This window comes from Pseudomonas sp. GW823-FHT02E01 (genome assembly GCF_058797535.1).
The window spans coordinates 250587-363823 of the sequence record NZ_JBXAJS010000001.1 but is presented as its reverse complement, the minus strand read 5'-3'; the positions used below and the strand labels follow the sequence as shown (position 1 = coordinate 363823).

Sequence of the window (113237 nt, the reverse complement as noted above, 5' to 3'; positions counted from 1 at the left end):
CGGTGGGGTATTGATCAGCAGCGTCGGTGGATGATGAAAAAAGCACAGGAATATCTGGTCTGCACCAGATATTCCTCATGCAATCTCAATGCTTGGAATTGCTCTCGATGAATTTTTCGTAATACATCTGGAACCGCTCAATCTTCTGATCGCTGAACCAGGTTTTAACCGCTTCGACCATCGGCGGGGGACCGCACAGGTAAATGTCGAATGGATTGGCTTCGAACGACTGGCGGTCGAAGTGATCAGGAATCCAGCCGGTTTTACCTTTCCAGTGTTCTGATGGTTTCGACACCACCAAGTGATAATCAAAGTTGGCGATTTTATCGCGATAATCAACCAGGCGTTGAGTTTCGCAGAGGTCATTATCCTGCGTAACGCCATAGAACAGTTGGATCGGGTATCCGCAACCACCTTGTTCGGCAATGGTATCCAGCATTCCGAGGAAGGCCGAAAGGCCGGTTCCTCCTGCCACCAGGACGAGAGGCTTACTGACCTGGCGTAGATAAAAGCTCCCCAAAGGCGCCTCGAACTCGAGCACTTCTCCGGGGCGGCAATGCTCACGGATGAAGTTGCTCATCACTCCATCAGGCAACAGCCTGATGAGAAACTGAAGCTGGTTATCGGGGTTGGGTCGGTTGGCGAATGAGTAGGAGCGCCACTCATCGGTGCCAGGTACATGCAGTCGAGCGTATTGCCCCGGAAGAAAATCCAATTGCCGGGGGTGGGAGCAAGCATCCAGATGAAGGATCGCCGTGGTGGCCGAAACCTGCTCCACACCGGTAATCACCGCTTGCAACAATTGAGTTGCCCCAGCGTTGCACAAGCTCGAATCGAAATCGAAATAGAACGAGGCATCCGATTGCACGCGGGTCTGGCAAGAGAGCATCTTGCGTTGCGCCAGATCCTGTTCGGACAAAGCCTCGTCATCGACATAATCTTGAGTGTATCGGCCTGATTCGCAGCGCCCCTGACAGGTGCCGCAGACACCTTCGCGACAGTCCAGCGGGATGTTCACGCCATTGCGCAGCGCGGCGTCGAGCAGCAACTCGTTTGGCTTGACCTCGAAGAACGAGGTCTTGCCATCGGCGAAGCTGAAAGCGACTTTATGATTCATGACAGCGTGCTCCACAGCTCACAGGTGATAGAAATCAAGCACCGAGTTGATGGTGTCGTTGAGCAATACGATGTGCTTGCGAGTGATCTTCCAGCTGTCCGCGACGGGTTTGAGGTGGTAGGTCACATGGCCGTAGAACTGCTCGGACAACCCTTGTCGCGTGAAGAGCGTGACCCAGGCTGCCTTGACTTCAAGCAGTCCGTTATCGAGTTCGTTGATGCGCACATTGCTGATTTGATGCAAGGTGCGCGGCATCGGCGTTGAAGCAGCCGACTTACCCGTGCGCAAACGAAACACGCGATCTTCCAGGCCGGAGCGGTTCGAGTAGTAAATCAGCGACATGCTGCGCTTGGGGTCGGTGGTGTACACATGCTCCGACTCCCATTGCGGCAGGTGGAACTCACTCTGCTCATCAAACAGGGCGATATAGGCGTCCCAGTCCTGTTGATCACACAGCTCGGCTTTACGGTAGAGAAATTGTTCGATGGAATACTGTAGTGCGCTCATTTCACACCTCCTTCAACTTCAGGGCTTTTTGTTCCAGACCTTGCAAAAGGAAGCGCTGCCAGGATCCGTGCTGATTGATGTAGAGCCCTTCATGGGTGAACTCGGTGCCGGTCAGTACTGGGTTGATACCCAGAACCTCGCTGTTGGGGGTGGGACCTTCGACCCACTTTTCACTGCCGCGAGACACTTCGTTCCAGCGCTCGAGGCGCGCCTGGAATCCGCGCTGGGCTTCGCGAAACTCAACCAGGTCGTCCGGGGTTCCCATGCCGGAAACGTTGAAGAAGTCCTCGAACTGGCGAATCCGGTTTTCCCGGTCGGCGTCGGATTCACCCTTGACGCCGATGCACTGGCTGGTGATCTCTGTCTTGTTCCAGGCCACCGGGCGCACGATACGCAGCTGTGAACTGATTTGATCCATGAAGAACAGGCTTGGATAGATGTTGAGGTTGCGCAGGCGGTGCATCATCCACTCGGCTTGCTGCTGGCCATACTCCTCGATCAGACGCGGCATGACGGTGGCATAACCGGCGCGCACCGTTGGATTAGGCATGTCGCTGAACAAGAGGCTGTGGCCATTTTTGAACGAGAACCAGCCGTCGTCGGTTTCTGCATCGCCGGCGCCCAGTTTGCTGTAGTCCAGGGTGTCGGAGACGCCGCCATTGGCGGCATTGACTTGCTGGCGATGTTGTACCGTGGAGACGTAGTTGTAGTGCACGGTGCTGACGTGATAGCCGTCCAGACCGTTTTCGTGCTGCAGCTTCCAGTTACCGTCGTAGCTGTAGGTCGACTTGCCGGGCAATATTTCCAACTCGCCCGTAGGGGATTGCGCGACCATCATGTCGAAGAACACTTTGGCATCGCCCAGGTAGTTTTCCAGCGAATCGCTGCCATTGACGTCCAGGCTAATGAACACGAAGCCTTTGTAGCTTTCGATCCGGGCCTTCTTCAGGCCGCGGGTTGCCTTGTCGAAGCCTTCCGGATATTCGCCCGGGGCCTTGACCTTGACCAGGCGGCCATCACTTTTGTAGCACCAGGCATGGAACGGACAGGTGAAGGTCGACTGATTGCCTTTGCTGACGCGAGTCAGGGTCGCGCCCCGGTGCTGGCAAGCATTGATCAGCGCGTGGAGCTGATTGTTGCCATCGCGGGTGATGATCATGGGCTGACGACCTGCACGTATCGTCAGAAAGTCATTGGGGTTGGCGATTTCACTCTCGTGGCAGGCGTAGATCCAGTTCTTCTCGAAGATCAGTTCCATCTCCAGGTCGAACAGTTCCGGCTCGGTGAACATGTCACGGGCGACGCGGTAAATACCTTCGGCCGGCCGGAAATCCAGACAGCCTTGAATGTATTCCTGCCACTGAGTAATGCTTTTAGCGCTGTTCATCAGGTACACCCTTTTGTAGTTTTAGGCTCACCCCGATTGAAAGCCTTTCCGGGCGGTGCATCTATCCGGATTCGAGGCGATATCTATCCGTTTCTGAGGAGGGCGGGGCGTGCTTTTTCCGAGGGCCATACGGCGAGGTGTTTTTGTGCGTTTTCTTGATCATTACTGCATTATGCGGATAGCAGTCCCGAGGCCTGGGAAGTACGTTTGTAGCCAATCCGTAACCATTGTGGTGCTGCGATGAATCTGCAAACTCATGCGGGGACCGATGTTGAATTTCAAGACATCCATGCAGTGCGTCATGACCTGCAGAGTGCGCAGGCCTGGATGTCGAACATTTGCGGCCCCCACGAGCTCAAGGCCTCGTACCCCCAACGCATGCATTTTCAACATGCCGGAAATGTCTTGAAGTCGATGTCCACGGTGATCGGGTATATCGAATATGGTACCGATGTCACTATCGATATTGATGCGTCGGTGCTCAATAGCTATAGCATCAGTCTACCCATCAGTGGCGAACAGGAACTGCGAAAATCAAATGGCTTACTGATGTCCGATAGCGATAACGGATTGATCGTATCGCCTTATGATCAGCAAGAGCTTTCTATTACCGGTAATTGTCGAAAAATTCAGGTCGCAATAAAATGTGCAGCGATGCGCCAAGTGTTGGAGGAACTGTTACAGCGTCCGACCCAACAACCAATTGTCTTCGAAACGAGAGTAGGTGCAAGTGAGGGCGCGCCCGCAGCCTGGTGGCGGCTGGTCAAATACCTGCTAGCGGAGATGGAGCAGGCGCGTAACTTTTTTGGTCATATTTCCATGGCTCGCGATATTGAAAAAGCGCTAATCAAGGGTTTTATATTATCGCAGCCTAATAATTACTCGGACGAGTTGGTTGGTCTTTCGCAAAGTCGGTGTCCTGAGTATTTATTTAAAGCCAAACAATTTATACATGAGCATGCCTGCGATGAAGTCGACTTGGACGAATTAGGTCGCGCGGTCGGAGTGTCCCGCTTCAAACTATATGAAGACTTCAAGAAATACTTTGGCCTTACGCCAACTCTGTATTTGAAGCGTTTTCGGCTTGAGGCCGTAAGGCAAGCGTTGCTGGAGGGGGGCTCCAACGAAAATATTACTGCAGTGGCAATGCGCTGGGGGTTTAATCACTTGGGGCGTTTCTCATCCGATTACAAAAAAATGTTTTTAGAAGTGCCATCGAAGACGGTTGAGCGAAGTCGAAAGCTTTAATTTCAAGCAAGCACCCTGTACGCGGTTTTACCATTGAAGCGTGTTGATACACGATTTCAACAGATTCCTATATTTAATTTTTTATTTTAACGAATTTACTGTTTGTCTTTTTTATGCCGATTCAAGCGCCCGGCAGCGGATGTTTGCGTTAAACAAAAACAAGAGAGAGCCATTATGAAGACGGTTGCGCAGCTGCTTTGTATAAAACCCGAATATAACCAGAATGTTCACACCATTGCACCGGAACAGATGGTTCTGGAGGCAGTCAGGACCATGGCTGAACGGAACGTAGGTGCGCTACCCGTCGTAGAGGACGGAGTCGTAGTTGGTGTTATCAGTGAGCGAGATTACGCGCGGAAGATGGTACTGAAAGGGCGCTCCTCGGCGGGTACACCCGTTAGGGATATTATGAGCTCACCAGTGATAACGGTGGACTCTCGTCAGAGTATTGAGGTTTGCATGAGTATTATGACCGATAATCATCTTCGTCATCTGCCAGTTGTAGAAAACGAAAAGCTGCTTGGGTTGCTATCGATAGGCGACCTGGTGAAGTCAGCTATTGCAGAACAAGCTGATCTGATATTGCAACTTGAACGGTATATTCGCGGCCATTAGTTCTTGTTCAGCGTCTGGTACGGTCTGTCCCAGTCCGGGGCATAAGATTCTGGGACGGCTCATCGCTTCGGTCTCGTCAGAAAAAAAAACGGGCAGACGTAAGATCCGTGTTGATGAAACTTCAGACCTTTCACCTCACGTCGCTGGAAATATAAACACAGACCTGAGATGTTCACGGCCCCTTGGATTCAGCCACCCACGCTATCCTTAATCATCGCTCCGGCCGTCGAGATGGACCTTCCCGAATGCAAACCCAAGCCCAACGCCCTCTCTGGAAAACCTACCTGCTGTTCCTCGCCCCCATGGTCCTGTCGAACTTCCTGCAATCCATGTCCGGCACGGTCAACAGCATCTACATCGGCCAGATGCTCGGCACCCAGGCCCTGGCGGCGGTGTCGGGGATGTTTCCCATCGTGTTTTTCTTCATCGCTCTGGTGATCGGCCTCGGTGCCGGCGCGGGTGTGTTGATCGGGCAGGCGTGGGGGGCGCGGGAGACGCATCTGGTGAAGGCGATTGCCGGGGCGACGTTGTTGTTGGGGGTGTTGATCGGGTTGGTGGCGGCGGTGGTGGGGAGTGTGTTTGCGCGGTCGGCGCTGGTGGGGTTGGGGACGCCGGCGGATGTGCTGGACGATGCGGTGGCGTATGCCCATGTGATGTTGTGGATCATGCCGTCGCTGTTGGTGTTCGTGTTGTTCACGCAGTTGCTGCGCGGGGTGAGCGATACGTTGTCGCCGTTGTTGGCGCTGGTGGTGTCGACCTGTGTGGGACTGGCGCTGACGCCGGCGTTGATTCGCGGGTGGCTGGGTTTTGCGCCGATGGGGATTCAGAGTGCGGCGATTGCCGGGTTGGTGGGTAACCTGGTGGCGATGGGGTTGCTGGCATGGCGCTTGATCGGCAAGGGCCATCCGCTGGCGCCGGATCGCGAGTTCTTTGCGGCGATGAAGCTGGACGTGGCGATCCTCGGCAAGGTGCTGCGCATCGGTTTGCCCACCGGGTTGCAGATGGTGGTGTTGTCGCTGTCGGAGTTGGTGATTCTGGCGCTGGTGAACCAGCACGGGTCCCAGGCGACGGCGGCGTATGGCGCGGTGACGCAGATCGTCAATTACGTGCAGTTCCCGGCGCTGTCGATTGCGATCACCGCGTCGATCCTTGGGGCCCAGGCGATCGGGGCGGGGCGCATCGAGCGCATCGGGCCGATCCTGAAGACCGGGCTGATGATCAACGTGTGTTTGACCGGTGGTCTGGTGGTGCTCGGGTACTTGTTGTCGAGCTGGTTGCTGGCGTCGTTCCTCACTGAGGAGGCGACACTTGGCATGGCCGAGCACCTGTTGCATATCATGCTCTGGAGCCTGTTGGTGTTTGGTTTCCAGGCGATTATCGGCGGCATCATGCGCGCCAGCGGTACGGTAATGGTGCCGGTGGCGATTTCCATTGTGTGCGTGGTGGGCGTGCAGTTGCCGGCGGCGTATCTGCTGGATGCGAAGTTTGGATTGCAAGGGGTGTGGATGGCGTTTCCGGTGGCGTATCTGGGGATGCTGGTGTTGCAGACGCTGTATTACAAACTGGTGTGGCAGCATCAGAAGATTGAGCGGTTGGTGTAGGCGGAACGCTGCGGGAGGGGCATGCTGTTCACAGGTCCCTTGCCACAAAGCCCCTCGCCACAAAAGGACGGTGTGACTGAAAAAGACAGGCGCCATCGCCTGGGGAGGTTTTCAAATGAGCCCCTTGTCCCATTCCATCCTGCAAGACCGACCAGCAGCCGGGCGGCGTTTGATTGAGCCGTTGCGGCCTTACGCCAATCGCCCCGACGTCATCGTTCTGGCCTTGCCCCGTGGCGGCGTGCCGGTGGCTTATGAGGTGGCCACGGCGCTGAAGGTTCGCCTGGATCTGATGCTGGTGCGCAAGCTCGGCGTGCCTTCCCACCCGGAGTACGCCATGGGCGCGATTGCCAGCGGTGGTATCCAGATTCGTAATGAAGAGGCGCTGCGGGTGCACCCGATTGATCGCGCCGCTTTCGACGCCGTGGTCGAACGGGAAAGCCGCGAGTTGCTACGCCGCGAACAGGTCTACCGTGGCACGCGACCGGCGGTGCAGCTCAAGGATCAGGTGGTGATCCTGATCGATGACGGCCTGGCCACCGGGGCTTCGATGAGGGCGGCGATCCAGGCGCTACGGGCGCAGACGCCATCGCGCATCGTGGTGGCGGTGCCGGTGGCGCCGATCGAAACGGTGGAGGCGCTGCGCAGCGAGGTGGATGAGTTGATCTGTCCGCTGATGCCCGAGTGGTTCACGTCGATTGGTCATTGGTATATGAATTTTTCCCAAACCTCGGATGCCGAGGTGATCGACCTGTTGCGGCGGGCGTGGCAACGCGGGGAGTGCGGGTAGCGCTGGCGGCCAGCGGCAGGTGGTCGCAAATCAACGGGTGAGGTGGAATAAACCCCGGTTGTTTGCTTTAGTCCATCTGATACGACCCGACTTGTGCGGCACGCCAACTCAGGACGGGAGCCCTCCCGGAGAGCGTCATGAACCTTCGATCCACGCGTTGCGTCGCTCTGGCCGGCACGTTGGTGTTCGGCCTGGTGCCGTTTGCTGGAGCCGTGGAATACAAGGATGTGAACGCCAGGGCTAGTACCTTGAGCTTCACCTATGAGCAGATGGGGTCGAGAGCCTACGGCACCTTTGGCAAGTTCAAGGCCAAACTGGACTTCGACACCGATAACCCCGGCGCCGCCCATGCCGCGCTGACCATCGACCTGAACAGCATCGACGCTGGCAACAGCGACGCCAACACCGAGCTGCAAAAACCGGCGTGGTTCGACACGGCGACTTATCCGGTGGCGACCTTCGAATCCACGTCCATCAAGGCCCTGGGCAATAACCGCTACACCATCACCGGCAAGCTTTCCCTGCGGGGGCTTACTCGGGAAGTGAGTGTACCGGTGCTGCTCAAATCCGAGAGCGCCATCGGCATCTTCGAGGGCCAACTGGTGCTCAAGCGTGACGACTTCAAGATCGGCGAGGGCGAGTGGGCGGACAGTGTGGTGTCCAACGAGATCAATATCCGCTTCCGGATGGTGGCGCCGCAAAGGTGACTGGGACCTCATCGATAGTTCGTCGGCCAATCATGTGACCATGCTGCCAGGGGGATGGAATGTGGTTTGTCTGATAGACCGAGGTGCCGCCATCGCGGGCTTGCCCGCGATGGCGGTGTAACAGTCAATACAAAGGCTGAGATCCATCAGGCACTTTGCGGATAGAGCGGACAGTCAACAAAACCCACCTCGGTCCCACCGCACGCTGCACAAAAGAAAAACGCCCGATCCACATTGCATGGGCCGGGCGTCGATCAATCCGCTCTAGTTCGCCTTTATCGGCACCGTCACGGTTTTGCCGAAGGCCGATTTGATGGTCGCCGTCGGGCTAGGCGACGGGCCGCTGCCAGCGGTTGTCACCGCTATGTTCCAGCGCGCGCCTGTCGGTGTCTGCGTCAGGACGGCGGCGCCAAGGTTCACCGTACCGGTTGTGGTGGTGGCCGTTGCCGTGATGGTATTGCCCGTGCCACGGGAGGTGGTGCCGGACAGGACCCAATACCAGCGGCTGTTGCTGCGGGCGGTGACGGTGGCGCTGGTGACGATCAGGCTCTCGTTGACCGGTGCCGAGACCGCCACGGACACCGTCGCCGGCGCCGACTCGGCGCCCTTGGCATCGGCGGCCCTATAGGTAAAGGTCGCGGTGAACGGCGCGGGGACCGTGGCCGGTGGTGTGTAGGTCACGCGCAGGCCATCGGTGCTGACCACGCCCTTGCCGGAGTCCGGTTGCTCCAGACCTACCACTTTAAGTGGCACGTTACCGTCAGGGTCGTTGTCGTTGGCCAGGACGTTGATGATCACCGGTTGGCCGGTGTTACTGATGGCGCTGTCGGCGTTGGCGACCGGTTTTTGGTTATCGGGGTCCTCGACACGTTTATCGCCAGTGCGGAAGGTCGGCAGCGCGGCGGAATTGACGTAGGTGACGCCGTCCCAGCCGGGCAGGGGCGTTGGCATCAACTGGAACTGGCCCGGATTCTCGACATCCCAGCGCAGCAGCATGGAGGTGTCCTCGTGCTGGGTATTGTGGCAGTGCTCCATGTAGGTCCCGGCGAATTCGCGGAAGCGGATCGCTATCTCCACGTCCACCGAACTGTCGACTTCTTGACCAATCCGATAGACGTCCTTGCGCGCCCATTTTTCCCATTCCGGCGGTGCCTTGCCGTCGCGCTTGAGGACGATGCCTTCTTCAAAGTGCACGTGCACCGGGTGGCTCCAGCCGTTGCCGCCGTTGATGATTTTCCACACTTCCAGGGTGCCGTCGCCGGAGAACCCGGCAGCGGTCGGGCCGGTAGCCAGTTGCGGAGCGGCGCTGATGATCCGAGGGTCCATCTGGTAGCCGAAACCGCCGTCGGTCTTGATGGTCCAGGGTTCTTCGTCGGTACCGTCGGAGCGGCCGAAGGTGAACTCGCGATGGCGCGCCGCCTTGAGCGTGGCTTGCACCGTCGGGTCGTCACGGTTGAGGGTCAGCGGGATCATGCTTTTACCCACCGGCTGGCCTGGCTTGGCGGGTTCGTAGTCGGCGGGGTTCATGCTCACGTCCTGGCCGGCATAAGTCTGCACCACCATCTGCATGAACTTGCCCACCACTGGATCGCCGTTCTCCCATTCCAGCCCTTTGCTGCCCAGCTTGAGCACTGCCTTGTACCTGCCGGACAAGACATCGGCCAGGCTCTGCGATGCAACCTCCGGCCCCTTGCCGTCGTGGTGCTCCATCAGGTTGACGAAGTACAGCTTGTCGCCGGTCTTGATCCCGTGTTTCGAGAAGTTGACGATGATGTCGTAACGCTCGGCGATGGCCAGGGTGGGCAGGATGGCGTTGTGGTCCTGCACATCGCCGTCGGCGTCCAGGTCCATGCTGCCGTCGAACGGCACGGCGTGTTCCATGAGATTGCCGTCGTTGGCGATCATATGGAACGGCACGCGGGTATAGGACAGGCCGGAACCTGTCGGGCCGGGGAATTCGCCACCGGTGCCGGCGATCTCACGCACCAGCGCGATCTTGAAGTAGCGCGACACCGAGCCATTGAGAATGCGGAAGCGATAGCTGCGCGCCCGCACGTTCAGGCGTGGCTGGTACTGCCAGTTGACGAGGATCTGGTCGCCGAGAAAACCATCGGTGTTGAACGGGTTGAACCACAGCTGGCCATTGGTATCCCAGGCCTTGTCGGCAATCATCAGGTTGACGTCATAGTCGCGGTTGCCCCAGGGCAATGCCGAACCGCTGGGCAGACGCAGGTTGACGCCGTCTTGCAGCGCTTCGTTGCCACGATCCATGGCGCTGTAGTAGTTCATCATCACCGCATTGCCCTTGTAGACGTTCTGCGCGGTGAAATCGAGCATGTGGTCGTGGAACCAGTGGGTGCTCATGGCTTCGCGCCAGTCGCCACGGATCTTGATGCTGCCGTTGTTGCAGGTCTTGAGGCCCGGCGTGGCATCGTTGACATACAGGGTTTCACCCGGGGCGCAGGGGAACGCCGCGCGCGGATCCTGAGCGCTGGTGTTGATGGTGTCGTAACCGGCCAACTGGATCGGCCAGCGATAGTCGTAGTACTGCCCCGGAAAGAAAAACGCATTGGAATAGCCGTCGCTTTCGGCCGGGGAGTGGCCGTTGTGTTCGTGGGTGCTGAGGGTGTGCAGGCCGAACCCCATGTTGGCCGACGGATCGATCGGCAGGGCGTTGTAGTGGCGCATCAGCACCGGTTGGCCGTACCGCACCATCAGCAGTTTTGGCGGAAAGGTGCCGTCGAAAGTCCAGAGCGCCTTGTGGTTCTGAATCGGCATGTTGGGGTGAAAGCGGGTGTCGATGCCTTTGGTGGTGCCCGCGATGATCGGGGTGTCCGAGGTCTGGTTGTAGAGCCCGCCCGGGCCGAACTCACCGACGGCGTAGTTGTGCAACTGGCGGCGGTCGCGCATGCCGCCGTTGAGCTTGGCGCCGGCTTGAGCGGTCTTGAAGGCGACCTGTGGGTAGAACTCGTTCCAGCGCTGGTGCGACCAGCCTTTTCCTGGCGGACGACCTTCGGCCGGCGAGCCGACCGGATGGCGGTTGAGGAAGGCTTCGATCTGCGCTTTCCACGGGTTGCGGTCCAGCACGTTGGAATACTGCGCCGGAAACGGGTACAGCCCCGGCTGGCGCATGAAGGCTTCCAGCGCGGCGGCCGAAGGGCCGCTGCGGGCGATGTTGTTCGGGTCCTGCGTGGGCGCCGGGCCGACGATCGGAACCGGGAAAGTCAGGGGCGGTGCCGGCAGTGTCGGGTCGAGTTTTTCCGTGCCGAATTCTTCGAACAGCAGCAGTTGCTGAGTGTACGGCTGGGCCCCGAACAACGGGCTGGGCTTGCCGTTGGTGGGGATTTTGAAGGATGTCTGCAGGCTTGGCGGCAGCACGTTGTCGGTCGTTGGCGTGGTGCGGGTGCCATACACACCATTGGGCAGGGCGTAGGAGCCCTGGTTGGTGGGAGGCATGGTCTCTATGGCATCCAGCGCGGCCTGGGGGTCGGCCGGCGGGTTGGTATACGCCGACGGATCTGTTGGCGGCGGCGGGCTGACATCGTCAAGCGGTGCTGCGTTGACGATGCCGAGGCTGACGTTGATCAGCATCACAGCGGCGATGCCCGGTTTGCTGAAAAAGCCGAGCGATTTGAGGTCAGTTTTGTTTTTCATCTTGTTTCCTCGGGACGCGTCGGTGTGGCTGACGTTCGCAAAACGCTGGACGCAATAGGTGTGCCAATCGCGGGGAAATTTGGGGGAAACAAAAACCTGTTTGATATCAAAAGGCTGGCGGTTTGGGTTTTGGTCCTGATGGCGCAGTAGATGGGGATCCTCAAAGTTGGGGGCTTTCACCCACCCGTTCTCCCCCGTTCATACCCGAGGTCGGTGTGGTGGTAACCGCTTTCGCGAGCAGGCGAGCTCCCACAGCAGATTGAGGTGTGGGCAATACCGCTGTCCCCTGAAGGAGCAGGCCTGATCGCGAAGAGGCAAGTTCATCCAGCACAATGTGTGCCGGACTCACTGTTGTCGGCCTTGAAAATGATGCGCATGGCTCAAGGAGGGTGGATGTCTGTCCATCACCTTCGGACCTGACGTGCCGGGCGCGCTATGATAGGCGGCCCTTGCCTCCCGGAGCCTGTCACCGCAATGCCCCTGATCAGCCATTTCAAGACCCCGTGCCCCGAGCACATCAATAGCCAGATCCTGCAGATGGTGGTCGACAACCTGACCGACATCAGCATGGTCGCGATCCCGCCCAGCAACCTGCTGTACAACCTCTATCAATACGCGATCGGCTATGAGGTGCACCTGTATCTGGAAGCGCTGAACGGTGAAAAAGGCATTGCCGTGGAGTTGATCGTCGCCACGGACGAAGACGACCCGCAAAAGGTAACGGGCTTTGTGCTGTACCTGCCGGTGCAGGACGACCCCGAGGCCTGCGGCGTGGCGTACATGGCAGTGCAGGCCGAGTATCGGCGCCAGGGCGTGGCCCGGCGGATGTTGCGGGAAATGGTCGGTCGCTACCCCCATGCCGAGCTGACCTGCTCGGTGGCCAAGGTGCCGTATTTCGAGGCGATGGGCTTTGAGGTGGTGGGCGTGCGTGCGACCCAGGTGTTGATGAACACTCGCGACCACGCTACCGCTGGCTTGATGGCGCTGCTGGATGTGGCGTCGATCTACAGCTCGCTGGAAGTGCGGCAGATTCATACCTACCTGCTGCAAAAGCATGGCAAGCGGGCCATGACCGACGCGGAAAAACAGCGCGATCGGCATCTGGACCAGTTGACGCGCAAGGCCCAGGCGTTTGTGCGGGGGCGGTTGGGTGACGATGCGGTGCCGGCCGCTGGCCCTCGGTTGCGCCTGGTCTGATCGCACTCTCCTGAACCCCCACAGATCCCCCTGTGGGAGCAAGCTCGCTCCCACAATGAACAGTGTTGGTTTGCAGAGGTAAAAAAAGAGCCTCAAAGCTCTTGATGGGGAGGAAGTGGAGCCGTGAGGCTCAAGATGCGCATGAAACAAGTGGTGAGCTTGGTAGGGGTTCAGTTCACTCACCACCTACGCAGCGGCTTGCGCAAGCAAGCGGCTGCGTAAGTTCATCCTAAAAAGACCGAGTGTTTCACTCAAGTACCGCTAGTCGCATCCCCCGGCCAGCCGGCGCGGCGCAACGCCTTGAGCAAGGTTTCGGCATCCAGCCCCTGCACCCCATGCCCGTTGCCTTCGGCGGTGTCGGCGGCGAGCAGGGCATTGATGATGGCTTCTTCCACGGCTTCGGTGGCGGCCAGGAACAGCTCGCTGATGTGGTCGTTGTTGACCATGCTCAGATTGTGGGTGGTCGGTGCTTTCTTGCTCTCGTAGGCAGCCGGTGGCACGTGATCGTTACCGGTGGCGAAGGCGATGAAGATGTCGCCGCTGTGGTCTTCATTGCCGCCGCCGGTGCGGGCCAGGCCGAGGCTGGCGCGCTGGGCCAGGCGTGTGCACTGGTGCGGCAGCAACGGCGCATCGGTGGCCAGGCAGACCACGATCGAACCCATGCCCGGATGGGGCAACGAGGCCTTGAGGAACGGCGAATCGACCTGTTCCATGTAGCGCCCGACCGGGTAGCCATCGACGCGCAACTCATTGCGAATGCCGTGGTTGGCCTGGACAATCGCCCCCACCGTCCAGCCGCCCTGGGCACTGTTCAAGCGGCGCGACGCGGTGCCGATGCCGCCCTTGAATTCGTGGCAGATCATGCCGCTGCCACCGCCGACATTGCCTTCGGCCACCGGTCCGCCCGCCGCCGAACGCACGGCCTGGGCCACGTGTTCAGGTTTCACGTGAAAACCGTTGATGTCGTTGAGCAGGCCGTCGAAGGTTTCCAGCACCACTGGCATATTCCAGTAGAGGCGCCCGTCATCCGGCTGCTGCTCGCGGTCGAGCACGATCAGCGCGTCGCGCACCACGCCCAGGCTGTGGGTGTTGGTGAAGGCGATGGGGCTGGTCAGCAAGCCTGCCTCGCGTATCCACTCCAGCCCCGTGGCATCGCCGTTGCCGTTGAGCACATGCACGCCGGCAAAGCAGGGTTGCTGACTGGTGGAACCGGCGCGCGGTTCGATGACGGTGACGCCAGTGAGGATGTCGCGGCCATTGGCCGTGCGGCCTCGTACGTCGCTGTGGCCGACCCGTACGCCGGGGACGTCGGTGATGGCATTGAGCGGGCCGGGTTGTAGTTGGCCGATCGGGATGTTCAGGTCGCGGGCGCGTGGTTTCATGGTTTTTCTCATCTTCGATTCGTGGCAGAAAAAATATTTTTTGGACACCACGGACACTGTGGGAGCGAGCTTGCTCGCGATGGGGTCGCTAAATTCAGCATCCATGGCGACTGATCCACCGCTATCGCGAACAAGCTCGCTCCCACAGGGTTTTGTGGTGTCCGGTCATTGACCGTTTTTGACCTTGCTCCAGATCCGCGTGCGCACGCGCTCGGTAGCGGGTGGCAGTGGCTGGAGGGTGAACAAGGTGGCCATGGCTTCGGCGGGCGGATAGACGGCCGGGTTGCTGCGGGTCGCTTCGGCCACCAGCGTGGTGGCGCTGCGGTTGCCGTTGGGGTAGTTGAGGTGGTCACTGACCGGAGCGATGACTTCGGCGCGCATCAGGTAGTCGATGAAGGCCATGCCTTGTTCCGGGTGCGGAGCGTCCTTGAGCAGCACCAGCGTATCGAACCACACCGGCGCGCCTTCCTTCGGCAAGCTGTAGGCGATCTTCACGCCGTTGCCGGCCTGCTCGGCAGTGGATTTGGCTTCGAGCATCGCGCCGGACCAGCCCACCGCCACGCAGATGTTGCCGTTGGACAGGTCGCTGATGAACTTCGACGAGTTGAAGTAGGCGATGTGCGGACGCAGTTTCAGCAGCAGCGCTTCGGCCTTCTTGTAGTCCTCGGGGTTGGTGCTGTTGGGCGGCAGGCCGAGGTAGTGCAGGGCAACCGGCAGCATCTCCGACGGCGAGTCGAGCATGGCCACGCCGCACTCGCCGAGTTTCGCCAGGTTCTCTTCCTTGAACACCAGGTCCCAGGAATCCACCGGCGCCTTGTCACCCAGCAGCGCGCGCACTTTGTCGATGTTGTAGCCGATACCGTTGGTGCCCCACAGGTAGGGTACGGCGTACTGGTTGCCCGGATCGTTGTTGGCCAGTTTCGCCAGCAGTTCGGTGTCCATGTTCTTGAAGTCCGGCATCTGCGCACGGGGCAGGGGGGCGAGGGCGCCGGCCTTGATCAGCGTGGGCAAACTGAAGTTGCTGGCCACCACCACGTCGTAGCCGCTGCGGCTGGTGAGCAACTTGCCTTCGAGCACTTCGGCGCTGTCGAAGGTGTCGTAGACCGGTGCAATCCCGGTGTCACGCTTGAAGTCCTGCAGGGTGGTGGGGCCGATGTAGTCGTACCAGTTGTACACGTGCACCGTCGGGGCTTCGACCGCAAAAGCCGACAGCGAAACCGCCAGACAGGCGCCAAACCCCAGATTGAAATACAAGCGGTGACGACTCATGATGCGGCACTCCTGGCCTGTTGCGGCCGGTGGTATTCAGGAGTTTGCAGCGTATCGACCAGGGTGGCCTTCACCCATTCCCATCATGGGTTACTCAAAAGGGGTAGTGCGTGGACGCGTTGTTGAAAGAGTTGCCGGTGCATCAGGGGCTGGCGCGGGTCTTTACGGCGGTGGGGCAGGACAGTTTCTGGCGTGCGCTGGTCGATACCCTGCGCTTGCTGGTGCCGCTGGATAACGCGTTGGTGGCGCTGATGCGCCCGGGGCATGTGCCGCGCCTGCTGATTGACTTCGATGCCAAGGGCAACAGTGATGAGCAGGAAGAGCTGGCGGACTACCGCGCCGGCATGTACCTGCTTGATCCGTTCTATCAAGCCGCTTGCGCCGGCATCGCCGACGGCTTGCACAGCCTTGATTCGGTGGCCCCCGACCAGTTCCAGCACAGTGAGTACTACCTGAGTTACTTCAGCACCGTGGTCGGTGGGGATGAATTGCAGTTCATGGTCAACGTCGATGGCGCCGTGCTCGGCCTGTCCCTGGGGCGTTCGACACGCTTCAGCCTCGAGGAGCAGGGCCGTCTGCTGTGCGTGCGTGACTGGGTGCTGGCGGCGATGCGCCGACACCTGGATTTGCTGCCACTGGAAGGGCCGGTCGCCGAACCACCGGCCGGCGATCTGGCGACCTTGCTCGATCGCTTCGACGCACGCCTGACCCTGCGGGAAATCGAAACCGCGCGCCTGATTCTCCAGGGGTTCTCCAGCAAGGCCATCGCCCAGCAAATGGGCATCTCCCCGGAGACGGTGAAGGTGCATCGGCGCAACCTCTATCACAAGCTCAACGTGAACGGGCATGGCGAGTTGTTTGCACTGGTGTTGCGGCCGCGTTGAACGGTCATGCAGCGGGCTGTTGCCAATGCGCCTTGAGGTATTGGATGAACACTTTCACCTTGCGCGTATTGCGCCGGTGGGCCAGGTACAGCACGTAGACCCACGGCCCGAACGCGCTGGGTTCGCGCCAGTACTGGGGCATCAACTCGACCAGCTCACCGCGCGCCAGATAGGGCGCGACACTCCACTGCGGGATGAACTGCAAGCCCTGGCCATCGAGCAGGCAGGCCAGGAGAAAGTCGTAGTTGTCACTGGCCACCCGTGGCGTCGGCTGTGTCAGGCGTATCCGTTGCTCGCCTTGCTTGACCCACCAGAAATGCCGATTCAGTAGCGGATGGCGGAATATCAGCCAGTCATGCTGCTGATAATTTTCCAGTGAAACATCCTCGCCTTTGCGCGCCAGGTACGTCGGGCTGGCGCACAGCAACATCTGGTTTTCCACCACCGGCTGCGCGATCACCCCGGGCAGGTCGATGGGGCCGTCGCGCAGGGCGAGGTCGTAGCCGCCGTCCACCGGGTCTTCGAAGTTATCGCTCAGGTCCACTTCCAGTTTGACCTGCGGATGTGCGGTCAAAAAGCGACAGCACACCTGATTGAGAAACGCCGGCGCGAACGAGGGCGGGGCGGTGATCCGCAAGTCACCGCGCAGTTCATGTTGCAACTGCTCCACGTCTTCGGTGGCCAGTTGCAGTTGCATCAGCGCCTGGCGTGCGCCTTCCAGGTAGATGCGGCCCGCTTCGGTCAGCGCCATGCGCCGGGTGGTGCGGTCGAACAGGCGCGTGCCGAGTTCTTCCTCCAGTTGGGCCACGGCCTTGGTCAGGGCCGAAGGGGTTTTGCCGAGCAGGTCGGCGGCGCGGCTGAAATTACCCTGTTCGGCGGTGGCGACGAACATGGTCAGGGCACTCATTTTGTCCATTTATCTATTCCTGATAGGCACAGAAGTTGTGCGGGAGCAGGCATTCAGTTCCCGATTCAGCTTGGATAGTCTTGGCTACAGCCCAACAAAAATAAAGAGTCATCCCATGAAACAGATTCTGACCTTGGCCGCGTCACTTGTTCTGGCCTGTTCCTCGATGGAAAGTATGGCCGCTGTCGATCTCATCCTGCACAACGCCCGGGTGTACACCGCCGAACCTGGCGAGCCCTTGCAGCAGGCCATTGCGGTCGAGAACGGCAAGGTCTCGGCGGTGGGTTCCGATGCACAAGTGCTGCGGCTCAAACAGCCGGACACGCGCATCATCGACCTGGGCGGCAAGGTGCTGATGCCAGGGTTTATCGACTCGCACTCGCACACGGTGAAGGGCGGCCTGCAATTGCGTCAGGCCAATCTGGACGGCGAGTTGCTGCCGCTCGATGAGCTGGAAAAGCGCCTGCGTCAATGGCGCGAAGACGGCAAGGCCAAACGCGGTGACGTCCTCAGTGTCGGCGGCTTGCCATCGACTTACTGGAGCCGGATCGAGGCGCTTGAGCAGCGCTTCAATCAGGGGGAATGGGCGGATACACCCATTCTCTTTCTGGGCTGGGACCTGCACACGGGGTGGGCCAACCGGGCCATGCTCCAGCGTGCCGGCGTCGATGCCGCGCGGGTCAAGGCGCTGAAGGACGAGGAGAAGGCCACGATAGGGCATCACTCCGATGGGCGTCCGAATGGCTTCCTGGTCGACGCCGGCCTGTATCCGGTGCAGGCCTTGCTAGCAGCCCCGACCACCGAGGAGTTGATGGCGGGCGGGCGCGCAGCACTGGACTACTACAAGAGCCTGGGCATCACTGGCTGGATGGACCCGATCGCCAATGAAATCCCCGGCGGCGATGTGAACAATCAGTCGGTGGGGGTGCTGCCCATCTACAAGGCGTTGGCCGAACGCGGCGAGCTGACCGCTCATGTGGCCGCACTGCTGATGGCGGACTCGAAAGCCACGCCGGCCGATCTCGATGAGCTGGACAAGGTTCGTCAGCAGTTTCTCGGCGTGCCCAACCTGACCCTGCCGGGGATCAAGGTGTTTGCCGACGGCGTGGCGGAAGTTCCGGCACAAAGCGCCGCCATGCTGGAGCCCTACAAGAACTCGAAGAAATCCGGCGAGTTGCTGATCGACCCGGCGCACTTCGGCGAACTGGTCAGCGCCGCCGACGCCCGCGGCTGGCTGGTGCACATCCATGCGATTGGCGACCGCGCAGTGCGTGAGTCGCTCAACGGCATCGAGCAAGCGCGCAAGGACCGGAAAAGCGGGATTGCCCATTCCATCACGCACGTGCAGATGGTCAATCCGAAGGAATTCGCCCGCTTCAAAACCCTCAACGTGATTGCCTCGATGCAGCTGTATTGGGCCATGGCCGATGAGTCGAGCGTGGACCTGGTCAAGCCCTATGTCAGCGCCATGGCCTTCATGTATTCGTACCCGGCCCGCTCACTGCTGAAGAACGGCGCGACCATTGCCGGTGCCAGCGACTGGCCGATCACCACGCCGGATCCGTGGAAGGCGATCTACCAGGCGGTCAGCCGCAAAGGTCCCAAAGGCGTACTCAACGCTGACGAAGACATCGACCGCCAGACCATGTTCCAGGCCTACACCCTCAACGCCGCCCGCACTTTGCGCCTCGAGGATCAGATCGGTTCGCTCAAGCCGGGCAAACAGGCCGACATGATCGTCCTCGACCGTGATGTCTTCACGGTCAAGCCAGAGGCCCTGCGCGATACCCGGGTGCTGCAGACCTGGTTCGCCGGCCGCGAAATTTTCGCCCGTAAATCCTGACCCCCCCACAACCCGGAACCTGTAGGAGCGAGCCTGCTCGCGATGACGTCATCACATCCAACATTGATGTCGACTGACCCACCGCTATCGCGAGCAAGCTCGCTCCCACAGGCTGAATGCCAACGCAAAAAAAGGACCACCGCTCGTGAAACTGCATTGCTTCGTCACCGACACCCAAAACCCGCAAATCCGAGGCCAGCAGATTGGCGAAACCTGGGGCGCACAGATCGGCAAGACGGTGGCGCTCTATCTCGATTTTTTCAATCAGGTCGGTGTTACGCCCGAGCAGGTGCGCTCGATCGGCGAAGCCAGCCTGCAAGCACTCACCGACTGGAGCCCAAGCCTGGCCCGGGAGCTGGAGGCCACGGCCGAAGGTGCCGGGATTGCCCTGTGGCAACTGGCGAGCCTGAATGCCCGTACGGAAATTCTTGCGGTGATGCCAGCCTCGCTCGAAGGTGAATGTTCGACGGCGGTGCATGCGCCAGCGGGGGCTGATGCGCCCAGGACCATCCAGACCTGGGACTGGCACGATTCCCTGGTGCCCCACGGCATGCTGTTGCAACTCACGGCCAGCTCCGGACTCACCGTCAAGCTGTTCACCGAGTTCGGCATGCTCGGCAAGATCGGCGTGAACAGCGCAGGCATCGGGCTGCACTTCAACATCCTGCACCACGCCAGTGACAACGCCGTGGCCGGGGTGCCAGTGCATGCGATTGCCCGGCGGATTCTGGAGGAGGCCACCAGCGTAGAAGAGGCGATTGCCCTGGCGCGATCGGCGCGGGTCAGTGCCTCGACGGTGCTGACGGTGTTCTCCCGCAGCGATGCATCGCCACGTGCGGCGAGCATTGAAATGTCCGCCGCCGGCACCGCCGTGGTTTTGCCCGGTGAGGACGGCTGGATCACCCACACCAACCACTTTCTCGACGCGGCACTCAGCCTTGGCGAGCGGACGCCGGACGCTTCGACCACCTACGCACGCCTGGCTCATGTCAACGCCGCGCGGGTCGACATGAGCCATGGCGACTTGAATCGCCGGGCGGCCGCCATGTGCGGTGCCGCCGGCGACGAGGCGCCGATCTGTTTCCATCCGGACCTGAGCATGCCGGCCACCGAGCGCTGGGAAACCCTGCTGACCATCGGCATCGACAGCGAACACGGCGTCCTCGAATACGCTGCCGGCAACCCGATGCAACTGGCCCGCGACGGCTTTCAGCGGTTCTGAACCGGCGTCCTCCATAACAACAAAAAGAGCACTCGATATGGCTAGTAACGGTCATTGCACGGCGGGTTCGCAATCCGCCCTCAGAACCTTTTTCGTCTCCGGCATGGGTACCGCGCTGGAGTTCTATGACTTCGTCATCTACGGCACGGCGGCGGCGCTGGTGTTTCCCAAGGTGTTCTTCCCGCAGATGGACCCACTCACCGCCACGTTGTTTGCCTTCGCGGCCTTTGGCGCGGGTTTTTTTGCCCGTCCGTTGGGCGGCATGGTCTTCGGGCACTACGGTGACAAGATCGGCCGACAGAAAATGCTGGTGATCACCCTGTTGCTGATGGGCCTGAGCACCTTTTTGATCGGATGTCTGCCGGGCTATTCGTCGATAGGCCTGGCAGCACCGGCACTCCTGGTGCTGCTGCGGTTGATACAAGGCTTCGCCGCTGGCGGCGAGTGGGGCGGGGCGGCGCTGTTCGGCATCGAATCGGCACCACCCGGTCGACGAGGACTGTGGGGCAGTTTCACCAGCATGGGCATCGGCATCGGTGGCATCCTGGGGGCAGCGGTGTTCGGCATCGTCAGTGTCGCCTCGAACGATAACCTTGCCGATTTCGCCTGGCGCATCCCGTTCTGGCTGGGCGGTCTGCTGGTGCTGATCGGGCTCTATGCGCGGCTGCAAAAACCGGTGGCACAGCCAGTCGAACACAAAACGCAGGCACGCATTCCCCTGGTCGCGGCACTGCGGGCACGCCCGAAGGAAATGCTGCTGTGCACCGGGATCGCGTTTGGCTACGTGACCATCGCCTATATCGGCAGCACGTTCTTTTTGTCGTATGCCACCCAACTCGGCTACAGCAGCACGGACGCGCTGATCTTCGACTTTTCGTTGTCGGTGGCCATCGTGGTGACGGCTCCGCTGTTTGCCCTGCTGTCCGACCGGATCGGCCGACGCAAAGTCATGATCTTCGGCGCAATCATCATGGCCATCGGGTTCTTTGCCTTCTTCCCGTTGGTCGGCATGAAAAGCCTGTGGGTATCGACCCTGGCGTACATCGCGGTCGGTGCATTCATGGGGGCGACCCAGGGGCCGATTCCGGCCTTTCTCGCAGAGCAGTTCCCCCGGGATATGCGCTATTCGGGGATGTCTGCCGCCTACCAGATCGGCGCAGCACTGGGCGGTGGTACGGCGTCGAGCGTGGCCACGGCGATCCTGATTGCCACCAACCACAATGCAGTCGGGGTTGCAGTGTATGGCTCGGTGGCGTTGGCGATTGTCGCGGTTTGCTCGTTCTTCCTGAGGGAAACGGCGCACTTGAGCATGGCGCAGATTGATGAAGTGTCGAGGGATGAGGGCGTGCTGCCCGCCGCAACGACGGTCAGTCGGTCAGGCGCTGCTTGAACACCAACGCCTTCAACCCACACTCGACATCCGCATCCGGAAACTCCGGCGGGTTCTCCAGCCGCTGTTCGAACCGCAGGCTTGGCGCTTCGCGGGTCACGCCGTCAATCAGGAAGTCGGCACCGAACGCCGGGTCGTTCATGCACGCCAGCACGGTACCCTGGGGGCTGAGCAATTCCGGCAATCGGCGCAACACTCGCTGGTAGTCCTTGGTCAGCAAAAAGCTGCCTTTCTGGAACGATGGGGGGTCGATGATCACCAGGTCGTACGGCCCCTTGCCGATCACCTTGCCCCAGGACTTGAACAGGTCGTGGCCGAGGAAACCGACCTTGCTCATGTCGTGGCCGTTGAGCCGGTGGTTGTCACGGCCACGGTTCAAGGCCGGGCTCGACATGTCGAGGTTGACCACGTGGCTCGCGCCGCCTTCGATGGCCGCCACCGAAAAACCGCAGGTGTAGGCGAACAGGTTCAACACCCGCTTGCCCTCGGCATTGGCCCGCACCCAGTCGCGACCGTAGCGCATGTCGAGGAACAGCCCGGTGTTCTGTTTGCGGCCCAGGTCCACCCGGTACTTCAGGCCACCCTCGGTGATGGTCATTTCCTCGATGACGTCCCCCAGCAGCCACTCGGTGGTGCTTTGCAGCAGGTAGCGATGTTGCAGCAACAGGGTGTGGGCGCCGGACTGGGCCCATTGCGCTGACTCGGTGATCGCCATCAGCAACTGCTTCAGGTCTTCCAGCTGCGCCGCTTCCGGTTCCTTGAACAGCGCCACCAGCACGACGCCCTGCAACCAGTCCACGGTCACTTGCTCCAGCCCTGGCCAGCAGCGGCCACGGCCGTGGAACAGGCGGCGGGTTTCGGCGGGGGCTGCCGCGAGGGCGGTCAGCAGGTGCTGGTTGAGAGTGGCGAGGGCTTCAGGGTTCATCGGGTCGGTTCGGTGGCGTGAAAGGGGCAGCATTCTAAACCCAATTGCCCCCTCAACGAACCGTTAGCGCAAGCGTTTACCAGTCCACCGAATAGCTGACGGCCAATCGACGTCCTTCGGCATTCGGGTATGGCGCGGCGGCATTGGCTTGCATGTAGAGCGTTTGATAGTTGCGGTCGCTCAGGTTGTAGATGCCCAGGTCCAGTTTGCCGACCGGTAGCGCCACGCCAGCCAACAGATCGACCGTGGTGTAGCCTTCGATTTTACGACCGTTCCCGTCCTGGAATCCGGCGTCGTAGCTTTCCAGGCGAAGGGCTTGCAATCGCAGGTTGTAGTCGCTCTGCTCATAGGCGATGAAGGCCGTGGTTTTGGCGGGTGAGATGCGGGTGGCCGGCAGGTCGCGCCATTCGCCGTTCTGATGGGTCTCACCTTTGGTCCAGGCATAGGTTCCGCCCAGCGACCAGGCATCGTCCAGGTGATAGGCAAGACTGGTCTCGATGCCACGCACGCGTTCTTTCTGGTCGATAAGACGCTGCGCACGTGTGACGGAATCGTAGTACTGAGTCACGTCGGAACGGTTTTCGAACACGGTGATGTTGCCTTGCAGCGAATCCCAATCCCCACGCCACCCCAGTTCGTAACTGTCAACCTTGATGGCCTGGGCGTTGAGGTCCTGGATGTCATAGCTGCCGCGAACATCACGCAGGAAACGCTGGACATCGGGCAACGAGAAACCCTGGCTGAAATTGACGAAAACATCCTGCGCACTGCTGATGTGATAGACCGCGCCAAGGTTGTAGAGGGTGTCTTCGTACTTCAGCGTGCCGCCCGGCAGCACCTCGGTCACCCCCGCTTGCCAGATGCCGCCAAAGGCAATGCTGTCGGCGACGTCGCTGTGAATCCATTCATGCCGTGCACCGCCGCGCAGTGTCCAGTCGCCGATGTCCCAGCTCGACTGGGCAAAGAGCGCGGTGGTGTTGGTTTCGATGTCGGGGCCAAATGCATAGCGCTGACCCGTCGGCGTATAGACCAACCCATCGACGCTGTAGCGGTCGCCGTGCTGGCTGATGCGTTCATTCTCGAAGTCGGCACCCCAGACCAGGCTGCCGGTGGCGCTGCCAATCGAGGGCAACGCACTGTCCACGGCGGTGCGCACGCCATAGACATCGGCCTGGCTTTCGGAGGCGACGACCCCGGCATTGGCGCCCCAGTTGTAAGGGAAGAAACGTGCCTCTTGTTTGCGCCAGTAGCTTTCCACCTGCAATTGCTGGCCGAACAGATCCTGATCGCTGTAATTGAAGTTCACCGCCTGATTATGGGTAAACGGCTGATCACTCAGCTGCAAACCCTTGACCGCCACTGACTCACCATTGCGAACGCCGGCCACGTAACCGGTGTCTTGCTTGTCCTCGTATTCCTGCAAGGAAAGGCTCAGGCGTCGATCGTCATCCAGATCAAAGCCGAATCTGGCGTGCAGGTCATGGCTCTCGGTGTCCATGTTGCTGCCCTGAAAAGCTTCCTGGGCGATGCGATTACCATTGCCGTCGAATTGATCGTTGCGTTGCAACAGGTCGGCGGACAGGTACCAGTCGAAGGCTTTCTCACGCCCGGTCACGCTCTGGAAGACATCGTAGGCAAAGCCTTTGCTATTGAAATTGTCGGCGCTGCTGATGCCCACGCGACTGCTCAATGCCAAGGGTTGTCCTTCGTTGCGTTTGGTGATGACGTTGATGATCCCCCCGGAAGCGCCGGCGCCGTAAAGGCTGCTGGCGCCTGAGACCACTTCGATGCGCTCGATGCTCGATGGCGCGATGCTGTTGAGTTGGCGTGACACATCGCGACTGGCGTTCTGGGATACACCATCGATCAGCACCAGCACGTTACGTCCGCGTATGGTCTGGCCATAGTTGCTCATGGTCCCGGATGAGGGCGCCAGACCCGGGACCAGCGTGCCGAGAATGTCGGCCACGTTGCGCCCGGCAGCGGACTGTTGCGCAATGTCCTTTTGCGATATCAGCTGCACGGTGCCGGGAATCGAGGCGATGCTGGCTTCGCTGCGGGTGGCGGAAACCACCGTGTCGGACAACGCCAGCGGACCGTTGCCCAGTTCCATCGGTGCCGGCGCCGGTTGCAGGATGACGCTGTTGTCCCCGCTGAAGCGCCATTGCAGGCCGCTGTCGCGCAGCACGGCATTGAGCGCCTGTTCAGCGTTGTAGTCACCTTGCAGCGACGGCGCCGATTTGCCACGCAGCAGTGCCGCGTCGACACCGATGGAGAGCCCGGTTTGAGTGGCTAGCGCCGTCAGCGCGGTTTCCAGCGGCTGGCTCGCCAGCTCGAAGTGCCAGGTGTCTGTCGCGGTGTCGGCGAAGGCCGGTGCGGCGCAGCTCAAGGCCAGTGCCAGAGCGCTCAGGCGAAAGAGGGAAAAGGTCTGGTTGGTCATTGTTGTTGCCCATGGAATCGACTGTATTAACTCCAATGACCGGGCTGAAATGAAATCGGGCAGTTGTCTTGAAGATTTTTTTCGAGGCTCTTTCCAGAGACTCAGCGTTTGCGCACCTGGATTAGCAATTGGCTGTAACTCTCGACGCGTATCGGCAAGGCCGCCTGCAACAACGCCAGCGCGGCATCGCTGTCTTGTGCCGGCAGCACGCCCGTAAAGCGCAGGGCCTGCAATTGCGCATCCGACACCCAGATAATGCCCCGACGATGCCGTTCAATTTCGGCCAGTACCTCGGGCAGTGGCCTGTCATGGAAGATCAGTTGGGCGCGGGGCGACATCGGTACCTGCGTGCCGGGCGCGATCCAGGTTTGCACCGGCAGGAACTGGGCGAGGGCGATTGCCGCCGGTAACACCAGCGCTGCGCCAATCAGGCGCGCGCGACGAGGCCGGGTTTTCGCGGGCGGTGACAGCGATTGCCACAGTTGCTGGAGTTGTTCGAACAGTTGCGCATGGCGTGCATCCGCGTCCCGCCAGGCGTTGAATTCGGCCAGTTCGGCAGTCGTCGGGTTCTCGTCCAGACGCACCAGCCACAGTGCCGCCTGCTCGCGGATCTGCTCCTGAACAAGGCCGTCAGTCATCGTTCAATCCATCGGGCAGGGCGTCGAACAGACGGGCGTGGCAGTGCGCAAGCGACTTGGCCAGGTACTGCTTGACGCTGCTTTCTGAGACCTTGAGGTGCCTGGCGATCTGGGCATAAGAACAGCCATCGACACGCGCCATCAGGAACGCCTGGCGCGGTTTGTCCTCCAGTTCTTCCAACAAGAGCAGCAGAACTTTACCGAGCAACTGGTTTATCGCGTTGATCCGTTCCGGGCCTTGCTGGGTCTGTTGATCAAGCAGAACAGCCATGCTGCGCAGGGTTTCCGCTTCGACCTGGCGGCGATGGTACTGATTGATCAACAGGCGATTGGCCGCCACCAGCAGATAGGCCCGCGGCTCCTGCAACGTCGGCAGCACGTCCAGGCCCAGCAGTTTGACGAAGGTGTCATGGGCCACGTCAGCCGCGTTTTCGGGACAACCGAGCTTTTTACGCAGCCAGCCGAAAAGCCAGCCGTGATGCCCACGGTAAAGCTCGGAAAGGGACGAAGCGGACTGGCCCGACACGACGAAACCTCGAACGAAGATAATTCGCAAATGGGAAGTTGTTGCAGTTGCGAATGCTGTCATGTCGCAACGCGCCGTTCAAGTCCGTTGATGACGAGGTTGATTGTCGGGAGGCAGAAAGCGGGGCGCGTGTCCCGAGAGTTATCACGTTTAATTTAACTTTGCGTGAGGATTTGGCGATCTTCCGGCTTCCATACTCGGCTCCAACGAACAACAACAAACGGGAGCCGGACATGTCGCAGACAACTGCTTCACCCAAGGCCAGCCATCCACGCTGGCTGCGGCTGACCCATTGGCTCAACGCCCTGGCGGTGCTGGTGATGGTCACCAGCGGTTGGCGCATCTATAACGCCTCGCCGCTCTACGATTTCAGCTTTCCCAATTCGATCACCCTCGGCGGCTGGCTGGCAGGCGCGCTGCAATGGCACTTCGCGGCGATGTGGTTCCTGGCGGTCAACGGTCTGATTTACCTGGCCTTCAACCTGTTCAGCGGGCGCCTGAAGCGGCGTTTCTTCCCGGTGTCGCCCAAAGGCGTGTTGCACGACCTGTGGGCCGCCTTGCGGGGAAAACTCGGGCACGCCGACCTCAATCATTACAACCAGGTGCAGCGTTTTGCATACCTGTTCGTGATGGTCGACATCCTCCTGCTGGTGCTCTCCGGGCTGGTGTTGTGGAAGTCGGTGCAGTTTCCGCTGTTGCGTGAGTTGCTGTTCGGCTACGAGGGCGCACGCCGTGTGCACTTCTTCGCCATGGCATTGCTGGTGGCCTTCGTGGCGGTGCATCTGGTGATGGTCGCACTGGTTCCAAAAACGCTGTGGGCCATGATCGTCGGCCACAAGGAGCAGGTATGAAAAAGCGCATTCAGGTAGCCGGGCTGGACGAGGATTCGATCCTCACCGATGCCCGCAAGATCCTCGCGCCACAGATCGAGGACCGCTCGCGCCGCTCGTTCCTGTTGCGCGGCCTGACCCTTGGCGGCGTGGCGATGCTGTCCGGCTGCAACATCACTGACAACGACAGTGTTGAGACTGCGCTGTCGTCCATGTCGCGCTTCAACGACCGGGTGCAAGGTTGGCTGTTCAACCCCAACGCGATGGCGCCGACCTATCCCGAATCGATGATCACCCGGCCGTTTCCCTTCAATGCCTTCTACGGCATCGACGAAGCGCCGACGGTGGAGGAGGAGGGCTATCGCCTGGAAGTCACCGGCCTGGTCGCCGACAAGCGCAGCTGGCGCCTCGAAGAGCTAAGGGCCATGGCCCAGACCGAGCAGATCACCCGGCACATTTGCGTCGAAGGCTGGAGCGCGATCGGGCGTTGGGGCGGCGTGCGCTTCAGCGATTTCCTCAAGCGCATCGGCGCCGACACCGATGCCAAATACGTCGGTTTCAAATGCGCCGACGACTACTACACCAGCATCGACATGGCCACCGCGCTGCATGCGCAAACCCTGTTGGCGCTGACCTGGGACGGCGCGGTGCTGCCGCGCGAATACGGCTTCCCGATGAAGCTGCGCATGCCCACCAAGCTTGGCTACAAGAACCCCAAACACATTCAGGCGATTTTCGTCAGCAACACCTACAGCGGCGGCTACTGGGAAGACCAGGGCTACAACTGGTTCGGTGGCAGCTGATGAACGTGCGAAACATTCACCGTCCGCAAACCCGTGCTCCAAGGAGATCCATCATGAAAAAGTTGACCACTGTTGTTCTGTCCATGTGCCTGGCCGTTGGTGCTGCCTCTGTGTTTGCCGCTACTGCTGTTGATAACGGCAGCATGAGCAAGGACAGCATGAGCAAGGACTCGATGTCCAAAGATGCCATGTCCAAGGATGCGATGAAGAAGACCGATTCGATGTCCAGGGACGCCATGTCCAAAGACGCCATGTCCAAAGACGGCATGTCCAAGGATGCAATGTCCAAGGACGCGATGAAGAAAGATGCCATGTCCAAGGACAGCATGAGCAAAGACGCCATGTCGCAATAATCAAAGGCAACACAAAACCTGTGGGAGCGAGCTTGCTCGCGATGAGGGCCTGACAGTCGAATCCCTGTTGACTGGCACGCCGCCATCGCGAGCAAGCTCGCTCCCACAGGTTTTCCTATTGTCGATCTGCTGTATCAAAAATGAATTTCCACCGATTCCGCTGCTCATACCTTTTAGGTGGCGGATCAGAACCCGCGAAATCATCGAGGCAATCAGGGAGCGGCACGGTCATGAGTCGAGTACCGACGGCGGGTGGGGATCTTCCTGGCGGGTTGATTCTGGTGGTTGAGGACGACCCGCTGATCCTGGAGTTTCTCTGTGAAATTCTTCAGGAGGAAGGTTTTGTCGTCGAGCCGCAAATCAGCGCGGACGCGGCAGCGATTTATCTGGAGCAGCATGCGCCACAGGTGGGCATGCTGCTGACAGACATCACCATGCCCGGCACGCTCAACGGCGCGGACCTGGCCAACCAGTTCGGCGATCGCTGGCCGGACAAGCCGATCATGATCATGTCCGGTTTCGAAACCCCTGAAAGCGCAGGCGTGCGGCACGCGGTCTCTTTCATCAAGAAACCCTGGATGATTGGCGGGCTGCTCGATTGCGTGGGCCAGACCTTCAAGTCCAAACGACTCAACTGACCTGCGCGCAGATGCTACATTGCCGGGCAAATCCGTCCGGCACCTGCGAGGTTCTTTTCCTTGTCCGATCACTCTGTATTCAACTCGACTTACCGAGCCTTTCTGTTCGATATGGACGGCACCGTCCTGACGTCCATTGCCGCCGCCGAGCGGGTCTGGACCACCTGGGCGGTGCGCCATGGTGTCGATGTCGACAGCTTCCTGCCGACCATTCACGGTGCCCGCGCCATCGACACCATCAGGCGCCTGGACTTGCCTGGGGTGGATGCCGAGGCCGAAGCCGCGTGGATTACCGAAGCGGAAGTCGTCGACGTCGACGGGGTACTGGAAGTGGCTGGCGCGGCGAAATTCTTGCGGTCCTTGCCAGCCGGCCAATGGGCCATCGTCACTTCCGCCCCGCGGGAACTGGCGTTGCGGCGGATGGCGGCGGCGGGGATACCGGAGCCTGACGTCATGATTACGGCCGAGGACGTCACGGTCGGCAAACCCGATCCGGCGGGGTACAAACTCGCGGCCCGGCGCTTGGGCGTCGAGCCTGAGCAGTGCCTGGTTTTTGAGGACGCCACGGTGGGGATTCTGGCGGCTGAGGCGGCGGGGGCGGACTTGATGATTGTCACGGCGACCCATGAGCAGCCGATCGAGACGTTGCATGCGACGTTGGCAAGTTATGAATCGGTGCGGGTTCTGGTGGATGCCGCAGGTCTGCGCCTGCACGCCGTCTAATGTGGGAGCGAGCTTGCTCGCGATAGCAGTTTTCCAGTCAAATCAATAGCAAACAGGTAGACGCTATCGCGAGCAAGCTCGCTCCCACAGGGGCCTGCGTTTCTTCAGTAAAGCCCGGGGATCAACCGCCAGGAACGAGCGCAATAGGCCTCGTATTCGCTGCCGAACTGCGCCCTCAGCAAGGCCTCTTCCGAGTGAATGCGCGCAATCAGCGGGATCAGCGTCAGCGCCACCAATATCAGCCCGACACCAGAACGAAAGGCCAGTGCCCAACCGATGCCGATGACCATCATCCCCAGATAACTGGGGTTGCGCAGGTTGCGGTAGATTCCCTCGGTGACCAGTCGATGGCCCGGCTGAATGGCCACCAGCCCACTGAAGCGCTTGCCCAGCACAAACACCGGCCACAACCGCAGCGCGCCGCCGACGATGAACAACAGCGCCCCAAGCCAGCGCACGCCTTCACCGCCAAAGGTCCAGAAATCGATGCGGTCGGTATAGGCCGGCAGAAAGCCGCTCAGCAACCCGATCACCCCGAAGGCCGGAATGACCCAGCGGTTGGCCCGGTCTTCGCGTTCCCCCGAACTCAGGTTGACCTCGGTGAACAGAGACGCGACAGCCATGATCAGGGTGGCCAGGGCAATGACGAGCAGTGAACCGTGGCTGAAATAAGCCGCGAATCCACCGATTCCCCAGATCGCCAGGCCAAGGTAGGCGAGGGTGCTGACCACGGCGAAAAACGCCAGTCTGGCCGAGATTTTCATAAGTGCCTCACACGCGAAAGTGCCTCCCTTCATTGTAGGAGCTGGCTTGCCAGCGAAGGCGTTTGAAGACTCGACACCGGCTTCAGAGGATATGACCGGCGAGCCGGCGCCTACACAAACTCCTCCGCTCTCGCATTGCGCCGAATCACCTGTGGCGGTTGACCGAACACCCGCAGGAACGTTTCGCGCATGCGACGGCGGTCTGTGAACCCGGTTTCCTGGGCGATCTGGTCGAGGGTCAGGCGTCCGCGTTCAAGCATCTGTCGCGCCGCTTCCAGACGCAGGTTCTCGATGGCCTTGGCCGGGGATTGCCCGGTTTCGGCGCGAAATGCCCGGCTGAACTGCCGGGGGCTGAGGTTGGCCACTTGCGCCAGTTGCTCCACCGAAAGAGGCTGGGCGAGGTGTTCCCGGGCGTAGCCGAGCACGGTTTGAATACGATCGGATTTCGGTGCCAGCTCCAGCAGCGCCGAGTGCTGCGACTGGCCGCCGGCGCGCCGGTGGTACATCACCAGTTTCTGCGCCACGGCCCGGGCCAGCTCGGCGCCGTGGTCCTTTTCCACCATGGCCAGGGCGAGGTCGATGCCCGCCGTCATGCCGGCGGAGGTCCAGATCGAACCGTCGATCACATAGATGCGATCAGGCTCGACCTTGATCGCCGGAAACCGTGCCTGCAGTTCCCGGGCGTAGGCCCAGTGGGTGGTGGCCCGCCGTCCGTCGAGCAAGCCGGCCTGGGCCATGACGAACGCCCCGGAGCAGATCGACGCCGTGCGGCGTGCCGAATTGATACTGGCCCGCAGGTAATCCAGCACGGCCTCGGGCGCCTGTTCGATGATCGAGTCGCCGCCGACCACGATCACCGTGTCGAACACGCGCCCGTCGAATGCCTCGGTGCCGACGCTCAAACCGCCGGAGGCACGCAGGGTGTGACCGTTTTCGGACAGCACGCGCACGTCATACAGCGTCTCTGCGGCACTGAAATTGGCGTACTCGAACACCGGCATGGCGGCCAGCGCCATGGACTGGAAACCCTCGAAAACCACGAACGCCACGTTGATCATGGGGCTGCCCTCAAATGCTCATGTCCGAAAAACGTACTTTAAACGTCATTTGAGACAGTCGTAAGTCCCTTTATAACGGTCTGCACCCGGCGAATCTCTCGCCTCACCGTAGAGGAATTGCACCATGGCGCTCTCATCCAAAGGTACTGCACTGATCACCGGCGCTTCTTCGGGCATTGGCGCGGTGTATGCCGATCGTCTCGCCCGGCAGGGTTACGACCTGATCCTGGTGGCCCGCAGCCGGGCCAGGCTCAATGCCCTGGCCAATCATTTGAGCGACCAGACCGGACGCACCGTGGAAGTGATTGTCGCGGACCTGAAGAACAAGGCGGATTCGCTGCGGGTCGAACAGATCCTGCGCAGCGATGCCAGCATCACCCTGTTGGTCAACAACGCCGGAGTCGGTGGCGTCATGTCGCTGCTAGGAAGTCCCGTGGACGACATGGAAGCGATGATCAACCTCAACGTGACAGCATTGATGCGCCTGGCGTATGCCGTGGTGCCGGGCTTCGTCGCCCGGGGCACTGGCACCGTGATCAATATCGCCTCCATCGTCGCCATCGCCCCGGAAATCCTCAACGGCGTGTACGGCGGTACCAAGGCGTTCGTCTTGAGCCTGAGCCAGTCGATGCAGCATGAACTGGCGGACAAAGGCGTGCGCATCCAGGCTGTGTTGCCGGGGGCAACCGCCACTGATTTCTGGAGCGAGGCCGGCAACCCGGTGGAAAACCTGCCGCAGGAAATCGTGATGTCGGCCGAAGACATGGTCGATGCCGCGCTCGTTGGCCTGGCGGCCGGCGAAGTGGTGACCATTCCCGGCCTGCACGATGCCAGCCAGTGGGACTGTTACGAAGCCCAGCGGCAGACGCTGTCCGGGTTGTTTGGCAACTCCGTGGCGGCGCCGCGCTATCGCTGAGGCGGTCGCCCCGAGGTCGGGTGAACTAAGCTTGGGAGAGAGGACCGTTCACCACCGGCTCGTGCAAGCTCGACGGGCCGGTGGCGTGTAACAGGAGCCCATATGCTTCACATCCGAACGCCTTTGATCCTGCACCCTGGCCTGTCGACCCCGACCCGCCGCATCTGGCTGAAACTGGAAAACCTGCAACCTGGCGGCTCGTTCAAAATACGCGGCATTGGCTTGCTGTGCAGCCGGGCGGCGCAGCAGGGCAAGCGCAAGGTGGTCTGTCCCTCCGGCGGTAACGCGGGACTGGCCACGGCCATGGCCGCTGCATGCCTGGGGCTCAAGGCATGCATCGTGGTGCCGCACACCACCCCTCAGAGTACCCGGGCGCGGATCAGCAATACCGGCGCCGAGGTGATCGTGCACGGCAAGGTCTGGGACGAAGCCAATCAACGGGCGCGGGAACTCGCCCAGGACCCGCGCACTGAATTTGTGCCGGCCTTCGACCACCCGGTGTTGTGGGAAGGGCACAGCACCATGGTCGATGAAATCCTTGAAGACTGCCCGCCAGTGGATGTGCTGGTGACATCGGTGGGCGGCGGTGGCTTGCTGGCGGGGCTGCTCACCGGCCTGATTCGTCATCGGCGCACCGATTGCCGCATCGTTGCCTGCGAAACCGAAGGCGCGGCATCATTCGCCGCGGCGGTGGCGGCCGGGCATCCGGTCAGACTGCCGAAAATCGACACTGTCGCCACGTCCCTGGGCGCCGCACAAGTGGCCACCTGGCCGGTCAAGCACATCGGCGAATTCCCCCATGAGTGCGTGGTGCTCAGTGATGATGAGGCGATCATGGGCGTAGTGCGTTACGCCAATGATTTGCGTCAGCTGGTCGAACCTGCGTGCGGGGTTTCATTGGCGATTGCCTACCTGGATCACCCGGCGATTGCCGACGCCAATGACGTGGTGATCGTGGTGTGCGGCGGGGTGAGTATCAACGCCCAAATCGTGGCCGGGTGGGCACGTTTGTCCACTGGCACGCACGCCAGGTAGGGCTGGAAACGCTATCCCGGTGTCACAAGCCCCACCGCTGGCGATGACGATCTTCAGTGATCGGTGGCAACGCCGTCCTGGACGAGAATGGCGCGGGCCAGGTCTTCGTCGCTTGCATTGTTGAGGGCGGGATTGTCCTGGCGGACCTTTTTCAACAGTGCCTCCAGGTAAGCACCACGAATCGCACCGCCGCTGGCGACGAAGCTGGAAGCGTCATCCCGGGCGGGAATCATGAGTTTGTCGTCTTTGAACGTCGAGTACAGCGAGGCGGAAACCCCGGCGGAAGTGGCGACGTCACCCGCATCCACATCGGCCAGAGCCGAGCCGAAGGGTAAACAAAGTACCAGGGAAGAAATGATAAATATGCGGCGCATGACGGTGTCCTCCGACAGCATGAAGCATAAGGTAAGTACCACATAGTTTAGGATGCGTGACGGTCGCCGAGAGTTCCCTGGCATTAGCGAGGAACGGGGTGAGAGGGAGGCAAGGTCGTTGAACGTCGATATTCAAAGCGTGGTGATCGGGGCCGGCGTGGTCGGCCTGGCGGTGGCCAGAGCCCTGGCCAGGAACGGGCGGGAAGTGCTGGTGGTCGAGGCGAGTGAGGGGATCGGCACGGGCATCAGTTCGCGTAATTCAGAAGTGATTCACGCCGGCATCTATTATCCGGACGGCAGCCTCAAGGCGCGGCTGTGCGTGGAGGGTAAGCAGCGTCTCTACGCCTATTGCGATGAGCACGGTGTCGATTACCGGCGCGTGGGCAAGCTGATAGTGGCCACCGACGAGCAGCAGCACGCGGCTTTGCAGCGCCTGTTGCAGCAGGGGCGTGCCAATGGTGTCGATGACCTGCAATGGCTGGATGGCCCGCAGGCCCGGGAGCTTGAACCGGCGTTGTCCTGCGTCGCGTCGCTGTGGTCGCCGTCTACCGGCATTGTCGACTCCCACGGGCTGATGCTGGCGCTCCAGGGCGATGCCCAGAGGTTCGGCGCCACGCTGGCCTTGCACACGCCGCTGCTGTCTGCCCGTTGCATCGAACAGGGTTTCGAGCTGCACATGGGCGGCAGTCAACCCATGACGCTGTGCTGCCGCGAACTGATCAACTGCGCGGGGCTGTCCGCTCCCGAGGTGGCGAGCAGCATCGTCGGACTGCCTGGGGCATTCATTCCCCGGGCGCATTTGTGCAAGGGCAGTTATTTCAGTTTCAGCGGCCGGGCGCCGTTTCGCCACCTGGTGTATCCGGCCCCGCAGAGCGCCGGACTGGGTGTGCACATGACCCTGGACCTGGGCGGGCAGGCGCGCTTCGGGCCGGATGTTGAATGGGTCGAGCACATTGATTACCGCGTCGAGCCCAATCGGGCCGAGGGGTTTTATCAGGCGATCCGCCGTTATTGGCCGGGGTTGCCGGACAACAGCCTGCAACCGGCCTACAGCGGCATTCGCCCGAAAATCAGCGGGCCGACAGAGCCGAGCGCCGACTTTCTCATCAGCGCTCGCGCCGAACATGGCGTGCCGGGGCTGGTGAATCTGTTCGGCATCGAGTCACCGGGGCTGACCAGTTGCCTGGCGATCGCCGAGTTGGTGGTGAAACACCTGGACGACCGATGATCAGGGCTGGCGCTGCTTTGTGGCCATCGGGTCTATGCTAGGGGATGCGCTTACTGCCATCGGAGAACTCTGATGATCACCGTACGCACTGCCTGCCTGCTGGCCGATTACAAGCGCTGGGCCAATCAGCGCCTCTTTGACAGCCTCGCGGCGCTCCCTCCGGGCGAAGTCAAAAAAGAACGGGTGTCGGTGTTCAAAAACATGATTGGCACCCTCAATCACGTGTACGTGGTCGATTGCATCTGGCAGGCGCACCTCGAAGGCCGGGGGCATGGCTTCAAGACTTCACACGACCTGCTGCATGCCGATCTGTCCGAACTGCGCATGGCGCAAAAAAACATCGATCGCTGGTACTGCGATTGGAGTGCCCGGCAAACCGATGCCTCCCTGGACAAGCCCCTGGAATTCACCTTTGTCTCAGGCGAAAGCGGCACCATGAGTGCCGGCGCGATGCTGATGCACGTGGTCAACCACGCCAGCTATCACCGTGGCTGGGTGGTGCAGATGTACTTCGAGATTCCGGCCATGCCACCGGTGACCGACATGCCGGTGTACCTGCGCGAGTCCGAGCCGGTGGTCCTGCAGTCGATCAATGCCCCGATAGTGGCGCCGCCATGTGCTGTGCAATTTTCGAGCGCAACCAGCGTTCTGCCGGATCGTTATCGTTGACCCCGTTCCAGACCATCGACAGTTCGGACAGGTTGATATCAAACGGTGCATCGTCCGCCCGTAACTGACTGCTGCCTTCGATCAATGCATTGGCCGCGTAATCCGGCACGGTGGCGAGCATGTCGGTGCCCGCCAGCAAGGCCCGCAACCCCGCGAACTGTGGCACCGCCAGCACCACCCGGCGCGAACGGCCGATCCGCGCCAGGTCATTGTCGATGGCACCGCTCAGATCCCCGGAAAACGACACCAGCGCGTGAGGGCGTTCGCAGAACTCGTCCAGGGTCAACGGGCCGGGGCGGTCATCGCCACGCAGGATCTTCACGCTCAAGTCGCGCAATTTCTTGCGCTTGGCATTGGCCGGCAATTCCGTGGTGTAGCTGATGCCGACGGAAATCTCGCCGCTGGCCAGCATCGACGGCATCAGCAGGAAATTCACTCGGCGCACCACCACGACCACGTTCTGCGCTTCTTCACGAATCTGCTTGAGCAGTGGCGGAAACAGTCCGAATTCGGCGTCGTCGGACAGTCCGATACGAAACACATCGCGGCTGGTGGAGGGCTCGAAATCCTTGGCCCGGCTGACCGCCCCGGAAATGGTGTCCATCGCTGGCTGCAATTCCTTGAGAATCTGCAATGCCCGCAGGGTCGGCTCCAGGGTGCGTCCATTGCGCACCAGCAACGGATCGTCGAACAGATCGCGCAATTTTGCCAGCGATGCGCTGACGGCAGGCTGGCCGAGGAACAGCTTTTCCCCGGCCCGGGTCAGGTTCTTCTCGAACATCAGGGTTTCGAAAATCACCAGCAGGTTCATGTCCACACGGCGCAGGTCGTTGCGGTTCATGGTGATGGCTCGCTGGGGGCTGGGTCTTTTCAGTAAAGCACCAAACCCTGTAGGAGCGAGCCTGCTCGCGATAGCGGTGTGTCAGTCACTTAAATGTTGGATGTGCTGCCGCCATCGCGAGCAAGCTCGCTCCTACAGGTACAGCGTTGTATCTCCAGTTTCTGCAGAGCATCGAACCCGTCGTTGTCCCAATTCCGGAAAAATGGCCCGTCCAGCGTGGCGCGTTAATAAATCAACCAATTGGTGAGTGGTGCATTTGTCATTCAGGTGGCTGCAAGGGTTAGTTTAAAAAGTGCGCTTCTCTAATGGACTGTATGCGAGCTGTTAATTCGTCATGGCGAGGGTTTCTTATATTATGAATTTCATGCCAGTATGCATTTGCGGATTCAGGAGTTGGTAGTTTGGAGCGCGGTATTGATGGGCTGAAGTTTCCTTTGCGAGCTTCAAGTAGGTTTTTCCAGTGGATGGGGCCGGGCTGGTCGATGGTTGCTCCGTACTTGTTTATATCTATGTACTCAAGTAATTTGTGTCGTTCGCTTGTGGCGTCGATGTTCTTTAGGGAAGATTTTAAGCCGGGCGGAAGGGGGAGTTTGTCTATGGGGTATGATTTTGATTGAAGATGTTCAGTTGTGATTTTTTGTAGATTTAGTCTGTTGTTTCTAAGGGCTTTCAGTTCTTTTAGGTATTCCATGTTTTGGTAGGCCACATGCGAACGGGCAAACAATAATTCATCCATGTCATTGATGGCTTTAATTGCTTGTGTTGTCGAGATTCCCGGTTTTAATTTATATATGAGTTGAGAGTTGTCTGTTAATTGAGTAATTATGGCGCGGGCTGTCGAAAATAAGATTTTTGTTGGCGTGAAATGGCCGGTAGGGTCGCTTCGATTTATCGGGTTTCCCCCACAATACGCATATGCATTAAACCCACCTTTCCCAAAAGGACTCCAACTGTCCGGACTATTAAATCGCATCAACACCGGATTAAAAGCCCGATACCCGTTCCCCAATAAATAATGCCCGGTCACCGGGTCGGGTCGTTCACCATTGAACCCCAAAAGACTAAGCCAGCCATTTTCAGGGTGGCGATGGCCGTAGGGCGAATAGGTGATGGGTTTTGAGTGAAGGTTCGCATCGAGTGTGTGTATAACTGAACGCTGTTGGTCAGTAGCCAGCAAGTGGGCATTGCGTTCATTACCTTCGCGCTGTTGCTGTGCAAGCAGCAAGTCGCCGTGCTGAATGATGGAATGCTGTATCGTGCCCTGTATTTCGGTCGCAAGGCGGCTTTTACAGTAGAAGCGTTGAAGTTGTGGTGTTTGCTGTGGACTACTTTCGATCAACCGGTCGAGGGCATCGTAGCGATACTGGCAGAGTACGGTTTTGTGTGGCGATAGCATGGGTGGGTGCTCCGAGGGGCCGAAGTGCAGGCGTTCAGTATTGGCGGTTATGCAACCGGTTGGAACTATCAGAACTGATAGGTAGGCTTTGTGGTGCGTAGGGATTTGTTGACGGTAGCCTGCTTCAATCCCGCTGGGCAGCAGTCGCAAGTTTGGCCCGAGAGATGACCAGGACAGTCAGGAAGTGCGCGCAACCTGTGGGAGCGAGCTTGCTCGCGATAGCGGTGTGTCAGTCACTTAAATGTTGGATGTGCTGCCGCCATCGCGAGCAAGCTCGCTCCCACACGTACGGAGCTTTACTCAGGCGGATCAAGTCGATCCAGCGCCCGGTTCACCGCCAATTCACCCAGCATGATGACCTGTGCAATACCCAGCAGCGTGTTGCGGTGCGAGCCCTCAAGAAAACCCGCCAGATCGTTGGTCATCACATTGGCTGAGGCCAGTGATTCGCAGGCGTGGGCCAGCAGGGTTTCGGTGTCGATGTCGGGGTTGATGGTGAACATCGTGGACGGTTTGTGGGGCGTGGCCATGATGTTGGCGGCGGGGTTGAGGTAGTGATTGAGGGCGCGTTCTGCGGCTTCGTGGAATTGCTTTGAGTCGGGGCTTTCGTAGGGGGAGGCGGGATCTGTTACCGGGGGGTTGGGTGTTGGTTTGATCATCGATAGAACTCCAGTACTGTAAAAATTGGAGCCATCACTTTCGCTACCAAACGAAGGGCGGTGGCCATGCACAGGTTGGTAGACCGGAGTACTGGAACCGGCGCCCCCGAAGAGGCCCTGCGCATGACAACCATAAAAGCAGCAACTGCTTGAAGTGGCGCTACGCGCAGTACTCCGGGCTACCAAACCCGATCGCTGTTTTTCAGCGACCGGCTAACGATAATGCCCGGACTCAAGGCGCGTAAGCCGGCGGATTCTGGCGTAACCGTAGGCAATGGCGCAAGGCGTTGTAGCTTTCATCAAGTTACGCTGACAGCCGTTAAACATGTGCTTTAAACAGGCACCGCCATCGCGAGCAGGCTCGCTCCCACACTGGATTCCAGTGAGCAAAAATGCTGCGTACGACATCAATCAACTGTGGGAGCGAGCTTGCTCGCGATAGCGTAGTGTCAGGCGAATCATCATTGCCTGACGGATCGCCATCGCGAGCAAGCTCGCTCCCACAGGTTTTGTGTCAGTTCAGGCAGATTTTTATCAGGCCGGGGGAATCAGACTCTCCCGACAATCAAGCACCAGCCGCGCGCCACCCAGTTCGCTGCTGCCCACTTCCAGGGTAAACCCATGCAGACTGACAATCGCCGCGACGATGGATAGCCCCAGCCCGAAGCCGCTTTTGTGATTGCCCGCCTCGGCGCGATAGAAGCGCTGGAACACCGCTTCACGTTCCGCTTCGGGAATGCCCGGGCCGGAGTCGAGTACTTCGATTCGCGTGTGCCCGCCATCATTGATCCCGCGCAGGATCACTGCGCCGCCGGGCGGGGTGAATTTGATCGAGTTGCTGAGCAGGTTCGCCACCGCTTCGAACATCAGCGCGCGGTCGCCATTAAGGGGTGGCAATGACGCGGGCAGATGAAGTTGGAACACCAGGTCGTCGTCTTCCGCCAGGGGCAGGTAGAACTCATGCAGTTCTTGCAGCAACGCCACCGGGTCCACCTGGACGAAACCGGAGCGACGCTGGCGATCTTCCAGCTCGGAGATCCGCAGCAAGCCTCGGAAACGTGCCATCAGCGTATCGGCCTCGGCCAGCACCAGGTCCAGTTGCATGGCCTGCGGCGAGCCTTCGCCGGCTTGTTGCTGCATGCGGTAAAGCTGCGCGCGCAGACGGGTCAGGGGCGTGCGCAGGTCATGGGCGATGTTGTCGCACACGCCCTTGACCTCGTTCATCAAGCGCTCGATGCGTTCGAGCATGGCGTTGACGATGGCGGCGAGCATGTCCAGTTCGTCACGCCGATTGGACAGTGGCAAGCGTCGGCTCAGGTCGCCGGCGACGATGGCCTCGGCACTGGCCTGAATCCCGCGAATGCGCCGCAACGGGCGGCGGCGCAGCAAATACCAGCCGACGATGCCCGGCACGATGGTCAGGGTCACACCCCAGAACAAGGCGTGAAGGATGATCCGGGTCACGGCAAACAACGAACCGTTGTCGCGCACCAGCACCAGCCAGCGGCCGTCGAGGGTGCGGGTCGCCACGGCGTCACAACTGTCGGCGGGCAGCGTCTGCTCGTCGCTGTCGTCGGAGGCATCGCAATCGCGCAGCATGTGGATCTTGCCATCGAGTGGCAAGCCGTTCGGAATGTAGCGCAGGGCGCCGCTGAGGTAATGGTGCCGGGCATCGAACAGGCCGTAGGCGTCGATGCCGCGGATGTCGAAGGTCATGCTGACGGCGAGGGCGTCCACCAGTTGCTCGCCGGAGAAGCGTGAAAACAGGTGCTGGCGTTGCATCAGCGAATGCTTGGCCAGGTTGTCCAGGTAAGCGGAAACCTCGTAGTACATGACCCCCATGAGAATCCCGCTCCAGATCACGAACAGCGAGCTGTAGAGCGCCAGCAGACGGCTGCTGGAAGAGCGCCAGCCTTTAGACGGGTTCGGCAATGACATAACCCGAGCCTCGCACGGTCCGAATCAGTGGGGCATTGCCAGGCGGGTCGATCTTCTTGCGCAGACGGCCGATGTGTACGTCGATCAGGTTGGTGCCGGGATCGAAGTGGTAACCCCAGACCTCTTCGAAAATCATCATCCGCGAGAGGATTTGCCCGGTGTTGCGCATCAGGAATTCCAGCAGTTTGTACTCGGTGGGCAACAGCGTCAGCAGCTGACCGTCGCGACTGGCTTCGTGGCTGATCAGGTTCAGTTCCAGATCCGCCACCCGCAAAGTGGTGGCCTGGGCGGTCACGGTGTTCTGCCGGCGCAGCAGGACTTCAACCCGGGCGGCCATTTCATCGGTGGCGAAGGGTTTGGTCAGGTAGTCGTCGCCGCCGGCGCGCAGGCCGCGCACGCGCTCATCGACGTCGGACAGCGCGCTGATCATCAGGATCGGCGTGGCCACGCCCATGGTCCGCAGCGTGGTGACGATCGCCAGGCCATCGAGCTCGGGCAACATGCGGTCGAGGGTGATCAGGTCGTAGTTGCCGCTGACCGCACGCTCCAGCCCTTCGCGGCCATTGTCGACCCAGTCGACGTCGAGGCCGTGGCTACTCAGTTCGGCGACAATCTCCCGGGCGGTCACGGCGTCGTCTTCGATGGTCAAGATGCGGGTCATAGGGCTGGCCTGATAAGCAGTTCAATACGAAGTTGCGAGCATTTTGCCAAGAATTGCCCGCGACTTAATAAATTAACTTTCATCTAGTTCGCGATAGCGGGCTGACAGGCAATTCATGTGTCGACTGACACGACGCCATCGCGAGCAAGCTCGCTCCCACAACGGATTGATGTCGAACACAAAGCCCGCGTACGAAGAAAATTACTGTGGGAGCGAGCCTGCTCGCGATAGCGGCAGATCAGGCGAAATGAATCCGTCAGTCAATCGGCGTACTGACAAACACCTCTAGTCCCTCGGCATACTTCGTGAACGCTGCGATCCGCGGAAACTGCGCCGCACTCACCTGGTCCGGCACCACCAGATTGGTGAAGCTCCAGGCCACCGCCAGCGTGATGCCGTCCTGCTCAATCGGACCGTCAGTCTTCAGCGGCTGCTTTTCCAGCTCCCGCTCCAGCGCTGAATAGGCCGCCGTCAGCTGTCCTTCGACCCGCTGCACCCAGGGTTCGAATTGAATCTCTGCCGGCCGCAGGTTGCGCTCGTAGTAAAGCTGCACGGACTTTTCGCTGGCGGCCAACGCCAGGCCGATCAGGCGCAGCGCGCGCAGGCGTTGACCCGGTTCGGCGGGCATCAGGCTTTTTTGGGTCAGGGTTTCCAGGTAGTCGATGATGAGTGTCGAGTCCATCAACACCTCACCGTCATCCAGCACCAGGGTGGGCGCCTTGACCACCGGGTTGATCTGCTGGAATTGTTCGAAGTGGCGGAACACCGAGACCGATTGATGTTCCAGCGTGATTCCCAGGCATTTGGCAGAAATGGCGGCGCGCCGTACGTAGGGCGAATCCAGCATACCGATCAGCTTCATGGTCCTTTCCTTTATATGGCCATTTCGGGAGGGACAACCTTAGCTGAGGTTCGCAGCCCTGCAAATGACAGTGAAAAATGCCCGGTCCAGGCCGTTTGTCATCTATATACAGCCGCTCGATTGAATTTCTTGCTATAAACGCACTCCGATTACCGCCTCAAAGCCTGCCGTAGAGCATTTTCAGGGCTTTGTCGGACAAATTCGCTGTCTTTTCAGTTGCTGAGGCCTCAAGTCGGCCTTAGACTGCCGCCCCTCGTAAATTGAGTGCCGGGTGGCGCTTGGAACAAACGGCGCCTTTCCGATGGCCTGCCCAGGCCTGCCGGAACGCTCCCTTATTCGCCTTAATGCACGTTTTTTTATAGAGATATCAATGACAAAGGACAAGTTGCTGGCCATGCCGGCGGATGACTACATGAATGCCGAGCAACATGCTTTTTTCTCCGAGCTGTTGCAGAACATGAAAGTCGAAACCCATGAGCGCATCGAACAGAACCGCATCGCCATCGAAAGCCTGGACACCCCGGCCGATCCGGCAGACGCGGCTTCGGTCGAAGAAGAGCGCACCTGGCTGGTGAATGCGATCGATCGCGATCAGCGCATGCTGCCTCAGTTGGAACAAGCGCTGGAACGCATCAAGGAAGACAGCTTCGGCTGGTGCGACGACAGCGGCGAGCCGATTGGCCTCAAGCGCCTGCTGATCAGCCCGACCACCAAGTACTGCATCGAAGCTCAGGAACGTCACGAGCAAATCGACAAGCACCAGCGTCAGGCCTGATTCTGTGGGGCAGCCCCGTTAATCCGGGCTGCCTTGAAAAGATCGCAGCCTGCGGCAGCTCCTACGCAATTGAAGTAGGGCGCTGTTGCAGGCTGCGATCTTTGTTTTCTGCCGTCTTCGATTTCCCAGTTCTTCTATTGATCTGCTGCAACGTTCGCGACTAAAGGCTCATGGATAATGGCTTTATGGTGGCGTTTAATGCGAAGACAACAATTAGAAGCTTTACGGGGTGACGATGATGACGCAAGACGGGTCTCTGGTTGCGGCAGTGCCCGCACCCGTGCTGTTGCCGAAAAACCGCTGGCTGACGCCAACGCTGCAAAGCATCGCCCTGATGCTGTTGTTAAGTGGCATGACACTGGGCGACGGGTCGCTCTACCTTGGCCTGCCCCTGGCCATATTGATTATCTGGCTGCCTCGTTTGCGTTCGCGCGCGACCCCACAGGCGGCTTGCCCCGACAACCCCGATGCCATCGGCGCGTTGACTCGCGATCTTTCCTGCACCACCAGCCATAACGCACTGTCGGCCGCCGGTGTGGCGTTTTCGGTTCGGCAACTGGCGGACAAACTGCAATCGCAGCTCACGTCGGCGGCACAGATCGTCAGCAATGCCGAGGTCATGATCACCACCGAACAGGCCACCTCGACCCTCAGTCGCCAGGCGCTCAGTGCCGCCAGCGAGGCTCATCAAAGCGGAGTGGTCGGGCGTACGGAGTTGATCGAGTCCATTTCGCGCATGCATCAGCTCAGCCAGCGCGCCAGCAACAGCCGTGAACTGATCGAAGCCTTGAGCCTGCGCAGCGACGATATCCAGCGAGTGACCCTGGTGATTCAATCCATCGCCAGCCAGACCAATCTGCTGGCATTGAACGCTGCGATAGAAGCGGCGCGGGCAGGGGAGCACGGTCGCGGGTTTGCAGTGGTGGCCGACGAGGTTCGCGGGCTCGCCGCACGCACGGCGACCGCCACGGGGGAGGTGGGCGAGATGGTGGCCGACATCCAGCATCGCACGGCGCAGGTGGTGGAGCAGATCCGCCAACTGTCCAGCGACCTTGACTCCGGTGTGGAGCAGGTAGAGCGGACGGGGCAACATCTGGAGAACATTGCCCGTCTCGCGGCCAGTGTCGAGTCCCAGGTCGGGAAGATCGCCCAAGGGGCAGACACCAACCGCGAACAACTCGACAGCCTGTTTCACGCCATCGAACAGATGCGCAGCGATCTGGTGGTCAGCGACCAGCAGACTCAGCGCCTGGCCCATGCGGCGGTGCAAATGGAAGGGCAAGCCGAAACCATCAGTGAGCGTCTTGCCGAAGTGGGGCTGGATGACTATCACCAGCGGATCTATGACCTGGCCCGAGACGCCGCGAGCCAGATTGCAACGTGTTTCGAAGCGGATATCGATGCCGGTCGAATCAGTCTCGACGATCTGTTCGATCGTAATTACCAGATCATCCCCAATACCAGCCCGGCCAAGTACCAGACGCGTTTCGACCGTTACACCGATCAGGTTTTGCCAGCGATTCAAGAACCGTTGTTACCGCGTCACGAAGGATTGGTGTTCGCCATCGCCTGCACCCAACAGGGTTATGTGCCGACCCATAACAAGGTGTTCAGCCAGCCGCTGACGGGGGACGCGCAGGTCGATGCCTTGCAGAACCGGACCAAACGCAAATTCGCTGACCGCACCGGGATTCGCTGCGGCAGCCATCAGAAGGCCGTGCTGCTGCAAACCTATACCCGTGATACCGGAGAGTTGATGCACGATCTTTCGGTGCCGATCATGCTCAAGGGCCGGCATTGGGGTGGTTTGCGCCTGGGTTACAAGCCGGAAAAACCGCGCTAGAAACGCCGTACTGCCGGGTGATTGTTGCAAGTTCTGCAATTAACCTGTGCAGGGTTTTGCTGTTTCCTCGCTGAAAAACTAATTAACATACCTACTAATTAGGTTGCTAATGAAGTTCGGGGGCAGCATGCAAGGCAAAGTTGATGTCGCGGTCATGATCGGCAGCGGAGTACCTGCCAGTCTTCGTTCCATGGGACGCAAGGTTTGCTGGGTAGTGTTGCTCAATGGCGAGCGCCGGGGCACGGCGTTCTCCAGTCGCGACGAAGCGGAGGAGTGCAAGGCTGCCTGGCTGGCGCAATTGAGCGCCGAAAGTCCTGGCAGCCTGCATTGAAGATGTCAGTGGGTCTGGTGCATACGCAGGTTCAGGTCGTCGACCACCCGCGCCCAGTCAGCGTCTTCGCGCAGTTGTTCCTTGAGGAAGCCGGCCTGTTGCGGTGACCAGAACTCGGCGTCGATGAGTTTCTTGTCGTCAGGCAGGGAATGGCCGGCAATGAAGTCGTCGATCGCTTTCTGGCTGGAGTCCAGGCCGAGTTGGTCGAACAGGCCTTTCAAGTCATGTGTCGGTGATTCCATCTTCATCTCCTTGCAGGTCATCGGTCGGGTCGAGGGACGAGGCGCACCCTGGATTCGAGGGCGCCGCACCGGTGGAGTTCGATCGCAATGTTCAAGTGCAACAATGAGCATAGACCGCCAACCCGACCATCAGGCTTTCAATGCGCCCGCATCGACCGCGGCCTTGAGTTCCCTGGCCGATTCCTGGGCCGCGATGGCGGCGACATCCGGGGTTTTGAACCAGCGATCCTTTTCGACCTGGTGATACGTCACGGTCTTGAGCGGTGGTTTGGCCCGCATGACAATCACGGCCTGGAACTCACCCTCGACTTCTCTGGCTTCACCCCGGATAAAAAACTCGCCGATATCAAATTCCGTCACGTTGCCGACTTCCCTTGGAAATACATTGTTGTTGTCAACGCACCCGATTTTCTGCGGATCCGTTTTATTGGGCGGGCAGTATGGCAGTAGTTGCCCGTCGACGGCTGAGATAAGTCGACGGGCAGACGAAACGTCGATGGAAGCGAGTGCGGTGGGCTAGTCAACCGTGTGATTCAAGAAACCGGGCGAGGGCACAGGCTTCGTTATGATTGGCTCGGAAACCTCTTACGCAGCCTGTAGAAATATCCTTGATGTGAAAGAAGGCAATGCCCGCCATTACCACTTGAAATCGCGGGCGGGTCGAGGCATCGGGAGCTGGTTCATGGAGGCAGAACCGTGTCGGGTGCGGGGTTGGTGCTGTTTTCGAGTCAGGCACCAAGGGATAGGCAAAGTGGGTCAGCGTGCACATATGAAGTCCTTTTCATTGTTTACCGACGTATGTACGTCGTTTTGGCTAGTCTCCAAGAGCATCGCTGCTCTAGAATCACCCTCACTGGTGGGTGAATGACGTTTATCTAAAGCAATTTTTTGCGGACGATATGTAGGAAAAGTTTTTTTCTTGATGAGATTTTTCCCCGAAGTTGATAGTCCATAATTTTCTGGCAGCAGGAAGGGTGTTTTCCTTCAACCTGTGACGAACGCCAGTCAGGACGACGTGAGTGACGTTCCAGTAGTCTTCTCAAGCTTCGTGATGAATGAGTGCACTGCTCGTTCAGGACCTCAACCCGGGTTCTTTGGCTACACCTTCGGCATTGCCGCTTTTTTGGCTGTGCGTTCATTTTTCGCGCACGGCACCATTATTCAGATGTGGGGATGTTTCCTTGGCAGTAAGTAATCTCGATATGCATGCTTTGTTCGTGCTGGGTGATTTGCGCGCAAAGCTGGTCAAGCAGTTTCAATCACGTTTCGTTTACATCACCGAACAGAACGCAGAAGGCATTTACATTGCCGAAATCGACACCGAGTCAGCCCTGGTTGTGGACGACAAGCCCGGACTCAAGCTCAAGGTCGGCGATCATTTCAGCGCGTCCGTGCTGCCCAGCCGCGAGGGCGGCAAGCTGGACATCAGGTTCCGCGACATCAAGCTGACGGTCTACGGAATAGGCGATTACGCCTTCGTGACCACGGCCGACGGTCAGGGGATCGTGTTCAAGGAAGGCCACAGCGTGGTGATGGTGTTCGCTGCCCATCAACAGTTGCAGGAAGGCCTGACCAAGACCCTCAAGGCCGTGACCGCCAAAGCGGCCAAGTGGCGCAAGGGCGAGCTGGTGACCTTCAAGGCCAGCGAGTGATGATCCTGACCCGCGCCGATTTCCACGAACAGAACCTGGCCAGTGCTCAAGACGAAGCACGGCGGCTGTTCGGGCAGAAGACCATTCTGCAGGGAGCCTGGCTGAATTGGGTGGCGTCACAGCTTTACCAACTGCAACCGGCACCCTACGCCAGCATGGTCAGACGAGAGCTGATGCGTTTGCAGGAAACCTGCGAAAACTGACCCATGCACCTCGAAAGCAGGAACCTCTACTACAGTCAATGAACTGAGTATTCAGAGGCTTCGCGGTCTGCTGCCAGGCCATCCTGCTATTGCTGCGAACAGCACGAGGTGCAAAAGCATGAACGGATTTCGACGGTTGCTGGCTGCGGTCCTGGCCACTTTCGGTTTACTGGCGACGCCCGCCCCGGTGTCTGCCGCCCAGGCGCCGATCCACTTTGCCGACCTGAACTGGGAAAGCGGCAGCCTGATTACCGATGTCCTGCGCATCATTGTCGAGAAGGGCTACGGGCTGCCGACCGATACGTTGCCGGGCACCACCATCACCCTGGAAACCGCGCTGGCCAACAATGACATCCAGGTCATTGGCGAAGAGTGGGCCGGTCGCAGCCCGGTGTGGGTCAAGGCGGAAGCCGAAGGCAAGGTCGTCAGTCTCGGCGATACGGTCAAGGGGGCTACCGAAGGCTGGTGGGTGCCGGAATATGTGATCAAGGGCGACCCGGCCAAGGGCATCAAGCCGCTGGCGCCGGACCTGCGCAGTGTCAGCGACCTGCCGCGTTACAAAGACGTGTTCAAGGATCCGGAAGCCCCGACCAAGGGGCGTTTCCTCAACAGCCCTATCGGCTGGACCTCGGAAGTGGTCAACAAGCAGAAGCTCAAGGCGTATGGGCTGGACGACAGCTACGTGAATTTCCGCAGCGGTTCGGGCGCGGCACTGGATGCGGAGATCAGTTCGTCCATTCATCGTGGCAAGCCGGTGCTGTTTTACTACTGGTCGCCCACGCCGTTGCTCGGCCGCTTCAAGCTGATTCAACTCGAAGAGCCACCGTTCGACGCCGAAGCCTGGAAGACCCTGACCGACGCCGACAACCCCAATCCCAAGCCGACCCGCTCCCTGGCCTCCAAGCTGTCGATCGGTGTGTCCACCCCCTTCCAGAAGCAATATCCGCAGATTGCCGAGTTCTTTGCCAAGGTCGACTTTCCGATCGACCCGCTGAACAAGGCACTGGCCGAAATGAGCGAGAAACATACACCGCCGCGCCAGGCGGCAGAGGCGTTCATGAAGGCCCATCCGGACGTCTGGCGGGCCTGGCTGCCCAAGGACGTGGCAGATAAAGTCTCCGCCGCCCTGTAGGCGCTGCCGCAGGTCGGGATCTTTTGATCTTTGTCATGGAAATGCAAAATCTAAACATCGCAGCCTGCGGTAGCTCCTACAATGTTCAGTTCATTTCCCTTTCAAGGATCTCTGAACCATGACCCTGGTGTTGGCTCAATCGCTGGTGACGATCTTCGCCGCGATCAGTCTGGTGCATGTGTATTGGGCGTTGGGTGGCGAGTGGGCGGCGGTGGCGGCGGTCCCGCAAGTACCGCAGGCGGGCAGCGCGCAACTGCGACCGGCGTTTAAACCGCGAGGCTGGATCACGCTGGTGGTGGCCGGGCTGTTGCTGTTGATTGCCGTGTTGGTGTGCTTGCGGGTGGGTTGGTGCCTGCCACCCTTGCATCACTGGTCGTTGCAGTGGGTGCTCAGTGCGATTGCGATTTTGCTGTTTGCCCGGGCCATTGGCGATTCGGATCTGGTGGGCTTTTTCAAAGAGGTCAAAGGTTCGAAATTTGCCCGGCTCGACACCTGGGTTTACTCGCCTTTGTGTGTGGTGCTGGGGGCGGGGTTGTTGGCGGTGGCCTGGGTCTGATCAAGCGACGTTTCTGTAGTGAAAATACTGGCCTCATCGCGAGCAAGCTCGCTCCCACAGGGATTGCGCTGAACCCTGTGGGAGCGAGCTTGCTCGCGATGAGGCAACACAAATCTTTGCTCTAACTACCGCTCTCCGTCCGCCGGCTGCTCACCTCAGCCGGCACATCATCCCCGGCCATGCGTTTGCGAAACAGCGCCGCCCGGGCCAACAGCAAGGTGGTCACCGGCACGGTAATCGCCAGCAGGATCGGAATCAGCCAGGCGTGCAATACCGGCGCGGACTTGAGCGCCGAAAAATAGATGATCGAAGCCAGCGCCACGCACCAGGTCCCGAGCGTCGAGGCCAGGGCCGGTGGGTGCATGCGCTGGAAGTAGTCCTTCATGCGCAGCAGGCCCGTGGCGCCGATCAAGGCAAACAGACTGCCGAGCACCAGCAGGATCGCCACCGGGATCTCCACCCACAACGACAATGGCGTATTCATTCGATCACCTCGCCACGCAGCAGGAATTTCGCCAGGGCGAACGAGCCGACGAAACCGAACAGGGCGATCAGCAGCGCCGCCTCGAAGTAGGTGTCACTGGCATAACGTATACCCAGCGCCAGCATCATCAGCATCGCGACGATGTACAGGTAGTCCAGCGCCAGAACCCGATCCTGGGCCGACGGCCCCTTGAACAGGCGGATCAGGGTCAGGATCATCGCCAGGGAAAAGAAGAACAGGCTCAGCAGGATCGCGTTCGACAGCAAGGGGCTCATTCGAAGATCTCCATCAGCGGACGTTCGTAGGTCGCCTTGAAGTGCTGGATGAACAGCGCCTCATCGTCCAGGTCGAAGACGTGCAACAGCAGAATGCTGCGGTCCAGCGCCAGCTCCGACCAGACCGTACCGGGCACCACCGTGGTGATCATCGACAGCGCGGCCAGGCCGTTGGCGTCACGCAAGTCCAGCGGTACCTTGATGAATTGCGAGCGAGGCGGGCGGCGACCGGCATTGAGCACGCTCCAGGCCACGGCGAGGTTGGACACCAGCACATCGCGCCCGACCACCAGGATCAAACGCAGGATTACCCAGGGACGACGGATGCGCACCGGCAGCGGACGCAGCCTGCGCATCATCAATGGCGCACAGAATCCCAGCGCGGCACCCAGCAGCAGGTTGCCGGGGCTGATCGACAGGTTCAGCAACAGCCACAGCAGCCACAGGGCCAGCGATAGCAGCGGTGCCGGAAACAGGCGCTTCATGGCTGCATCTCCTGCGGGGCCGCTACGGCCGACGGGTTCGGTACGACGCGTGTGTCGAGCACCGCCATCACGTATTGCTGCGGGTTGTACAGGGCATCGGCGGCGGCCTGGGTGTAGCGCAGCAGCGGATCGGCCTTGAAGGTCAGCGCAATGCTCAGGCCCAGCAGGGCGAAGATCGGTATGCATTCAAGGCGTCGCAACAGGGGCGATGGTCGTTCCGCAGGCGTCCAGAAACGCTGGATGCCCAGGCGCGAGAACGCGATCAGCGATGCCAGCCCAGACACGATCAACAACACCAACAGGCCCCACGCGGCGTTGGAAACCGGTGTGTCGCCGCTGTTGCCCAGGCCTAGCGGATTGAGCAGGGCGCCGATCAACCCGAGTTTGCCGATAAAGCCAGAGAGCGGCGGCATGCCGATGATCAGCAAGGCGCAGGCGATGAAGCTCAGACCGAGAAACGCCATGGTCCAGGGAATCACCTGGCCGACCACGGCTTTCTGGTCGTCGTCGAGGTTGGTGCCTTTGGGCGGATACAGGGATTCCAGTGGCCGCGGCAGCAGTTCGGCTTCATCTTCGAGCAGGACTTCGTTGGCCGAGCGCGAGCGCTCGATCAGCTCGGCCAGCAGGAACAGGGCGCTCAACGCCAGGGTCGAGCTGAACAGATAGAACAGCGCAGCGCCGACCAGGTTCGGCTGGGCGAAACCGATGGTCGACAACAGAATGCCCGCCGACACCAGGATGCTCAGGCTGACCATGCGCTCCAGGCGTTGCGCGGCGAGGATCGCAATGGCAGCGCAGACGATGGTCGCCATCCCGCCGTAGATCAGCCAGTCGCCGCCAAAGAACGCCGATGCCCCGGCCTGGGCGGAGAACAGCAGCGTCCACAGACGCAACAAGGTGTACACGCCGACCTTGGTCATGATCGCGAACATCGCCGCCACCGGCGCGCTGGCCGAGGAGTAGGCCGGCACCAGCCAGAAGTTCAGCGGCCACATGCCGGCCTTGGCCAGGAACGCGATGGCCAGGATCCCCGCGCCAGCGTGCAGCAAACCGCGATCAGCTTCGGACACCAGCGGGATTTTCACCGCCAGGTCGGCCATGTTCAGCGTGCCGGTGACCCCATAGATCAGCGCCGCGCCAATCAGGAACAGCGACGAGGCCAGCAGGTTGATCGAGACGTAATGCAGCCCCGACGACACCCGCGCCCGGCCCGAACCGTGGAGCATCAAGCCGTAGGACGCGGCCAGCAGCACCTCGAAGAACACGAACAGGTTGAACAGGTCCGCGGTGAGGAATGCGCCGTAAAGGCCCATCAACTGGATCTGGAACAGCGCGTGAAAACTCGAACCGGCACTGTCCCAGCGGGCCATGGCGAACAGCAGGGCACTGACGCCGATGATGCCGGTCAGCACCAGCATCAGCGCCGACAGGCGGTCGACCACCAACACTAGGCCGAACGGCACTTGCCAGTTGCTCGGCAGGTACACACCGATGGAGCCGGGCACGCCGGTGGTCTGTGTCCATTGCAACAACGCCACGGCAATGCCCAGCCCGAGCAGGCTGGAGAACAGATTGATCCTGGCCTTGAGCGGCCGGTGCTTCTCGCCGAGCATCAGCATGATCGCGGCGGTCAGCAGCGGCAGCAGAATGGGTGCGACGATCAGGTGAGTCATCGCCATCATTCTTTGGGCTCCCGGCCATCCACATGGTCGGTGCCGGTCAGGCCCCGGGAAGCCAACAGCACCACCAGGAACAGCGCGGTCATGGCAAAGCTGATGACGATCGCCGTCAACACCAGTGCCTGCGGCAGCGGGTCGGTGTAGTGCAACAGGTCCTGCGGCACGCCGTCCTTGATGATCGGTTCCTTGCCGATGAACAGGCTGCCCATGCTGAAGATGAACAGATTGACCCCGTAGGACAGCAGGCACAGGCCCATGACCACCTGGAACGTCCGTGGGCGCAGGATCAGCCAGACGCCGGACGCGGCCAGTACGCCGATGGCGATTGCGATGACTTCTTCCATCAGACGGCTCCTTTGGCGGCAACGGATCTGGGCTGGGCGGCGGTTTTGTGGCCGCGCACCGATTGGTGGGCGAGGGCGGTGAGGATCAACAGGGTCGAGCCGACCACCACGCCGTACACACCGATGTCGAAGAACAGCGCGCTGGCCAGGTGAATGTCACCCAGCAGCGGCAACGAGAAATGCCAGGTGTGGGTGGTCAGGAACGGATAGCCGACGACCATCGCGCCCAGGCCCGTGGTCGTGGCAATCATCAGTCCCGTGCCCATCCAGCGCAGTGGCCGCAGGCTCATTTGCGCCTCGACCCACTGCGTGCCGGCGACCATGTATTGCAGGATGAACGCCACCGACATCACCAGCCCGGCGACAAAACCGCCGCCCGGTTGATTGTGCCCGCGCATGAACAGGTAGAACGAGACCACCAGCGCCACCGGCAACAGCAGGCGCACCAGCACCGCCGGCACCATCATGAAACCGAGCGCGGTGTCGCTGGCGTGACGCGGGTTGACCAGGTCGGTCACCACATCCGGCGCGAGCAGGCGTTGCTGGGCCGGCAGTTGCAGGCTTTCTTTCGGCGGACGGAAGCGACGCAGCAGGGCGTACACGGTCAGCGCCACGGCCACCAGCACGGTGATTTCACCGAGGGTGTCGAAACCACGGAAGTCCACCAGCATCACGTTGACCACGTTGCTGCCGCCGCCTTCGGGCAAGGCGCGACTGAGATAGAACGAGGAAATATCGTTGGGGGTCTGGCGCGTCAGCATGGCGTAGGCCAGCAACGCCATGCCGACACCGACCGAGGTCGACAGCAGCAAGTCGCGGATACGCCGCACCCGCGCCCGGCGCAGGCTGCCCGGCAACGGCGAGACCTCCTCGATCCGTCGTGGCAGCCAGCGCAGGCCCAGCAGGATCAGCACCGTGGTCACCACTTCGACCGCCAGTTGGGTCAGGGCCAGGTCCGGCGCGGAAAACCAGACGAAGGTGACGCAGGTCATCAGGCCGCAGACGCTGACCATGGTCAGGGCCGCGAGACGGTGATACTTGGCCTGATAGGCCGCGCCAAGGGCGCAGGCGATGGCCAGCAACCACAAGGTGACGAAGACGATCGACCCCGGGATTTTCGGCCGGTCACCCCAGTGAAGGCTGCTGTGCAGCATGGGAATCAACCCGGCCAGCACGGCAGCAAGCACTACCAGGAACAACTGCATCTGCAGGCGCCGGGTACCAATCCGGGGCTCCAGGCGACGGGCCAAGCGCATGATGGCGACCAGTCCGTATTCGAACAGGCGCTTGCCGTCCAGGCGACCGATGACGGGCGGACGGTTGAAGTTTCCGCGCTTGAATTGATTGCGCAGCAGCAGATAGAGCACGGTGCCGCAGGACAAGGCGATCAGGCTCATGATCATCGGTGCGTTCAGGCCGTGCCAGATGGCCAGGCTGTACTCGGGCAGCGTGCCGCCGACCACCGGTTGCGCCGCCGCCGCGAGCAGCGGGCCGACTATCTGGGCCGGGAAAATTCCCACCAGCAGGCAGGTGAACACCAGCAACTCGACCGGCGCGCGCATCCAGCGTGGTGGCTCGTGGGGTGTGTGTGGCAGGTCGGTCGCGGGCGGGCCGAAAAACACATCCACGGTGAAGCGCAGGGAGTAAGCCACGCTGAAGGTACCGGCAATGGTTGCCACGATCGGCAAGCTCAGTTCGATCCAGCGCGTGGCATTGATGAAGACGGTTTCGGCGAAGAACATTTCCTTGGACAGGAAGCCATTGAGCAACGGCACGCCGGCCATCGAGGCGCTGGCGACCATGGCCAGGGTGGCGGTAAACGGCATCAGCTTGTACAGGCCGCTGAGTTTGCGGATATCGCGGGTACCGCTTTCGTGGTCGATGATGCCGGCGGCCATGAACAACGAGGCCTTGAACGTCGCATGGTTGAGGATGTGGAACACCGCGGCGACGGCGGCCAGCGGGCTGTTCAAGCCAAGCAACAGGGTGATCAGGCCCAGGTGGCTGATGGTCGAGTAGGCCAGCAATCCCTTGAGGTCGTTCTGGAACATCGCGCAATACGCCCCGAGCAACAGGGTGCAGGCGCCGGCGCCGCTGACGATGTAGAACCATTCTTCACTGCCCGAAAGCGAGGGCCATAGCCGTGCGAGCAGGAAAACCCCGGCCTTGACCATGGTCGCCGAGTGCAGGTACGCCGATACGGGCGTCGGCGCGGCCATGGCGTGGGGCAGCCAGAAATGGAAGGGGAACTGTGCGCTTTTGCTCAAGGCGCCGATCAGGATCAGGGGTAATAGAATCGGGTAGAGGGCATGGGCGCGAATCAGATCGCCGGCGGCCAGGACCTTGTCCAGGTCATAGCTGCCAACCACATGGCCGAGCAGCATGACCCCCGCCAGCAGGCACAAACCGCCCGCACCGGTCACCATCAGCGCCATGTAGGCGCCGCGCCGGGCATCGGCGCGATGGTGCCAGTAGCCAATCAACAGGAACGAGAAGAGGCTGGTCAGCTCCCAGAAAAACACGATCTGGATCAGGTTGCCGGAGATCACCAGCCCGAGCATGGCGCCCATGAAGGCCAGGAAAAACGCGAAGAATCGCGGCACCGGATCGTTCGGCGACATGTAGTAGCGCGCGTACAGCGAAACCAGGGTGCCGATGCCCAGCACCAGCATGGAGAACAGCCAGGCGAAACCGTCCATGCGCAGGACGAAGTTCAGGCCCAGGCTGGGCAGCCATGAAAACTCTTGGCGAATGACGCCGCCATCGGCGATCTGCGGGTACAGGAAGGCGACCTGAACGGTGCCGATCAGGGCGATCAGGCCAGCCAGCAGGGATTCGGCGTTACGGGCATTGTGCGGCAACACGGCCGCCAAACAGCTGCCTATGAAAGGCAGAAGCAGTAGAACTATCAGGGACATAGGCTTCTAATCTGCGGAAGTTTGTGAAGCATCATACGTGCCAGCTCCCGGATCACCAAACGCCAAGCTGTCGCAGAATCCTACACGGTAGACGGAAACGCCCTGATTCACATTGTTTCAGAGAGAGGTCGGGGAGCCAGTTCCGGCCTCTCGCGAGCAAGCTCGCTCCCACAGGGTATGAAGGTGTACACACAATCTTGTGTTCAACCCAAGACACTGTGGGAGCTAGCTTGCTCGCGATGGCGGCCTATCTGGCAATGCAAAGTTTGCGACTTATCACTGTGTTTCCCGCTCCAGCTCTTCCTCAGCCGGCGCAGCCTTAGCCTTGGTCTTCAACTCACTGACAATCACCGCCACCACAATCAACCCGGCCCCGACCAGGGCAATCGCCGGCAAGCGCTCCCCGGCAATGCGCCCGACAATCCCGGCCCATACCGGCTCACCGGCATAGATCAGCGTGGCGCGGGTCGGTGACACGCTTTTCTGCGCCCAGTTCATGGCCACCTGAATCGCCGCGCTCGCCGCCCCGAGCCCCAGCGCGCTGCACAACAGCAACCAGGAGAAGTCCGGAATCGTCTCGTTGGTCGGCACCACCATCAGGAACGACAGCACCGAAGTGACCGCCAGTTGCACCACCGTCACCCGGCGCACATCGACCTGGCCGGCATAGGTGCTGATCAGGATGATCTCGGCCGCAATGGCCACGGCGCTGATCAAGGTGGCGATTTCACCGGGGCTGAAATTGAACGACGCACCTGACGGCCCGGACAGCAGCATCAACCCGGTAAAGGCCAGCATGATGCCGATGCTCGGCATCAAACCCGGGCGCCGCCCCAGCACCAGCCATTGCAGCAACGGCACAAACGGGACGTACAGCGCGGTAATGAATGCCGATTGGCTGCTGGGAATGCTCTGCAACCCGACCGTCTGCAAGCCGTAGCCGAGCATGATCGCCACGCCGATAAACGACCCGGCCTTGAGTTCGAACAGGGTCAGGTCGCGCAGGTGACGCCAGGAAAACAGGGCGACGATGCTCGCGGCGGCGGCAAAGCGCAGGCCGACGAAAAACATCGGGCCGCTGACGGTCATCGCATGCTGTACCAGCAGGAAGGTACCGCCCCAGACCATCGTGATCAGTACCAGCACGCATTCGGCCTTGCTGAACCTTGTAAAACGGGAGGAAGCCTTTGGGGAATTCACCGACGTCATGACCTTGCACGCTACTGGAGGGGGACGCACAATGCGTCGAATGTTGCGCAGTATACTGCCCAACCCCACTCAGTGAGCAATATAGTGCACAAAGATTCTACCCAGCGGGCTTCGGTCCTCCAGCACGTCAGTCAAAACGTCCGTCGTTTACGTCATGCCGCCGACCTGAGCCAGACCGCGCTGGCCGAAAAGTCCGGTGTCAGCCGTCGAATGCTGGTGGCGATCGAGGCAGGGGAAAAGAACGTCAGCCTGACCACCCTCGACCGGGTGGCCGAAGCCCTGGACGTTGCCTTCAGTGATTTGATCCAGGCCCCCGACGCCCGCGATCCCAGCCGTATCAATGAGCTGGCCTGGACCGGCACGATCCCCGGCAGCAGGGCGGTGTTGCTTTCCAAGGCCCAGGCCAGCCGCGAAGTCGAGCAGTGGGAATGGTGCCTGCAACCGGGCGAGGTGTATCCGTCGGAGCCGGACGCCGATGGCTGGAGCGAGCAGATTTATGTCTTCGAAGGGTGCCTGACCGTTATGCTCGGCGACCAGCCACAGCATATCGCGGCGGGTGAATTCTTTATGTTTGCCAGCAACCAGCCACACTGTTATCGCAACGACGGGGTGGTAGCGGCGAAGTTTGTACGTAATGTGGTGATCTGAACAGGGAGTGCATGGATGGGCCAGACCTTGAACAATGACGCCGACATCCTGATTGTCGGTGGCGGCCTCAGTGGCGCGATGTTGGCGGCGCAGTTGATGCGTTTGCCGGGCCGGCGCCGGGTGCTGGTGATCGAGCCCCGGGCCGGGTTGGGGCGGGGTGAAGCCTATAGCGCGGTGGAACTGGGTCATACGCTCAACGGCAATGCGGCGCGGATGAGTGTTGACCCGGACAACGCCGACGACCTGACCCAATGGCTGACCGAGTACATCAAGGCGGGCGGCTGGCCGGAATCGGATCAGCAGCATGTGCCGATCAGCGAGTTGTTTCCGCCTCGGGGCGTTTTCGGCCTGTACGCCCGGCAGCGCCTGGCAGAAGCGCAGGCGGTGGGCGCCTTGGTCGGTTCGACGGTCGAGCATGTGCAGGCCGAAGTGGTCGATTTGCAAACCGATGCAGACGCCGTGCGCTTGACCTTGAGCGATGGCCGATGCTTGCAGGGCGCTTTTGCGGTGCTGGCCACCGGGATGTTTCCCGCCGCGCGCACCCCGCAAACCCGGTCCAGCGGCTTGAATGCGGCCGCTCTCGATCCGTGGGACGTGGCGGCCATGCGGCAACTCGATCCGCAATCGACGGTCATGATCATCGGCTCGGGTCTGACCATGGTCGATGCCGTGGTGTCCCTGGAACAGGCCGGGCATCGTGGGCCGATCGAAGTGTTTTCCCGCCATGGGCTGCTGCCCCATGTGCGTCGCCAGCCACCGGCCTGGGTGGATTTTCTCGCGCAGGATCAGAGCATCCGCACACCTCGCCAGTTGATGCGCGAACTGCGTCGGCACTGCCGGGACGCCATCGCCCAAGGTATCGACTGGCAGGCGCCGCTGGACACGGTGCGGGCACACATCGGCCGCTTGTGGCATCAGGGGACCGACGTGCAGCGTCGGCAGTTCGTGCGGCATGTGCGGCCGTGGTGGGAAAGCCATCATCACCGCTCGCCACCCTTGAGTGCCGAGCTGGTTGAGCGCTTGTATAAAGAAGGGCGGTTACGTATTCACGCAGCCTCTTACCAGGGCCTCGAGCCGTCGCTGAATGGCGAGGTGAGTATTCGCCTTCGACGGCGGGGCGAGGCGCAGACCTGTGTGGTCAGTGGTGTCGCCCTGATCAACTCCAGCGGTATCGAATACGACTGGCGCCGGGTCGCGCGACCGCTGCCCCGGCAACTGCTCGCCCGAGGCCTGGTCCGGCCCGGGCCGTTGGCCTTGGGCATCGCGGCAGAGGTCGATGGTGCGGTCCTGAACGCCGAGGGGCAGCCTGCCCGCCGTTTGTTTGCCATGGGTCCGCCGTTGCGCGGTATGTGGTGGGAAAGTACCGCCGTCACCGATGTGGCGAGCCAGGCCAAGGCGTTGGCCGAGCGGCTATCGATCAGGTTGGGGGTCTGAGTACATATCCGTTGCTGCGGTAACGGCTGCTTATGGTTTCGCCCTTACGGCGAGTCCCTTTTGTCAAACGACACAAAAGGAACCAAAAAGTCTCGCCCCTTACGTACGGCCCCTCGCTGAGGCTCGGGGTTCCTTCGCTCCGGCATTCCTCCGGGGGCATCGCCCTCCGGTTGGCTTCGCTGGCACCTACATGCGATGTGTTCGACTGCGTCGAACGGCGCTGCGCGCCAATCCCCGGATGAACACCTCCACTCAGCCTGCCGAGGGGGCGGGTGGATCAAGATCAAAAGCTGCAGGCGAGCTAACGCTCGGCCTGATGAGTGGTGAAGAGCGTGGTGTACGCCGCTCTGTCTTTGCTCTTCTGTGGGAGCGAGCTTGCTCGCGATGGCGGCCTGTCAGCCGACCGAAATCTTTCAGATGTACTGAGTATCTGTAGGAGCCAGCCTGCTCGCAATGGCGGCCTGCCAGCCGACCAATTTCTCAAAGATGCACACAATCCCCTGTGGGAGCGGGCTTGCCCGCGAAGAGGGCCTGCCAGCCGACCGAAATCTTTCAGATGTACTGAATACCTGTGGGAGTGAGCCTGGTCCGGGCACCGCTCCAGTGATGGCAGCCAGACCACCGCTGGATTACTCCCATCAATGCACCCGGCAAAAACCGCGGCCCCCCACCCGAGGTCGCGGTTTTCCATAGGGTTGAAGCCGGCCCCATCAACCTGCGTGGCTAATGGGGCGCGGGCTCAGTTGGCGATCACCGGCACCGTGCGCACGGAGCCTTGGGACGAGGTGATCGTGGCGGTCGGGTTCGCCGACGGAACGACCGTGGTGGTGTTGTTCACGGTCAACCGCCAGCGTCCATTCGCCGGTACGGCGGTGGTGCCCAGGGTGACCAGCCCGGTCGGAGTGGTGACCTTGATGGTGATGGTGTTGCCGGTGGTCACCGATGAGGTGCCGGCAAAGTCCCAGGTGAAGCGGTTGTTGGAGCGGGCTCTCACCGTTGCGGTGGTCACGGCGAAGGTTTCCGCAGCAGGCCGTGGCGAGACCTGCACCGTGACTGTGGCTGGTGACGTCGATTGGGCGCCGAAGCTGTCCCGGACAAAGTAGGTGAAGGTCGTGGTGAAGGCCGTGGTGACGGTGGCCGGTGGGGTGTAGGTGAGCACCGTGCCGTTTCTGCTGACGGTGCCGCGACCTGCCAGCGGTTGAGTGAAGTCGGCGACGGCTAACGGCACATTGCCTTCAGGATCGGTGTCGTTGGCCAGCACGTTGATTGGAATCGCCACACCCAGTGTCGTGACGGCATCGGCGACGGCCACCGGAGGCCGGTTAGGCGACACGGTCATGCTCACGGTTGCCGCTGTCGTCGAGGCCAGGCCTTTGACGTCCTGGGCCTTGTAAGTGAAGGTCGTGGTCAACGGCGCGTTGACGACAGCAGGAGGGGTGTAGACCACCGCCGTAGTGCCGCTCAATGCCACCGTGCCCTGGCTGGCGGTCGGTTGGGTCAGCGCGGTAATGCTCAGCGGCGTATTGCCGTCCGGGTCCCTGTCGTTGGCCAGCAGGTTGAGGGTGATCGGCACGCCGAAGCTGGTGCTGCCGGTATCGGCGACGGAGATCGGTGCCTGGTTCGCGCCGGTGTCCGGTGCAGTGCCGACGACTACGACCGGCTCGATGTCACTGCCGCCGGCAGCGGATTTGACCGTTACGGTTGCAGGGGGTTGGGTCAAGTCAGCCACCGTCAGGCGTTGCAGGATTCCGGTTTTCGACAGCCGCCCGTAACCTTGGGCGACCATGTCCGGTACCACCACTTCGTCTGTGGAAGTGGCCTCGATCAGCAGGCTGTGATTGCTCCAGCTGTAACGGGCGGTCTGGATTTTCACCACGTCCGAGAGCTTGCTCGACACCGCAGTCGGGCGGGTGGTCCCGGCGGGGTTGCTGGCGGTAACCACCACGACCGGCGGCACCGTTGCGTTGGCCAGCAGATTCTGGGCGAAGAACACGCCGTTGTTATCGCTCACCATGTTGGTCTGGCAAGGTGACACAGGCGGGCCAGGGACCAGGGCGATGCTTTCGCGAAAGCACAGGGTCGAACCGTTGGCGGCTTTGGCAAACACTTCGACCCGGGTGGTGTTGCCGCCCGTGCCGGCTATGCGGCGGTAAGTGGCACGGGTCATGTCCACCGCAGTCTGCGCGCGGTTGTCGAGCACCTTGCCGGACAGGGTGAAGAGGTTGGTCTGGATGGTCCCGGCCGGACCCTGGATGCGCACGAAGTTGGTGTTGTTGGGGCTGCCGGTCACGGCTTCGGTGAGGTTGGGGTCGCCGACGAAGGTTTCGATGGCGCCGGTGTCCGGGTTCACCTCGGTGTAGGGACCGTTGACGCTGCGCAGGAACGGCCCGATCGCACCGTTGACCGCACCGCTGAAAACCCCCGGCGCACCGATGCCGACGTCCCTGGTGATGTTGATCGCCCGGCGCCCGGTGGTGGTGACGTTGACCGTTTCCACGCCATAGGGGTGGGTGATGGTGTAGGTCCCGGCAACGGGAATGTTCACCCGCAGACGAATCCGCGCGAAGCTGATCTGGTCGCCATCGAGCGGGTTGCCACCGGCAAATGCAGCCTCGATCCCGGCGACATAGACGTCCATGCCATAGCCGGCGGTGTTGTTGGGGATGCTGGTCTCGGCAAGGAACCAGAAGGCTTCGTCTGGCCAGTTATCCGGGAACACCATTGGCAGGGTGTCGTCGAAAATGCCCGGTGTCGGCAGCAGGGTACACATGTAGGCCGGTGGCACGCTGGCTGCCACCCGCGAACTGGCGGCGCGGGACTGGCACAGCTCCATCGACAGTTGATTGTTGTCCTGATACCAGATCGGGAATTTCCCGGTGGCAAAGGTGTAAGGACCGGGATCGACGGCGGCGAGTTGCGCGAAAGCACTGCCGGTCAGCGATAGAGTCAGTCCCAGGGCGTTGAGCGCCAGGCGTGGCCATTTGTTCATGATGCCTCCTGATGAGGATCCGGGCATGTGGGCGTTCATTGCACGATGACCACTTCTTCGGTATCGCTGCCGCCATTGGAGGACGACACACGAACCTGGGCTGGCGGAATCGGCGAGATGCCGGTGGCCAGGCTTTTCACGGCGCCGTCACCACTCAGGGCGCCGATGGCGATACCGGTGCCGGAGGTGGCGGTGAGCACCGGTGGCGACGTTTCATCGCTGGTCGAAGCCACGATGGTGATTTGCCCGGTGCTCAGGCTGTACTCGGCGCGTGAGATCGTCACCAGGTCGGTCAACGGCATGGGCAATATGGTCGGCGCGCTGCTGGCGATGGCCAGGTGGTTGTCGGCGGTTACCTGCAAGGTGCTCGGCAACGTCGGATTGTTCGGCGACTGTGCATACCAGTGGCCGGTGGTATTGGCTTCGGTGAAGTTCAGCAGCGGATTGTTGCTGTCCAGGGTCACGGTGGCGGGTGGCGGCGGGGCCATCACGAATACGTCCTGCTGGGCCACCGGGGCGCTGGTGCCGGCCTGTCGCGAGTAGGTGCTGCGCTCGGCGATCACCGGGGTCGGACGGACCACCGACGACAACTTGCCGGATACGGCGAAGAGGTTGGTGCGCAAGTCCAGGCCGTTGGGGCCCTCGATGCGCACGTAGTTGGTGTTGAACGGGCTGCCGGTGACGGCTTCGGTGAGGTTCGGATCGCCGACGAATTGTTCGGCCTGGCCCGTGCTCGGGTTGGTCTCGGTGTAGGGGCCATTGACGCTGCGCAGGAACGGCCCGACGTCGCCCTTGAGCGCGCCGTTGTAGGTTTTTGGCGCGCCGATGCCAATGTCCCGGGTCATGTTGATCGCCCGACGGCCGGGGGTCTCGACGTTGAACACTTCGACGCCGTAAGGGTGGGTGATGACATAAGTGCCGGCGGTGGCCACGTCGATGCGAACACGGATACGGGCGAAGCTGATCTGGTCGCCCTCCAGTGGATCCCCGCCACTGAAGGCTGCTTCGAGCGCCGAGACATAGGTCAGGTCGATGCCTCGGGCGGCATCGACGATGGTTGTTTCGCCTGTTGCCCAGAACGCTTCGTCGGGGAAATTGGTCGGGAAGACCAACGGTTGCGTGTCATCGAAAATGCCGGGATTAGGGATCAGCGAGCACATGTAAGTCGGGGCGCCCGGCGCGCTGGCAACCCTGGAACTGACAGCCTTTGATAAACACAGGTCAAGGGTTCGGCCGTGGCTGTCTTGATACCAGGCGGCGAAATTGCCATTGGCTGGCAGGTAGGGGCCGGGGTCTACGGAAAACAGCGCGGCCTGGGCAATACCTTGGGCTAGAGCAGTCACAACCAGGGCGGACGCGGTTTTGCACAGTAACGGGTGCATGAGTGTTCCCTCTGTCGAAGTACCTGCCCCTTGGGTTGGGCCAGTTGGCAGGGCATTCGGCAACTTCCATACCAATCGGCGAAAACGCCCGTGAGACGCCCGCAGTAAAGGTGTTGGCGCGGTCGCAGGCGGCAGGCCGGGAAGTTATGGCACGGGCAGCTATCCCCGACTTTGGGGGTGACGGGGCCGCGGGGCGGGTGGGGTATCGCAGTCCCCAGGCTCGGCCAAACGGCCATGGCTGGGCTATAAACCTATAGGGGGTTTCCGGGAACCGTGTCCATGACCACAATCGCCAAAGTACTTGCGACCGACAGCGAAGTTCGCTTGAACACGCGCAAGGAGCCCTTCAATCTGCTGCGCTGGTTTTCACTGGTCAGCATGCTGGTGATCGGCACGGTGGCGGTGGCGCTGGGGGCGGTATCCACGCGCTTCGTGATTACCGAAAGCGTGCAACGCGATGCGCTATTGACCTCACAATTCATTCAGGCGATTGCCTCGGCCGAGGTGCACCATGTGTCGATTCCCAACGTCAGGACCATGGGCGAGTTGCTCGACCCACGAAAAGACATGGACTTTCCTGACGTCGACCCACTGTCCCGTGTCAGTGCCCGTGGTGAATTCCTCGACCATATCGCAAACTTGCCGGACGTGATTCTGGTCAACATCTACGCCCCCGACCGCATGGTGATCTGGTCGACCAACCCGGCCTTGATGGGCATTACGATCCATGGCAATGAAGACCTCGACCGGGCATTCAACTCGAAAATTTCCGTGTCGACCGCTTACCACGGTGTGGATAGATCCCGCATGGAGCAGAAGTTCCTGGAACCACCCAAATACGCCTTCATCGAAAACTACATTCCCTTGTTCGACGCCGATGGCAGCACCGTCACGGCGATGGTCGAGATCTACAAGGAACCCCAGGACCTGATCAACCGCATGGAGCGCGGCCTGGTGCTGATCTGGCTGGCAACCGCCCTGGGCGGCGGTCTCATTTACCTGGGGCTGTACTGGATCGTGCGGCGGGCGGCGATCCTGCTGGCGACGCAGCAGAAGCAATTGATCACCAACGAAACCTTTGTGGCTCTGGGGGAGGTGTCCTCGGCGGTCGCCCACAGTCTGCGCAATCCGTTGGCGAACATCCGTTCAAGCGCCGAGCTGGCGATAGAGTTCGACAGCGGTCCGGCACACGGGAACATCAACGACATCATTGGTCAGGTCGATCGCATGTCGAAATGGGTACGGGAGTTGCTCCAGTCCCTGCGACCGCTCAATGACGAGGCCGAACCTGTGAACCTGGTGGCGGCCCTGCATGACAGCCTGATGGCTTACGAGCATCAGATCAACAAGGCCAAGGTCAACGTGGTGTTCGAGCCGGACCAGACGCCCATGGTGCTGAGCCAGCACGTACAACTGACCCAGCTCCTCAGCAGCCTGCTGTCCAATGCGGTGGAAGCCATGGACGGCGGCGGCACCCTGACCATCCAGATCGAACCGCGCGATGCCCAGCACGTCAGTGTGAGGGTGAGCGATACCGGCAAAGGCATGAGCGAAGAAGAGCGCACTATGGCCTTCCGGCCGTTCTTCACCACCAAACAGGGCGGGCTGGGAGTCGGGCTGGTGCTGGTCGAGCGGATCATGGAGCGATTTGGCGGTGCGGTGACCCTCGACAGCAGTGAAGGCGAGGGCACCACTGTGCGCCTGTCCTTTGTTCTGGCCCCCTGAAAACGGGGATGATCTACCCCCAATAACGGGTATTAATCCCCGGTCATTTGCCCGGTCGTTGCACATTGATTTTGATAAATCACTGTTTTGTCGAGTGTTAGTACGTTTTTATAAAAAAACACATGATTGGCGAGGTCCTTGCAAAACCACCATAACCCCCCTTCACCACATCGAGGCGGCTGGTGATGGAAAAAAAAGAGATGCATTCACCACGCTCGCGAGCCCTGGGCATGCACCTGGTGCTGATGCTGGTGACCGGTTTGCTGGCCAGCCAGTTGCTGGTCGCCAGCCAGCCGACGTCGACGCCTGCACCTGCTCCGGCATCCACTGCCGAACCCGCTGTCGTTGAAGCCGTCACCCCGTGGGGTGCCGACTATTTCCCCAACACCCTGCTGACCGACCAGGACGGACAGCAGCTGCGTTTTTTCGATGACTTGATCAAAGACAAGGTGGTGGTGATCAACTTCATCTTCACCTCGTGCAGTGACTCCTGCCCCCTGGAAACCGCGCGCATGCGCCAGGTGCAGAAACTGCTGGGGGATCGGGTCGGCAAGGACATCTTCTTCTACTCCATCAGCATCGACCCCTTGAGTGATACCCCCGAGGTGCTCAAGGCCTATGCGCAACGCTTCCAGGTCGGGCCCGGGTGGAAATTCCTCACCGGGGAATTCGCCGACGTCACTGACCTGCGCAAAAAACTGGGGCTGTTCATCGAAGGCGTCGATAACGGGCGCAACAAGGACCACAACCTGAGCCTGATCGTCGGCAACCAGGCAACGGGCCGCTGGATGAAAGCCTCGCCGTTCGAAAACCCGTGGATTCTGGCCGACCAACTGGCCAATACCCTGCATAACTGGAAACAGCCCAGTGTGGAGGAAAGCTACGTCGAGGCCCCCGAAATCCGTCCGCCGAGCAATGGCGAAGAGCTGTTTCGCACCCGCTGCGCGTCTTGCCACAGCCTCGGTCCGCTGGACGGGCAGGGCATCGGCCTGCGCAGCATCGGCCCGGACCTGATCGGCGTGACCTATCAGCGCGATCAGGCCTGGCTCATCCGCTGGATCCGCGAACCTGACCGCATGCTCGCGGAAAAGGACCCGATCGCGATGGAACTGTTCGAGCGCTACAACAGGATCTCGATGCCCAACTTGCGGCTGGATGCGCGTTCCGCCCAGTCCCTCATCGATTTCCTGAAAGAAGAAACCGACCGTCAACATCCGCCAGCGGCGCCATTGGCCAGTGGTAACGAAGAGCCTGAACAACATCATTCGGTCGCGCACCCCGAGACACCCCGGGTGCAATAGTGTCAAAAAAATTACGCGGGCCAGTCGGTGGCAATCAATGCCACCTACACTGATCCTGAAAGCGGCTGAACAGGCTCGATTTCAAGCACCCAGGACACAGCCATGCAGATACTCGAACAACAAAAAGTAGCTGCGCCGCAGGCTCCCGTTGCACAACGCAAGGGTTGGCGGCCGCAGTTCAATTTGCTGCGCTGGTTCTCCCTGGCAAGCTTTCTGATCATCGCTGTGGTGGCGCTGGGGCTGGGTTACATCTCCACGCGCTTTGTTGTCGATGAAAGTATCGAGCGCGATTCGATGCTGACCGCGCAGTTCATCCAGTCCATTGGCGAGGCCGAAATCCGGCATGCCGGCATTGCCCCGGGGCGAACCATGGGTGAAATGCTCGACCCGCGCATGGACGATGCCTACCCCGACGTCAACCCCGTATCCCGGGCCGCCGCGCGCGTTGAGTTTCTTGACCATGTGAAGCATCTGCCGGACATCCTGCTGGCGACGGTGTACTCCCTGGACCGCACCGTGGTCTGGTCGACCAACCCCGAGTTGATCGGCGTGCGTATCGAAGGCGACTTTGAGCTGGACGAATCCTTCGAAATGAAATCGCCGGTGTCCACCAGTTACCACGAAATCGATGAGGAGCGTCCCGAGCAGCGCTTGCTGCGCGAACCGGAGTACCTGTTCGTCGAGAACTACATTCCGATGTTCAACGCCGACAGAAGCAAAGTGATTGCCATGGTGGAAATCTACAAGGAGCCGGTGGATCTGGTGGCGCGCATCCAGCGTGGCTTCAAGGCAATCTGGCTGGCCACGCTGATCGGCGGGGCAGCCATTTATCTGGGGCTGTTCTGGATCGTGCGACGCGCGGCGACGCTGTTGCAGAGCCAGCAGAAACAACTGATCGCCAACGAGACCTTTGTCGCCCTTGGCGAGATGTCCTCGGCGGTCGCCCACAGCTTGCGCAACCCGCTGGCCAATATCCGTTCCAGCGCCGAACTGGCCCAGGACATCGCCAGCCAGACCGCACAGAAAAACATCGGCGACATCATCAGTCAGGTCGACCGCATGTCGCGTTGGGTCCGTGAATTGCTGGTGTCGTTGCGGCCGATGAATGACGACTGTGAAACGGTCGACCTGGTGCTGGCCCTCGAAGACACCCTGAGTGCCTTTGAGTCCCTGATCAAGCGTTCGGACGTTGAAGTGCGTTTCTCCCCTGTCAGCGTGCCACCGGTCGTCAGCCAGCAGGTGCTGCTCACGCAAATACTCAATAGCCTGTTTGCTAATGCACTGGAAGCCATGCCCAAGGGTGGCGTGCTGACGATCGAGATCGACTCCTCGGTGTCCGGCGACGTGAGAATGACATTGACCGACACCGGCAAGGGCATGTCCAAACAACAGCAGCAAATGGTCTTCAAGCCGTTTTTTACCACCAAACAAGGTGGGTTGGGTGTGGGCCTGGCCCTGGTCAAACGAATAATGGAGCGTTTTGACGGCTCGGTCGAACTGACCAGCCGGGAGCAGGAAGGAACCCGTGTTTGTCTCAATTTCAAAGTGGCAACGGGAGGGGTATATGGAGCACAGCATTCTGCTGGTCGAGGATGACGAAATCCTCGCCGAGAATATTCAGACTTACCTGGAGCGCAAGGACTTCGAGGTGACCGTCTGCCACTCGGCTGAAGATGCACTGGAGCAATTGGGTTCATTCGCGCCTGACGTGGTACTGACCGACAACTCGTTGCCGGGCATGAGTGGTCACGACCTGATCCAGAAGCTGCGCATCAGCGCGCCGGATCTGAAAGTGATCATGATGACCGGCTACGGCAATGTCGAAGACGCCGTGGTGGCGATGAAAGAGGGCGCCTTTCACTACGTCACCAAACCGGTGGCCCTGCCAGAGCTCAAGTTGCTGCTGGACAAGGCCCTGGCCACCGACCGCATGGAGCGTACGCTGTCGTTTTACCAGGAGCGCGAGGCCCAGAAGTCGGGAGTGCAGGCACTGATTGGCGAGTCGGCACCGATGGCGTACCTCAAGGGCACCATCACCCAGTTGCTCGACGCCGAACGGCGCATGGCCAACAGCGACCTGCCGCCGGTGCTGGTGGAAGGCGAGACGGGCACCGGCAAGGAACTGGTGGCCCGGGCTTTGCACTTCGATGGCCCGCGCGCCAAAGGCCCATTCATTGAATTCAACTGTGCTTCGATCCCGTCCAATCTGGTGGAGTCGGAACTGTTCGGCCACGAGAAGGGCGCCTTCACCGACGCCAAGGATCGTCGCATGGGGCTGGTGGAAGCGGCCGATGGCGGCACGCTGTTCCTCGATGAAATCGGTGAGATGGACCTGCTGCTGCAAGCCAAGCTTCTGAAACTACTGGAAGACCGGACCATTCGCCGGGTCGGTTCAGTGAAGGAGCGCAAGGTCGACCTGCGGGTGATCAGCGCCACCAACTGCAATCTCGAACAGATGGTCCAGCAAGGCAAATTCCGTCGTGACCTGTTCTTCCGCCTGCGCATCATTTCCATCAAGGTGCCGCGACTGTATACCCGTGGCGCCGATATCCTGCTGCTGGCCCGGCACTTCCTGGGGCTACATGGCAAACGCTACGGCAAGCCGAACCTGCATTTCAGCAACCAGGCCGAAGAATTGCTGCTCAGCTACAGCTGGCCGGGCAACGTGCGTGAATTGCGCAACATGCTGGAGCAAACCGTGTTGCTGGCGCAAAGCGACACTATCGCCGCCCATCAGTTGAACGTCTGCCTGAGCCTGATGGATGAGCCACCGATGTTTCATCACGAGCCGTCACACTTCAGCGAACCGCGTCCGTCCTTCAGCGGCAGCGACTCCATGAACCTGCCGGAAGTGGAGCGCGACATGGTGCGCAAGATGCTCGACAAGACCGACTGGAACGTCACCAAGTCGGCACGCCTGCTGGGTCTGAGCCGTGACATGTTGCGCTACCGGATCGAAAAACTCGGCCTCGCCCGTCCGGACAAGCGCCAGTGGTAAGGCTCACTGCAACACCGGGCCCTGCCTCAGACAGGACAGCATGCAGCTGGGGTTCTCGACTTCCTGGTTCACGTACACACCACGCTCCGGATCGTAGGAGCGGATAAACACCCGAACCGTGGCGTCGGCCACTGTCGGCAGGCGCGAATCGGAAAACACGTGCTCACTTGAAACCGGAATGAATTCCCCGGGCGCGGTCGGGATGTACGAACCCGGCGGCACAATGTTCATCGACGGTGGTACGGGGTGCGCGAAGGGTTGGTCGGCGCCGTAATAGTTGAATTCGCTGCTGTAGTTGGTGGTGGGCATGTCGTCCGCGTGGACGACAGCGGTTGCGCCCAGGCAGACGGCGAGCAAAAGCGTCAGGTCGGTCTTTTTCATGGCAACACCTGCTAAATCGGTTTAACCACACGTCCCCCAAGGTCTTTAACTATAGCTGGCGCCGTGGACAGCCGTCGGTGCCGCGCGGATTACAAGTTCGCAACACCTGCCAGGATGGGGTTGATCTAGACTTTGCCGGTCAAATCGACGACCCGGACCCTGGAGCGTGCAATGGAACTGCCGACAAAAGAACAAGTCATCGCCAGTAACCGCGAGGCCTGGAATGACTCCGCCCGTCACCACAAGGACTCCAGCGAATGGCAAGCCTTGTTGAAGGGCGTGGAACACGCGGATTTTTCCTGCCTGGACGACACCCTGACCGCTTTGCTGACCCAGACAGGTATCGACGGCAAGGACGTGGTGCAACTAGGCTGCAACAACGGTCGTGAAAGCCTGTCGCTGTTCGCCATGGGCGCGCGCAGCGTGGTGGGCGTCGACCAGTCTGAAGCCTTTCTCGGGCAGGCACGGGAACTGGCGTCCCGATCGCCCCACGCGCCGCAATTCATCGAAGCGGACATTCACCACTTGCCGGCCGGACTGCAGGAGCGCTTTGACCTGGCGCTGATCACCATCGGGGTCTTGAACTGGATGCCGGACATCGGCGAATTCTTCCGCCATGTGGCGCGCACGCTGAAGCCGGGTGGGGCGCTGGTGGTGTACGAAACCCATCCGTTCCTGGAAATGTTCGACCCCGAGGCAGCCGATCCTTTTCGCCCGGCCAGCTCATACTTCCGCCGCGAACCGTTCGTGCAGCACGAACCGATCGTCTACGAAGGCAGGATCGAACAGCCGGCCGCGCCGTCCTACTGGTTCGCCCACACCCTGGGCGACCTCTTCAGCGCCGCCATTGCGGCAGGGCTGCAGATCCGTCACTTCAGGGAATACCCACACTCCAACCGCGAAGAGCTCTATGACCGCTATCAGCAGCAGGCAGCGCAGTTGCCGTTGTGTTTTACGTGGGTGGTGGTGAAACCAGCCACATGACGCGGAAAATCAGTTATAGATTTGAGTGATTGACGGTGTGTCCTGGTTGCGCGCAGAGATCTATGCCCAGGGCATGAATGACCTTCAGGACCGTATCGAAACGAGGTTTTGCTCCCGGCGCGAAGGCCTTGTAGAGGCTTTCGCGACCCATTCCAGAGTCTTTGGCTATCTGTGTCATGCCACGGGCTTTCACCACATAGCCGATAGCGCGCAGAAACTCCTCATTGTCACCGTCTGCCAGTACCTGAGAGAGATACTCGCTAATGGCTTCATCACTGTCGAGCAGCGCCGTCATGTCGAAAGTCGTCAAAGTCTGGCTCATGGTTAAACCTCCTTTGCCATTTTTTTTGCGCGTTTGATATCGGCGGTTTGAGATGACTTGTCACCTCCGGCCAGCAGGACAATGACGGCACCGCCTCGCATCGTAAAGTAAACCCGGTATCCGGCACCTACGTCCACGCGCATTTCAGAAACGCCATCACCGACAGGCTTGTTGTCGCCAAGATTACCCGCAGATGCGCGGTCAATGCGACGAGCGATAGCTAGCCTGGCTCGCAAGTCGCGAACCGAGGCGTGCCATGCTGCGAAAGTAGCGGTTTGCTGGACAAGATAATTCATTGCTCGAATGTATCCAAATGGATACGGATGAGCAGTCAGACATTTCCGCGATCAGAGGGTTTTTTCCGAGGAAGATGTAGGCAACCCCATCGCGAGCAGGCTCTCTCCAACAAGTGCGGGGTGAGCTATTCCAAAACGGCCTGCGCACGGCGAGGTGCGGCGTCTCCCGCAGCGGTATAGGCCACCCGCGGCACACCCGGCAAACGCTGTTCCAGCAACGCGCTCAATGACTCTCCCGGTTCCAGGTAGGCATCGCCGAAGTCGGCGCCGAGCTGGTTCGGGTGGGCGACGATTTCCAGCAATCCATCGGGTGGCGGCTCGGCGTTGCGCAGATCCACCGGGGTGCACACGTAGTCGGCGGTGGCACCGGCCAGATTGCTCAGGCGACGATTGAGCAGGTCCTTGAACACACGCTTGGGCAGGCTGAGGTTTTGCCCCAGATTGCGCGCCAGACGCACCGGCACCCCCTGGCGGGCGGCGAAGCGCGCGACGATCTCGCCGATCGGCCAGATATTGTGCACGTGTTGATGGGAGTCCAGGTGGGTGGGGCGCAGGCCGTTGTCCAGGCAGCGCTGCCACTGGGCTTCGAGTTCTTCCAGTACGGCGTTGCGATCCCGGCGCCCGAGCCAGAGGTGGGTGCGGGGCAGGTTGAGGTCGAACACGCCGGCCCCGTCGCAAAACGTCGGGCGCTGCGCAATGCTCTGGCTCAACGGACGGCCGTAGGTCAGGTTGAAGTGCAGGCCGATTCGGCCTTCGAGCAATGGATGCCGGGCCAGGACGCAGGCCGCTTCGAACGCCGGCATGTTGGCCATGGCGGTGGCGGAGCTGATGAGCCCGGCCTGGAACGCGCCAAGGATCACCGCGTTTTCGCAGGCACTGAGGCCGAAATCGTCAGCGTTGACTATCACTTGCCGAGGCATGTGCACCCTCCTTGAGTTTTTCCGTAGGCGCAGGCGTGTGGACCGCGGGTGTTGCGACTGCGGCCGCCGCGCGTCGGGTGCGCCATTGCTGCAATCGGGGTTTGAAGCGTTGCCAGACCCGCAAGGCCAACCCCAGCACCAGACCGCCTGGACGCCAGGAGTAAAAACTCCAGCGCCAGTGTTCCAGTTGCCCGGTCATGCGTTCGTGCAGTTGATGGCTGGAGTTTTCCAGGCTGACCCGCGACGCATCGATCCAGCACCAGTTGTCTTCCAGGCCCCAGCGAATCCACTCTTCGAGCAGCACCCGGCCGCTGCCCAGGTCGGCATATTGCGGCAGGAACGCCAGATTGTAGTCGTACAGTCGACCCTGTTCCAGCAAGCCAAGGCGATAGCTGATGCAGCGCCCCTCCAGCTCCAGCACCACCACGCGCACCAGGCCTCGGGCCGCCAGGGCGGTGAAGGCGCGGTCCATCCACTGGCGATGGCGCGCATCGGAAAAGATCCCGACGCCTTCATCGCCTTTCCAGCTCACCGCTTCGACCTCACTGATTTCCTGCAACAGCGGCCCCATGGTCAGGGCGTCGGGAGTAATCCGCCGCACCTGGGCACCGCACGCGGCGATGCGTTTGCGTGCGCGGCGCAGTTTGTAGCGCGGGTCGCCGGAGACCTCCTGATGGTCGGCCTCGCTGATCAGGTGCACCGGTACTCGACAGCTCAGGCGATGTTCGGCGGTCGAACTCAGCGCCTGCCACGGTGCCAGAGCCTGTACCTGGGCCGTGGAACCGGCCAGTTCGTTGAGTTGCAGCACGGCATGGGGCAGGCGTTGACGGATCAGCGTCAGCGCCTTGCGTAAATTGTCATCGTCCAGCCTCGTCAGCAGTGCGAGGCGGTCGGCGAGGGGATAGCCCAAATGATGCAGGACCCGAAACGGCAAACGCGCAAAGCGCTCCATGGACGCCACCAGCGGCAGGCACAGCGCCAGTTCGTCACCCTGCCAGCCGAGCAGCACGTGCAACTGCTCGCCGGGCTTGAGTGCCAGTTCCGAGGCGTATAGCCAGGCCAGGGTGTTGAACGGCGTGTGGTCCGTTACGCGCTGGCGCAACGCTTCGTAAGCCTCTACCGGAAAGTCGTGGGTGCACAGCGAAGTGCGCCATTCGAATCGTGCAGACATAAGATCAGCTCGCCTCGGCTGGAACAGGAGAGGGTGCCGGTTTGCGCAAGGCATCCAGGCGTGAACCGCTGTAGCGGGTTTCGCGAAAGAAGCGCCAGCCGAACAGGTGGTAGATGTTCATGATCCGTCCCTGCTCGCGATACCCCATGCGGATGTGCAGCTTGAGCGCGGGAATGTTGTGGGACTCGCAGATATCCACCACTTTGTTGCAGCCCTGATCAGCCATGGCTTTCCACAGGTTCAGCTGGAAATCGACCGACAGCGTGGTGCCCCGGTAGGCAGGAATCTGCTCGAGAGCGAACTCGAAGAACTCGCCTGGCTTCACCGGAAACATGCAGCCGTAGTAATGACGGTCGAGATAATCGCGTGTGCTGCCCCAGATAAAGGCCACGGTATCGCCGTTTTCATCCAGGTACATGTGCCCGGTGTACCCTTCGGACGCCAACTCGGCCATGGTGCCCACGCGATCACCGAAGTGCCTGGCGAACGCTACGGCGTTTTGTGGGGTGATGGTTTCCAGTCGCAGCGGTGAATAGGGCCGAAGCTTGTGTGGCGGTACCGGGCTCACCAGGTCGCGTTCCATCCACAACAGTTCTTCGTGGAAAAACACGTAGTGTTTCCACAACTTGCCGACGGTGGCGCGCAGGCCTTTTTGCTTGATGTGATCGCTGAGCTTTTTCAGAGCATTCATGTTTTTGACTCCCGACGGTGTTGGCCGTGAGTGGCGTGACTCAATGCGCGACGAATCGTCCACGCGGTAAAAAATCAATGGCGTTCATGAGGTGCTCCAGCTGAGGGAAAACAGGGTTTCTCCTGGTAAATCGAAGCTGATGCGACCCTCCAGGCATTTGAAGGATGCGTCGCGACTGCGGTTGTCGGCGCCGAAATAGCGCAATGATCCATGGGGCAATGGACATTGCGCGCCAGCCAGGCTCACACGCTGCAAGCGTGAGCCTTTATTGACGCCCAGCAGGTTGCGTTGGTGCCCGGCAGACATGGCCAGCACGTCAACCTCGAAGGCGTCGTTCTCCAGGCGCATGACATCGCGTAGCCAATGCTGGCGGATAAATTGCTGCGCCAGGCCCACGGGCTTGAGCTCGAATTCATCCTTGCCGAGCACGCGCAACATACCCTTGGGATATTCAGGTTCATCGGAGGCCTGGAACCAGCCGAGCATGTCGAGCAAGCCGTCCTGGGAAGCATTGATGATGACCGAGGCCCACCATAACGAGGCGTAGTGGGTTTCCTGATCGTAAGGGCTGAGGCTGGCCCCGCTGGACATGTTTGTCTGGTCCAGCAACAAGGCTTTGCGCGGTCGTCCCTGGGCGTCGAACCCCACCAGCTCTGCCGCTTTGCGTACGCTATCGCGGTAGACACGGGTCGCCAGCAGGTCGCGGACCATCCATTCGTGCCAGGCCAGCGCATCGATCTTGTCGCCGGACTCGGCCAGCAGGCGTCGGGCCCAGTCGATGCCGCGCTTGTCGGCGGCATTGTCGACGAACGGGCCATTGACGAACCGGGAGCTGGCCGGCATGGCGATGCGTACGCCGGCTTTGGCGTTGTCCGGGTTGCTGCGCACTTGCCAGGCCATGCTGTTGAAGATGCGCTTGTAGCTGGCGTAGTCCGGGTAGTTGAGGTTCGGTTCGTCGGCAAAACCGATGTAGTGTGTGCCCTTGCCGCCGAGTGCGCGTGTGGCGGCGAGCCAGGCGTCGAGGCCGGCGTTGCTGGTGGTGTCGGCGCGCAGGTAGGCAAGGCGCTGTCTGCCGACCAGCAGGGTGATGTCCTGGGTGATGCCCAAGCGATCCTGATACAGCCGGCGGAACACGTCTTCGTAATGCGGCCGCGTCGCCATGATGTCGACCAGGCTGTAATAGGTTCCGGCCTGTGGTTGCAGGGCATCGAGCACGGCGAAACCGGAATCCGGCAGTTGCGCATAGGGCAGGGCGATACCCAGGTTCGGGGTCTTGCCGAGCACGTCGTTGTGCAGCGTCAGCCGTGTCTGGCCTTCGTCTTCGCGCAAGGGCTTGAGCTGTTGCGGGTTCTGGGCGAACAGGTTGGCCGTGCCATCGAGCCAGAATGCGACCTTGCCACTACCGCGCAGGTGCAGGCGCCAGACTTGATCGGTAGTTGCAACGGGCAACTCGACTTTGTCGAACTGCCAATAGACGGGGTACGGCTTTAGAGAAAGTGAAAGTTGTTGGCCGTCACTCACGCGTTGCGCTTGCAACGCGCCGACGCCGCCGTGGAATTTACCGGCCAGCACCGCGTGCTCACCGGCCGCGACCTTGAAATACAACTCGTCACCGTCCCGGGGCTCGGCGCTGAAATGCACCTTGGCCGGGGCGAACAGTGCGACGGTGCGGTCGTCGTGCTCAACCGTATAACGGCGGAAGCTGTAGCCAGGAATTTCCAGTCGATAACTGGCGGCGTCCGGCGCCAGGTTCCAGCGTTGACTACCGCGGGGCTCATTGGCGGCAATCAGTCGTTCGCTCTGGAGTTTGCCCTGGCCGTCGAGCAAGTAGAGGTGTTCTTCGTTGGCTTCAGCCTGCCACACCGGGGTCCAGAGCACGGTCAGGGTGTCGGGGCGGTCCGTTTGCAGGTACAGGCTGCCGTCGCGGATATCGGCCCAACGCATGGGCGCAGCTTCGGCGCTCAGCCCGAGTCCAAGACTCACCAGCAATAACAGGTGTTTCATGCCGATTTCCGTTGCAGCATCAGCAGCATCGGCGCGATGTCGCCGGGCAGGACGATGAGCGTTTGCCAGACCGGCACGTGGCTCAACCGGCAATACACCACCAACAGCGCCAGGGTCACGGCCAGGTACGCGATAGAGGACGCCGCTGCTGCGCCGACGATGCCGTAGGTCGGGATCAGCAGCACATTGAGCGCCAGGTTGAGCAGGGCGCTGAGGCCCATCAACAACGAAATCGTGCCGGGCCGGTTTTTGCCCAGCAGGTCCAGGCGCAGAATGCTCGCATAGCACAGGCCCAACAGGCCTGGCAGCAGCGCCAGCAACGCCGGGTATGCAGGCTGGTAGGCCTCGCCAAACAGCGTCACGATCAACCATTCACCCACCACAGCCATGCTCAGGCAAGCGCCGATCATCACCGTAGCGGTCAAGCGCAAGGCCAGTGGCGTGACTTTTTCGATGCCTTCTTCCTGTTGCAGCAGGCGCTTCATCAGCGGCGTGGTCACTGCTTCCGGAACGATCAGCAGCAACTCGGCGGCGGCGCTGGCCATGGCGTAGTGACCCAGTGCCGTGGTGCCGAGCAGGGCGCCGATGATCAGGAAGTCGGAGCGCAGGATCATTTGCTGGAACAGCAGGTCCGGATGGCTGCGGGCGCTGTAGCGCAGCAATTCGTTTTGACTGGCGCGGTCCCATTGCAGGCTCAACGGATGCTCACGCTTGAGCCAGACCCAACCGGCCAGCACCACCAGGCTGATCCCCGTCAGCCAACTGATCAACGCCGCTTCCAGGGCCGCGCTTTTCCACATCCAGAACAGGGCAAGGAACATCAGCAGCGGCGCCAGCGACTCGATCAGGCGCAAGGCATTGAAGGCGACCACGCCGCCCGAGGCGTTGTGCAGGGTCAGCAAACCGCTTTTGAGCACGGTCAGCGGCACCGCCAGCAGCAACAGCCAGGCGAGCAGGCCCAATTGCGTAGTGATCTCCAGTTCACTGCCGAACTCGCGGGTCAGCGCCACCACCGCCAAGGTCAGCAACGCCGCCAGCAGACAACCGAACAGCAGCACCTGGCTGAGCAGCAAGCCCATCGGTCGTTGCTTGGCCGCCTGATAGCCTACCGCTGAATTCAAGCCGCCGCTGGTGGCCGCGCTGATCAGGTCGGGCAGGGCGCTGAGCAAGGCAAACAACCCCCGTTCGCTGGGGCCGAGAATTCGCGCCAGCAACACGTTGCGCAGCAAGCGCAGGGCGATCATCGCCAGTTTGGTGCCCATGCTCAGGGCCAGGTGCTTGAGGTAGTTGTTGCCGCTCATGGGCGTGCACCACGGTAGATGCGCCAGGACAGCAACCCGGGATTGCGTGCGGTACGCTGGCTGACGCCGAAGCGTGGCAGGGCCAGTGGATCTTCGGCCCCTCGATAAATGCCGGTGCCGGTACCCAGGGCAAACGGGAAGTCATGCCTGGCCACCTGTTGGCGCACCCGCGCATCGTTGTCGCCATTGGGGTAGCAGTAAACCGGCAATGGCTGGTTGCAGCCGTGGAGCAGCGCCTGGCGACTGCGGCTCAGCTCTTCATCCAGGCGTTGATCGTCGAGACCGGTGAGGATGGCATGGCTGGCACCGTGGGGGCCGAAGCGTACCAGGCCGGATGCTTCCAGGTGGCGCACTTGCTGCCAGTCCAGCGCCTGGGGCAACGACTCGTGCGGGCAGTCGTCGGTCAGGCGATTGAGGTCCAGCGGCGACAGGGTTTTCAGGCTCTGCAAAAAGTTCAGCAACGCCAGGCTGCGGCGTTGCCGATCCGGGTCATCGCACCGTGTCGGCAACGGGCGCCCCAGGTGCTGCAAGCGTTCGATCAGTTTCTGCCGTGCCTGTTCGCCATGGCTGTTCCACAGGGTTTCGCCGATGCTTTCCCACCAGAACCGCTGGCGGCTGCCAATGAAGTCGGTGGACAGAAAGATGCTCGCCGGCACCTGGTGTTTTTGCAGCAGCGGGAAGGCATTCAGCGCGTTGTCGCGCCAGCCGTCGTCGAAGGTCAGCGCCACTTTCGGTCGCTCCGAGCGCGCACCCGGTTGCAGAATGTCCATCAGTGGCACGCAGTCGAAGTGTTTTTTCAACCACACCAGCAAATGTTCAAACGCTATTGGCCCGACGCACAGTTCATTGCGGTGGGGCAGTTCGGCGGCCTGGTCGCTGGCCAGCACCCGGTGCAACATCAGGATCACACCGGCGCCGTGCAGTTGCTTGCGCCCCACCGGGGAGTTGAGGTACAGCCAGCCACTGGTGCGTTTCAACAGTTGTTTGATCGCCACGGCACGCACCTCTCATCGATTTTGCTCGGGGTTCCATTGGGCGTAACGCTGACCGCGCAGGAACTGCCACAGGCCGATGCTCATCCCGGCAAGGGTCACCAGGAGGAACGCGGCCAGGCGAAAGGGTTTGGGCAAGCGGTGTTGCGAATCCAGCAGGCCGGCAATGGCCATCGTGTAACCGAGCAGTTGTGCGATCAGGCTCAGGCGATAAAAGCCGTGATCCTCCCACAGCCAGAAATTGCTCAGCAGCAATGGCAACAACAGGATCGGCGCCAGCCGGCGGATCAGCTTGTGGCTGATCAAGGCAATCGCATACAGGCCGTGGGTCAGCGGATTCAGCAACTCCCGGCGCTGGGCCAGGCTTTGCAGGCCACCCACCGTGACCCGCTGACGGCGACGGAATTGCTTGTCGGCTTCGTCCACACCCTGGTCGATTACCCGGGCCTGGGGCACGTAGACAATCCGCTTGAACGCGACCGGCGCGCAGGTGCTGATAAAAAAATCGTCGTTGACCTCCGCCGGAACGTTCTGGAACAACTCGCGGCGTAAGGCGAGCAATGCGCCGTCGGCGGAGACCATGCAGCCGGTGCGATTTTCCACGTAGCGCAGCCAGCCTTCATAGTGCCGATACAGGCTGTCGCCAACGCTCAACCCCTTTCCTGTCACCGGGATCACCATGTGCCCGGCGCAGCCACCGACCTGCGGGTCGTTGAGCGGCGCGAGCAAATGGCCGAGGGTGTCGGTCGACCACTGGTTGTCGGCGTCGGTGAACACCAGGATCGCGCCGCTGCTGATCGCGACCCCGGCATTGAGCGTCGCCGCCTTGCCCTGGCGGGGCAGATCGAGCACGGTGATGCGCGGGTCCTCGACCCGGTGCGCGCAGGCCACTGTGTCATCGGTCGAGCCGTCGCTGGCGAGGATGATTTGCAGCGAGCGGGCCTGATAATCCTGGGCCAGCACGGTGCGCAGTTTTTCTTCGATATGCCGCGCTTCGTTGTGCGCGGCAATCACGATGCTCACGTCCATCGGTTGTGCCGGTCCTTGGCGCGGTGCCGGGTAAAACGGTGCCAGCAACGTCAATAACAGGGGATAACCGAGGTAGGCGTAAACCGGTAGCAACAGACACAACCAGAAAATGAATTCAGCCACGGGCGGGCCTCCTGGCATTCCAATGACAAAGGCTGAGGATGAACCCGGCCCCCGCCAGGTGCAGGCGCACCCAGTGCAGGCCCCAGAGTTGCAGGGTCAGGAGCGTGTCGCGGTGCCTGGCACTCTGACGCAGGCTCAGTGCCAGGGCGGGCAGGACGGTCAGCAGCAGCATCAGCAGCGAATGATGGGGGAACCCGTCGAACAGGGCGGAAATGGCCATGAAATCGATCAACCAGGCGGCAATCGACAGCAGCGGAAAACGCAGCAAGCGCAGGCTCGGGCCATGGGTGCGCAGCAGTTGCAGATGACTGCCCTGGCGCCATAATTCCTTGCCCATCCATTCCCGCCAACTGCCTTCGTAGCCCCAATGCAGCGCCACGCTTTGGTTGACTGCGAGCAGTTTCGCGCCCGCGTCGACCAGGCGCATGGTCAGTTCCTTGTCCTCGCCGGTGCGCAGTTGTTCATTGAAACCACCGACCTTGTCGAACCAGCGACGGCGCATCAGCAGGTTGCAAGTGGGCAGCCATTGCACGACATGCAGCGGCTGCGTATCGGGACGCAAGGTGCGACGCTGCCAGGCGTCGGCGTACCACGGCGCTTCGGCCGGGGTGTGCAGGTCAAGGCCGATGACATCGGCCTGGCCGCCGGACTCGAGGTCGAACAACAGCTTGAGCCAGTTCTCGGGCATCTCGACGTCAGCATCGATAAAGGCCAGCCATTCGCCGCTGGTGATCGCCGCTCCGCGATTGCGCAATGCACCGATGAGCAGGCCGGGCAGGACCAGCACCTGGGCGCCGAACTGTCGGGCAATGTCCGGGCCCTGGTCATCGGAGCCGTTGTCGACCACGATCAACTCGCATTCGACGTTGGCCGCCTCGGCGGCATGTCGTGCCGCTTGCAGGGTCCGGGCGATGTGCCGGGCCTCGTTGTACATCGGGATGATGATGCTGATGCGGTTCATGCCCTGACCTCCGTCGGCGGGGGTTCTTCGGCTTTAGTGCGCAGCACGCAGGTCATCGCGAGCATGATCCACAGGTACTTGTGATTCGGTGCGCTGAGGAACATCAGGAACAACGTCAACGACAGAAAGCTCATACTCAGGTGGGTCATCAGATCAGCCTGATGCCCAGTTCCTCGCAATAGCCAGGCGCGGCGGGCGCGGATCAGGTTGTACAAACCCAGGGCGAGCATGCCGACGAACATCAGGCCGGCGGGAATCCCCAGTTCACTGAAGATCTCCAGGTAGGTGTTGTGGGCGCGACGGTACAGGTCATCGGTCTTGCCGGTCATGGCAAAGGTCTTGGCATAACCGGTGGTAGCGTAGTGCAGCGGGAACGTGCCGGGGCCGGTGCCAAGCAAGGGGTTCTCGGCGATCATGGCGCTGCCGACCACAATGTAGGAGGCACGACGGCCCAGTGACGGGTCCTGACTCTTGGCCCCGGAGCTGAGGATGCTCAGCGACTGGATGCGTTCCACGTAACCGGCCGGCATCGCATAGAGCCCCAGCGAAATCACAATCGCCAGGCCGAACATGGCAAAGCCCAGGTGGCGTGGACGAATATGTGGCAACTGCGCGCGGTAGTGCCACGCGCCGATCAACAGGCTGAGGAGCAACACCACCAGTCCCGAACGGGATTCGGTCTTGGTCATGCCGCCCAGCAGCAAGAGGGTACAGCCCCCCCAGAACAACCGGTGCAACCGGTTCGGGCTGCGGACCACCAGCAACAGCGCCATGGGTACGGCGAAGGCGATCATCAGGGCAAAGTCGTTCGGGTCATTGAGCATCCCGGACGCACGGCCGTCGTCCTGGTATTTGGCAGAGAACATCGCCATGGCGCAGGTCGCCGCGACACTGATGGCAACCAGTTTGGCGAACATGTCGAGGTTCAACTCACGCCCGACCAGCAGGGTGATGACAAACAGAATCAGGCCGACGCTCAATTCGCGCAGGTGGCCCAGGGAGACGCCCATGTCGTCGGTGTTCAACAGGCTCAGCAGGTACAGCACCATGAACCCGACCAGGAAACGCCAGATATTGCTGCGCAGGCGCTCGCTCGGCAGTTGGTGAGTCGCCAGTTGCAGCATCAGGATCAGCGCCAGCGAAGCCCCGAGGAATTTGGAGCCCGACAGTGAGCTGTCCTTGAACAGACCTTCGAAAGGCAGGATGGCGACAATGCCCAACAGGCCCCAGGCCGGCTTGCGGTACAGCACCGCGACACCCACCAGGCCCAGTACCGCTCCCGGCGCCAGATACGGATAAGGGCTGGCCAGCAAACCGAGGCAGACCAGGCCGAGCAAACTGACGATCGAGAGCGGAACAATCACGGGTGTGCCTCTCGTGCAGTCCGGATGTAAAGCTGCGACCAGCGTTCGGCCAGGACCTTGAGGTCGTAGCGATCCCGTTGCGTACGTTTTGCGTTGTCGATCAACTCCCCGACCAGGGCCGGGTCACCCAGCAGCGTGCCGATCTGGCGGGCGAGGGCGGTACTGTCGGTGGGCGCGGCCAGCAGGCCGTTGTGGCGGTCCTGCAAGACATCGGGAATCCCGCCGACGCCGAAGGCCACCACCGGCACTCCGGCCTGCATCGCTTCGAGCAGAATCATGGGCGTGCCTTCGGTGCGCGAGCTGATCACCAACGCATCGAGTTGCCGCCACCAGGCGCCCATGTCGGTCTGGTAGCCCGCCAGTGTGATGCGCGCCTGCAAGCCTGCCTCGTCGATCCGCGTCTGCAGGCTTTCGCGCTCCGGCCCGTCACCGAGCATCACAGCGTCCAGTTGCGGGTACTGCTGACACAACGGGATCAGCGCATCGAGAAACAGGTCAGGGCCTTTTTCGCTACTCAGGCGCCCGACGTAACCAGCCAGCCAGCGTTGACGCTCGCCACTGTGCGGCAGCAAGTCGTGGGCCGCCGGCAGGCCATTGGGGATCACCTGCAGTTTGTCCGTGCGCACATTGGCCTGACGGTGCAGCGCGGCAATGCTTTCGGCGACACACACCACCCGGTTCACCGAGGCCGTGCGGCACAGTTGCAGGCTCAGCCAGGTGTAGAACTTCTGCTTGCGACTGCGCGGGGTGAAGCCGTGCTGGGTGATCACCAGTGGCAGGCGCAACAGCGTAGCGCCGATCCAGCCGAACAACAGACCCTTGAAGTTGTGCGTATTGATCAGTGGCCGCTGGTTCCGTCGCTGGCGCAAATGCCCCAGCAACGCGACCAGGCCTGCACAGCCGAGGCAATCGACACCGGCCTCGCGAAATCGCGCGATCAGTTCTGGCGGCGCATCGAGAAACAGCACCTGGTGCTGCCCCGGTGTCGCCAGGCAATGATCCAGCAGCATCCGCTCGGCCCCATAGAAGCCGCCGCTGCCGAGCAAATGAATGATCGGCAGGTCGTGGGTGGTGCCGAGCGGCGCGTTCAATTGCGCACCCAATGTACGAGAGCCGGTACGCTCCAGCTCTTGTGCGGATTGTTTGGCAGGGTGCTTTGATCATTGATCACCAGCAGCACCGGCAAGCCCAGTTCATGGGTGATTTGCGCAGGGTGCTTGAAGCGGTGGTCGAAGAACTCACGCACATAGACCAGGGCAATCGCCAGCAGTAAACCGGTGAACACTCCGAACGGAATGATCAGCATCGGCTTGGGGAACGCCGCTTCGGTCGGTTCGAACGGCGGGCTGAGTACCCGTGCGTTGGACAGGTCGTTGTCCAGTGCGCGCGCGGTGCTGCTTTCGGCGAAGCGCTGGGCATAGGTGGCGAACGCTTTGTGCAGCGCGTTGATTTCGGTGTCCATCTGCCGCAGCTTGCTCCGGGTTTCCTGCAACTGGTGGATACGATTCTTGAACTCGGCAATGCGCGCGGTTTTCTGCTCGATGACCGAGCTGATCGTCGCCAGGTCGCTGGTGCGCTCCTGAATCCGGTTGCTGACAATCTTCAGGAATTGCCCACGGGCCCGGATGATTTGCTCGCGGGTCATTTGCATCGGCTCACTGCCGGGCTGAAAGACCGCCAGGTCGTCCATATAGCGGCTGACCAGGGTCGTCAGTTGCTCACCCAGTTGCTTGATCTCGCGGTCTTCGAAAGCGACGCTGTCGACCGTGGTGGTGAAGGTGTAGGGGAAGGTGTAGTCGGTGAATCTGGCGTTGTTGGCGGTCGCCAGGCTGGTTTTCAGGTAATCGAGCCAGCGCTGGCTTTGCAGCAGTCGGTCCTGATACAGGTTGAGCGCCTGCTCCTCGGTGTTGATCGCGTTGAGGCGGAACGTGATTTCTTCCTTGGGGTCGGACGAACCGATGCTTTCGAGCAAGGCCAGGCGATTGGCTTCCAGGCCATCGAGACGCACCTGGTACTGCAACTTCTTGGTTTCGTAGAAGCTCTGCGGCAAGTCGATCGATTGCATTTCCTGGCGGCTGACCAGGTAGTTCTGCAGCAGGGCGGTGACGAACCGGGTGCCCTGGGCCGGGTCAGGGAAGCGGTAGACGATCGAGATCACGTTGGAGCCCGGCAAGGTTTCCACCTTCAGGGCAGAGGACGCTTGCTGCGTGAGGGCATCGAGCACGGTGTCGCGTACCGGATCGGTCTGCAGTCCGAGCAGGTTGCGAACCGGGTTGGTCACGTGTTCGCGAACGGGATTGGTGACAAACCGTTTGAACGGCTGCACCAGCAGTTTGTTGAAGGCGCTCACGGGTAGCGTGTACTCACCCTTTTCGCGCAACTCGCTGATGGTCTGGCGGATCAAGGCCGGCGAACGCAGGATGTTGCTCTCGGTCTCCATGTCCGCCAGCGACGGTGGAATGAAGGAAGCGTTTTCCTGATTGAGGGTGCTGGTGGCATCCCCCTGGGAGATTTTCTTGGACTGCACGATCACCTGGGCGGTGATATCGAAACTCTGCTTGAGCAACAGCGGCAAGACCACGGCGATCACGGCAAAGACCAGGAAAACTCGCTTCACCAGCTGCTTGTTGGCGAAGAAGATCCTGAAGAACTCATGCAGGTAGTTTTCCTTTGGATTCATTGGCCACCTGAGAGTTAGTTGCTGTTGTCGTCTTTGTTGTCGACGCGGTAGCTGAAGCTGAGGCCCATGCCCTGGAACAACACGACGTCCGCCAGTTGCCGCGCGAGCTCACCGGCGCTGGCCAGTTTGGTCTTGGGCACGTACAGCATGTCGTCCGCTTGCAGGTAGGCGATCTGGGTGGCGTCGCCGGACAAGGCTTTTTCCACGTCGTAACGATGCGCGACCACCTGGTTGCCGTTGCGCCGCATGATCATCACCGAGTCCAGGCGTGCCTTGACGTTGGAACCGCGGGCCAAGGTCAGGGCTTCGAGCACCGACACCGGGCGGCGGATCGGGTAGGAGCCCGGCTGGCCGACTTCACCCAGTACATAGATTTCGTTGCCGGCGGTGGACTTGAGCAGCACGTCCACGGTCATGCGCCCCGGCAGGGTGGCGTAGCGTTTATTGAGGTAGGCCTCCAGCTGGTTGATGGTCATGCCTTGCAGCGGTACGGCACCGATTTCCGGGAAGCTGGCGTAGCCGTCGGTGCCCACGGTGATTTCCCGACTCATGCCGGTGCCGGGGTGGTTGAGCACGGACTTGAGGTTCCACTCATTGGCCAGCGGGCTCACTACCATCACTGACAGCTGATTGCGGTTGGGCTGGAACAGCTGTTTGCGATCGTAGGCGCGCTGAATCGCGTCCCGTGCTTCATCGCGGGTCAGGCCCTCGATTTTCACCGTGGTGTGGGCCCCCGGCAGTTCGATGGTGCCATCGGGCAGCACCAACTGGTTGCCGTTGAACTGGCTGGCGGCGGTGAAGTTCAGCGCGATCGTGTCCCCGGACTGCACGCGATAGGCGGCCGAGCCACTGGTGCTGATGTGGAAGATCACGTCCAGCACATCCTGTGGGCGCAGGGTCTGCTCGACCTTGGGCACGTCAGTGGCCTGGGCGTTCGCCGGTGGGGCCGTGAGGATTTGCACCGGCATGCCTTGGGATTCGTCGGAGGAAGTGCTGGAGCAACCTGCAAGGGGCAGCAAAAGCAGGACAAGCATCTTGGCGTTCATGGCGTCATCCTTGTCTGACTGCTCACAGGTTTCTGTACAGCCATTCGGGCATGTAGTACTTGCGTCGGTTGAACACGCTGCCGACCAGCTTCGCTCCCGCCTGGCTCAAGCGCTGGGCCGCGGCCTGGGCCACCTCCCAGCGGGTGTCTTCCGAGCGCACGACCAGGACCACGCCGTCCACCTGGGTGCTGATGACCAGGGTGTCGGAGGCCGAATACACCGCGTCGCCGTCGATCACCACGAAGCGGTACCGGATGCCGAGTTGATCGAGCAGCGGGCTCAGGCGCTCGGGTGTCAGGTGTTCGTTGCCACGGGAGTAGCGGCCGAATGGCAGAACGTGAAAGGGCAGGCTGGAGACGTCCACCACGCAGTCCTGCAACAAGGGCGGGCTCTGGGTGTTGAACAACAAGTCGCGAAACCCCCGTTCCTTGCTCAGCCCCAACTGTTGCGTGAGGTTGGTCGCCGACTGGCTGGCATCCACCAGCAGCACCAGGCCGCTGCTCATCTTCGCCAGTTGACTGGCCAGCGCCAGCGCGCTGGTGGTGGTGCCTGCGCCGGGGTTGGCGGCGGTCAGGAAAAGGATCCGCAGGTTCTGGTCGAGCACGGTCGATGTCAGATTGGACTCGCTCGGGCTGGCAATGCTGAGGCTTTTAGCCGTTGAGCCGTCCATTTAACTCGCTCCCTGTCCGCTGAAAACTTTTAAAGGGGTTTTCAACAGAATCCTCAAATCAAGCAGCGGGCTCTGCTGGGAGATGTAGGTGAGATCCAACTCAACGCGCTGGTCGAAATCGATATTGCTGCGCCCGGAGATTTGCCACAGGCCGGTCATGCCGGGGTAGATGCTCAGGCGCACAAGGTGTTTGTTCTTGTAGCGGTAGGCATTGAACGAAGTCGGCCTGGGACCTACCAGGCGCATGTCGCCGGTCACCACGTTGAACAGGTTCGGCAGCTCATCGAGACTGGTGCGCCGCAGGAAGCCGCCGATACCGGTGATGCGCGGGTCCTTGTCGATCTTGAAATCGATGGCGTCGGTGCCGTGCTTGTTCAGGTGCCGCAGGGACTCCTTGAGTTCCTCGGCGTTGGTGACCATGGTGCGGAATTTGTACATGCCGAACATGCGGCCGCGGTAACCGGTGCGTTTTTGCACGAACATCACCGGCCCCGGGCTGGTGAGTTTGATGGCCAGCGCCAGCCCCAGCAGCACCGGGGAAATCAGCACCAGGATCAGCAGCGCGCCGAAGCAGGCCAGGACGCGGTTGGTGCGCGACAGGGTCCATGGCCGGCCACCTTCGCGACCGGTTATCCAGCCACAACCCTGCATGTGGATCGCGGCATCCATGCGCATGCGCTGTTCGGGGTCCAGGCGCTTTTCTCTACGCAAATTGCCAAGTGGCACACTTTTTTCGTGTTCAGACATAAATTCTCCGCAGAGTTCAGCCGTGTGCGGTATGGGGGACGCAGTCAGTAGTAAGAGCGGAACCAGGCAACGAAGCGCCTCAGTCCCTCGTCCAGTTCGATACGCGGTTGGAAATCGGTAGCGCGGGCCAGCTCACTGGCATCGGCGCAGGTGTTGAGGACATCGCCGGGTTGCAGGGGCAGCAGTTCGATCCGGACTTTTTGCCCCATGTGTTTTTCCAGCAATGCCAGATAGTCCTTGAGCTCTACCGGGTGCTGGCCGCCGATGTTGAAAATCCGCCAGGGTGCCATGCTCGTGGCCGGGTCTGGCTGTTCGCGGTCCCATTGAGCGTTGGCTTGCGGTGGGCGGTCGATCAGGCGTGTGATGCTCTCGATAATGTCGTCGATGTAGGTGAAGTCCCGCTGGTGCTTGCCGTAGTTGAACAGCTTCAGTGGCCGTTCTTCGGCGATGGCCCGGGCGAACTGGATCGGCGACATGTCAGGCCGTCCCCAGGGGCCGTACACCGTGAAGAAGCGCAGCCCGGTGCAGGGAATACCGAACAGGTGGCTGTAGCTGTGGGCCATCAATTCGTTGGACTTCTTGGTCGCGGCGTACAGCGACAGCGGATGATCCACACCATCGTGCACCGAGTACGGTGTGTGCTGGTTGGCGCCATACACCGAACTGGACGAAGCGTAGATCAAGTGTTTGACCGGGTGGTTGCGGCAGCTTTCGAGGATGTTCAGGAACCCGCTCAAGTTGCTGTCCAGGTAGGCCCGGGGATTCTCCAGGGAATAACGCACCCCGGCCTGGGCCGCGAGGTGGATCACGATCTCCGGTTTTTCCCTGGCAAACAGTGCCTCGATGGCCGGTGTATCGGCCAGGTCAACCATTGAGAGCGGGAAAGGGCGTGCCTGCTCCTGCACCCAACGCACGCGATCGTGCTTGAGTTGCGGATCGTAGTAGCTGTTGAAGTTGTCGAGGCCGAATACCTGGTGTCCATCGCGCAACAGTCGCAGCACGCAATGGGCACCAATGAAGCCGGCTGCTCCGGTGACGAGAATCTTCATGGACGGACGGCCTTGGGCGTGATGCGGCGCAAGCCGATGCCACTGTAATGCAGGCCGGCGGCCGCCACCTGTTCCGGGCTGTACAGGTTGCGTCCGTCCACGATCACCCGTTTTCGCAGTTTGCTCGCCAGCCTGTCGAAGTCGACCACGCGGAAGTTCTTCCACTCGGTGCAGATCACCAGGGCATCGGCGTCTTCGAGTGTGTCATCGCGGGTGGCGCACAGATGCAGGTCGTCGCGGTAGCCGTAAATACGCCGGCATTCGGACATGGCTTCCGGGTCGTAGGCTTGCACGCTCGCACCTTCGGCCCAGAGCGCCTCCATCAGATTGCGGCTCGGTGCTTCGCGCATGTCATCGGTGTTGGGTTTGAACGCCAGGCCCCACACGGCGATGGACTTGCCGGCCAGTCCACCGGGAAATTGCGCCTTGAGTTTGCTGAACAGGATATGCCGCTGGTGGTCGTTGACGTCGGTCACGCTACGCAGCAACTTCAGGGACATTCCGGCGCGTTCGGCGGTGTGCAGCAGAGCGCGCAGGTCCTTGGGGAAGCAGGAACCGCCGAAGCCGCAACCGGGGTAGATGAAGTGGTAACCGATGCGCGGGTCCGAACCGATGCCTTTGCGCACGGCTTCGATATCTGCTCCCAGTAACTCGGTGAGGTTGGCCAGTTCGTTCATGAAACTGATGCGCGTGGCCAGCATCGCGTTCGCTGCGTACTTGGTCAACTCGGCGCTGCGGTTGTCCATGAACATCAATTTGTCGTGGTTGCGGCAGAACGGCGCGTAGAGCTCGCTCATCTGGCTGCGGGCTTCATCGTCAGCGGTGCCGACGATGATCCGGTCCGGGCGCATGCAATCGGCCAGGGCACTGCCTTCCTTGAGAAACTCCGGGTTGGACACCACCCGTATCTTCAGCGAACCTTTGCCGCTGCGCTGCAACTCTTCAATGGCAGTGGCACTGACCTGGTCCGCCGTGCCTACCGGCACCGTGGATTTGATGATCAGGGTGCGGTCGGCCTTCATGAAACTGGCAATCTGCCGGGCCACGCTCAGCACATGGCTGAGGTCGGCCGAACCGTCTTCGTCGGCGGGCGTACCAACGGCGATGAAGATCAGCTCGGCGTGCTCTACCGCATCGCTGGCCTGGGTGGTGAAGAGCAGGCGACCAGCCTTGATGTTTTCTTCAAGGGTGCCGCAAAGCCCCGGCTCACTGATCGGTGGCACGGCCTGTTGCAGTTGTCGGATCTTGTTCGGATCGATGTCGACACACAGGACGCGATGTCCGACATCGGCCAATGCAGCTGCTTGTATCAGGCCAACATAGCCCGTACCAAATACGCTCACGTCCATATCAGCGTGCCTCGTAAAACGGTGGAGAGTTGCAAAACAAGACTGTCAAAAGGGGGTATAGACCAGCCTCGGCAAACCGTGTCAGCGAACCAGTATGTTAAAGGGGCAAGACGCCCCCAAATGTGGGGCTATTGCCATCACTATTGGGTATCACCCCTCCCGATTTTGACTGTTTGGCGAAAATCCCAAGAAAGCAACAACCTGCCGCAAGCCTTGAAATACAAGGGTTGTAGCTGCTTGGGGGGTCAGGTTTGAACCACCGGTTTAATGACGACTGTTCACCGCGTCTGACAGTTCTTACGCACAGATGGCGCAATGCGAATGTTAAAAAATGTCCAACAATCTATTGATCAAGTGCCTGTCGAGTCATAGCAAATTCAATGATGCTGTCTTTGTCAGCCAGCCGCCTGTGAGCGGCTACGGGCGTTCATTCAATGGGCCGCCTAGGGTTCGCACGCGTGTGGTTTTTTATCGACCTTGCCGGGTTCGCCAGGCGCCCGGCGCGCACCCCAGCCACCGCAGGCAGGCACGGTTGAAGCTTTGCACATCGCTGTAGCCCAGGCGGTCGGAAATCTCCACCAGCTCCAGGTCCGTTCCCTGCAAAAAGTCTTCGGCCCGGTAGCGACGGTATTCGTCGAGCAACTCTGAAAAACTCCAGCCCAACGCCTTCAAGCGTCGGGCGGCGGTGCGCTCGAGCACGTGCTGGGTGGTACAGAATTGCTGCCAGTTGGCTTCGGCGAGGTTGCCGATCAAATGGTCGCAGACTTGCTCCAGCAAGGTCGGTTCGCTGTTGCGTCGGGTCTGCTCCAACAGCTCGATCAGCGTGTGCTCCAGTTCATGATTGCCCGGCGTCAACGGGATGACGAACAGCTGTGGATCGAGGCGGATCGAGTGCTGCGCCTGCCCCCATTGCACCGGTGCGCGAAAGGCTTGTTGATGTTCCTGCGCATTGGTCGTGCAAGCGCCGACCAGCCCGACGCCTAGAACCGGATCACGCTCCAGGCCGCTGGCGAGGAATTTGCGCCGCAACATGCTGCACAGGCTGATGAGTATGTAATCGGCGGTTGCCGCGCTGGTTTTCACACTGCCGCAATCGAGCAGGTGCAATTGGACGCTGTCGTCGCCGCGCACGATCCGCGCCTGGAAGTGCCCGTTGAAAAACGGAAAGAAACGCACGAAATACTGGCAGGCGCTGTCCAGTGAGTCGGCCACGTCGAACAAGTACGTCAGGCCATTGGTAGCGGTGGAAACGAAACGCCGGCCAGCCGCCAGGCCGATCAGCGGGTCGCCGGTCTGCTCCAGGGCAAACGCCCAGAAGCGCCGCGACATGAACAGCGGAATGCGCATGAACGGCGTGCGCAACTCGAACAGGCTGCGACGAAACAGGCCTTCGATACTGTCCCGGTCCACGCCACGGGCCAGCAACTCTTCGATGGCCGGCAGCAGAGTCGGCGCATAGAACGCATTGGGTATCGATTGATCGCGCAGTGGCTGATCGCTTTTTGTCATGTAGGGCTCACAGCTTGTTCCGCAACACTGGTTAGGCTGCCCGACGTTAAGCGATTTGCCGGAGCAAGACCATGCTTGATTTACGCCAGCTCGATTTGAACCTGTTGCTTGCCTTCGATGCGATTTATCAGCAGCGCAGCGTCACCCGTGCGGCCGAGGTGATGTGCCTGTCGCAACCGGCCATGAGCAATGCGTTGCGTCGCCTGCGCGAGTTGTGCGGCGACCCGCTGTTCATCAAGAGTCGCCTGGGGGTGACGCCGACACTGGTCGCCCATCGTCTGGCCGACTACGTGCGTGCAGCGCTGGAGTCACTGCGCGATGGCTTGCGCATGATTCCCGCCGCGCGGCAGAACAATCCACTGCTGCGCATCAGTTGTCTGGATTGCCTGCAACCGGTGCTGCTCGATGCCTTGCTCGAGTCACCCCACGCCGATTGGCAGGTGCGTTATTTCCAGCCCCGGCGCCGCGACGCCTTGCAGGATCTGGCCAGCGGCAAGCTGGATATCCTGATCGACCTCGACCAACCGCTGGCCGGGCTTGCCGGCCTGCACAAACAGGCATTGCCCGCCGACCATTATGTGTTCGCCTATGGCGCCGCGCTCAAGGAGCCGCCGCGCACCCTGCAGGAGTATCTGGAGCAGCCGCAGATCCAGGTGTCGAGCCGCCGCGACGGGCTCAGCCCGGTGGACTTGCAGCTTGGCTTGAAAGGCCTGCGCCGGAATGTGGCGATGAGCACCCAAAGCACCCTGGCCGCGAAGCTGATCGCCGATCGCCAGCCGTTCGGCATCAGCCTGCCAAGCCGGGTCGCCAACGTGCTGGGCCTGCAACACGTGCCGCTGCCCCTGGACGAACCCGTGGAATTGAAACTGGCGCTGTACATCGAGTCGCGCTATCGCTTCGAGCGCAGCCGCGAGGAGGCGATGCACTGCCTGCTGCGCGCCCTCGGTGAGCCCCGGGCATTGCAGTCGCTGGCGCGGCGTGCGTGATCTACCCCTGTAGGAGCGAGCTTGCTCGCGATGGAGTGTCATTCACCGCTGTGTCGACTGATACACCATCGCGAGCAAGCTCGCTCCTACAGGGATTTGTGTGTGTTTCAGATGCGCCTAGTTCGACGCCAGCAAACGTTGGTCGACCGTCAGCACAGCATCGACCATCGCCAGCGCGGCCGGTGTCAGGGAATGCCCGGCACGGCTGACGATGCCGTAATGCAATTGCAGACCGGGATCCTCCTTGGGCACGTCGGTAAACTCCAGCAGCCGGATCAGGCCCTGGTCCACCAGTTCGGCCAAGGCCTCCATGGTGGCTATACCCACCGCATCGGAGCGCATCACCACGCGGCGGATCGCATCGAATTGCGCGCACTCCACGCTCGGGTTGAAGTCCGCCTCGCCCTGCACGTCGGCGAGGATCTTGCGGATCATCGGCGGTATTCGCGTGCCGACCACGGCGTAGTCGAGCAGGGCGCGCAGGGACAGGTTCTGCTGCTGCGCCAAGGGATGACCGACACGGCAAAAGAACCGACCACGTCTAGGGCGCAACAGCTGAACCTGGTATTGCGGGTCGCCGGTGAAGTACCGCGCGTCGGCCACGAGGAATTCGATCTGCTGTTCGCGAAGCCAGACCGCCAGTTGCTCCCAGTCGCCCTGGTGGAAGCTGATGCGGATCGCCGGGTGAGCCTGGATGAATTCCGCCAGCGCCTCGGGCACCAGCACCTGGGCCGGGTACGGGCCGCAGCCGAAGTGCAACTCGCCACCGGTCAGGCCGTTGTATTGCGTCAGTTCGTTTTGCAGGGCCTGGCTGCCGGCGAGCAGGCGCCGGGCATGTTGCAGTACCAGTTCACCCTGGCCAGTCAGACGGAATTCGCGGCTGCTGCGTTCTACCAGCGCGCAGTCGAGGTCGCGCTCCAGGGTCTGGATGCTGCGACTGAAGGCGGGTTGGCTGAGGTTGATCGCCTCGGCGGCACGGCCGAAGTTGCGGTAATCGGCCAAGGCGACAAGGTGGCGGAGTTGTCGTAGGTCCATCATGCGTCTCCTGCATTTGTCGGATACTTTTAATGCATTGGATCGATATCACAGGGGCTGGCATAAGTACACGCCTGTCTTCTCGCCGTAACCTGCCATGACCAGCCAACCGTTCATTTCCAGCGCCTTCACCCGTACCATTCTCAGCCATGCCCGGCAGTCCGGACTGTGCCAGGACCAACTGCTGCAACGGGCCGGCATCTGCCTGTCGTTGCTCGAAGGGCAGGACCAGCACGTGCCCGCGCACCTGGTCGAACGCCTGTGGAATGAATGCGAACGTGCGGGCGCCGGGGTGTCGTTTGGCTGCGAACTGGTCAATGGCATGGCGACTACCACGTTACGGGGTTTGAACATTCTGCTGGACTCCGCCGCGACCCTTCGCGCGAGCCTGGCGTGTTTCACTGATTTCCTGCCGCGGGTGACCAACTACGTAGTGGCGGAACTGGAGGAGGGTGACGGGCAGGCTCGCTTGCATTTGCGCAGTGTTGACCAGCCGCCGCATTTTTTTGGTCTTGATGCGGCGACCCTGACGTTGGTGCGCAACATCGCCCGACGTTTGGGGCGCGCGCCGGCCGAGGTGTTCGTCGCGGTCCACTTGACGCCGCAACAGGCTGCCGGGCAGTGGTTGCGTAGCATGGGTGTCGAGGTGCTGGAGGGTTCACATCCGTGTCTGAGCCTGCCAGCGGCCAGTCTCGATGAGCCTTTGCTGGGGGCCAATGGGTTTTTGCATCAGAGTATGTTGCGGCACTGGCAGACCGCTGCAGCGCAACACACCCGTAGCGATAGCCTGGAGTTGGCGCGGCACTGGTTGACGGCGGGGGATCAGCCGATTGAGCGGATTGCCGAGCGGTTGGGGTATCGGCAGCCGAGCAATTTCATTCGGGCGTTTCGCAAGCAGTTCGGGATTACGCCTAAGCAGTTTCGCCTTGGTTTGTAGGTTGATGGGGTCTGAGTACATATCCGTTGCTGCGGTAACGGCTGCTTATGGTTTCGCCCTTACGGCGAGTCCCTTTTGTCAAACGACACAAAAGGAACCAAAAAGTCTCGCCCCTTACGTACGGCCCCTCGCTGAGGCTCGGGGTTCCTTCGCTCCGGCATTCATCCGGGGGCATCGCCCTCCGGTTGGCTTCGCTGGCACCTACATGCGATGTGTTCGACTGCGTCGAACGGCGCTGCGCGCCAATCCCCGGATGAACACCTCCACTCAGCCTGCCGAGGGGGCGGGTGGATCAAGATCAAGAGCTGCAGGCGAGCTAACGCTCGGCCTGATGAGTGGTGAGAAGCGCGGGTGTACGCCGCTCTGCCTTTGCGCTTCTGTAGGAGCGAGCCTGCTCGCGAAGGCGGCCTCACCGTCGACCGAAATCTTGCGGATGTACTCAGTACCTGTGGGAGCGAGCTTGCTCGCGAAAAACGTCCAGACACCGCGTTCATTCAGACAACAGGCGTTATCGTTGACGTCCTTCGCGAGCAAGCTCGCTCCCACAGGTGACCGCATCCGCAGAAACGGATATGTACGCCTTCAGAAATTAACCGAAGCCCCCCGCAGATCCCCCCGATGATTATTTTTTGTCGGCCATCGCTTGCGTGTCGGGCCCGATAGTTGGGCACCGTGTCCGGGCTGAGCAAACCTGACCGGAGCCTAATAATGATAAAAAAACGCTCGGCCACAGCCGGAGTCCGCCAACGGCTTCACCGGCTTGGCCACACTCGCCCGCAACCCCTTGCGCTGGCGATTTTTGCCGTACTGACGGGGCCAACCTACGCCACCACATTTGACCTCAACGAAGACTGGAGCCTGTCGACCAAGACCAGCCTGAGCCTGGGCAGCAGCTGGTCGACACAAAACCCCGACAAGAGCCTGATGACCCGCGCTAACGCCTTGCAGGCCCAGGGCGTAAATGCCAATGGCAGCAGCGTCAGCGCCGACGACAACCGGCTGAACTTCAAGAAGGGCGACCCCATCTCGCAACTGTTCAAGGGGCTCACCGATATCAGTCTCGATGGCCAGGGCCAGGGCGCGTTCATTCGCTTCAAGTACTGGTACGACCATGCCTATGAAACCGGCAATGGCCGCTTCAAGGATTTCGACGATTCGGGCTGGGACGACCTGTCAAAATTCAAGGGCTTCGAGGTGCTCGATGCCTACGTCTGGAAAGACTTCCAGGTGGCCGAACATCCGCTGAACGTAAAGGTCGGTAACCAGGTGTTGTCCTGGGGCGAAGCGCTGCTGATCCAGAACGGCATCAACGTGATCAACCCGTTGGACATCTCGGCGTTCAACCGTCCCGGCGTGGAGATCAAGGAAGGCCAGTTGCCGGTGGAGATGGTCTCCTTCAGCTTCGGCCTGACCGACACCACCAACCTCGAAGGTTTCTACCAGTACAACTGGCGCCCCAGCGTTCTCGACGGTTGCGGCACCTTCTTCGCCAGCAGTGATGTGATCCAGCCGGGTTGCGGGCCGCTGTACCTGAGCCAGGTACAGACCGATCAACAGATGCAGGCCGCTGGTTTGTTCGCCACGTCCCGGGGCAACGAATCGCCGTCCGACAACGGCCAGTTCGGCTTCGCCCTGCGCCAGATGATCCCGGCGCTCAACGATGCGGAAGCGGCGATCTACTACATCAACTATCACTCGCGGTTGCCGTATTTCACCATTAACGCCAGGAACACCGCCGTGCCCGGTACCTTCCCCGGTGGTATCCAGGGGCCGAGTTATGCGGCGGCCTTCCCGGAAAATATTCGCCTGTACGGCATCAGCCTCAACGGCGTCGAGCCTGTCACCGGGATTTCCCTGGCCGGTGAGTTGAGCTACCGGCCGAACATGCCGATCGCGATCAACGCGCCCGACGTCAACGTTGCGGTGATTTCCGGACCGGGGGGCAGTTCTTGGTTGCAGTTGCCGCCCGGCTTCAGCACCACCAATGGCAGCCAGTTCGATGCGTGGGAGCGCAAGGGCGTCTGGCAGTTGACCGGTTCGGCCACCCAGGCCATCGACAACGTGCTGGGCGCCACGCGCCTGAGCCTGTTCGGTGAGGCCGGTGTCGTGCACATCGACGATCTGGGGGACGAGCGCCTGGGCCGTAACGCCGCGTTCGGCCGCAGCGCCCCGCGCAACGGCACGCCGTGCAACACGGTGGCTTCAGGTGTGACCAACCAATACTGCACCGACAAGGGCTTTGCCACCGATTGGTCGTGGGGGTATCGCCTGCGCGCCAGCCTCGAATACAGCGATGTGTTGCCAGGCATCAACCTGATTCCGGCCGTCAACTGGCGGCATGACGTCTCGGGCTATTCCTACGATCCGCAAGGGCCGTTCCAGGAAGGCCAGCAAGCGCTGGGCGTGAGCCTGACCGGCGTCTACATGAACGACTACAGCGTGGAACTGGCCTACAACACGTTCTTCGGTTCCAACGACTACAGCACCCTCGACGACCGCGATTTTGCATCCGTCAGCTTCAAGGCAGACTTCTAAGGAGAACCGTTATGCGTATGCAATTGTGCGTGCTGGCCCTGGCCTGCACCGTCGGCCTGGCCCAGGCCAAAGGCACCGATTCGGCGGCACTGGGCAAGACCCTGACCCCCATGGGCTCGGAAATGGCGGCCAATGCCGACGGCAGTATTCCGGCCTGGACCGGTGGTCTGGCGAGCAACGCCGGCACCGTCGACAGCAAGGGCGGCTACAGCGATCCGTATGCCGCCGAGAAACCGTTGTTCACCGTCACCGCGCAGAACCTGACGCAATACCAGAAATTTCTCAGCCCCGGGCAAATCGCGTTGTTCAAGCGTTTTCCCGACACCTACAAGATGAACATCTACCCGAGCCATCGCAGCGCCAACCTGCCCAAGGAGGTACTGGCGGTCAGTCGTGAGAACGTCGCCAAGACCAGCATGGCCGACGGCGGCAACGGCTTGCACGACTATGCCAGGGGCATTCCGTTTCCGTTGCCCACCGAAGGCCTGGAGGTGATGTGGAACCACATGACCCGTTATCGCGGTGGCAGTTACGAGCGCATCAGCAGCGCCGCACTGGTGCGTGAAAATGGCGCCACCAGCTACGTGCGCAACCAGTCTTTGATCAACTTTGCCGACACCGTGGGCGGGCTGGAACCGGGCTCGAACATCCTGTTCATGTTCAAGAGCCGGGTGCTGGAACCGGCGCGTCTGTCCGGTGAGGCGGTGCTCGTGCACGAGCCGATTGACCAGGTCGCCGAGCCGCGTTCGGCCTGGCAGTACCTGCCGGGGCAACGTCGCGTGCGCCGTGCGCCGATGATCGCCTACGACAACAGCGCCCGTTACAGCAACGGCCTGATCACCGCCGACAACATCGATGGCTACAACGGCGCGCCGGACCGTTTCGACTGGAAACTGGTGGGCAAGCAAGAGCTGTTCATCCCTTACAACAGCTACAAGATCGGCAGCCGCGACCTCAAGTACGACGCCGTGATCAAGCCCAACCACGTCAATCAGGACCTGGCCCGCTACGAGAAGCACCGCGTGTGGGTGGTCGAAGCGACCCTCAAGCCCGGTGCCCGGCACATCTACGCCAAACGTCGCTTCTATGTGGACGAAGACAGCTGGCAGATCGCCCAGTCGGACCAGTACGACAGTCGCGGTGAACTGTGGCGCAGCGGTGAACTGCACGCGATCCAGCAGTACGACCACGGCTTCACCTACAACGTGCTGGAAACCTCCTATGACCTGATCTCCGGACGCTACTACGCCGGTGGCCTGGCCAACGAAGAGACCGAGCCGATGCGCGTGGGCTTCGCCGCCAAGACCGACGACTACACCCCGTCGGACCTGCGGCGTTGGGCCAAATAAACCGGGAGGCACCGTAAATCTCTTGTGGGAGTGAGCTTGCTCGCGATGGCGGCGTGTCAGACGACATCAATGTTGGGTGTTCCGGCTTCATCGCGAGCAAGCTCGCTCCCACAGGGATCAGTATGTGTTGATATTTATCTACCAGGAAATCTGCCATGCGCTACTGGATATCCGCTCTGGCCCTGGGCGCGAGCCTGGGTACTGTTCACGCCGCAACCCTCGACCAACAGCAAGCCAAAGACCTGGCGCAGGAGGCCTACGTCTTCGCCTACGCCACCGTCGAACACGACAAAGTGCTCAGCGCCATCGCCGCGAAACTGCCGTTCAACCGTCTCTACAGCGAACCGCGCCTGCTCGGCCCGCAAGACAACAAAGTGGTGTCGCCCAACAACGACACTTTCTATTCCCGTGCCTTGCTGGACTTGCGCAGCGAACCTGTGGTGCTCGACGTACCGGCCGTGCAAGGTCGCTACTACAGTTTCCAGCTGGTGGACATGCGCACCGACAACCTCGACTACATCGGCACCCGCGCCACGGGTGACAGGGCGGGGCGCTACCTGATTGTCGGGCCGGACTGGAAGGGGCCCGCGCCATCGGGGTTCAGCGCGGTGATTCGCTCACCGAGCCGGCTGGTCTTCCTGTTGGGACGGACCGAGGTCAAGGGCGAAGCGGATCAGAAAGACGCCGCGCAAGTGCTGAGGGGCTACGCCTTGCAACCGCTGTCCAAAGTCAATGGCAGCGCGCCCCCTGAACCCCTGGCACCGCTGCAACTGCCAGCGTACACGGACACCAGGCACGGGCCGGCGCAGGTGTTGTTCAGCACCTTCAACGCGCTGGCCCCCTTGCATCAATGGACCGCCAGCGAACAAAAGAAACTGGCCCGTTTCGCCGCCATTGGGGTCAAGCCGGGGGCCGGATTCCAGGCCCCGGCGGACTTGAACGAAGCCGTCGCACAGGGCGCCGAAGCCGGTCGCGAACAGGTCCGCGCAGCCTCCAGCCAACTATCGGTGGAACAGCAGGGCTGGTTGCCGTCGCCGCCCAACGTCGGCAAGTTTGGTGACGATGACCTGACCCGTGCCGCAGTCGCCTGGCGCTACATCTACGCCAACGATGCGGTGGAAGCGCTGTACCCGATGGCGTTGCACGATGCAAAGGGGCAGGAGCTCAACGGCCAACACGCCTATCGCCTGCATTTTCCCGCCGGGCAATTGCCGCCGGTGAATGCGTTCTGGTCGCTGACCCTGTATGACGGCAAAACCCAGTTGCTGGTGGCCAACCCGATCCAGCGTTACGCCCTGGGCGACCGCAGCCCTGGTCTACAATACGATGCCGACGGCGGCTTGACCCTGATCCTGCAAGCCGATGCGCCCAAGGCTGAGCCGCAGGGCAACTGGCTGCCGACGCCGCAAGGTCCGTTCAACCTGCTGTTGCGCCTGTACCTGCCCAAGGGCGGGGCATTGGACGGGAGTTATCAGTTGCCGACGATTGCGAGGATCGAATCATGAACCTGATTTTCAGTCGCCGCCGGTTGCTGGGCGGCATGGGGGTATTGGGAGCAAGTCTGATGTTTCCACGCCGGCTGCTGGCCGGTGATTCCGATGACCCTCGGCAGATTGCCAAAGAGGCGTGGATTTACGCGTACCCCATGCTCATGCATTACCAGACCATGGAAAAACAGGCGCTCAACCCGGCCGCGCCGGAGTACGTCGGCGGCTTCAACCGCTTTCGTCATTACAGCGAGTTGTTTACCCCGAACAACCGCGACATCGTCACGCCGAACAACGACACGCCGTACTCCTGGGCGTGGCTTGACCTGCGCAGCGAGCCGCAGGTGTTGAGCGTGCCGGCCGTGGCTGACGACCGCTATTACGTGCTTCAACTGGTCGACCAGTACACCCACAACTTTGCCTATGTCGGCGTGCTCAGCACCGGTCGCGATGCGGGGAATTACCTGATCGCCGGACCCCACTGGCAAGGCCCGACACCGGATGGCGTCAAGGCTGTGCTGCGCAGTGAAACCGAAATCGTCATGGTGCTTGGTAGAACGGGCCTGAAAAACGCCGGGGACCTGCCGGCGGTGCGTGCCTTGCAGCAGCAATACGGTTTGCGTTCGTTGCATGAATACATCGGCAGTGCGCCGCCTGTGGCTGCGCCAGCCATTGACTGGCACCCCTGGGACAGCAAGACCGGGTTGGGGCTGGAGTTTATTCCGGCGCTGAACCAGATCCTCAGCCTGTGCCCCACGCAACCGTCCGAACAAGCCTTGCGCGCGCGCTTTGCACGGATTGGCATCGTGCCCGGCCAGGGTTTCGACCCGGCGACGTTGCCGCCAGCAACGGGCCAGGCACTGCTCGCCGGGATTGAAGACGCCCAGGCGCAACTGCAAACCGCAGTGAGCCAGGTACGCACCACCCTCGGGCTGTTCGGCACTCGCGAAGCGCTGAACGGCAATTACCTCAACCGCGCTGTCGCGGCGAATGTCGGCATCTACGGCAACAGCGTGGAAGAGGCCTACTACACTGGCACTCGCCTGGATAATCAGGGGCAACCCTTGCAGGGTGGGCGAAGCTATCGCCTGCGTTTCGCAGCGGGTCAATTGCCGCCGGCCAGCGAGTTCTGGTCGCTGACGCTGTATGACTTGCCGGACCGGCAACTGGTGGCCAACCCGATCAATCGCTACTGCCTGAGCAGCCGGGATCAGTTGCAGGAAGATGCGGACGGTGGGTTGACGTTGATCCTGCAGAACGTCGCTCCGCCGGAGCAGAGCAACTGGTTGCCGACGCCTGCAAGCGGAGCGTTCACCCTGGTCCTGCGCCTGTATGGACCCGGGCAGCAGGTGGTCAATCAGCGCTGGAAAATGCCGGTGGTTGAAGTGGTGTCTGCCTGAACCGCATCGCGAGCAAGCTCGCTCCCACAGAGGATCTGTGTCGTTCACAAATGCTGTGAACAACCCGGCCCCCTGTGGGAGCGAGCTTGCTCGCGATGGCGACCTGACAGTCAATCAGGTACTCACAGACGAACGAACCCGGCAAACAGGCCGGCCGGTAGGCCGCCTCGGGCCCACGGAGCAGGACCGGAGCGAGGGCATGCCGAGCCACAGCGAGGCACCGAATGTCAGGGGCAAGAGCCCTTGGTTACTTGGGGCTTTTCCAAGTGACCCGCCGTAAGGGCGGAACCCTAAGTGGCCGTGACCGCAGCAAGGGATATGTACACCCACAAAACAATCATCGCCTGACACAAAGCCATCGCGAGCAAGCTCGCTCCCACAGGGGATCGGGTTGTTCACAGTATTTGTGAATGGCACAGATCCAGTGTGGGAGCGAGCCTGCTCGCGATGAAGGCGACGCGGTTTCCCGCGTCATCCGGTCAAGGCGTGACGATATTGAACTGCGGCGCAAACGTCTCGAGGCTGCTCATCAACTCCCCAAGCTTCTTGCCATTGCCTTGCAACTTGATCAGACCTTTCTGGATTGCCGTCGGAATATCCAGTTGCTTGAGGCTGATCTGTTCCAGGGTGGCCTTGCTCATGGTCACGCTGGCATCCGCCTGAGCATTGAGCCCGGCACGGTGGGTCAGCACGCCATTGCGCAGGGTCAGGTTGAAGTCCTTGCTCAAGTCATCGAAGGTCCAGTTCAGGGTCAAGTCATGGCCTACGGCCTTTTCACTGTCCAGGCGCACCGCCAGGAAGTCGAAGAACATCTGCGGGCTCATCGCCCGCACCATGTCCACCGATACCGAAGTGCCCGCATAGGGTGGCACGCCGTTGCGCAGTTCCATGGCACCGGTCAGGTACATGTTGCGCCAGGTGGCGTTTTCACTTTGATAGCCCATTTGCTCCAACGCCTGGGCCTGGGCTTTGCGGGCGTCACCGTTGTCCGGGTTGGCGAACAGCACCTGATTGCCCAGTTGCGCGGCCCAGCGGTATTCACCCTTGGCCATCGCCGCCTGCATTTTCTCAAGCACTGCCGCTTCGCCGCCCATGGCCTCGACCGAACGCTTGGCCGTTTCTACCGGCGGCAGCGGATTGAGGTTGGCCGGGTTACCGTCATAGAAACCCATGTAGCGCTGATACACCGCCCGGGTGTTGAAACTCAGTGAGCCGTAGTAGCCACGGGTGTACCACTTCTGGTCCAGGTTGCCGGGCAGTTTCTTGATCGAGTCGGCGATTTCCAGCGGCGTCAGGCCCTGGTTCAGCAGGTGCAGGGTGCGGTCATTGAGGAAGGCGTACATGTCGCGCTGGTCGGCGAGGAAGGTGCGGATGCGTTCGCCACCCCAGGTCGGCCAGTTGTGCTGGGCGAACAACACGTCGCTCTTGTCACCGTAACGCGCCAGGCTGGCGTCGAGGTACTCGGCCCAGGCCTTGGCGTCACGCACTTGCGCGCCGCGGGGGGTAAGGATGTTGTGCATCATTTGCGTGGCGTTTTCCGCCATGCACAAGGCGCGCAATTGCGGCAGGTACAGGTTCATCTCTGCCGGCGCCTCGGTGCCCGGGGTCAACTGGAACTCTACCTCGAGACCGGCGATGGTGCGGGTTTGCAGTTCCTTGTCGATCAGGTCGGTGGGCGGGATCAGGGTGACAGTGCCGCCGCTCGGTGTGCTCTTGCCCAGGCCGGCGTCGACCTGGCCTTTTTCGCCACGGGGCAGCAGGCTGCCGAACTGGAACTGTGCGCGGCGGCTCATGGCATTGCCGGCGTAGACGTTCTCGCTCATCACGTGTTCCATGAACCCGACGGGGGCGAACACCTTGACCTTGCCGGCCTTGACGTCGGCTTCGTCGATGACCCCGCGCACGCCACCGAAGTGGTCGACGTGGGTGTGGCTGTAGATCACCGCCACCACCGGTTTGTGCGGACGGTTCTGGTAGTACAGGTCCAGTGCCGCCTTGGCGGTTTCGGCCATGGTCAGCGGGTCGATGATGATCAGCCCGTCGTCGCCTTCGATGATGGTCATGTTGGCCAGGTCGAGGCCGCGCACCTGATACAGCCGTGGGCTGACTTCGAACAATCCGGCATGGGCGCTGAGTTGGGCCAGACGCCAGAGGCTCGGGTTGACCGACTCCGGGGCCTGGTCTTTGGCGAGGAAGTCATAGGCCTGGATATCCCAGATGACCTTGCCCGAGGCGTCCTTGACCTGGCCCTTGAACGGCGCGATCAGACCCTTGGTGACCGACTCGTAGTCGGTGCGGTCGGTGAAGGGCAGTTGTTGCAGCACGGCGGCGTTACTGGCCGTGGTTTGCGGGCTGGCTGCGACCGGTCCATCGGCGGCGACCACCGATTGCGCAAGGCAGGCAGTGATCAGGCAAGCGAGCAGCCCACGAGGGCTCAAGGTGAAACGAGGCATGGCGTCTCCGTTTTTTATCGTTATGGTTAGACCAGCTTCGAGGGTAGGGCGGGGCGCGGGCGGGGCGATCATCAGCAACGGACAAAAAACATTCAGGACCGCTATCCTTGAGCCACGCCTATCCAGCAGGTTGACCCATGCTTGAAGTCCATGGTGTTTTCAAAAGCTACGCCACACCGCAGGGGCCGCTGCCGGTGCTGCAAGGCGTCGACCTGACGCTCAGGCCCGGCAGCAGCCTGGCGCTGATGGGCGAGTCGGGCAGTGGCAAAAGCACCTTGCTGCACCTGATCGCCGGGCTGGACAAGGTCGATCGCGGCAGCATCCGCAGTGGCGCGCATCGCCTGGAACAGATGAATGAAGGGCAACTGGCGAACTGGCGCCGTACGGAAATCGGCCTGGTGTTCCAGCAGTTCAACCTGATCGGCAGCCTGCGGGTCGAAGACAACCTGGCGATTCAGGCGCGGCTGGCGGGGCGTCATGACCCACGCTGGCAGGCGCACCTGGTGCGACGTCTGGGCCTGGGCGAACTGCTGCGGCGCTACCCCGAGCAACTGTCCGGCGGCCAGCAGCAACGGGTCGCGCTGGGCCGGGCGCTGGCGTCGCGTCCGCCATTGTTGCTGGCCGACGAGCCCACCGGCAGCCTCGATGAAACCACCGGCGCCGAGGTGTTGCAGTTGCTGCTGGAATTGCTCGACGACAGTCCCACCAGCCTGTTGATGGTCACCCACAGTCCCGGCGTCGCGGCACGGCTGGCGGAAAAAGCCCTGCTGTGCGGCGGTCGCCTGGCCGCTGCGGGCGAGCGCTGACATGCGCATCTTTGGCGAAACCCTGCGCGCACTGCTCAGCCACTGGCGGCAGCATCCGGTGCAGTTTTTCAGTGTGCTGACCGGGTTGTGGCTGGCCACCAGTCTGTTGACCGGCGTCCAGGCACTCAACAGCCAGGCCCGCGACAGCTATGCCCGCGCCAGTCAATTGATCGGTGGCGAACCTCAGGCCAGCCTCGGTGCGCCCGGTGGCGGCACGTTCCCCCAGCAATGGTTTATCGATCTGCGGCGCGCGGGGTGGCCGGTGTCACCGGTGCTGCAAGGCCGGGTCACGCTCAAGGGGCATGAAGAGCAGCGCTTGCAGTTGATGGGCATCGAGCCGGTGTCGCTGCCGGCGGGTGCGGCGGTGGCCGGGCAGGCCTTGGCGATTGAACAGGTGGTCGGCTTTTTCAGTCCGCCGGGCAGCACCTGGATATCGTCGCAGACCTTGCAGGCACTGGGTTTGCGCGAGGGTGACCGGCCACTGAACGTGGCGGGCGTGGCCCTGCCGCCGCTGCATGTGCAGGCCGATATGGCGCCCGGCGTGCTGCTGGTGGACATCGGTTTTGCCCAGCAGATTCTGGGGTTGCCGCAGCAACTGTCGCGGCTGCTGTTACCGAAGGATTTCACCGCGCCGTTGCCGGAGCCGTTCAAGGGCCAGTTGCAACTCAAGCGCGCCGGCGAAGAAAACAACCTGAGGCGCCTGACCGAAAGCTTTCACCTGAACCTCGATGCCCTGGGGGTGCTGTCGTTCGTGGTCGGCCTGTTTATCGTGCACGCCGCCATCGGGCTGGCGCTGGAGCAACGGCGAAGCTTGCTCCGAACCCTGCGTGCCTGCGGTGTGAGTGCACGGATGCTGATGGCCTGTCTCGCCGTCGAATTGGGTGGGTTGGCCCTGATCGGCGGTGTGGCCGGGGTGGTCAGCGGCTACCTGCTGGCCGGCGTGCTGTTACCCGATGTCGCCGCCAGCCTGCGTGGCTTGTATGGCGCCGAAGTGGCGGGGCAGTTGAGCCTTGGTCTGTCGTGGTGGTTCAGTGGTATCGGCTTGAGTCTGATCGGCGCGTTGCTGGCCGGGGCAAACAGCCTGCTGCGGGCGGCGCGTCTGCCATTGCTGGCGCTGGCCGATCCGCAGGCCTGGCATCAAGCCCATGCGCGCTGGTTGCGACGCCAGGGTTGGGTGGCGGCCATGGCCGGGATGATCGCGTTGCTGGCGTTGATCTTCGGCGACAGCCTGATCAGTGGCTTCGTGTTGATGGCCGCGCTGTTGATCGGTGCCGCGCTGGCCTTGCCGGTGGTGCTCAGCGCGCTGCTCAGTCTCGTTTCGCAGCGCAGTCGCTCGGTGCTCGGCCAGTGGTTTGTTGCCGATTGCCGCCAGCAACTGCCGGCGTTGAGCCTGGCCTTGATGGCGCTGCTGTTGGCCATGGCGGCGAACATCGGTGCCGGCAGCATGACCGCAGGGTTTCGCCAGACCTTCAGCAACTGGCTCGAACAACGGCTGACGGCCGAGCTTTACCTCAATCCACAAAACCCGGCCCAGGCCAGAGAGCTGCACAGCTGGCTCAACCAGCAGCCGCAACTGGCGGCCGTGCTGCCCAACTGGCAGGTTTCGATTCAATTGCAGGGCTGGCCGACGGACCTGTCCGGGATCATCGACCATCCGACCTATCGCCAGCACTGGCCACTGCTCGAAGCCTTGGGCGACAACCCTTGGGAGCGACTGGCCAAGGACGATGCGGTGATGCTCAGCGAACAACTGTCCCGGCGCCTGCGAGTGCAACTGGGCGATCACCTGACGCTGCCGACGCCCACCGGCCTGTGGTCGCCACGGATCGTCGGGATCTACGCCGACTATGGCAATCCCAAGGGCCACATTCTGGTGAACATCTGCCACCTGTTGCGCGGTTGGCCGCAACTGACTCCGAACCGCTTCAACCTGCGCATCGAACCGGCGTCGATCCCGGTGTTCGTCACGGCATTGCAGGCGCGATTTACCCTGGACGACAGCCGCATCGTCGATCAGGCGCGGCTCAAGGGCTGGTCCACGCAAGTCTTCGAGCGCACCTTCGCTGCCACTGCCGCGCTCAACAGCCTGACACTGTGCGTGGCGGGGGTGGCGCTGTTCATCAGCCTGTTGACCCAAAGCCAGAGCCGTCTCGGGCAACTGGCGCCATTGTGGGCGTTGGGCGTGACGCGTCGGCATTTGATGTTGCTCAACCTCGGGCAAACCTGGCTGCTGGCGATATTGACCCTGGTGCTGGCGTTGCCGCTGGGCATCGCCCTGGCGTGGTGCCTGGACGCGGTGATCAACGTGCAGGCCTTTGGCTGGCGACTGCCGTTGCGAGTGTTTCCATTGCAACTGTTGCAATTGATGGGGCTGGCGCTGGTGGCGACGTTACTGGCCTCGGCCTGGCCGTTGTACCGTTTGTACCGCACGCAACCGGCGGACCTGCTGCGGACGTTTGCCCATGAAGATTAAAGTCGGCGTGTTGCTCCTGGCGCTGCTGGCAAGCGGTTGCGATCAACCGGCACCGGTGGAAAAAGGCTTTGCCGGGTTGGGCAACCAGGCCGCTGCGTTCACCCCGGTGGTGCCCGGTCGGGTGTTCAGCTTCCCGGCGGATCACGGCCCGCACGACGGCTTTCGCATCGAATGGTGGTACGTCACGGCCAACCTGAAGGACGATCAGGGGCATGAGTTTGGCGCGCAATGGACCTTGTTCCGCAGTGCCTTGAAAGCCACCCCCGAGGTGCTGGGCTGGCAGAATCAGACGATCTGGCTCGGCCACGCGGCGGTGACATCGGCGACGGCGCATCACGCGGCCGAACGTTATGCCCGTGGCGGCGTCGGTCAAGCCGGTGTCAGCGTCGCGCCGTTCAACGCGTGGATCGACGACTGGCAATTGAGTAGCCAGGCGACTGCCGACGACCCGTTGGCCGACCTGCAGCTCAGTGCCAGCGACCGGCGTTTCAGCTACCGGCTGCGGTTGACTTCGACAGGTCCGCTGGTGCTTCAGGGGGACCGGGGCTTCAGCCAGAAATCCGAACAGGGTCAGGCCTCTTATTACTACAGCCAGCCGTTTTTCCAGGCCAGCGGGACCCTGGACATCGACGGCAAGTCCTTTCAGGTCAGTGGCCCGGCCTGGCTCGACCGGGAATGGAGCAGCCAGCCCCTGACGAGCAACCAGACCGGTTGGGACTGGCTCTCCCTGCATCTGGACAGCGGCGAGCAGGTGATGCTGTATCGCATGCGGCAAAAGGACGGTGAGCCTTACCTCACCGGCACCTGGATCGACGCCCGGGGCCAGACACAATTGCTGCACGCCCGCGACATCAGTCTCACGCCGCAAGACACCGCCCGGGTTGCCGGGCGTGAGATGCCCATTCGCTGGTCGATCAAAATCCCTGCAAGACACCTCGATATAACCATTGCCGCGCTCAATCCCCAGGCCTGGATGGACTTGCGCATTCCGTACTGGGAAGGCCCGGTGCGCCTCAGTGGCAGCCATGCAGGGCAAGGCTATCTGGAAATGACCGGGTACTAGGCGCTCGTGTCAGGAAAATCACCGCTGCGGCGCGACCACTCGCTGAACAGCGTCTATGCTCACTCGCACACATGGCGTTGAGCTCGGTTTCAACGCCGTCTGTTGCCATCTATCACAGGGAATGTTCTGCCTATGAAACGCCACGCACTGAGCAAAGCCATCACCCTCGCAACCTTGCTGTCTGTCGCCAGTTTTGGCGCGGTTGCCGCCGAACTCCCGTTGTCCGAAGTTGTGGTGGTTGACCAGGTCACCACCAAAGTCGTTTCGGTAGATACCGCGAACCATTCCGTGGTCCTTAAAGGCCCGCAGGGTAATGAGTTCCCTGTGCAGTTGACCGACAAGGCGAAAAACCTCGACAACCTCAAGGCTGGCGATACGGTGGAAATCAGGGTTACCAGCGCCGTTGCAGCCTTCCTCGACACCGATGTCGACAAAGGCCTGCCCGGCACCGCCGAAGCCACCGGCGAAATGCGTACAGCGCCAGGTAGCCCCAACCCCGGCGGCGAAGCGTACCGTCAGGTGAAAGTGCAGCTGAAAATCACCAGCATTGACCTGAAGAAAAACCAGGTGACCTTCGAAAACCCGGAAGGCAAGTCCAAGACGGTCGACGTCAAACGACCTGAAGTCCAGGCCAAACTCAAGGACTTGAAAGTCGGACAAAGCGTCAACGTGGTTTATACCGACATATTGACGGTGACCAGCAAGCACTAATATTGAGTATTGGCGTTATACGGGCCGATTGTTTTTGTGCAAGTTTTGTATAGAAATAATCAGCTCGTAATGGTCGAACTGGTGAGTTTGAGATGCCGTGTTGCATAGTATTTAAATCGACATCTTGTTAAACATTGTGTCGATAAATTTCATTTTTGCGTACGGACATATTAATCCGCTTCTACTAAAATACGTTCCGTTCGCCCAGTGTCAGGGCTCTTTACCAGTGCATGGATTGCCGAGGCCATTGCACTGGGCGAACACTTTATTTGCTGTATAGAACGTTTCGGATATAAAAAAACGGGCGACCTGTAGGTCGCCCGTTTTTATTGAGTTGTGACAAATCATTCAATCATGTTTTTTATTGACTTGACGCAACATCGGCCAACGCGGCGAAACACTGTTCGATCGAGCGCCGCTGGCTCTCGGCGTACAGTTCCAGCTCATCGATCGTCGAACGCCCCAGGGCCTGTTCGAACGCTTGCTGGTTGGCATGGGCGCCGTAACGGGTTTGCGCCGCGTCCCCCAGGTTTGACTGAAAAATCCCCGCCGCGCTGACGGGCAGGAAGTCTTCGTACACCAGGGGTTCTACCCGCAGGTAACCGTCGCTGAGCAGGTCTTCCAGGGGCGCGTTTTTCAGGTCGCCCGCCGCCAGGCCCTTTTCCGTCACGAAGTAGCGAAAGTAAGCCAGGCCCTGTTGGCGCATGCCTTCCCAGGTGTCAGGGAACTCGCTGAAATGCTGCGCCATCAGGGCGTTATAGCGCGCAGCGTTGGCTTCGTTGGGGAAGTCCTTGAGTTCGTCCCGCGCGGCATTGAGCAAACGGTCGTAGAGTGCGCGGCCTTTTGGCGTGAGGGCGGCACCGCGTTGTTCGATCTCGCCGAACCGGGCACTGTGGCTGCCGCGAGCCTCGCTTTGATCGGTGAAGGCAATCGGCTCGTCCAGGGCCTTGAAGCTGGTCTGGCGCAGCAGGATCGGGCACTGGCGGCGAGGCGGGCCTTCGATCACCGCTTTGGGGGTGATGCCATGGGCCGGCATCTGCGCCTGGACGATGTCGATGTCCAGGGTCCGTGGTGTCAGGTGGTTGATGTGCGGGCCCTTGAACGCCACCACGTCGGCGATCAGGCGATGCTGGGCGCTGAGTTGCTGATACTGTTCGGCGGTGACGGTGGCGCTGTGGTGCCAGCGAAACGTTTCCAGTGCCTGCTCGACGAAGTCCAGGGCTTGCTGCTCGGTCAGGCCACCCCGGGATTCGGCGAGTTCGATGAGCGTGAGGGCCGTGGGGGTGAAGATCGAACGCTGGTCGAGCATTGACTGGGCGAACGCTCGCAGCTGCAGGTCTTCGATCAATTCCAGGCGCAACAGCGACGTGAACACCCGGAACGGGCTGACCTGCAACGACGCTTCATGCACCGCGCGAAACGCCGTGGAATGCACCGGCACACCGGCCGGTGTCAGGTCGTAGTAACCCACCGGTTGCATGCCCATCACCGCGAACAGGCGGGCGAGGGTCGCCAATTCATCGGCCGTACCGACGCGGATCGCCCCATGCCGTTCCAGGTCCAGGCGTTCGATTTCGCCGGTGCTGGTGAGCTGCCGCAGGATTTGCGCATCGTTGTCCAGCACGTGACGGTTAGTCTGCTCCACCAGCTCCATCAACGCGCCGTACAACGGCACTTCCTCGCGGTACATGTCGGACATCGCTTTGGAGAAGCGTTGGCGGATCAGGTCAGGGCTGACGAAGTTCGGGTGGTTCATGAACAGGATTCCTGGCGCGGTGACGTAAAGGATGGACGAAAGATCGCAGCCTTCAGCGACGCCGACAAACGAAGTTTCTGACGAACTTCATTCTGTTAAGGACTACATACCTAATGCAGTCGTTGATCCTGTGGGCTCTCCGAGCGCAGCGATGCCAAAAACTCGCGATACAGGCGCGCCGAACCGTATGGCGCTTCCACCATGGGCATGTGCCCGATGGCATCCCAGATATGCACGCGCAGGTCGGCGATGCCCTTGCTCCAGACCGCCACGCTGCTGACGTCGATCAGCCGGTCCTTGCGCCCCCACAGCAATAACGCCGGGACGGTGATGTCGGGCAGGTGCGGTTCCATCGGCGGGCTGGCACGGAATTCGCGGAAGATTTCCTCCAGTTCTTCGCGGGACTGTTCATAGCGCTGGGCGACGGCATCGAGCACCAGCTTCGGTACCCAGGGTGGCGAAGCCATGGTCATGGCGTAGAAACGCCGGAATTCTTCGCGCGAGTGAATCAGAAACGGGTTGTGGCCCTTGGCCAAATGCCGCTCAAGGTCACTGGGCTCGGGGGCGGTGACCCCGGCCGGGTCGACCAGGGCCACGGACACAATGCGTTCCGGGTAAGTGGCCGCGAGCCACGCCGCCATGTAGCCGCCCATGGAGTTGCCGATGACATGGACTTTCTCCACCCCGCAAACGTCCAGCAGCTGGATCATGCGTTTGGCCTGCAGCGGGATGTCGTAGCCGCCGCCCGCCTTGAAGCCGGTTTCGCCATGGCCGGCGATGTCCGGGATGATCACCCGATGGCTACCGACAAAGTGCCGGGCGAAACGCAGCCAGAGGTTTTTGTCGGCGCTGAAGCCATGGAGCATCAGCACACTGCTGGTGGCCTCGTACGGCCCGCCTTGCCAGGTCGAGACGGTCATTTCGGGGATGGGCACGACGATCTTGTGCAGCCGGTACAACTTGGCCTCGGCCGCCATGCTCAAGTCATAGAGCCAGTAGCCGATGGCCGGGTAGGTCAGCCAGCTCCAGGCAACGAACACTGCGAGAACGACGAACAACAAAAGCATCACGCGTCTCCCTTCTATCTGCTCAGGACAAAATGTGATCGGCGGGTTTCAGCGCACGGGTCAAGCGATGAAAGCTGAAGCTGAATCCCGGAAACATGGCAATCACATGACCGCTCTTGCTTTGATACCAACTGTGGCAACCACCGGATTTCCACACGGTGCGTTCCATTTCCCGGTGGATCATTTCAGTGTAGGTACGTTCCGCCTCATGGCGAACTTCGATGCTGCGTAAACCTTGAGTCTTCAAGGTGCGAATGCAATCGAGGATGTAATTCATCTGGGATTCGATGATGAACAGCGCCGAGGTGTGACCGATCCCGGTGTTCGGTCCGGTGACGATGAACAGGTTGGGGAAGTCGGGCAGGGCGGTGCCGAGGTAGGCCCGTGGGTACTGCGCCCAGACCTCCTTGAGACGGGTGCCTTTTTTGCCCGTTACCGGGTAGGAAATCACCCCGTCGGTGGCATCGTAGCCAGTGGACCAGACGATCAGGTCCAGGTCGATGTGCTGGCCGTCCAGTGTCACGATACCGGTCTCGTCGATGGACGCGATGCCTTGCTCGCGGCTGTGCAGCGTCACGTTGTCGCGCGCCAGTGCCGGGTACAGCGTGCTGGACAGAATCACCCGTTTGCAGCCGATGGTGTAGTCCGGCGTCAGTTGGCGCCGCAGTTCGGCATCCGGCACCTGGCGTTTGAGAAAACGCAGGGCCTGGCGCTGGACCATGTGCACCGCCGGTTTCGAATACTTGAAGGCAATCACTCGGGTTTCGAATTGCCAGTAGATCCCCCAGCGCAGCAGCTTGTAGGCCGGCTTGAACCCCAGCAGCCAGCGCTGGAAACGGCCAAAGCTGCGGTCAGCCCGGGGCAGGACCCAGTGGGGCGTGCGCTGGAATACATGCAAGTGCCCGACGTCCGGGGCGATGGCCGGAATGACCTGGGCCGCACTGGCGCCGCTGCCGACGATGGCCACGCGTTTTTGCCGGTAGTCGTAGTGATGATCCCAGTTGTTGGTGTGAAACGCTTTACCTTGAAAACGCTCCTGTCCGTCGAAGCGCGGAACAACCGGTTGACTCAGCGGCCCGGTCGCGTTGATCAGGAACTGTGCGCAAAACGTGCCTTTGCCGGTGGTGTACACCGTCCAGCGTTTGTGGGCGTCGTCCCATTCGACGCGCTCGACATTGGCGCCCAGTTCCACTTTGTCCCGCAGGCCGAAGTGCTCCACCACGTGGCGGGTGTAACGGTGCAGTTCGGCCTGTTCGGCGAACATTTGCGTCCAGCGATACGGAGCAAAAGACAGGGAGTACAGCGGCGAGGGCACGTCGACTGCCGCGCCGGGGTAGGTGTTCTGGCACCAGGTGCCGCCGAAGAAATCACGCCGCTCCAGCAGGCGAAAATCGTCGATGTCGGCCTTGAGCAAATTGATTGCTGCACATTGGCCGCCAAACCCGCTGCCGATGATCAATACTTGAAAGGTCTGCATGGGCCTCCTCTTATGGTCATTGATCAACCCCTTCCTTCATGTATAGCCGTTAATGGGGTGAGGCTTTTGCTTTTATGTGAGCCTGATGTCGCGATTTTCAGCCCGTTAGTCGGTGATGGCTATTTAATGCCACCCTGATAGACTCCAGCGCATAGGCACAGGCTGTAATCGCATTCCGTGGAGTGGCAAAGAGGTCCTATGGCAAAAGCGGGAGGAAAGGGATCTTCATTGGCCAGGAGGCTCTATACATCGCGGATCCTGGGGTTGGCCCTGGGTCTGGTGTGTGTGAGCGCGGCAATGTATCCGCTCGATCCTGCACCTTGGGTCTGGGGCTTCATGTGGTTCAATGGCCTGGTCTGGCCGCACCTTGCTTACCAATGGGCGCGCCGGGCCAAGACGCCCTATCATGCCGAACACCGCAATCTGCTGATCGATGCCTTTCTCGGCGGCTTCTGGATTGCTGCGATGCAATTCAATCCACTGCCCAGCGCGACCACCATTTCCATGATGGCCATGAACAACGTGGCCATAGGCGGCTCGCGCTTTCTACTGGCCGGGACAGCCTCGCAAATCCTGGGCGTGGGCGTTGGCCTGCTGATTTTCGCCCCGGCGTTCATTCCTGCCACCAGCGCGGTACAGCTCTATGCCTGTTTGCCGTTGCTGTGCCTGTATCCGCTGGCGCTGGGCTGGATCTGCTTCCGCCAGGCCCATACTCTGGGCTGTCAGAAGCGTGAACTGCTGGCACTGAGCCGCACCGACAGCCTGACAGGCCTGCTGAACCATGGCACTTGGAAGGACCAACTGGAGATCGAGTTCCAGCGTTGCAATAGCCAGCAAAAAGGCGGAGCGATCGCCCTGATCGACATCGACCATTTCAAAGCCATCAACGACACCTACGGCCATGTTGCCGGCGACATCGTCTTGCGTCAGTTGAGCAAAATGCTCAAGCAGAACCTGCGAGCGACCGATGTGGCAGGGCGCTACGGCGGCGACGAGTTCTGCGTGATCCTTCCGGACCTGCCCCTGAACCGCGCCGCTGCCATCATGGATGCCCTGCGCGCTCGCTTCGCCATCTTGGGCTACGAGCAGAACCCGGCGCTGAAAGTCAGCCTGAGCATTGGCCTGGCGTCATTCAACCCGGCCCATGCCGACGCGATGCTTTGGCTCAATGATGCCGATCATGCGTTGTACGAAGCCAAGACCACCGGGCGTAATCGGGTGATCTGCTGCGGTAACGGGAAACCCCATCGCGAACTGCTCGACTCGGTGTGACCCTTCACCGCAAAACCTGTGGGAGCGAGCTCGCTCGCGATGGCGGCGGGTCAGGCGGCAGGGATGCTGGCTGTGACGGCCTCATCGCGAGCAAGCTCGCTCCCACGGGGTTCCGGGTGAATACAAGATTTGTGCTCAACAAAGATCAACTGTGGGAGCGAGCCTGCTCGCGATGGCGGCGGGTCAGGCGGCAGGGATGCTGGCTGTGACGGCCTCATCGCGAGCAAGCTCGCTCCCACGGG

101 protein-coding genes are annotated in these 113237 nt (G+C 61.1%); 44 read left to right on the top strand and 57 right to left on the bottom strand.

Translation table 11 applies throughout. The features are described 5' to 3' along the window. Nucleotides 1–85 precede the first annotated feature (85 nt). Genes antC through antA form a run of 3 tightly spaced genes read right to left on the bottom strand, consistent with a single transcriptional unit; the run spans nt 86 to nt 3011 of the window. The gene (gene antC, locus AC1RDQ_RS01640; RefSeq protein ID WP_492586051.1) at nt 86–1117 is read right to left on the bottom strand and encodes an anthranilate 1,2-dioxygenase electron transfer component AntC; all 1032 of its coding nucleotides are present in this window, start codon (nt 1115–1117) and stop codon (nt 86–88) included. A gap of 18 nt (nt 1118–1135) precedes the next feature. Beyond that, nucleotides 1136–1624 (bottom strand): anthranilate 1,2-dioxygenase small subunit, encoded by a 489-nt coding sequence (gene antB, locus AC1RDQ_RS01635; RefSeq protein ID WP_431757185.1) that lies wholly within the window; start codon nt 1622–1624, stop codon nt 1136–1138. A gap of 1 nt (nt 1625) precedes the next feature. Next, a complete protein-coding gene (gene antA, locus AC1RDQ_RS01630; RefSeq protein ID WP_492586049.1) occupies nt 1626–3011 on the bottom strand; it encodes an anthranilate 1,2-dioxygenase large subunit in 1386 nt (461 codons plus the stop codon). Nucleotides 3012–3251: 240 nt separating this feature from the next. Between antA and AC1RDQ_RS01625 the strand changes: the two genes are divergently transcribed. From AC1RDQ_RS01625 to AC1RDQ_RS01605, 5 genes are all read left to right on the top strand, one after another. Then, the gene (locus AC1RDQ_RS01625; protein ID WP_492586047.1) at nt 3252–4259 is read left to right on the top strand and encodes an AraC family transcriptional regulator; all 1008 of its coding nucleotides are present in this window, start codon (nt 3252–3254) and stop codon (nt 4257–4259) included. 174 nt (nt 4260–4433) lie between these two features. After that, entirely contained in the window at nt 4434–4874 is a 441-nt protein-coding gene (locus AC1RDQ_RS01620; RefSeq protein WP_492586045.1) for a CBS domain-containing protein, read from the top strand. A gap of 245 nt (nt 4875–5119) precedes the next feature. Then, nucleotides 5120–6475 (top strand): MATE family efflux transporter, encoded by a 1356-nt coding sequence (locus AC1RDQ_RS01615; RefSeq protein WP_057714251.1) that lies wholly within the window; start codon nt 5120–5122, stop codon nt 6473–6475. Nucleotides 6476–6590: 115 nt separating this feature from the next. Next, on the top strand, nt 6591–7262 hold the full coding sequence (locus tag AC1RDQ_RS01610) for a phosphoribosyltransferase (protein WP_492586043.1): 672 nt from the start codon (nt 6591–6593) through the stop codon (nt 7260–7262). Nucleotides 7263–7399: 137 nt separating this feature from the next. Continuing rightward, nucleotides 7400–7969 (top strand): YceI family protein, encoded by a 570-nt coding sequence (locus AC1RDQ_RS01605; protein ID WP_223532992.1) that lies wholly within the window; start codon nt 7400–7402, stop codon nt 7967–7969. Between the two features lie 264 nt (nt 7970–8233). Here the strand turns inward: AC1RDQ_RS01605 and AC1RDQ_RS01600 are convergent, their stop codons facing one another. After that, entirely contained in the window at nt 8234–11623 is a 3390-nt protein-coding gene (locus AC1RDQ_RS01600) for an Ig-like domain-containing protein (RefSeq protein WP_492586041.1), read from the bottom strand. 474 nt (nt 11624–12097) lie between these two features. Here AC1RDQ_RS01600 and AC1RDQ_RS01595 point away from each other — a divergent pair, with 474 nt between their 5' ends. Continuing rightward, nucleotides 12098–12820, top strand: a complete 723-nt coding sequence (locus tag AC1RDQ_RS01595; protein WP_102671368.1) for a GNAT family N-acetyltransferase — start codon at nt 12098–12100, stop codon at nt 12818–12820. A 251-nt stretch (nt 12821–13071) separates the two neighbouring features. Here AC1RDQ_RS01595 and AC1RDQ_RS01590 read toward each other — a convergent pair whose 3' ends face one another. Both AC1RDQ_RS01590 and AC1RDQ_RS01585 read right to left on the bottom strand, forming a co-directional pair. Beyond that, nucleotides 13072–14202: a DmpA family aminopeptidase gene (locus AC1RDQ_RS01590; protein WP_154862071.1), complete on the bottom strand. Its 1131-nt coding sequence runs from the start codon at nt 14200–14202 to the stop codon at nt 13072–13074. A 165-nt stretch (nt 14203–14367) separates the two neighbouring features. Then, nucleotides 14368–15471, bottom strand: coding sequence for an extracellular solute-binding protein (locus tag AC1RDQ_RS01585; protein ID WP_489338789.1), 1104 nt, complete (start codon nt 15469–15471; stop codon nt 14368–14370). A 110-nt stretch (nt 15472–15581) separates the two neighbouring features. On the opposite strand from AC1RDQ_RS01585, the gene AC1RDQ_RS01580 reads away from it, so the two are divergent. Continuing rightward, entirely contained in the window at nt 15582–16355 is a 774-nt protein-coding gene (locus AC1RDQ_RS01580) for a helix-turn-helix transcriptional regulator (protein WP_090456486.1), read from the top strand. 4 nt (nt 16356–16359) lie between these two features. Here AC1RDQ_RS01580 and AC1RDQ_RS01575 read toward each other — a convergent pair whose 3' ends face one another. After that, a complete protein-coding gene (locus AC1RDQ_RS01575) occupies nt 16360–17271 on the bottom strand; it encodes a LysR family transcriptional regulator (protein ID WP_492586039.1) in 912 nt (303 codons plus the stop codon). A 106-nt stretch (nt 17272–17377) separates the two neighbouring features. Here AC1RDQ_RS01575 and AC1RDQ_RS01570 point away from each other — a divergent pair, with 106 nt between their 5' ends. The 3 genes from AC1RDQ_RS01570 (at nt 17378) to AC1RDQ_RS01560 (ending at nt 21717) form a co-directional block, all read left to right on the top strand. Further along, entirely contained in the window at nt 17378–19105 is a 1728-nt protein-coding gene (locus tag AC1RDQ_RS01570) for an amidohydrolase (RefSeq protein ID WP_492586037.1), read from the top strand. Between the two features lie 145 nt (nt 19106–19250). Then, nucleotides 19251–20327 carry a C45 family autoproteolytic acyltransferase/hydrolase gene (locus tag AC1RDQ_RS01565; RefSeq protein ID WP_492586035.1) on the top strand — a complete coding sequence of 359 codons (1077 nt, stop codon included), beginning with the start codon at nt 19251–19253 and terminating at the stop codon, nt 20325–20327. 37 nt (nt 20328–20364) lie between these two features. Then, entirely contained in the window at nt 20365–21717 is a 1353-nt protein-coding gene (locus AC1RDQ_RS01560; RefSeq protein ID WP_492586033.1) for an MFS transporter, read from the top strand. Here the strand turns inward: AC1RDQ_RS01560 and AC1RDQ_RS01555 are convergent. From AC1RDQ_RS01555 to AC1RDQ_RS01540, 4 genes are all read right to left on the bottom strand, one after another. Then, complete coding sequence (locus AC1RDQ_RS01555; protein ID WP_492586031.1) at nt 21695–22642, bottom strand: class I SAM-dependent methyltransferase; 948 nt, start codon at nt 22640–22642, stop codon at nt 21695–21697. The genes AC1RDQ_RS01560 and AC1RDQ_RS01555 overlap by 23 nt on opposite strands. Nucleotides 22643–22718: 76 nt before the next feature. After that, on the bottom strand, nt 22719–25082 hold the full coding sequence (locus tag AC1RDQ_RS01550; protein WP_340313891.1) for a TonB-dependent receptor: 2364 nt from the start codon (nt 25080–25082) through the stop codon (nt 22719–22721). Nucleotides 25083–25183: 101 nt separating this feature from the next. Further along, entirely contained in the window at nt 25184–25720 is a 537-nt protein-coding gene (locus tag AC1RDQ_RS01545; protein WP_492586029.1) for a FecR/PupR family sigma factor regulator, read from the bottom strand. Then, a complete protein-coding gene (locus AC1RDQ_RS01540) occupies nt 25713–26309 on the bottom strand; it encodes a sigma-70 family RNA polymerase sigma factor (protein WP_492586027.1) in 597 nt (198 codons plus the stop codon). Before AC1RDQ_RS01540 ends, AC1RDQ_RS01545 begins: the two co-directional genes overlap by 8 nt. Before the next feature lie 170 nt (nt 26310–26479). Here AC1RDQ_RS01540 and AC1RDQ_RS01535 point away from each other — a divergent pair, with 170 nt between their 5' ends. The 5 genes from AC1RDQ_RS01535 (at nt 26480) to AC1RDQ_RS01515 (ending at nt 29593) form a co-directional block, all read left to right on the top strand. After that, the gene (locus AC1RDQ_RS01535) at nt 26480–27097 is read left to right on the top strand and encodes a cytochrome b/b6 domain-containing protein (protein ID WP_154862311.1); all 618 of its coding nucleotides are present in this window, start codon (nt 26480–26482) and stop codon (nt 27095–27097) included. Beyond that, complete coding sequence (locus AC1RDQ_RS01530; protein ID WP_090456473.1) at nt 27094–27879, top strand: molybdopterin-dependent oxidoreductase; 786 nt, start codon at nt 27094–27096, stop codon at nt 27877–27879. The genes AC1RDQ_RS01535 and AC1RDQ_RS01530 overlap by 4 nt, the downstream gene beginning before the upstream one ends. A gap of 53 nt (nt 27880–27932) precedes the next feature. After that, nucleotides 27933–28232: a pentapeptide MXKDX repeat protein gene (locus AC1RDQ_RS01525; protein ID WP_492586025.1), complete on the top strand. Its 300-nt coding sequence runs from the start codon at nt 27933–27935 to the stop codon at nt 28230–28232. 230 nt (nt 28233–28462) lie between these two features. Next, complete coding sequence (locus AC1RDQ_RS01520) at nt 28463–28870, top strand: response regulator (RefSeq protein WP_150815275.1); 408 nt, start codon at nt 28463–28465, stop codon at nt 28868–28870. Nucleotides 28871–28930: 60 nt separating this feature from the next. Beyond that, complete coding sequence (locus AC1RDQ_RS01515) at nt 28931–29593, top strand: HAD-IA family hydrolase (protein ID WP_218496348.1); 663 nt, start codon at nt 28931–28933, stop codon at nt 29591–29593. Nucleotides 29594–29697: 104 nt separating this feature from the next. On the opposite strand, the gene AC1RDQ_RS01510 is transcribed toward AC1RDQ_RS01515, so the two are convergent. Together AC1RDQ_RS01510 and AC1RDQ_RS01505 are read right to left on the bottom strand one after the other, a co-directional pair. Continuing rightward, nucleotides 29698–30357: a methyltransferase family protein gene (locus AC1RDQ_RS01510; protein WP_218496350.1), complete on the bottom strand. Its 660-nt coding sequence runs from the start codon at nt 30355–30357 to the stop codon at nt 29698–29700. 110 nt (nt 30358–30467) lie between these two features. Next, nucleotides 30468–31415 (bottom strand): GlxA family transcriptional regulator, encoded by a 948-nt coding sequence (locus tag AC1RDQ_RS01505; RefSeq protein WP_340313880.1) that lies wholly within the window; start codon nt 31413–31415, stop codon nt 30468–30470. Between the two features lie 124 nt (nt 31416–31539). Here AC1RDQ_RS01505 and AC1RDQ_RS01500 point away from each other — a divergent pair, with 124 nt between their 5' ends. Further along, nucleotides 31540–32331, top strand: a complete 792-nt coding sequence (locus AC1RDQ_RS01500) for an SDR family NAD(P)-dependent oxidoreductase (protein ID WP_492586023.1) — start codon at nt 31540–31542, stop codon at nt 32329–32331. A gap of 102 nt (nt 32332–32433) precedes the next feature. Then, nucleotides 32434–33366 carry a pyridoxal-phosphate dependent enzyme gene (locus tag AC1RDQ_RS01495; protein ID WP_090456460.1) on the top strand — a complete coding sequence of 311 codons (933 nt, stop codon included), beginning with the start codon at nt 32434–32436 and terminating at the stop codon, nt 33364–33366. Between the two features lie 53 nt (nt 33367–33419). On the opposite strand, the gene AC1RDQ_RS01490 is transcribed toward AC1RDQ_RS01495, so the two are convergent. Further along, the gene (locus AC1RDQ_RS01490) at nt 33420–33740 is read right to left on the bottom strand and encodes a DUF2388 domain-containing protein (RefSeq protein WP_090456459.1); all 321 of its coding nucleotides are present in this window, start codon (nt 33738–33740) and stop codon (nt 33420–33422) included. 118 nt (nt 33741–33858) lie between these two features. Here AC1RDQ_RS01490 and AC1RDQ_RS01485 point away from each other — a divergent pair, with 118 nt between their 5' ends. Further along, nucleotides 33859–34968 (top strand): NAD(P)/FAD-dependent oxidoreductase, encoded by a 1110-nt coding sequence (locus tag AC1RDQ_RS01485; protein ID WP_492586021.1) that lies wholly within the window; start codon nt 33859–33861, stop codon nt 34966–34968. Between the two features lie 72 nt (nt 34969–35040). Further along, a complete protein-coding gene (locus AC1RDQ_RS01480; RefSeq protein ID WP_154910987.1) occupies nt 35041–35637 on the top strand; it encodes a DinB family protein in 597 nt (198 codons plus the stop codon). Here the strand turns inward: AC1RDQ_RS01480 and AC1RDQ_RS01475 are convergent. The 6 genes from AC1RDQ_RS01475 to AC1RDQ_RS01450 form a co-directional block, all read right to left on the bottom strand. Continuing rightward, nucleotides 35558–36478: a LysR substrate-binding domain-containing protein gene (locus AC1RDQ_RS01475; protein ID WP_154862318.1), complete on the bottom strand. Its 921-nt coding sequence runs from the start codon at nt 36476–36478 to the stop codon at nt 35558–35560. The two genes, AC1RDQ_RS01480 and AC1RDQ_RS01475, sit on opposite strands and share 80 nt — an antisense overlap. 280 nt (nt 36479–36758) lie before the next feature. Beyond that, a complete protein-coding gene (locus tag AC1RDQ_RS01470; protein ID WP_492586019.1) occupies nt 36759–37874 on the bottom strand; it encodes an RHS repeat-associated core domain-containing protein in 1116 nt (371 codons plus the stop codon). A gap of 296 nt (nt 37875–38170) precedes the next feature. Beyond that, a complete protein-coding gene (locus AC1RDQ_RS01465; RefSeq protein WP_492586017.1) occupies nt 38171–38533 on the bottom strand; it encodes a DUF6124 family protein in 363 nt (120 codons plus the stop codon). Between the two features lie 534 nt (nt 38534–39067). Further along, nucleotides 39068–40471, bottom strand: coding sequence for a sensor histidine kinase (locus tag AC1RDQ_RS01460; RefSeq protein ID WP_492586015.1), 1404 nt, complete (start codon nt 40469–40471; stop codon nt 39068–39070). Next, nucleotides 40449–41132, bottom strand: coding sequence for a response regulator transcription factor (locus AC1RDQ_RS01455; protein WP_090456447.1), 684 nt, complete (start codon nt 41130–41132; stop codon nt 40449–40451). The genes AC1RDQ_RS01460 and AC1RDQ_RS01455 overlap by 23 nt, the downstream gene beginning before the upstream one ends. 256 nt (nt 41133–41388) lie before the next feature. Next, nucleotides 41389–41994, bottom strand: coding sequence for a glutathione S-transferase (locus AC1RDQ_RS01450; protein WP_492586013.1), 606 nt, complete (start codon nt 41992–41994; stop codon nt 41389–41391). A gap of 370 nt (nt 41995–42364) precedes the next feature. Between AC1RDQ_RS01450 and AC1RDQ_RS01445 the strand changes: the two genes are divergently transcribed. The 3 genes from AC1RDQ_RS01445 (at nt 42365) to AC1RDQ_RS01435 (ending at nt 44943) form a co-directional block, all read left to right on the top strand. Then, nucleotides 42365–42769: a TraR/DksA family transcriptional regulator gene (locus AC1RDQ_RS01445; RefSeq protein ID WP_007935965.1), complete on the top strand. Its 405-nt coding sequence runs from the start codon at nt 42365–42367 to the stop codon at nt 42767–42769. Nucleotides 42770–43004: 235 nt separating this feature from the next. Continuing rightward, nucleotides 43005–44612: a methyl-accepting chemotaxis protein gene (locus AC1RDQ_RS01440; protein ID WP_492586011.1), complete on the top strand. Its 1608-nt coding sequence runs from the start codon at nt 43005–43007 to the stop codon at nt 44610–44612. Nucleotides 44613–44739: 127 nt separating this feature from the next. Continuing rightward, a complete protein-coding gene (locus AC1RDQ_RS01435; protein ID WP_150815150.1) occupies nt 44740–44943 on the top strand; it encodes a hypothetical protein in 204 nt (67 codons plus the stop codon). Between the two features lie 5 nt (nt 44944–44948). Here AC1RDQ_RS01435 and AC1RDQ_RS01430 read toward each other — a convergent pair whose 3' ends face one another. The 3 genes from AC1RDQ_RS01430 to AC1RDQ_RS01420 all read right to left on the bottom strand — a co-directional run bounded on the left by AC1RDQ_RS01430 (nt 44949) and on the right by AC1RDQ_RS01420 (nt 45954). Next, entirely contained in the window at nt 44949–45185 is a 237-nt protein-coding gene (locus AC1RDQ_RS01430; protein ID WP_007973758.1) for a DUF2789 domain-containing protein, read from the bottom strand. Between the two features lie 129 nt (nt 45186–45314). Continuing rightward, entirely contained in the window at nt 45315–45545 is a 231-nt protein-coding gene (locus AC1RDQ_RS01425; RefSeq protein WP_007973761.1) for a hypothetical protein, read from the bottom strand. A 160-nt stretch (nt 45546–45705) separates the two neighbouring features. Next, complete coding sequence (locus tag AC1RDQ_RS01420) at nt 45706–45954, bottom strand: hypothetical protein (protein WP_090456444.1); 249 nt, start codon at nt 45952–45954, stop codon at nt 45706–45708. Nucleotides 45955–46387: 433 nt separating this feature from the next. On the opposite strand from AC1RDQ_RS01420, the gene AC1RDQ_RS01415 reads away from it, so the two are divergent. From AC1RDQ_RS01415 to AC1RDQ_RS01400, 4 genes are all read left to right on the top strand, one after another. After that, entirely contained in the window at nt 46388–46837 is a 450-nt protein-coding gene (locus AC1RDQ_RS01415; protein WP_172435400.1) for a hypothetical protein, read from the top strand. Continuing rightward, nucleotides 46837–47040: a hypothetical protein gene (locus tag AC1RDQ_RS01410; protein ID WP_349736971.1), complete on the top strand. Its 204-nt coding sequence runs from the start codon at nt 46837–46839 to the stop codon at nt 47038–47040. The genes AC1RDQ_RS01415 and AC1RDQ_RS01410 overlap by 1 nt, the downstream gene beginning before the upstream one ends. A gap of 118 nt (nt 47041–47158) precedes the next feature. Then, on the top strand, nt 47159–48172 hold the full coding sequence (locus AC1RDQ_RS01405) for an ABC transporter substrate-binding protein (RefSeq protein ID WP_090456440.1): 1014 nt from the start codon (nt 47159–47161) through the stop codon (nt 48170–48172). A 118-nt stretch (nt 48173–48290) separates the two neighbouring features. Beyond that, nucleotides 48291–48728: a DUF3995 domain-containing protein gene (locus tag AC1RDQ_RS01400; RefSeq protein WP_090456439.1), complete on the top strand. Its 438-nt coding sequence runs from the start codon at nt 48291–48293 to the stop codon at nt 48726–48728. Between the two features lie 121 nt (nt 48729–48849). Here the strand turns inward: AC1RDQ_RS01400 and AC1RDQ_RS01395 are convergent, their stop codons facing one another. The 7 genes from AC1RDQ_RS01395 to AC1RDQ_RS01365 form a co-directional block, all read right to left on the bottom strand. After that, nucleotides 48850–49212 carry a Na+/H+ antiporter subunit G gene (locus AC1RDQ_RS01395; RefSeq protein WP_090456437.1) on the bottom strand — a complete coding sequence of 121 codons (363 nt, stop codon included), beginning with the start codon at nt 49210–49212 and terminating at the stop codon, nt 48850–48852. Next, nucleotides 49209–49487 (bottom strand): K+/H+ antiporter subunit F, encoded by a 279-nt coding sequence (locus AC1RDQ_RS01390; RefSeq protein WP_007986253.1) that lies wholly within the window; start codon nt 49485–49487, stop codon nt 49209–49211. The genes AC1RDQ_RS01395 and AC1RDQ_RS01390 overlap by 4 nt, the downstream gene beginning before the upstream one ends. Next, nucleotides 49484–49972, bottom strand: coding sequence for a Na+/H+ antiporter subunit E (locus AC1RDQ_RS01385; protein WP_154910597.1), 489 nt, complete (start codon nt 49970–49972; stop codon nt 49484–49486). The genes AC1RDQ_RS01390 and AC1RDQ_RS01385 overlap by 4 nt, the downstream gene beginning before the upstream one ends. Next, nucleotides 49969–51654 (bottom strand): monovalent cation/H+ antiporter subunit D, encoded by a 1686-nt coding sequence (locus AC1RDQ_RS01380; protein WP_492586009.1) that lies wholly within the window; start codon nt 51652–51654, stop codon nt 49969–49971. The genes AC1RDQ_RS01385 and AC1RDQ_RS01380 overlap by 4 nt, the downstream gene beginning before the upstream one ends. Continuing rightward, complete coding sequence (locus tag AC1RDQ_RS01375; RefSeq protein WP_007986256.1) at nt 51651–51995, bottom strand: Na+/H+ antiporter subunit C; 345 nt, start codon at nt 51993–51995, stop codon at nt 51651–51653. Before AC1RDQ_RS01375 ends, AC1RDQ_RS01380 begins: the two co-directional genes overlap by 4 nt. Next, complete coding sequence (locus tag AC1RDQ_RS01370; protein ID WP_492586007.1) at nt 51995–54913, bottom strand: monovalent cation/H+ antiporter subunit A; 2919 nt, start codon at nt 54911–54913, stop codon at nt 51995–51997. Before AC1RDQ_RS01370 ends, AC1RDQ_RS01375 begins: the two co-directional genes overlap by 1 nt. Before the next feature lie 276 nt (nt 54914–55189). Beyond that, a complete protein-coding gene (locus tag AC1RDQ_RS01365; RefSeq protein ID WP_492586005.1) occupies nt 55190–56122 on the bottom strand; it encodes a DMT family transporter in 933 nt (310 codons plus the stop codon). Nucleotides 56123–56206: 84 nt separating this feature from the next. Between AC1RDQ_RS01365 and AC1RDQ_RS01360 the strand changes: the two genes are divergently transcribed. Both AC1RDQ_RS01360 and AC1RDQ_RS01355 read left to right on the top strand, forming a co-directional pair. Further along, the gene (locus tag AC1RDQ_RS01360) at nt 56207–56770 is read left to right on the top strand and encodes a helix-turn-helix domain-containing protein (protein ID WP_090456428.1); all 564 of its coding nucleotides are present in this window, start codon (nt 56207–56209) and stop codon (nt 56768–56770) included. A 15-nt stretch (nt 56771–56785) separates the two neighbouring features. Further along, nucleotides 56786–58204: an FAD/NAD(P)-binding protein gene (locus tag AC1RDQ_RS01355; protein WP_492586003.1), complete on the top strand. Its 1419-nt coding sequence runs from the start codon at nt 56786–56788 to the stop codon at nt 58202–58204. A 739-nt stretch (nt 58205–58943) separates the two neighbouring features. On the opposite strand, the gene AC1RDQ_RS01350 is transcribed toward AC1RDQ_RS01355, so the two are convergent. Continuing rightward, nucleotides 58944–61193, bottom strand: coding sequence for an Ig-like domain-containing protein (locus AC1RDQ_RS01350; RefSeq protein ID WP_492586001.1), 2250 nt, complete (start codon nt 61191–61193; stop codon nt 58944–58946). A 35-nt stretch (nt 61194–61228) separates the two neighbouring features. After that, nucleotides 61229–62575: a hypothetical protein gene (locus AC1RDQ_RS01345; protein ID WP_492585999.1), complete on the bottom strand. Its 1347-nt coding sequence runs from the start codon at nt 62573–62575 to the stop codon at nt 61229–61231. A 279-nt stretch (nt 62576–62854) separates the two neighbouring features. Between AC1RDQ_RS01345 and AC1RDQ_RS01340 the strand changes: the two genes are divergently transcribed. The 4 genes from AC1RDQ_RS01340 to AC1RDQ_RS01325 all read left to right on the top strand — a co-directional run bounded on the left by AC1RDQ_RS01340 (nt 62855) and on the right by AC1RDQ_RS01325 (nt 68599). Then, nucleotides 62855–64300, top strand: coding sequence for a sensor histidine kinase (locus AC1RDQ_RS01340; protein ID WP_090456418.1), 1446 nt, complete (start codon nt 62855–62857; stop codon nt 64298–64300). 200 nt (nt 64301–64500) lie between these two features. Beyond that, entirely contained in the window at nt 64501–65601 is a 1101-nt protein-coding gene (locus AC1RDQ_RS01335) for an SCO family protein (protein WP_411566945.1), read from the top strand. A 102-nt stretch (nt 65602–65703) separates the two neighbouring features. Further along, on the top strand, nt 65704–67197 hold the full coding sequence (locus tag AC1RDQ_RS01330; RefSeq protein ID WP_150815247.1) for a sensor histidine kinase: 1494 nt from the start codon (nt 65704–65706) through the stop codon (nt 67195–67197). Continuing rightward, nucleotides 67166–68599, top strand: coding sequence for a sigma-54-dependent transcriptional regulator (locus AC1RDQ_RS01325; RefSeq protein ID WP_090456413.1), 1434 nt, complete (start codon nt 67166–67168; stop codon nt 68597–68599). The genes AC1RDQ_RS01330 and AC1RDQ_RS01325 overlap by 32 nt, the downstream gene beginning before the upstream one ends. Before the next feature lie 3 nt (nt 68600–68602). Here the strand turns inward: AC1RDQ_RS01325 and AC1RDQ_RS01320 are convergent, their stop codons facing one another. Next, complete coding sequence (locus tag AC1RDQ_RS01320) at nt 68603–68980, bottom strand: hypothetical protein (RefSeq protein WP_154947890.1); 378 nt, start codon at nt 68978–68980, stop codon at nt 68603–68605. Between the two features lie 171 nt (nt 68981–69151). On the opposite strand from AC1RDQ_RS01320, the gene AC1RDQ_RS01315 reads away from it, so the two are divergent. After that, nucleotides 69152–69964: a class I SAM-dependent methyltransferase gene (locus tag AC1RDQ_RS01315; protein ID WP_407516524.1), complete on the top strand. Its 813-nt coding sequence runs from the start codon at nt 69152–69154 to the stop codon at nt 69962–69964. 13 nt (nt 69965–69977) lie between these two features. Here the strand turns inward: AC1RDQ_RS01315 and AC1RDQ_RS01310 are convergent, their stop codons facing one another. From AC1RDQ_RS01310 to AC1RDQ_RS01220, 19 genes are all read right to left on the bottom strand, one after another. Further along, nucleotides 69978–70286, bottom strand: coding sequence for an addiction module antidote protein (locus tag AC1RDQ_RS01310; protein ID WP_492585996.1), 309 nt, complete (start codon nt 70284–70286; stop codon nt 69978–69980). Between the two features lie 2 nt (nt 70287–70288). Next, nucleotides 70289–70582 carry a type II toxin-antitoxin system RelE/ParE family toxin gene (locus tag AC1RDQ_RS01305; protein ID WP_057397259.1) on the bottom strand — a complete coding sequence of 98 codons (294 nt, stop codon included), beginning with the start codon at nt 70580–70582 and terminating at the stop codon, nt 70289–70291. Between the two features lie 125 nt (nt 70583–70707). Beyond that, nucleotides 70708–71502 carry a ChbG/HpnK family deacetylase gene (locus AC1RDQ_RS01300; protein WP_218496388.1) on the bottom strand — a complete coding sequence of 265 codons (795 nt, stop codon included), beginning with the start codon at nt 71500–71502 and terminating at the stop codon, nt 70708–70710. Further along, nucleotides 71474–72673, bottom strand: coding sequence for a GNAT family N-acetyltransferase (locus tag AC1RDQ_RS01295; protein ID WP_340313827.1), 1200 nt, complete (start codon nt 72671–72673; stop codon nt 71474–71476). The genes AC1RDQ_RS01300 and AC1RDQ_RS01295 overlap by 29 nt, the downstream gene beginning before the upstream one ends. A 4-nt stretch (nt 72674–72677) precedes the next feature. Further along, nucleotides 72678–73364 (bottom strand): N-acetyltransferase, encoded by a 687-nt coding sequence (locus AC1RDQ_RS01290; protein ID WP_340313825.1) that lies wholly within the window; start codon nt 73362–73364, stop codon nt 72678–72680. An 84-nt stretch (nt 73365–73448) separates the two neighbouring features. Beyond that, entirely contained in the window at nt 73449–75368 is a 1920-nt protein-coding gene (locus AC1RDQ_RS01285) for a hypothetical protein (RefSeq protein ID WP_492585994.1), read from the bottom strand. Then, entirely contained in the window at nt 75365–76669 is a 1305-nt protein-coding gene (locus AC1RDQ_RS01280) for a lipopolysaccharide biosynthesis protein (RefSeq protein ID WP_090456403.1), read from the bottom strand. The genes AC1RDQ_RS01285 and AC1RDQ_RS01280 overlap by 4 nt, the downstream gene beginning before the upstream one ends. Further along, nucleotides 76666–77664: a polysaccharide deacetylase family protein gene (locus AC1RDQ_RS01275; RefSeq protein WP_407516530.1), complete on the bottom strand. Its 999-nt coding sequence runs from the start codon at nt 77662–77664 to the stop codon at nt 76666–76668. The genes AC1RDQ_RS01280 and AC1RDQ_RS01275 overlap by 4 nt, the downstream gene beginning before the upstream one ends. 12 nt (nt 77665–77676) lie before the next feature. Then, nucleotides 77677–78813 carry a glycosyltransferase gene (locus AC1RDQ_RS01270; RefSeq protein WP_090456401.1) on the bottom strand — a complete coding sequence of 379 codons (1137 nt, stop codon included), beginning with the start codon at nt 78811–78813 and terminating at the stop codon, nt 77677–77679. Beyond that, nucleotides 78806–79774: a glycosyltransferase family 2 protein gene (locus tag AC1RDQ_RS01265; protein WP_090456399.1), complete on the bottom strand. Its 969-nt coding sequence runs from the start codon at nt 79772–79774 to the stop codon at nt 78806–78808. Before AC1RDQ_RS01265 ends, AC1RDQ_RS01270 begins: the two co-directional genes overlap by 8 nt. Continuing rightward, the gene (locus AC1RDQ_RS01260) at nt 79771–81138 is read right to left on the bottom strand and encodes an O-antigen ligase family protein (protein WP_492585992.1); all 1368 of its coding nucleotides are present in this window, start codon (nt 81136–81138) and stop codon (nt 79771–79773) included. The genes AC1RDQ_RS01265 and AC1RDQ_RS01260 overlap by 4 nt, the downstream gene beginning before the upstream one ends. Further along, nucleotides 81135–82229, bottom strand: a complete 1095-nt coding sequence (locus tag AC1RDQ_RS01255) for a glycosyltransferase family 4 protein (protein ID WP_492585990.1) — start codon at nt 82227–82229, stop codon at nt 81135–81137. The genes AC1RDQ_RS01260 and AC1RDQ_RS01255 overlap by 4 nt, the downstream gene beginning before the upstream one ends. Next, complete coding sequence (locus tag AC1RDQ_RS01250; RefSeq protein WP_349736949.1) at nt 82226–83818, bottom strand: GumC family protein; 1593 nt, start codon at nt 83816–83818, stop codon at nt 82226–82228. Before AC1RDQ_RS01250 ends, AC1RDQ_RS01255 begins: the two co-directional genes overlap by 4 nt. A 14-nt stretch (nt 83819–83832) precedes the next feature. Continuing rightward, nucleotides 83833–84864, bottom strand: a complete 1032-nt coding sequence (locus AC1RDQ_RS01245; protein WP_090456394.1) for a polysaccharide biosynthesis/export family protein — start codon at nt 84862–84864, stop codon at nt 83833–83835. A 22-nt stretch (nt 84865–84886) separates the two neighbouring features. After that, nucleotides 84887–85534 carry a CpsD/CapB family tyrosine-protein kinase gene (locus tag AC1RDQ_RS01240; RefSeq protein WP_090456392.1) on the bottom strand — a complete coding sequence of 216 codons (648 nt, stop codon included), beginning with the start codon at nt 85532–85534 and terminating at the stop codon, nt 84887–84889. Further along, complete coding sequence (locus tag AC1RDQ_RS01235) at nt 85535–86281, bottom strand: sugar transferase (protein ID WP_340313806.1); 747 nt, start codon at nt 86279–86281, stop codon at nt 85535–85537. A gap of 44 nt (nt 86282–86325) precedes the next feature. Beyond that, nucleotides 86326–87330 carry an NAD-dependent epimerase gene (locus AC1RDQ_RS01230; protein WP_349736948.1) on the bottom strand — a complete coding sequence of 335 codons (1005 nt, stop codon included), beginning with the start codon at nt 87328–87330 and terminating at the stop codon, nt 86326–86328. Then, the gene (locus AC1RDQ_RS01225) at nt 87327–88679 is read right to left on the bottom strand and encodes a UDP-glucose dehydrogenase family protein (RefSeq protein WP_492585987.1); all 1353 of its coding nucleotides are present in this window, start codon (nt 88677–88679) and stop codon (nt 87327–87329) included. The genes AC1RDQ_RS01230 and AC1RDQ_RS01225 overlap by 4 nt, the downstream gene beginning before the upstream one ends. 468 nt (nt 88680–89147) lie before the next feature. Continuing rightward, nucleotides 89148–90188, bottom strand: a complete 1041-nt coding sequence (locus AC1RDQ_RS01220) for an AraC family transcriptional regulator (protein ID WP_218496411.1) — start codon at nt 90186–90188, stop codon at nt 89148–89150. Nucleotides 90189–90259: 71 nt separating this feature from the next. On the opposite strand from AC1RDQ_RS01220, the gene AC1RDQ_RS01215 reads away from it, so the two are divergent. Continuing rightward, nucleotides 90260–91174, top strand: a complete 915-nt coding sequence (locus tag AC1RDQ_RS01215; protein ID WP_090456383.1) for a LysR family transcriptional regulator — start codon at nt 90260–90262, stop codon at nt 91172–91174. Nucleotides 91175–91291: 117 nt separating this feature from the next. Here AC1RDQ_RS01215 and AC1RDQ_RS01210 read toward each other — a convergent pair whose 3' ends face one another. Further along, on the bottom strand, nt 91292–92209 hold the full coding sequence (locus AC1RDQ_RS01210) for a LysR family transcriptional regulator (protein ID WP_492585985.1): 918 nt from the start codon (nt 92207–92209) through the stop codon (nt 91292–91294). A 97-nt stretch (nt 92210–92306) separates the two neighbouring features. Here AC1RDQ_RS01210 and AC1RDQ_RS01205 point away from each other — a divergent pair, with 97 nt between their 5' ends. The 5 genes from AC1RDQ_RS01205 (at nt 92307) to AC1RDQ_RS01185 (ending at nt 99917) form a co-directional block, all read left to right on the top strand. Further along, nucleotides 92307–93146 carry an AraC family transcriptional regulator gene (locus tag AC1RDQ_RS01205; protein WP_489848179.1) on the top strand — a complete coding sequence of 280 codons (840 nt, stop codon included), beginning with the start codon at nt 92307–92309 and terminating at the stop codon, nt 93144–93146. A gap of 708 nt (nt 93147–93854) precedes the next feature. Beyond that, a complete protein-coding gene (locus tag AC1RDQ_RS01200) occupies nt 93855–95681 on the top strand; it encodes a DUF1302 domain-containing protein (RefSeq protein WP_492585983.1) in 1827 nt (608 codons plus the stop codon). Nucleotides 95682–95692: 11 nt separating this feature from the next. Beyond that, nucleotides 95693–97030, top strand: coding sequence for a DUF1329 domain-containing protein (locus tag AC1RDQ_RS01195; protein ID WP_090456375.1), 1338 nt, complete (start codon nt 95693–95695; stop codon nt 97028–97030). 155 nt (nt 97031–97185) lie between these two features. Further along, on the top strand, nt 97186–98535 hold the full coding sequence (locus tag AC1RDQ_RS01190) for a DUF1254 domain-containing protein (RefSeq protein ID WP_492585981.1): 1350 nt from the start codon (nt 97186–97188) through the stop codon (nt 98533–98535). Continuing rightward, entirely contained in the window at nt 98532–99917 is a 1386-nt protein-coding gene (locus AC1RDQ_RS01185) for a DUF1254 domain-containing protein (RefSeq protein WP_492585979.1), read from the top strand. Before AC1RDQ_RS01190 ends, AC1RDQ_RS01185 begins: the two co-directional genes overlap by 4 nt. A 479-nt stretch (nt 99918–100396) precedes the next feature. Here the strand turns inward: AC1RDQ_RS01185 and AC1RDQ_RS01180 are convergent, their stop codons facing one another. Then, nucleotides 100397–102370 (bottom strand): alkyl/aryl-sulfatase, encoded by a 1974-nt coding sequence (locus tag AC1RDQ_RS01180; RefSeq protein ID WP_492585977.1) that lies wholly within the window; start codon nt 102368–102370, stop codon nt 100397–100399. A gap of 137 nt (nt 102371–102507) precedes the next feature. Here AC1RDQ_RS01180 and AC1RDQ_RS01175 point away from each other — a divergent pair, with 137 nt between their 5' ends. The 4 genes from AC1RDQ_RS01175 to AC1RDQ_RS01160 all read left to right on the top strand — a co-directional run bounded on the left by AC1RDQ_RS01175 (nt 102508) and on the right by AC1RDQ_RS01160 (nt 107423). Continuing rightward, nucleotides 102508–103176 (top strand): ABC transporter ATP-binding protein, encoded by a 669-nt coding sequence (locus AC1RDQ_RS01175; protein WP_090456368.1) that lies wholly within the window; start codon nt 102508–102510, stop codon nt 103174–103176. Between the two features lies 1 nt (nt 103177). Beyond that, complete coding sequence (locus AC1RDQ_RS01170) at nt 103178–105649, top strand: ABC transporter permease (RefSeq protein ID WP_492585975.1); 2472 nt, start codon at nt 103178–103180, stop codon at nt 105647–105649. Next, nucleotides 105639–106712: a lipocalin-like domain-containing protein gene (locus AC1RDQ_RS01165; protein WP_492585973.1), complete on the top strand. Its 1074-nt coding sequence runs from the start codon at nt 105639–105641 to the stop codon at nt 106710–106712. The genes AC1RDQ_RS01170 and AC1RDQ_RS01165 overlap by 11 nt, the downstream gene beginning before the upstream one ends. Before the next feature lie 132 nt (nt 106713–106844). Then, nucleotides 106845–107423, top strand: coding sequence for a hypothetical protein (locus tag AC1RDQ_RS01160; RefSeq protein ID WP_154862343.1), 579 nt, complete (start codon nt 106845–106847; stop codon nt 107421–107423). Between the two features lie 361 nt (nt 107424–107784). Here the strand turns inward: AC1RDQ_RS01160 and hglS are convergent, their stop codons facing one another. The 3 genes from hglS to AC1RDQ_RS01145 form a co-directional block, all read right to left on the bottom strand. After that, the gene (gene hglS, locus AC1RDQ_RS01155; protein ID WP_340313779.1) at nt 107785–109179 is read right to left on the bottom strand and encodes a 2-oxoadipate dioxygenase/decarboxylase HglS; all 1395 of its coding nucleotides are present in this window, start codon (nt 109177–109179) and stop codon (nt 107785–107787) included. Between the two features lie 110 nt (nt 109180–109289). Further along, the gene (locus tag AC1RDQ_RS01150) at nt 109290–110246 is read right to left on the bottom strand and encodes an alpha/beta fold hydrolase (protein ID WP_492585971.1); all 957 of its coding nucleotides are present in this window, start codon (nt 110244–110246) and stop codon (nt 109290–109292) included. A gap of 22 nt (nt 110247–110268) precedes the next feature. Beyond that, the gene (locus tag AC1RDQ_RS01145) at nt 110269–111723 is read right to left on the bottom strand and encodes a flavin-containing monooxygenase (RefSeq protein ID WP_090456359.1); all 1455 of its coding nucleotides are present in this window, start codon (nt 111721–111723) and stop codon (nt 110269–110271) included. A 198-nt stretch (nt 111724–111921) separates the two neighbouring features. Here AC1RDQ_RS01145 and AC1RDQ_RS01140 point away from each other — a divergent pair, with 198 nt between their 5' ends. Further along, on the top strand, nt 111922–112995 hold the full coding sequence (locus tag AC1RDQ_RS01140) for a diguanylate cyclase (protein WP_218496433.1): 1074 nt from the start codon (nt 111922–111924) through the stop codon (nt 112993–112995). Nucleotides 112996–113237 lie beyond the last annotated feature (242 nt).

What these genes read in the sequence shown, in the direction of transcription:
- antC (WP_492586051.1), bottom strand. Translation starts at nt 1,117, where the DNA reads ATGAATCATAAAGTCGCTTTCAGCTTCGCCGATGGCAAGACCTCGTTC.
- antB (WP_431757185.1), bottom strand. Translation starts at nt 1,624, where the DNA reads ATGAGCGCACTACAGTATTCCATCGAACAATTTCTCTACCGTAAAGCC.
- antA (WP_492586049.1), bottom strand. Translation starts at nt 3,011, where the DNA reads ATGAACAGCGCTAAAAGCATTACTCAGTGGCAGGAATACATTCAAGGC.
- AC1RDQ_RS01625 (WP_492586047.1), top strand. Translation starts at nt 3,252, where the DNA reads ATGAATCTGCAAACTCATGCGGGGACCGATGTTGAATTTCAAGACATC.
- AC1RDQ_RS01620 (WP_492586045.1), top strand. Translation starts at nt 4,434, where the DNA reads ATGAAGACGGTTGCGCAGCTGCTTTGTATAAAACCCGAATATAACCAG.
- AC1RDQ_RS01615 (WP_057714251.1), top strand. Translation starts at nt 5,120, where the DNA reads ATGCAAACCCAAGCCCAACGCCCTCTCTGGAAAACCTACCTGCTGTTC.
- AC1RDQ_RS01610 (WP_492586043.1), top strand. Translation starts at nt 6,591, where the DNA reads ATGAGCCCCTTGTCCCATTCCATCCTGCAAGACCGACCAGCAGCCGGG.
- AC1RDQ_RS01605 (WP_223532992.1), top strand. Translation starts at nt 7,400, where the DNA reads ATGAACCTTCGATCCACGCGTTGCGTCGCTCTGGCCGGCACGTTGGTG.
- AC1RDQ_RS01600 (WP_492586041.1), bottom strand. Translation starts at nt 11,623, where the DNA reads ATGAAAAACAAAACTGACCTCAAATCGCTCGGCTTTTTCAGCAAACCG.
- AC1RDQ_RS01595 (WP_102671368.1), top strand. Translation starts at nt 12,098, where the DNA reads ATGCCCCTGATCAGCCATTTCAAGACCCCGTGCCCCGAGCACATCAAT.
- AC1RDQ_RS01590 (WP_154862071.1), bottom strand. Translation starts at nt 14,202, where the DNA reads ATGAAACCACGCGCCCGCGACCTGAACATCCCGATCGGCCAACTACAA.
- AC1RDQ_RS01585 (WP_489338789.1), bottom strand. Translation starts at nt 15,471, where the DNA reads ATGAGTCGTCACCGCTTGTATTTCAATCTGGGGTTTGGCGCCTGTCTG.
- AC1RDQ_RS01575 (WP_492586039.1), bottom strand. Translation starts at nt 17,271, where the DNA reads ATGGACAAAATGAGTGCCCTGACCATGTTCGTCGCCACCGCCGAACAG.
- AC1RDQ_RS01570 (WP_492586037.1), top strand. Translation starts at nt 17,378, where the DNA reads ATGAAACAGATTCTGACCTTGGCCGCGTCACTTGTTCTGGCCTGTTCC.
- AC1RDQ_RS01560 (WP_492586033.1), top strand. Translation starts at nt 20,365, where the DNA reads ATGGCTAGTAACGGTCATTGCACGGCGGGTTCGCAATCCGCCCTCAGA.
- AC1RDQ_RS01555 (WP_492586031.1), bottom strand. Translation starts at nt 22,642, where the DNA reads ATGAACCCTGAAGCCCTCGCCACTCTCAACCAGCACCTGCTGACCGCC.
- AC1RDQ_RS01550 (WP_340313891.1), bottom strand. Translation starts at nt 25,082, where the DNA reads ATGACCAACCAGACCTTTTCCCTCTTTCGCCTGAGCGCTCTGGCACTG.
- AC1RDQ_RS01545 (WP_492586029.1), bottom strand. Translation starts at nt 25,720, where the DNA reads ATGACTGACGGCCTTGTTCAGGAGCAGATCCGCGAGCAGGCGGCACTG.
- AC1RDQ_RS01540 (WP_492586027.1), bottom strand. Translation starts at nt 26,309, where the DNA reads ATGACAGCATTCGCAACTGCAACAACTTCCCATTTGCGAATTATCTTC.
- AC1RDQ_RS01535 (WP_154862311.1), top strand. Translation starts at nt 26,480, where the DNA reads ATGTCGCAGACAACTGCTTCACCCAAGGCCAGCCATCCACGCTGGCTG.
- AC1RDQ_RS01530 (WP_090456473.1), top strand. Translation starts at nt 27,094, where the DNA reads ATGAAAAAGCGCATTCAGGTAGCCGGGCTGGACGAGGATTCGATCCTC.
- AC1RDQ_RS01525 (WP_492586025.1), top strand. Translation starts at nt 27,933, where the DNA reads ATGAAAAAGTTGACCACTGTTGTTCTGTCCATGTGCCTGGCCGTTGGT.
- AC1RDQ_RS01520 (WP_150815275.1), top strand. Translation starts at nt 28,463, where the DNA reads ATGAGTCGAGTACCGACGGCGGGTGGGGATCTTCCTGGCGGGTTGATT.
- AC1RDQ_RS01510 (WP_218496350.1), bottom strand. Translation starts at nt 30,357, where the DNA reads ATGAAAATCTCGGCCAGACTGGCGTTTTTCGCCGTGGTCAGCACCCTC.
- AC1RDQ_RS01505 (WP_340313880.1), bottom strand. Translation starts at nt 31,415, where the DNA reads ATGATCAACGTGGCGTTCGTGGTTTTCGAGGGTTTCCAGTCCATGGCG.
- AC1RDQ_RS01500 (WP_492586023.1), top strand. Translation starts at nt 31,540, where the DNA reads ATGGCGCTCTCATCCAAAGGTACTGCACTGATCACCGGCGCTTCTTCG.
- AC1RDQ_RS01495 (WP_090456460.1), top strand. Translation starts at nt 32,434, where the DNA reads ATGCTTCACATCCGAACGCCTTTGATCCTGCACCCTGGCCTGTCGACC.
- AC1RDQ_RS01490 (WP_090456459.1), bottom strand. Translation starts at nt 33,740, where the DNA reads ATGCGCCGCATATTTATCATTTCTTCCCTGGTACTTTGTTTACCCTTC.
- AC1RDQ_RS01480 (WP_154910987.1), top strand. Translation starts at nt 35,041, where the DNA reads ATGATCACCGTACGCACTGCCTGCCTGCTGGCCGATTACAAGCGCTGG.
- AC1RDQ_RS01475 (WP_154862318.1), bottom strand. Translation starts at nt 36,478, where the DNA reads ATGAACCGCAACGACCTGCGCCGTGTGGACATGAACCTGCTGGTGATT.
- AC1RDQ_RS01470 (WP_492586019.1), bottom strand. Translation starts at nt 37,874, where the DNA reads ATGCTATCGCCACACAAAACCGTACTCTGCCAGTATCGCTACGATGCC.
- AC1RDQ_RS01465 (WP_492586017.1), bottom strand. Translation starts at nt 38,533, where the DNA reads ATGATCAAACCAACACCCAACCCCCCGGTAACAGATCCCGCCTCCCCC.
- AC1RDQ_RS01460 (WP_492586015.1), bottom strand. Translation starts at nt 40,471, where the DNA reads ATGTCATTGCCGAACCCGTCTAAAGGCTGGCGCTCTTCCAGCAGCCGT.
- AC1RDQ_RS01455 (WP_090456447.1), bottom strand. Translation starts at nt 41,132, where the DNA reads ATGACCCGCATCTTGACCATCGAAGACGACGCCGTGACCGCCCGGGAG.
- AC1RDQ_RS01450 (WP_492586013.1), bottom strand. Translation starts at nt 41,994, where the DNA reads ATGAAGCTGATCGGTATGCTGGATTCGCCCTACGTACGGCGCGCCGCC.
- AC1RDQ_RS01445 (WP_007935965.1), top strand. Translation starts at nt 42,365, where the DNA reads ATGACAAAGGACAAGTTGCTGGCCATGCCGGCGGATGACTACATGAAT.
- AC1RDQ_RS01440 (WP_492586011.1), top strand. Translation starts at nt 43,005, where the DNA reads ATGATGACGCAAGACGGGTCTCTGGTTGCGGCAGTGCCCGCACCCGTG.
- AC1RDQ_RS01435 (WP_150815150.1), top strand. Translation starts at nt 44,740, where the DNA reads ATGCAAGGCAAAGTTGATGTCGCGGTCATGATCGGCAGCGGAGTACCT.
- AC1RDQ_RS01430 (WP_007973758.1), bottom strand. Translation starts at nt 45,185, where the DNA reads ATGGAATCACCGACACATGACTTGAAAGGCCTGTTCGACCAACTCGGC.
- AC1RDQ_RS01420 (WP_090456444.1), bottom strand. Translation starts at nt 45,954, where the DNA reads ATGTGCACGCTGACCCACTTTGCCTATCCCTTGGTGCCTGACTCGAAA.
- AC1RDQ_RS01415 (WP_172435400.1), top strand. Translation starts at nt 46,388, where the DNA reads ATGCATGCTTTGTTCGTGCTGGGTGATTTGCGCGCAAAGCTGGTCAAG.
- AC1RDQ_RS01410 (WP_349736971.1), top strand. Translation starts at nt 46,837, where the DNA reads ATGATCCTGACCCGCGCCGATTTCCACGAACAGAACCTGGCCAGTGCT.
- AC1RDQ_RS01405 (WP_090456440.1), top strand. Translation starts at nt 47,159, where the DNA reads ATGAACGGATTTCGACGGTTGCTGGCTGCGGTCCTGGCCACTTTCGGT.
- AC1RDQ_RS01400 (WP_090456439.1), top strand. Translation starts at nt 48,291, where the DNA reads ATGACCCTGGTGTTGGCTCAATCGCTGGTGACGATCTTCGCCGCGATC.
- AC1RDQ_RS01395 (WP_090456437.1), bottom strand. Translation starts at nt 49,212, where the DNA reads ATGAATACGCCATTGTCGTTGTGGGTGGAGATCCCGGTGGCGATCCTG.
- AC1RDQ_RS01390 (WP_007986253.1), bottom strand. Translation starts at nt 49,487, where the DNA reads ATGAGCCCCTTGCTGTCGAACGCGATCCTGCTGAGCCTGTTCTTCTTT.
- AC1RDQ_RS01385 (WP_154910597.1), bottom strand. Translation starts at nt 49,972, where the DNA reads ATGAAGCGCCTGTTTCCGGCACCGCTGCTATCGCTGGCCCTGTGGCTG.
- AC1RDQ_RS01380 (WP_492586009.1), bottom strand. Translation starts at nt 51,654, where the DNA reads ATGATGGCGATGACTCACCTGATCGTCGCACCCATTCTGCTGCCGCTG.
- AC1RDQ_RS01375 (WP_007986256.1), bottom strand. Translation starts at nt 51,995, where the DNA reads ATGGAAGAAGTCATCGCAATCGCCATCGGCGTACTGGCCGCGTCCGGC.
- AC1RDQ_RS01370 (WP_492586007.1), bottom strand. Translation starts at nt 54,913, where the DNA reads ATGTCCCTGATAGTTCTACTGCTTCTGCCTTTCATAGGCAGCTGTTTG.
- AC1RDQ_RS01365 (WP_492586005.1), bottom strand. Translation starts at nt 56,122, where the DNA reads ATGACGTCGGTGAATTCCCCAAAGGCTTCCTCCCGTTTTACAAGGTTC.
- AC1RDQ_RS01355 (WP_492586003.1), top strand. Translation starts at nt 56,786, where the DNA reads ATGGGCCAGACCTTGAACAATGACGCCGACATCCTGATTGTCGGTGGC.
- AC1RDQ_RS01350 (WP_492586001.1), bottom strand. Translation starts at nt 61,193, where the DNA reads ATGAACAAATGGCCACGCCTGGCGCTCAACGCCCTGGGACTGACTCTA.
- AC1RDQ_RS01345 (WP_492585999.1), bottom strand. Translation starts at nt 62,575, where the DNA reads ATGCACCCGTTACTGTGCAAAACCGCGTCCGCCCTGGTTGTGACTGCT.
- AC1RDQ_RS01340 (WP_090456418.1), top strand. Translation starts at nt 62,855, where the DNA reads ATGACCACAATCGCCAAAGTACTTGCGACCGACAGCGAAGTTCGCTTG.
- AC1RDQ_RS01335 (WP_411566945.1), top strand. Translation starts at nt 64,501, where the DNA reads ATGCATTCACCACGCTCGCGAGCCCTGGGCATGCACCTGGTGCTGATG.
- AC1RDQ_RS01330 (WP_150815247.1), top strand. Translation starts at nt 65,704, where the DNA reads ATGCAGATACTCGAACAACAAAAAGTAGCTGCGCCGCAGGCTCCCGTT.
- AC1RDQ_RS01325 (WP_090456413.1), top strand. Translation starts at nt 67,166, where the DNA reads ATGGAGCACAGCATTCTGCTGGTCGAGGATGACGAAATCCTCGCCGAG.
- AC1RDQ_RS01320 (WP_154947890.1), bottom strand. Translation starts at nt 68,980, where the DNA reads ATGAAAAAGACCGACCTGACGCTTTTGCTCGCCGTCTGCCTGGGCGCA.
- AC1RDQ_RS01315 (WP_407516524.1), top strand. Translation starts at nt 69,152, where the DNA reads ATGGAACTGCCGACAAAAGAACAAGTCATCGCCAGTAACCGCGAGGCC.
- AC1RDQ_RS01310 (WP_492585996.1), bottom strand. Translation starts at nt 70,286, where the DNA reads ATGAGCCAGACTTTGACGACTTTCGACATGACGGCGCTGCTCGACAGT.
- AC1RDQ_RS01305 (WP_057397259.1), bottom strand. Translation starts at nt 70,582, where the DNA reads ATGAATTATCTTGTCCAGCAAACCGCTACTTTCGCAGCATGGCACGCC.
- AC1RDQ_RS01300 (WP_218496388.1), bottom strand. Translation starts at nt 71,502, where the DNA reads ATGCCTCGGCAAGTGATAGTCAACGCTGACGATTTCGGCCTCAGTGCC.
- AC1RDQ_RS01295 (WP_340313827.1), bottom strand. Translation starts at nt 72,673, where the DNA reads ATGTCTGCACGATTCGAATGGCGCACTTCGCTGTGCACCCACGACTTT.
- AC1RDQ_RS01290 (WP_340313825.1), bottom strand. Translation starts at nt 73,364, where the DNA reads ATGAATGCTCTGAAAAAGCTCAGCGATCACATCAAGCAAAAAGGCCTG.
- AC1RDQ_RS01285 (WP_492585994.1), bottom strand. Translation starts at nt 75,368, where the DNA reads ATGAAACACCTGTTATTGCTGGTGAGTCTTGGACTCGGGCTGAGCGCC.
- AC1RDQ_RS01280 (WP_090456403.1), bottom strand. Translation starts at nt 76,669, where the DNA reads ATGAGCGGCAACAACTACCTCAAGCACCTGGCCCTGAGCATGGGCACC.
- AC1RDQ_RS01265 (WP_090456399.1), bottom strand. Translation starts at nt 79,774, where the DNA reads ATGAACCGCATCAGCATCATCATCCCGATGTACAACGAGGCCCGGCAC.
- AC1RDQ_RS01250 (WP_349736949.1), bottom strand. Translation starts at nt 83,818, where the DNA reads ATGAATCCAAAGGAAAACTACCTGCATGAGTTCTTCAGGATCTTCTTC.
- AC1RDQ_RS01245 (WP_090456394.1), bottom strand. Translation starts at nt 84,864, where the DNA reads ATGAACGCCAAGATGCTTGTCCTGCTTTTGCTGCCCCTTGCAGGTTGC.
- AC1RDQ_RS01240 (WP_090456392.1), bottom strand. Translation starts at nt 85,534, where the DNA reads ATGGACGGCTCAACGGCTAAAAGCCTCAGCATTGCCAGCCCGAGCGAG.
- AC1RDQ_RS01235 (WP_340313806.1), bottom strand. Translation starts at nt 86,281, where the DNA reads ATGTCTGAACACGAAAAAAGTGTGCCACTTGGCAATTTGCGTAGAGAA.
- AC1RDQ_RS01230 (WP_349736948.1), bottom strand. Translation starts at nt 87,330, where the DNA reads ATGAAGATTCTCGTCACCGGAGCAGCCGGCTTCATTGGTGCCCATTGC.
- AC1RDQ_RS01225 (WP_492585987.1), bottom strand. Translation starts at nt 88,679, where the DNA reads ATGGACGTGAGCGTATTTGGTACGGGCTATGTTGGCCTGATACAAGCA.
- AC1RDQ_RS01220 (WP_218496411.1), bottom strand. Translation starts at nt 90,188, where the DNA reads ATGACAAAAAGCGATCAGCCACTGCGCGATCAATCGATACCCAATGCG.
- AC1RDQ_RS01215 (WP_090456383.1), top strand. Translation starts at nt 90,260, where the DNA reads ATGCTTGATTTACGCCAGCTCGATTTGAACCTGTTGCTTGCCTTCGAT.
- AC1RDQ_RS01210 (WP_492585985.1), bottom strand. Translation starts at nt 92,209, where the DNA reads ATGGACCTACGACAACTCCGCCACCTTGTCGCCTTGGCCGATTACCGC.
- AC1RDQ_RS01205 (WP_489848179.1), top strand. Translation starts at nt 92,307, where the DNA reads ATGACCAGCCAACCGTTCATTTCCAGCGCCTTCACCCGTACCATTCTC.
- AC1RDQ_RS01200 (WP_492585983.1), top strand. Translation starts at nt 93,855, where the DNA reads ATGATAAAAAAACGCTCGGCCACAGCCGGAGTCCGCCAACGGCTTCAC.
- AC1RDQ_RS01195 (WP_090456375.1), top strand. Translation starts at nt 95,693, where the DNA reads ATGCGTATGCAATTGTGCGTGCTGGCCCTGGCCTGCACCGTCGGCCTG.
- AC1RDQ_RS01190 (WP_492585981.1), top strand. Translation starts at nt 97,186, where the DNA reads ATGCGCTACTGGATATCCGCTCTGGCCCTGGGCGCGAGCCTGGGTACT.
- AC1RDQ_RS01185 (WP_492585979.1), top strand. Translation starts at nt 98,532, where the DNA reads ATGAACCTGATTTTCAGTCGCCGCCGGTTGCTGGGCGGCATGGGGGTA.
- AC1RDQ_RS01180 (WP_492585977.1), bottom strand. Translation starts at nt 102,370, where the DNA reads ATGCCTCGTTTCACCTTGAGCCCTCGTGGGCTGCTCGCTTGCCTGATC.
- AC1RDQ_RS01175 (WP_090456368.1), top strand. Translation starts at nt 102,508, where the DNA reads ATGCTTGAAGTCCATGGTGTTTTCAAAAGCTACGCCACACCGCAGGGG.
- AC1RDQ_RS01170 (WP_492585975.1), top strand. Translation starts at nt 103,178, where the DNA reads ATGCGCATCTTTGGCGAAACCCTGCGCGCACTGCTCAGCCACTGGCGG.
- AC1RDQ_RS01165 (WP_492585973.1), top strand. Translation starts at nt 105,639, where the DNA reads ATGAAGATTAAAGTCGGCGTGTTGCTCCTGGCGCTGCTGGCAAGCGGT.
- AC1RDQ_RS01160 (WP_154862343.1), top strand. Translation starts at nt 106,845, where the DNA reads ATGAAACGCCACGCACTGAGCAAAGCCATCACCCTCGCAACCTTGCTG.
- hglS (WP_340313779.1), bottom strand. Translation starts at nt 109,179, where the DNA reads ATGAACCACCCGAACTTCGTCAGCCCTGACCTGATCCGCCAACGCTTC.
- AC1RDQ_RS01150 (WP_492585971.1), bottom strand. Translation starts at nt 110,246, where the DNA reads ATGCTTTTGTTGTTCGTCGTTCTCGCAGTGTTCGTTGCCTGGAGCTGG.
- AC1RDQ_RS01145 (WP_090456359.1), bottom strand. Translation starts at nt 111,723, where the DNA reads ATGCAGACCTTTCAAGTATTGATCATCGGCAGCGGGTTTGGCGGCCAA.
- AC1RDQ_RS01140 (WP_218496433.1), top strand. Translation starts at nt 111,922, where the DNA reads ATGGCAAAAGCGGGAGGAAAGGGATCTTCATTGGCCAGGAGGCTCTAT.